At 65.3% G+C, this 114,161-nt stretch carries 98 protein-coding genes (1 of these 98 running past the window's edge); 39 read left to right on the top strand and 59 right to left on the bottom strand.

The features are described 5' to 3' along the window. Positions 1–126: 126 nt before the first annotated feature. From FBZ93_RS20570 to FBZ93_RS20560, 3 genes are all read right to left on the bottom strand, one after another. Positions 127–1,623 carry an SLC13 family permease gene (locus tag FBZ93_RS20570; RefSeq protein ID WP_146987931.1) on the bottom strand — a complete coding sequence of 499 codons (1,497 nt, stop codon included), beginning with the start codon at positions 1,621–1,623 and terminating at the stop codon, positions 127–129. 72 nt (positions 1,624–1,695) lie between these two features. Then, positions 1,696–3,792: an acetate--CoA ligase family protein gene (locus tag FBZ93_RS20565; protein ID WP_146987929.1), complete on the bottom strand. Its 2,097-nt coding sequence runs from the start codon at positions 3,790–3,792 to the stop codon at positions 1,696–1,698. Positions 3,793–3,796: 4 nt separating this feature from the next. Then, the gene (locus FBZ93_RS20560; protein WP_146987927.1) at positions 3,797–4,588 is read right to left on the bottom strand and encodes an enoyl-CoA hydratase/isomerase family protein; all 792 of its coding nucleotides are present in this window, start codon (positions 4,586–4,588) and stop codon (positions 3,797–3,799) included. Here FBZ93_RS20560 and FBZ93_RS20555 point away from each other — a divergent pair. Continuing rightward, positions 4,572–4,763, top strand: a complete 192-nt coding sequence (locus FBZ93_RS20555; RefSeq protein ID WP_146987925.1) for a hypothetical protein — start codon at positions 4,572–4,574, stop codon at positions 4,761–4,763. The genes FBZ93_RS20560 and FBZ93_RS20555 overlap by 17 nt on opposite strands. Before the next feature lie 148 nt (positions 4,764–4,911). Continuing rightward, positions 4,912–5,709: an IclR family transcriptional regulator gene (locus FBZ93_RS20550; RefSeq protein WP_146987923.1), complete on the top strand. Its 798-nt coding sequence runs from the start codon at positions 4,912–4,914 to the stop codon at positions 5,707–5,709. A 163-nt stretch (positions 5,710–5,872) separates the two neighbouring features. Here the strand turns inward: FBZ93_RS20550 and FBZ93_RS20545 are convergent, their stop codons facing one another. Then, on the bottom strand, positions 5,873–6,109 hold the full coding sequence (locus FBZ93_RS20545) for a DUF1127 domain-containing protein (protein ID WP_167529127.1): 237 nt from the start codon (positions 6,107–6,109) through the stop codon (positions 5,873–5,875). Positions 6,110–6,290: 181 nt separating this feature from the next. Between FBZ93_RS20545 and FBZ93_RS20540 the strand changes: the two genes are divergently transcribed. Then, positions 6,291–7,634: a PLP-dependent aminotransferase family protein gene (locus FBZ93_RS20540; RefSeq protein ID WP_146987921.1), complete on the top strand. Its 1,344-nt coding sequence runs from the start codon at positions 6,291–6,293 to the stop codon at positions 7,632–7,634. Between the two features lie 40 nt (positions 7,635–7,674). Here FBZ93_RS20540 and FBZ93_RS20535 read toward each other — a convergent pair whose 3' ends face one another. The 3 genes from FBZ93_RS20535 to FBZ93_RS20525 form a co-directional block, all read right to left on the bottom strand. Then, complete coding sequence (locus tag FBZ93_RS20535; RefSeq protein WP_146987919.1) at positions 7,675–8,031, bottom strand: hypothetical protein; 357 nt, start codon at positions 8,029–8,031, stop codon at positions 7,675–7,677. 98 nt (positions 8,032–8,129) lie between these two features. Further along, on the bottom strand, positions 8,130–8,723 hold the full coding sequence (locus FBZ93_RS20530; RefSeq protein WP_146987917.1) for a YdcF family protein: 594 nt from the start codon (positions 8,721–8,723) through the stop codon (positions 8,130–8,132). Positions 8,724–8,795: 72 nt separating this feature from the next. Continuing rightward, the gene (locus tag FBZ93_RS20525; RefSeq protein WP_146988141.1) at positions 8,796–9,422 is read right to left on the bottom strand and encodes a hypothetical protein; all 627 of its coding nucleotides are present in this window, start codon (positions 9,420–9,422) and stop codon (positions 8,796–8,798) included. An 83-nt stretch (positions 9,423–9,505) separates the two neighbouring features. On the opposite strand from FBZ93_RS20525, the gene FBZ93_RS20520 reads away from it, so the two are divergent. Both FBZ93_RS20520 and FBZ93_RS20515 read left to right on the top strand, forming a co-directional pair. Beyond that, the gene (locus FBZ93_RS20520) at positions 9,506–9,940 is read left to right on the top strand and encodes a hypothetical protein (RefSeq protein ID WP_146987915.1); all 435 of its coding nucleotides are present in this window, start codon (positions 9,506–9,508) and stop codon (positions 9,938–9,940) included. A gap of 151 nt (positions 9,941–10,091) precedes the next feature. Continuing rightward, positions 10,092–11,063 (top strand): MBL fold metallo-hydrolase, encoded by a 972-nt coding sequence (locus FBZ93_RS20515; RefSeq protein ID WP_146987913.1) that lies wholly within the window; start codon positions 10,092–10,094, stop codon positions 11,061–11,063. A 221-nt stretch (positions 11,064–11,284) separates the two neighbouring features. Here the strand turns inward: FBZ93_RS20515 and FBZ93_RS20510 are convergent, their stop codons facing one another. Further along, positions 11,285–13,687 (bottom strand): EAL domain-containing protein, encoded by a 2,403-nt coding sequence (locus FBZ93_RS20510; protein ID WP_146987910.1) that lies wholly within the window; start codon positions 13,685–13,687, stop codon positions 11,285–11,287. Positions 13,688–13,883: 196 nt separating this feature from the next. Beyond that, positions 13,884–15,302 carry an MFS transporter gene (locus FBZ93_RS20505; RefSeq protein ID WP_146987908.1) on the bottom strand — a complete coding sequence of 473 codons (1,419 nt, stop codon included), beginning with the start codon at positions 15,300–15,302 and terminating at the stop codon, positions 13,884–13,886. Positions 15,303–15,906: 604 nt separating this feature from the next. On the opposite strand from FBZ93_RS20505, the gene FBZ93_RS20500 reads away from it, so the two are divergent. Next, positions 15,907–16,983, top strand: a complete 1,077-nt coding sequence (locus FBZ93_RS20500; RefSeq protein ID WP_146987907.1) for a lysylphosphatidylglycerol synthase transmembrane domain-containing protein — start codon at positions 15,907–15,909, stop codon at positions 16,981–16,983. Between the two features lie 100 nt (positions 16,984–17,083). After that, a complete protein-coding gene (locus tag FBZ93_RS20495) occupies positions 17,084–19,042 on the top strand; it encodes a hypothetical protein (protein ID WP_146987905.1) in 1,959 nt (652 codons plus the stop codon). A gap of 62 nt (positions 19,043–19,104) precedes the next feature. Here FBZ93_RS20495 and FBZ93_RS20490 read toward each other — a convergent pair whose 3' ends face one another. Together FBZ93_RS20490 and FBZ93_RS20485 are read right to left on the bottom strand one after the other, a co-directional pair. Then, positions 19,105–19,677, bottom strand: coding sequence for a DUF2147 domain-containing protein (locus FBZ93_RS20490; RefSeq protein ID WP_167529126.1), 573 nt, complete (start codon positions 19,675–19,677; stop codon positions 19,105–19,107). Positions 19,678–19,803: 126 nt separating this feature from the next. Then, positions 19,804–20,832, bottom strand: a complete 1,029-nt coding sequence (locus FBZ93_RS20485) for an NAD(P)/FAD-dependent oxidoreductase (protein WP_146987901.1) — start codon at positions 20,830–20,832, stop codon at positions 19,804–19,806. Positions 20,833–20,995: 163 nt separating this feature from the next. Between FBZ93_RS20485 and FBZ93_RS20480 the strand changes: the two genes are divergently transcribed. After that, positions 20,996–21,457 (top strand): acyl-CoA thioesterase, encoded by a 462-nt coding sequence (locus FBZ93_RS20480; protein WP_146987899.1) that lies wholly within the window; start codon positions 20,996–20,998, stop codon positions 21,455–21,457. Between the two features lie 6 nt (positions 21,458–21,463). Here the strand turns inward: FBZ93_RS20480 and FBZ93_RS20475 are convergent, their stop codons facing one another. Together FBZ93_RS20475 and FBZ93_RS20470 are read right to left on the bottom strand one after the other, a co-directional pair. Continuing rightward, positions 21,464–21,784, bottom strand: coding sequence for a 2Fe-2S iron-sulfur cluster-binding protein (locus FBZ93_RS20475; protein WP_018272592.1), 321 nt, complete (start codon positions 21,782–21,784; stop codon positions 21,464–21,466). A gap of 161 nt (positions 21,785–21,945) precedes the next feature. Further along, complete coding sequence (locus FBZ93_RS20470) at positions 21,946–22,323, bottom strand: Hpt domain-containing protein (protein ID WP_146987897.1); 378 nt, start codon at positions 22,321–22,323, stop codon at positions 21,946–21,948. 380 nt (positions 22,324–22,703) lie between these two features. Here FBZ93_RS20470 and FBZ93_RS20465 point away from each other — a divergent pair, with 380 nt between their 5' ends. Continuing rightward, positions 22,704–28,766 carry a negative regulator of septation ring formation gene (locus FBZ93_RS20465; RefSeq protein WP_146987895.1) on the top strand — a complete coding sequence of 2,021 codons (6,063 nt, stop codon included), beginning with the start codon at positions 22,704–22,706 and terminating at the stop codon, positions 28,764–28,766. Between the two features lie 263 nt (positions 28,767–29,029). Here FBZ93_RS20465 and FBZ93_RS20460 read toward each other — a convergent pair whose 3' ends face one another. The 3 genes from FBZ93_RS20460 to FBZ93_RS20450 form a co-directional block, all read right to left on the bottom strand. Next, positions 29,030–29,902: an MlaD family protein gene (locus FBZ93_RS20460; protein ID WP_146987893.1), complete on the bottom strand. Its 873-nt coding sequence runs from the start codon at positions 29,900–29,902 to the stop codon at positions 29,030–29,032. A gap of 132 nt (positions 29,903–30,034) precedes the next feature. Beyond that, positions 30,035–30,805: an ABC transporter ATP-binding protein gene (locus FBZ93_RS20455; protein ID WP_074131927.1), complete on the bottom strand. Its 771-nt coding sequence runs from the start codon at positions 30,803–30,805 to the stop codon at positions 30,035–30,037. Between the two features lie 2 nt (positions 30,806–30,807). Further along, positions 30,808–31,941 (bottom strand): MlaE family ABC transporter permease, encoded by a 1,134-nt coding sequence (locus FBZ93_RS20450; protein ID WP_167529125.1) that lies wholly within the window; start codon positions 31,939–31,941, stop codon positions 30,808–30,810. A 135-nt stretch (positions 31,942–32,076) separates the two neighbouring features. Between FBZ93_RS20450 and dgcA the strand changes: the two genes are divergently transcribed. Continuing rightward, entirely contained in the window at positions 32,077–33,078 is a 1,002-nt protein-coding gene (gene dgcA / locus FBZ93_RS20445; RefSeq protein ID WP_146987889.1) for an N-acetyl-D-Glu racemase DgcA, read from the top strand. Here the strand turns inward: dgcA and FBZ93_RS20440 are convergent. Next, positions 33,048–34,250 carry an MFS transporter gene (locus FBZ93_RS20440; protein WP_146987887.1) on the bottom strand — a complete coding sequence of 401 codons (1,203 nt, stop codon included), beginning with the start codon at positions 34,248–34,250 and terminating at the stop codon, positions 33,048–33,050. The genes dgcA and FBZ93_RS20440 overlap by 31 nt on opposite strands. A gap of 75 nt (positions 34,251–34,325) precedes the next feature. On the opposite strand from FBZ93_RS20440, the gene FBZ93_RS20435 reads away from it, so the two are divergent. Together FBZ93_RS20435 and FBZ93_RS20430 are read left to right on the top strand one after the other, a co-directional pair. Then, positions 34,326–35,636 carry a hypothetical protein gene (locus tag FBZ93_RS20435; protein ID WP_146987886.1) on the top strand — a complete coding sequence of 437 codons (1,311 nt, stop codon included), beginning with the start codon at positions 34,326–34,328 and terminating at the stop codon, positions 35,634–35,636. 139 nt (positions 35,637–35,775) lie between these two features. Next, entirely contained in the window at positions 35,776–37,359 is a 1,584-nt protein-coding gene (locus FBZ93_RS20430; protein WP_246667565.1) for a caspase family protein, read from the top strand. Between the two features lie 75 nt (positions 37,360–37,434). Here the strand turns inward: FBZ93_RS20430 and FBZ93_RS20425 are convergent, their stop codons facing one another. From FBZ93_RS20425 to thiD, 4 genes are all read right to left on the bottom strand, one after another. Further along, entirely contained in the window at positions 37,435–38,424 is a 990-nt protein-coding gene (locus FBZ93_RS20425; protein WP_146987884.1) for a threonine/serine dehydratase, read from the bottom strand. A 56-nt stretch (positions 38,425–38,480) separates the two neighbouring features. Further along, positions 38,481–39,572, bottom strand: a complete 1,092-nt coding sequence (locus FBZ93_RS20420; RefSeq protein ID WP_146987882.1) for a glycosyltransferase family 4 protein — start codon at positions 39,570–39,572, stop codon at positions 38,481–38,483. Next, positions 39,569–40,381 carry a UDP-2,3-diacylglucosamine diphosphatase gene (locus tag FBZ93_RS20415; protein WP_050423189.1) on the bottom strand — a complete coding sequence of 271 codons (813 nt, stop codon included), beginning with the start codon at positions 40,379–40,381 and terminating at the stop codon, positions 39,569–39,571. Before FBZ93_RS20415 ends, FBZ93_RS20420 begins: the two co-directional genes overlap by 4 nt. A 317-nt stretch (positions 40,382–40,698) precedes the next feature. Then, on the bottom strand, positions 40,699–41,496 hold the full coding sequence (thiD, locus tag FBZ93_RS20410; RefSeq protein WP_146987880.1) for a bifunctional hydroxymethylpyrimidine kinase/phosphomethylpyrimidine kinase: 798 nt from the start codon (positions 41,494–41,496) through the stop codon (positions 40,699–40,701). A 204-nt stretch (positions 41,497–41,700) separates the two neighbouring features. Between thiD and FBZ93_RS20405 the strand changes: the two genes are divergently transcribed. Next, the gene (locus FBZ93_RS20405; RefSeq protein WP_016845986.1) at positions 41,701–41,946 is read left to right on the top strand and encodes an Lrp/AsnC ligand binding domain-containing protein; all 246 of its coding nucleotides are present in this window, start codon (positions 41,701–41,703) and stop codon (positions 41,944–41,946) included. 140 nt (positions 41,947–42,086) lie between these two features. Here the strand turns inward: FBZ93_RS20405 and FBZ93_RS20400 are convergent, their stop codons facing one another. Continuing rightward, positions 42,087–42,692, bottom strand: a complete 606-nt coding sequence (locus FBZ93_RS20400; RefSeq protein ID WP_167529124.1) for a TetR/AcrR family transcriptional regulator — start codon at positions 42,690–42,692, stop codon at positions 42,087–42,089. A gap of 124 nt (positions 42,693–42,816) precedes the next feature. On the opposite strand from FBZ93_RS20400, the gene FBZ93_RS20395 reads away from it, so the two are divergent. Both FBZ93_RS20395 and FBZ93_RS20390 read left to right on the top strand, forming a co-directional pair. Then, positions 42,817–43,491, top strand: coding sequence for a hypothetical protein (locus FBZ93_RS20395; protein ID WP_167529123.1), 675 nt, complete (start codon positions 42,817–42,819; stop codon positions 43,489–43,491). A gap of 20 nt (positions 43,492–43,511) precedes the next feature. Beyond that, complete coding sequence (locus FBZ93_RS20390; RefSeq protein ID WP_146987875.1) at positions 43,512–43,865, top strand: DoxX family membrane protein; 354 nt, start codon at positions 43,512–43,514, stop codon at positions 43,863–43,865. 40 nt (positions 43,866–43,905) lie between these two features. Here FBZ93_RS20390 and FBZ93_RS20385 read toward each other — a convergent pair whose 3' ends face one another. Continuing rightward, positions 43,906–44,844: a c-type cytochrome gene (locus FBZ93_RS20385; RefSeq protein ID WP_146987874.1), complete on the bottom strand. Its 939-nt coding sequence runs from the start codon at positions 44,842–44,844 to the stop codon at positions 43,906–43,908. Positions 44,845–45,009: 165 nt separating this feature from the next. Between FBZ93_RS20385 and FBZ93_RS20380 the strand changes: the two genes are divergently transcribed. Further along, on the top strand, positions 45,010–45,432 hold the full coding sequence (locus tag FBZ93_RS20380; protein ID WP_146987872.1) for a CHRD domain-containing protein: 423 nt from the start codon (positions 45,010–45,012) through the stop codon (positions 45,430–45,432). Positions 45,433–45,523: 91 nt separating this feature from the next. Here the strand turns inward: FBZ93_RS20380 and FBZ93_RS20375 are convergent, their stop codons facing one another. The 7 genes from FBZ93_RS20375 to FBZ93_RS20345 form a co-directional block, all read right to left on the bottom strand. Beyond that, positions 45,524–45,970 carry a c-type cytochrome gene (locus tag FBZ93_RS20375; RefSeq protein WP_146987870.1) on the bottom strand — a complete coding sequence of 149 codons (447 nt, stop codon included), beginning with the start codon at positions 45,968–45,970 and terminating at the stop codon, positions 45,524–45,526. A 102-nt stretch (positions 45,971–46,072) separates the two neighbouring features. Continuing rightward, positions 46,073–48,382 carry a xanthine dehydrogenase family protein molybdopterin-binding subunit gene (locus FBZ93_RS20370; protein ID WP_146987868.1) on the bottom strand — a complete coding sequence of 770 codons (2,310 nt, stop codon included), beginning with the start codon at positions 48,380–48,382 and terminating at the stop codon, positions 46,073–46,075. Positions 48,383–48,490: 108 nt separating this feature from the next. Further along, positions 48,491–49,426 carry a DUF1152 domain-containing protein gene (locus tag FBZ93_RS20365; protein ID WP_167529122.1) on the bottom strand — a complete coding sequence of 312 codons (936 nt, stop codon included), beginning with the start codon at positions 49,424–49,426 and terminating at the stop codon, positions 48,491–48,493. Between the two features lie 84 nt (positions 49,427–49,510). Then, positions 49,511–51,040 (bottom strand): murein biosynthesis integral membrane protein MurJ, encoded by a 1,530-nt coding sequence (gene murJ, locus FBZ93_RS20360; RefSeq protein WP_146987864.1) that lies wholly within the window; start codon positions 51,038–51,040, stop codon positions 49,511–49,513. Positions 51,041–51,142: 102 nt separating this feature from the next. Continuing rightward, positions 51,143–52,294: a DegT/DnrJ/EryC1/StrS family aminotransferase gene (locus FBZ93_RS20355; protein ID WP_074130158.1), complete on the bottom strand. Its 1,152-nt coding sequence runs from the start codon at positions 52,292–52,294 to the stop codon at positions 51,143–51,145. 50 nt (positions 52,295–52,344) lie between these two features. Then, positions 52,345–53,361 carry a Gfo/Idh/MocA family protein gene (locus FBZ93_RS20350; RefSeq protein WP_146987862.1) on the bottom strand — a complete coding sequence of 339 codons (1,017 nt, stop codon included), beginning with the start codon at positions 53,359–53,361 and terminating at the stop codon, positions 52,345–52,347. A 248-nt stretch (positions 53,362–53,609) separates the two neighbouring features. Next, positions 53,610–55,022 (bottom strand): mannose-1-phosphate guanylyltransferase/mannose-6-phosphate isomerase, encoded by a 1,413-nt coding sequence (locus FBZ93_RS20345; RefSeq protein WP_146987860.1) that lies wholly within the window; start codon positions 55,020–55,022, stop codon positions 53,610–53,612. 352 nt (positions 55,023–55,374) lie between these two features. Between FBZ93_RS20345 and FBZ93_RS20340 the strand changes: the two genes are divergently transcribed. Next, positions 55,375–56,343, top strand: coding sequence for a lysylphosphatidylglycerol synthase transmembrane domain-containing protein (locus FBZ93_RS20340; RefSeq protein ID WP_146987858.1), 969 nt, complete (start codon positions 55,375–55,377; stop codon positions 56,341–56,343). Positions 56,344–56,392: 49 nt separating this feature from the next. Then, complete coding sequence (locus tag FBZ93_RS20335; RefSeq protein WP_146987856.1) at positions 56,393–57,403, top strand: glycosyl transferase; 1,011 nt, start codon at positions 56,393–56,395, stop codon at positions 57,401–57,403. Between the two features lie 5 nt (positions 57,404–57,408). Here the strand turns inward: FBZ93_RS20335 and FBZ93_RS20330 are convergent, their stop codons facing one another. The 6 genes from FBZ93_RS20330 to rfaD all read right to left on the bottom strand — a co-directional run bounded on the left by FBZ93_RS20330 (position 57,409) and on the right by rfaD (position 65,367). Beyond that, entirely contained in the window at positions 57,409–58,350 is a 942-nt protein-coding gene (locus tag FBZ93_RS20330) for an NAD-dependent epimerase/dehydratase family protein (protein ID WP_074130163.1), read from the bottom strand. Continuing rightward, positions 58,347–59,561: a glycosyltransferase family 4 protein gene (locus FBZ93_RS20325; RefSeq protein WP_146987855.1), complete on the bottom strand. Its 1,215-nt coding sequence runs from the start codon at positions 59,559–59,561 to the stop codon at positions 58,347–58,349. The genes FBZ93_RS20330 and FBZ93_RS20325 overlap by 4 nt, the downstream gene beginning before the upstream one ends. A 48-nt stretch (positions 59,562–59,609) precedes the next feature. Then, positions 59,610–61,523 carry a nucleoside-diphosphate sugar epimerase/dehydratase gene (locus FBZ93_RS20320; RefSeq protein WP_146987853.1) on the bottom strand — a complete coding sequence of 638 codons (1,914 nt, stop codon included), beginning with the start codon at positions 61,521–61,523 and terminating at the stop codon, positions 59,610–59,612. An 83-nt stretch (positions 61,524–61,606) separates the two neighbouring features. Continuing rightward, positions 61,607–62,887 (bottom strand): O-antigen ligase family protein, encoded by a 1,281-nt coding sequence (locus tag FBZ93_RS20315; protein WP_146987851.1) that lies wholly within the window; start codon positions 62,885–62,887, stop codon positions 61,607–61,609. Between the two features lie 8 nt (positions 62,888–62,895). Next, positions 62,896–64,368 (bottom strand): D-glycero-beta-D-manno-heptose-7-phosphate kinase, encoded by a 1,473-nt coding sequence (gene rfaE1 / locus FBZ93_RS20310; RefSeq protein WP_146987849.1) that lies wholly within the window; start codon positions 64,366–64,368, stop codon positions 62,896–62,898. Positions 64,369–64,386: 18 nt separating this feature from the next. Continuing rightward, positions 64,387–65,367, bottom strand: a complete 981-nt coding sequence (rfaD, locus tag FBZ93_RS20305; RefSeq protein WP_146987847.1) for an ADP-glyceromanno-heptose 6-epimerase — start codon at positions 65,365–65,367, stop codon at positions 64,387–64,389. Positions 65,368–65,504: 137 nt separating this feature from the next. On the opposite strand from rfaD, the gene waaF reads away from it, so the two are divergent. Beyond that, positions 65,505–66,569, top strand: a complete 1,065-nt coding sequence (waaF, locus tag FBZ93_RS20300; protein ID WP_146987846.1) for a lipopolysaccharide heptosyltransferase II — start codon at positions 65,505–65,507, stop codon at positions 66,567–66,569. Here waaF and FBZ93_RS20295 read toward each other — a convergent pair. Next, the gene (locus FBZ93_RS20295) at positions 66,551–67,591 is read right to left on the bottom strand and encodes a glycosyltransferase family 4 protein (protein ID WP_146988138.1); all 1,041 of its coding nucleotides are present in this window, start codon (positions 67,589–67,591) and stop codon (positions 66,551–66,553) included. The two genes, waaF and FBZ93_RS20295, sit on opposite strands and share 19 nt — an antisense overlap. A 137-nt stretch (positions 67,592–67,728) precedes the next feature. Here FBZ93_RS20295 and galE point away from each other — a divergent pair, with 137 nt between their 5' ends. Both galE and FBZ93_RS20285 read left to right on the top strand, forming a co-directional pair. Then, positions 67,729–68,742, top strand: a complete 1,014-nt coding sequence (gene galE / locus FBZ93_RS20290; RefSeq protein ID WP_146987844.1) for a UDP-glucose 4-epimerase GalE — start codon at positions 67,729–67,731, stop codon at positions 68,740–68,742. 108 nt (positions 68,743–68,850) lie between these two features. Beyond that, positions 68,851–70,662 (top strand): ABC transporter ATP-binding protein, encoded by a 1,812-nt coding sequence (locus FBZ93_RS20285; RefSeq protein ID WP_146987842.1) that lies wholly within the window; start codon positions 68,851–68,853, stop codon positions 70,660–70,662. Between the two features lie 75 nt (positions 70,663–70,737). On the opposite strand, the gene FBZ93_RS20280 is transcribed toward FBZ93_RS20285, so the two are convergent. Further along, a complete protein-coding gene (locus FBZ93_RS20280; protein WP_146987841.1) occupies positions 70,738–71,916 on the bottom strand; it encodes a dipeptidase in 1,179 nt (392 codons plus the stop codon). Positions 71,917–72,066: 150 nt separating this feature from the next. On the opposite strand from FBZ93_RS20280, the gene FBZ93_RS20275 reads away from it, so the two are divergent. Then, entirely contained in the window at positions 72,067–72,768 is a 702-nt protein-coding gene (locus tag FBZ93_RS20275) for a fumarylacetoacetate hydrolase family protein (RefSeq protein WP_050423170.1), read from the top strand. 62 nt (positions 72,769–72,830) lie between these two features. On the opposite strand, the gene FBZ93_RS20270 is transcribed toward FBZ93_RS20275, so the two are convergent. After that, on the bottom strand, positions 72,831–73,133 hold the full coding sequence (locus FBZ93_RS20270; RefSeq protein ID WP_146987839.1) for a hypothetical protein: 303 nt from the start codon (positions 73,131–73,133) through the stop codon (positions 72,831–72,833). A gap of 173 nt (positions 73,134–73,306) precedes the next feature. Next, a complete protein-coding gene (locus tag FBZ93_RS20265) occupies positions 73,307–73,537 on the bottom strand; it encodes a hypothetical protein (RefSeq protein WP_146987837.1) in 231 nt (76 codons plus the stop codon). 204 nt (positions 73,538–73,741) lie between these two features. On the opposite strand from FBZ93_RS20265, the gene FBZ93_RS20260 reads away from it, so the two are divergent. Then, positions 73,742–74,014: a hypothetical protein gene (locus FBZ93_RS20260; protein ID WP_246667564.1), complete on the top strand. Its 273-nt coding sequence runs from the start codon at positions 73,742–73,744 to the stop codon at positions 74,012–74,014. A gap of 88 nt (positions 74,015–74,102) precedes the next feature. Here the strand turns inward: FBZ93_RS20260 and FBZ93_RS20255 are convergent, their stop codons facing one another. The 3 genes from FBZ93_RS20255 to FBZ93_RS20245 form a co-directional block, all read right to left on the bottom strand. Beyond that, positions 74,103–74,480 carry an SPW repeat protein gene (locus FBZ93_RS20255; RefSeq protein ID WP_167529121.1) on the bottom strand — a complete coding sequence of 126 codons (378 nt, stop codon included), beginning with the start codon at positions 74,478–74,480 and terminating at the stop codon, positions 74,103–74,105. Between the two features lie 19 nt (positions 74,481–74,499). Then, positions 74,500–75,864 carry an MFS transporter gene (locus tag FBZ93_RS20250; protein ID WP_146987834.1) on the bottom strand — a complete coding sequence of 455 codons (1,365 nt, stop codon included), beginning with the start codon at positions 75,862–75,864 and terminating at the stop codon, positions 74,500–74,502. Between the two features lie 116 nt (positions 75,865–75,980). Next, a complete protein-coding gene (locus FBZ93_RS20245; protein WP_208764035.1) occupies positions 75,981–77,405 on the bottom strand; it encodes a PLP-dependent aminotransferase family protein in 1,425 nt (474 codons plus the stop codon). A gap of 113 nt (positions 77,406–77,518) precedes the next feature. On the opposite strand from FBZ93_RS20245, the gene FBZ93_RS20240 reads away from it, so the two are divergent. Together FBZ93_RS20240 and FBZ93_RS20235 are read left to right on the top strand one after the other, a co-directional pair. Next, on the top strand, positions 77,519–77,977 hold the full coding sequence (locus FBZ93_RS20240; RefSeq protein ID WP_146987830.1) for a cupin domain-containing protein: 459 nt from the start codon (positions 77,519–77,521) through the stop codon (positions 77,975–77,977). Between the two features lie 31 nt (positions 77,978–78,008). Further along, positions 78,009–79,274, top strand: a complete 1,266-nt coding sequence (locus tag FBZ93_RS20235; RefSeq protein WP_146987828.1) for an MFS transporter — start codon at positions 78,009–78,011, stop codon at positions 79,272–79,274. Here FBZ93_RS20235 and FBZ93_RS20230 read toward each other — a convergent pair. After that, the gene (locus FBZ93_RS20230) at positions 79,271–80,968 is read right to left on the bottom strand and encodes an NAD-dependent malic enzyme (RefSeq protein ID WP_146987827.1); all 1,698 of its coding nucleotides are present in this window, start codon (positions 80,966–80,968) and stop codon (positions 79,271–79,273) included. The genes FBZ93_RS20235 and FBZ93_RS20230 overlap by 4 nt on opposite strands. A 436-nt stretch (positions 80,969–81,404) precedes the next feature. Here FBZ93_RS20230 and FBZ93_RS40690 point away from each other — a divergent pair, with 436 nt between their 5' ends. Further along, positions 81,405–81,560, top strand: a complete 156-nt coding sequence (locus FBZ93_RS40690; RefSeq protein WP_167350189.1) for a hypothetical protein — start codon at positions 81,405–81,407, stop codon at positions 81,558–81,560. 168 nt (positions 81,561–81,728) lie between these two features. On the opposite strand, the gene FBZ93_RS20225 is transcribed toward FBZ93_RS40690, so the two are convergent. Beyond that, on the bottom strand, positions 81,729–82,658 hold the full coding sequence (locus tag FBZ93_RS20225) for an aspartyl/asparaginyl beta-hydroxylase domain-containing protein (protein ID WP_050423163.1): 930 nt from the start codon (positions 82,656–82,658) through the stop codon (positions 81,729–81,731). Positions 82,659–83,011: 353 nt separating this feature from the next. Here FBZ93_RS20225 and FBZ93_RS20220 point away from each other — a divergent pair, with 353 nt between their 5' ends. From FBZ93_RS20220 to FBZ93_RS20210, 3 genes are all read left to right on the top strand, one after another. Beyond that, entirely contained in the window at positions 83,012–84,211 is a 1,200-nt protein-coding gene (locus FBZ93_RS20220) for an ABC transporter substrate-binding protein (RefSeq protein ID WP_146987825.1), read from the top strand. Positions 84,212–84,221: 10 nt separating this feature from the next. After that, positions 84,222–85,940, top strand: coding sequence for an FAD-dependent oxidoreductase (locus FBZ93_RS20215; protein ID WP_208764034.1), 1,719 nt, complete (start codon positions 84,222–84,224; stop codon positions 85,938–85,940). A gap of 220 nt (positions 85,941–86,160) precedes the next feature. Further along, on the top strand, positions 86,161–86,955 hold the full coding sequence (locus tag FBZ93_RS20210; RefSeq protein ID WP_146987821.1) for an IclR family transcriptional regulator: 795 nt from the start codon (positions 86,161–86,163) through the stop codon (positions 86,953–86,955). A gap of 356 nt (positions 86,956–87,311) precedes the next feature. Here FBZ93_RS20210 and ahcY read toward each other — a convergent pair whose 3' ends face one another. The 3 genes from ahcY to FBZ93_RS20195 all read right to left on the bottom strand — a co-directional run bounded on the left by ahcY (position 87,312) and on the right by FBZ93_RS20195 (position 91,478). Then, positions 87,312–88,739: an adenosylhomocysteinase gene (gene ahcY / locus FBZ93_RS20205; protein WP_146987819.1), complete on the bottom strand. Its 1,428-nt coding sequence runs from the start codon at positions 88,737–88,739 to the stop codon at positions 87,312–87,314. Between the two features lie 126 nt (positions 88,740–88,865). After that, positions 88,866–90,062, bottom strand: coding sequence for a methionine adenosyltransferase (metK, locus tag FBZ93_RS20200; protein ID WP_146987818.1), 1,197 nt, complete (start codon positions 90,060–90,062; stop codon positions 88,866–88,868). A gap of 60 nt (positions 90,063–90,122) precedes the next feature. Next, entirely contained in the window at positions 90,123–91,478 is a 1,356-nt protein-coding gene (locus FBZ93_RS20195; RefSeq protein WP_146987816.1) for a hypothetical protein, read from the bottom strand. Between the two features lie 186 nt (positions 91,479–91,664). Between FBZ93_RS20195 and FBZ93_RS20190 the strand changes: the two genes are divergently transcribed. Continuing rightward, positions 91,665–93,398 (top strand): caspase family protein, encoded by a 1,734-nt coding sequence (locus FBZ93_RS20190; RefSeq protein ID WP_146987814.1) that lies wholly within the window; start codon positions 91,665–91,667, stop codon positions 93,396–93,398. 118 nt (positions 93,399–93,516) lie between these two features. On the opposite strand, the gene FBZ93_RS20185 is transcribed toward FBZ93_RS20190, so the two are convergent. The 6 genes from FBZ93_RS20185 to FBZ93_RS20160 all read right to left on the bottom strand — a co-directional run bounded on the left by FBZ93_RS20185 (position 93,517) and on the right by FBZ93_RS20160 (position 99,303). Continuing rightward, the gene (locus FBZ93_RS20185; RefSeq protein ID WP_146987812.1) at positions 93,517–94,635 is read right to left on the bottom strand and encodes a cobalamin-independent methionine synthase II family protein; all 1,119 of its coding nucleotides are present in this window, start codon (positions 94,633–94,635) and stop codon (positions 93,517–93,519) included. Between the two features lie 19 nt (positions 94,636–94,654). Continuing rightward, positions 94,655–95,371, bottom strand: coding sequence for an ABC transporter ATP-binding protein (locus tag FBZ93_RS20180; protein WP_146987810.1), 717 nt, complete (start codon positions 95,369–95,371; stop codon positions 94,655–94,657). Beyond that, on the bottom strand, positions 95,364–96,116 hold the full coding sequence (locus tag FBZ93_RS20175) for an ABC transporter ATP-binding protein (protein WP_146987808.1): 753 nt from the start codon (positions 96,114–96,116) through the stop codon (positions 95,364–95,366). The genes FBZ93_RS20180 and FBZ93_RS20175 overlap by 8 nt, the downstream gene beginning before the upstream one ends. Next, positions 96,113–97,144: a branched-chain amino acid ABC transporter permease gene (locus FBZ93_RS20170; protein WP_146987807.1), complete on the bottom strand. Its 1,032-nt coding sequence runs from the start codon at positions 97,142–97,144 to the stop codon at positions 96,113–96,115. Before FBZ93_RS20170 ends, FBZ93_RS20175 begins: the two co-directional genes overlap by 4 nt. Before the next feature lie 7 nt (positions 97,145–97,151). Further along, complete coding sequence (locus FBZ93_RS20165; protein ID WP_146987805.1) at positions 97,152–98,021, bottom strand: branched-chain amino acid ABC transporter permease; 870 nt, start codon at positions 98,019–98,021, stop codon at positions 97,152–97,154. Positions 98,022–98,121: 100 nt separating this feature from the next. After that, the gene (locus tag FBZ93_RS20160; protein WP_146987803.1) at positions 98,122–99,303 is read right to left on the bottom strand and encodes an ABC transporter substrate-binding protein; all 1,182 of its coding nucleotides are present in this window, start codon (positions 99,301–99,303) and stop codon (positions 98,122–98,124) included. Between the two features lie 382 nt (positions 99,304–99,685). Between FBZ93_RS20160 and FBZ93_RS20155 the strand changes: the two genes are divergently transcribed. After that, positions 99,686–99,964: a hypothetical protein gene (locus FBZ93_RS20155; RefSeq protein WP_146987801.1), complete on the top strand. Its 279-nt coding sequence runs from the start codon at positions 99,686–99,688 to the stop codon at positions 99,962–99,964. A 44-nt stretch (positions 99,965–100,008) separates the two neighbouring features. On the opposite strand, the gene purU is transcribed toward FBZ93_RS20155, so the two are convergent. Continuing rightward, positions 100,009–100,872, bottom strand: a complete 864-nt coding sequence (gene purU / locus FBZ93_RS20150; RefSeq protein ID WP_146987799.1) for a formyltetrahydrofolate deformylase — start codon at positions 100,870–100,872, stop codon at positions 100,009–100,011. A 136-nt stretch (positions 100,873–101,008) separates the two neighbouring features. On the opposite strand from purU, the gene FBZ93_RS20145 reads away from it, so the two are divergent. After that, positions 101,009–101,848 (top strand): uroporphyrinogen-III synthase, encoded by an 840-nt coding sequence (locus FBZ93_RS20145; RefSeq protein ID WP_146987798.1) that lies wholly within the window; start codon positions 101,009–101,011, stop codon positions 101,846–101,848. A 112-nt stretch (positions 101,849–101,960) separates the two neighbouring features. Here FBZ93_RS20145 and fcl read toward each other — a convergent pair whose 3' ends face one another. From fcl to FBZ93_RS20125, 3 genes are all read right to left on the bottom strand, one after another. Beyond that, on the bottom strand, positions 101,961–102,917 hold the full coding sequence (gene fcl / locus FBZ93_RS20135) for a GDP-L-fucose synthase (protein WP_283810829.1): 957 nt from the start codon (positions 102,915–102,917) through the stop codon (positions 101,961–101,963). Next, positions 102,898–103,983, bottom strand: coding sequence for a GDP-mannose 4,6-dehydratase (gene gmd / locus FBZ93_RS20130; protein ID WP_146987794.1), 1,086 nt, complete (start codon positions 103,981–103,983; stop codon positions 102,898–102,900). The genes fcl and gmd overlap by 20 nt, the downstream gene beginning before the upstream one ends. A 143-nt stretch (positions 103,984–104,126) precedes the next feature. Continuing rightward, entirely contained in the window at positions 104,127–104,801 is a 675-nt protein-coding gene (locus tag FBZ93_RS20125) for a Crp/Fnr family transcriptional regulator (RefSeq protein ID WP_021080507.1), read from the bottom strand. A gap of 390 nt (positions 104,802–105,191) precedes the next feature. Here FBZ93_RS20125 and FBZ93_RS20120 point away from each other — a divergent pair, with 390 nt between their 5' ends. From FBZ93_RS20120 to FBZ93_RS20095, 6 genes are all read left to right on the top strand, one after another. Then, a complete protein-coding gene (locus tag FBZ93_RS20120) occupies positions 105,192–106,013 on the top strand; it encodes an ABC transporter ATP-binding protein (RefSeq protein ID WP_146987792.1) in 822 nt (273 codons plus the stop codon). Next, the gene (locus tag FBZ93_RS20115) at positions 106,010–107,938 is read left to right on the top strand and encodes a long-chain fatty acid--CoA ligase (protein ID WP_146987790.1); all 1,929 of its coding nucleotides are present in this window, start codon (positions 106,010–106,012) and stop codon (positions 107,936–107,938) included. Before FBZ93_RS20120 ends, FBZ93_RS20115 begins: the two co-directional genes overlap by 4 nt. A gap of 214 nt (positions 107,939–108,152) precedes the next feature. Beyond that, complete coding sequence (locus FBZ93_RS20110) at positions 108,153–109,046, top strand: branched-chain amino acid ABC transporter permease (RefSeq protein ID WP_146987788.1); 894 nt, start codon at positions 108,153–108,155, stop codon at positions 109,044–109,046. Positions 109,047–109,150: 104 nt separating this feature from the next. After that, positions 109,151–110,224, top strand: a complete 1,074-nt coding sequence (locus tag FBZ93_RS20105) for a branched-chain amino acid ABC transporter permease (RefSeq protein WP_146987787.1) — start codon at positions 109,151–109,153, stop codon at positions 110,222–110,224. 51 nt (positions 110,225–110,275) lie between these two features. Next, positions 110,276–111,559 carry an ABC transporter substrate-binding protein gene (locus FBZ93_RS20100; protein ID WP_146987785.1) on the top strand — a complete coding sequence of 428 codons (1,284 nt, stop codon included), beginning with the start codon at positions 110,276–110,278 and terminating at the stop codon, positions 111,557–111,559. A 177-nt stretch (positions 111,560–111,736) separates the two neighbouring features. After that, positions 111,737–112,576, top strand: a complete 840-nt coding sequence (locus tag FBZ93_RS20095; RefSeq protein WP_146987783.1) for an ABC transporter ATP-binding protein — start codon at positions 111,737–111,739, stop codon at positions 112,574–112,576. Positions 112,577–112,640: 64 nt separating this feature from the next. Here the strand turns inward: FBZ93_RS20095 and FBZ93_RS20090 are convergent, their stop codons facing one another. Then, entirely contained in the window at positions 112,641–113,789 is a 1,149-nt protein-coding gene (locus tag FBZ93_RS20090; protein ID WP_146987781.1) for an AGE family epimerase/isomerase, read from the bottom strand. A 107-nt stretch (positions 113,790–113,896) separates the two neighbouring features. Here FBZ93_RS20090 and FBZ93_RS20085 point away from each other — a divergent pair, with 107 nt between their 5' ends. After that, a protein-coding gene (locus tag FBZ93_RS20085) for a phenylacetate--CoA ligase family protein (RefSeq protein ID WP_146987779.1) crosses the window boundary here: on the top strand, positions 113,897–114,161 show its 5' end (the start). The gene runs 959 nt beyond the window's last position; the window shows 265 of its 1,224 coding nt (coding positions 1–265); it begins with the start codon at positions 113,897–113,899; its stop codon lies off the right edge, out of view.

Raw genomic sequence — 114,161 nt, 5'->3', positions numbered from 1 at the left:
AAATATCGAAAACAACCCCATGCAAAGCAACGGGCCGCCGCCGCCGTTCGACCAGGCAACTTGGAACGCCGGGCAAATCAGGGACATTCTTCCAATATTCAGAAATTTCGCCGGTCCGCGCTTCATTCATCTCCACAGACCTACGAGCGGCCAATAGGTGAACATAAACAGCATCATGATACCGTACATGATCGCCGCGAGCGGCAAACCAAGCTTCATCATGTCGCGCGTCGTGAAGCCGCCAGCACCGTAGGCGATCATGGCTGGAGCCGACGTCACCGGGATGATGGAAAGACATTGGGCAATGAGCGCGACACCGAGAACGATTCCGACTATCGGCAAATCCGGATTGTGCAGCGAGACGAGGAAGCTGATGATCGCCGGCGTGATGGCGGTCAGACAAGACGTGATGCTGGTGAAGCAGAAGCGTACGAAGAAAACGACCACGAAGATCGTCAACGCCAGCACCGTGACCGAGAGGCGTCCCATCCCGGATTCGACGAACGCCACCTTGGACAACCATGCCGCACCGCCCGTCCTGGTGAACATGTCCGCCATCGAAATTCCCGCACCGAACAGCAGGATCGAATTCCAGTCGATCCGCTTGTAAAGGTCGTTGCAGGTGGTCACGCCGACACCGGGCAGCACGAGCAAGAGGACGCAAAGCACCGATATGGCGGACGCCTCGACGTGGTGAACCTTGTCTGTAGCCCAAAGCAGGATTGTCAGCGCCATGATGAACGAAGCCCGCTTCTCTGCCGTCGACATCGGTCCCAACTCCGCGATTCGCGCGGTAATGTAGTCCCGGCCTCCGGGCAATTCGGCAAACTCAAACTTGAAGAGCCTGGTCGTCAGAAAGTAGAGACCAACCGAAAAAACGAGCGTGTAAGGAAACAGGTAGATCAGCCAGTCGAGATAACCGACCTGAGGCTGACCAGCCCCGGTCAGGAAATTGACAATCACCGGATTGGGCGCGGCTCCGGTGAGGACGCCCACACCGGTCACCGACGGCAGGATACCTGCCATGAGGAGCATGGCCTTTCCAATCTGACTGTTGCGTGGAACGCCAAACGCCTCGATCAGCCCGATCACGATCGGAACGAGCGTTGCCGCACGTGCGATCACCGAGGGAATGAAGAAGGTGAGCGCAAACGCCGTCAGAATGATGCCCAGCATGATCGCACGGGTGCTTGCGCCCACCAGTTCCAGGATCAGATAGGCGACCCGCTTTTCGAGCCCGGTGCCGGTAATCGCCGCCGCCATGGCGAGACCCGCTGCGACGAATAGCCAGCCGCTGTTCGAGAAGCCGCTGAGCGCGAGCGGAACGGCCTTCGCCGTTCCAAGGATGCTGCCCGCGTCGCCTGCCGCGGGTGAAAAGCCGAGCGCCAGGATCAGCAGGAAGACCAGCGCGACCGCGCTGACCCCGTAGGGGATCGCCTCGGTGATCCACATCAGCACGACGAAGGCCATCACGGCGATGACGCGTTGCCCCGCCAGCGAGAGACCGGCCGGGGACGGCGCCATGATGATCGCCATCATGATCGCGATGCCGATCAGCACGGTCAGGAGCTTCCTTGTGCTCGCCCCTGCAGTTTCGGACGCAGCACGGGCCAGCGTCGACATGCGTATCCTCCATTTTTGATTTTTAGGTCACCGACGCAATTGCCGGTGCTTTTCATCGCGCAGCGGACTTGCTCAGCCGCCAACGGGTCCAAGCACCACGACGCCATCCGCGGCTCGCACGCCTTGGCCCGCCGCCAAGACGAACACGGGGTTGACTTCGGCCTCGATCAGGCGCGCGCCGAGTTGCGCCGCCATCAGCGAAAAAGCCACGATAGTCGATACAAGTGCGTCGATATCCGCCTTTGGACGGCCCCGAAATCCGTCGAGCAGCGGCCAAGTGATGAGGTCATGCACCATCGAGAGCGCCTCGCCCCCGCTCAATCCGCCCTGCGGCGGCAAAAGCCGCATGGTGGTGTCCTTGATGAGTTCTGCCGTGACACCGCCCATGCCGAGCAGAATTGCCGTGCCCAACGCATCACGATGCATACCGAGGATCAGTTCGGCGCCTCCCGCAACCATTTCCTGTACCAGGAAGCGGCGCGGCCGCTGGCCTGTTGCCGCTTTCACGTCGTCTGCCATTGCGTTCAGACGGGAACCGATCGTATCGGGTGTCAGATTGACGGCGACACCACCGACGTCGCTCTTGTGCGTGATTTCGCTGGAGAGAATTTTCAGTACCACCTTTCCACCGAGTTCGCGCGCCGCAGATTGCGCCTCGTTCGATGTCTCGACGATCCGCTCATTTACCGCGGGGATGCCGAAGCGTGCGAACAGCGCCTTGGCCTCGGCCTCGTCGAGTGAGCCCTGGGAAAGATCGCTGATGTGGACCTGGCGTTCGGGCGATGACGCAAGTTCAGCCGGCGCGGACCGGGCCGCCAGCAGCAATCCGGAAAATGCCGAGGCGCAGCTTTCGGCTGACGTATAGGCCGGCACGCCGCGTGCTGTGAGAGCCGCGCCGACATTCGGCGCGTGCGGGCTGACATAGGCAATGACCGGCTTGTCGGACTCCGGCAAGCAGTCGTGGACGGCATCCGCCAGCAGCGCCGGCGATCCCACAGCGGACGACCCTGCGATAACCACGAGGGCATCATATGAAGGACTGGCGAGCAAGGCGCTGATCGCACCCCGCAGGATATCCGGATGCAAGCCGGCCAAGGTCAAATCGACCGGATTGCGGTCGAGATTGGCATGGGATCCTGATTGCAGCGAGGCGAGCCGAGCGGCGGTCGCCGTATCGGGCGCAGGCGTCTCGAAGCCGGCGACACCGAGACTGTCGGAGACGATTGTTCCGGCTCCGCCCGTGGAGGTGAGGATCGCCACGCGCTTTCCGCTGAGCTTCCGCCCCGCGGCTAGAGCGGCCGGAATATCGAGCAACTCCTCGAATGTCTTCGCCCGGATTACGCCGAGTTGCCTGAACAGCGAATCGTACATGCGATCCGAGCCAGCCAGCGCGCCGGTGTGCGACACCGCCGCCTTAGCGCCGGCCTCGGAACGGCCGATCTTGAAAGCCACCACCGGCTTGCCTGCCGCGCGCGCCTTTTGCACAGCCTCGCGGAAATGGGAAGGATGCCGGATCGCCTCGACATACAAGGCGATCACCCTGGTTGCTTCGTCTGCGGCAAGAAACTCTATGAACTCCGAAAGCTCGAGATCCGCTTCATTGCTGGTGGACACCAGCTTCGACAATCCAATTCCGCGCGCAGCCGCGCGAGAAAGCAGCGCGCCAAGGATTCCGCCGCTCTGCGAGACGAGCCCGATCGAGCCCGCAGGGAAATGGTCCATTGCCAGGGCGCCCGAAGCCGACAGCACGATGCTGTCGGTCAGGTTGACGAGTCCGATCGTGTTCGGGCCAAGAACCCGCATCCGGCCGGCGGCTTGCAAGAGCTCTTTCTGACGCAGAGCCCCCTCCTCGCCAGTCTCGGCATAGCCGCTGGCAAGGACGATTGCTGCGGCGGCGCCTCTTTTGGCGAGCTCCCGCACGGCCAGATGCGCGTGCTCGGCGCCCAGGAGGACGATCCCGACGTCGGGCACAGCAGGGAGTGCCTCGACATCGCGATAACAGGTGAGTTCACCGATGCGGTCCACCTTCGGGTTAACAGGGTAGATCTCGCCCGAAAAGCCGTGTTTTTGCAGGAACGACACCGGCCGCCCCGAGGTCTTGCCCGGATCGGCCGAGGCGCCGATAACGGCAATGCTGCGCGGCCTGATGAGGCGTGCGATGGCGTTCATGGCATCACTCCTTCGCGGATGATTTTGCGAGGAAAGCCATCACCGCTTCGCGATGCTCGGCGCTGGTGTAGCAGATGGCCTGCGCCTGGCTGCCGAGATCGAAAATCTCGTGCGCCGAACGCTCGAAAGACTGGTTGAGAATTTTCTTGCTCAGCGCCAGCGCCGTCGGCGATCCCTTCGCGAGTTCGACCGCCCAGGCCTTCGCGGCGCTGAGAAGCTCGCCGGAAGCCACCTTTCGATCGAGAATGCCGAGCGCGAGGGCCTCGTCTGCTTCGACCACCCGCCCGGTGAAAATAAGCTCCTTGGCTCTGGGCAGTCCGACCCGGCGCGGCAGAAAATAGGAGCCGCCGCCGTCGGGGATCAGCCCACGCTTGATGTAGGACCAGGTGAACTTCGAATACTCCGATCCGATCAGGAAGTCGCATGCGAGCGCGGTGTCGGCGCCGAGACCGGCAGCCGCGCCGTTCACAGCGGCGATGGTCGGCTTGGGCAGGTTGAGCAGCATGGACTGGATACGATGGACGCCCTGCTGGCGGCTCCAACCATTGAACGCGACCTCGCCGTGCGGAGCTTCCAGGCGCCGCTTCATGCCGCTGATATCGCCGCCTGCGCAAAATGCGCTGCCACGTCCGGTTAGCACCAGTGCCCGGATCGCGTTGTCGCTCGTGACCGTCTGGAGCGCATCCACGAATTCCGAGCGCATGTCATCGCTCATGGCATTGCGGCGGTCGGGCCTGTTGAAGGCGATGTTGGCGACACCTGCGTCGACTGAGAACTCGATGAGTTTAAAGGTCATGTGCAAGCCTTGGACTGGTTTGGTGCTGCGTGCGGATCTTCATGGCGGAGGAGGCATCACTCCGAAGGCGCCGGCTGATGCCGGCCCGTACATCCCGGCGCTCCTGCGCCGGGAAACCAACGATGTATCGATTTCAAGCCGGCTCTATCCTGTCGACATCGACGAACCGGAGTAGCCGGAAGTTACACGACAGGAATGTCGGACATTGCGTTTCGTACTCCCGAGGTGCTTCGCGCTTGTTTTATTGCTTGCCTGAATACTGAACTGTCATAGAAAGGGCCATCCCTGATTTCCACTAAGTGGAATCAGGCGAGGAGGACAGTATGGCTTCGGCTCGTCAATATGCCGGCGGCGCGAACGGAAACCGATCGCTGGAGCGTGGCATCGAGATTTTGCGGGCGTTCCGACCCGGCGTCGATACGCTCGGCAATGGCGAAATCGCCGAACGAACCCGCCTCCCCCGCTCCACGGTGAGTCGGCTGACCAAGACACTGGTTAAATTCGGCATGCTCGACGAAGTCCCGATCGAGCGAAACTATCGGCTTGCCGCTGCCGTTCTCAGCCTTGGTCATGGTTTCCGCATGGGATCACCCGTGCTCAAGGTGCTCGGTCCGTTGATGCGGGCTGAATCGACGCGACGCAGGCTGAATGTCGGTCTCGCATCCGGCGATCGCACCATGATGGTCTATCTGGAATCCATTCGCTACAATCCGCGACCGACATTGCGCAGCATCGTGGCAGGCCAACAGGTGCCGATGGAACTGACCTCGCTCGGGCGTGCCTATCTGGCGGCGCTTCCGGACGCTGCCCGCGACAGGCTGATAGGGCAATTCAAGCGACGCAACGCCGCCGTTGCGAAGACGCTGAACGCCGACGTCCAGAAGTCGATCCGCGCGGTCAAGCGCTACGGATATTGTGCGGTCTCCTGGCAGCCCGGCGTACTCGCTGTCGCCACACCGATCGTCCTGGACGGCCTGCCGGTCTACGCTCTCAACATGAGCATGCAAGACATCGAGCCGAGCGAAGCATTGAGCGCGGAAATGGGCGAATACCTCATGGCCTTTGCGGACCGATGCAAGCATACGCTCTCTGGCCCAAGGGACGAACTCTTTCAGGCTTGAATCCGCGATGACGATTCAACCAAATCTCATCGCGCTTTAGAGGCGATTACGTCTTGGCTGTGTGCCGGCAACTCGGCGCCCTCGGCCACGACGGTCATGCCAAGCGCGTGCGACGGCGCGATGGTGCCACCGAGCAGCTCGCGCTTCTCCTGCGCCCAGCAGCTTAGCGGATCCGCACCAGCTCCAGGCCGAGATCGCCGGTGACGGCGGTCTCGATGTGGCAGCGCGAGATTCCGATGTCGCGCAGCGTCCGGTCATCGAGCTGGCGCAGCGTCTTGATCGCCTCGCGGCGCACCCAATAGGTCGCGAGTGCATCGCCCCACACGCGGAGCAATCGGAGCAATCCGCCCAACATACTGGACCGCACGGGCGCTGCGGCGGCTGAGGATATCGTCGTCATTGTCATCTCCATCGGTGCCCAAATGGCAAAGCTATGCCGTTGACGCAAATGCTGTTTCAGCACCTGCGCCGTCGTGACCTCGGATTGCTTGCGCGCTCCTCGGTGCAATCATGGGCTTGTTCCCTCTTAAATGATCCGGTACATTCCTCGGAGCAAGTAAAACATTGCTCTCGGTGCAATAATGTCGCGATTTGAGTATCTGAAGCTGGCGGATGCGGTGGCCGCCGAGATCGCCAGCGGCGCGCTGAAGGCCGGCGACCGCCTGCCGCCGCAACGCCATTTCGCCTATGACCGCAACATCGCCGTCTCGACCGCGAGCCGGGTCTACACCGAGCTGTTGCGGCGCGGGCTGGTGGTCGGCGAAGTCGGCCGCGGCACCTTCGTGTCGGGCGAGGCGCGCCGCGGCAACGCTGCCCCGCCGGAGCCGCGCGGCGCCCGCATCGACCTCGAATTCAACTATCCGCTGCTGCCGCACCAGGCGACGATGATCGCCAAGAGCCTCGAAGGGCTGGAGCGGCCCGAGGTGCTCGAGGGTGCGCTGCGGCCGGCGACCAGTTTCGGCACGCGGGCGGCGCGCACGATCTCCTCGGAATTCCTGGCGCGCAAGAACTGGGTGCCGAATCCCGACCAGATCGTGTTCACCGCCAACGGCCGGCAATGCATCGCCGCGGCACTCGCCGCCGTGGTGCCGCCCGGCGGCCGCTGCGGCGTCGAGGCGCTGACCTACCCGTTCGTGAAGGGCATTGCCGCACGGCTCGGCATCACGCTGGTGCCGCTCGCGATGGACGAGCACGGCGTGCGCCCGGACGCGGTGCAGAAGGCGCACCGCGAGGCGCATCTCTCGGCGATCTACGTCCAACCGACGATCCAGAACCCGCTCAGCATCACGATGCCGGCCGAGCGCCGCGCCGAGCTGTTGCGCGTGATCGAGAAGCTCGGCCTCGTCGTCATCGAGGACGGCGTCTACGGATTCCTCGACGACGAGGTGCCGCTGGCCGCGCTCGCGCCCGACAGCTGCATCGTGCTCGACAGCCTGTCGAAGAAGGTCGCGCCCGGGCTCGCGCTCGGCTTCATCGTCTCGCCGCCGCGGCTGCGCGAAAGCATCATGGCCGCGGTGCGCTCGGGCGGCTGGACGGCGTCGGGCTACGCCTTCGCCGCGGGGCAGCGCCTGATGGCCGACGGCACCGCCGCCGAACTGTCACGACTGAAGCGGATCGACGCCAGCCGCCGCCAGCAGATCGCGGCGAAGCATCTGGCCAATTTCGAGATCCAGACCAACCCGAAGTCCTATCATCTCTGGCTGACCCTGCCGCCGCATTGGCGCTCGCAGACCCTGGTTGCGGCCGCGGCGCGCCGCGACATAGCACTGACGCCGTCGACGACCTTCGCCGCCACGCCGGGGCATGCGCCCAATGCGGTGCGGCTTGCGCTTGCCGCGCCGCCGATGGAGCAACTCGACCTCGGCCTGCGAACACTGGCGGGAATGCTGAGCGCGACCGAAGAGGATTTCGACTCGACGGAGTGACGCCGCGTTTTCACTTCGAGTGCCGGCCCACGTGACGGCATCAGAAGCCGCAGGCCGCGTACGTCTTCCGGACGAGACGAAAATGCGCGCCCTCGGCGACGAAGTCCACATCCAGGCACTGGTTGCCTCGGCGATACTCCCCGATCACGCCGCACTGCAGATATTCGAGGTTGATCCGCCAGCGCTTCTCTTGCGGCGAGTAGGTCGCGAAGTCGTGCTGCGCGACCGGCGTGCCCTTGCAGATTCCGGCAACATATTGCCGCACATCGAGGGGCAGGTTGTCGACGTGGTTATGATCCAGCGGATCGTGTTTGTTGCCGACGCTGCCCTTCGAAAGAACCGGAGAGACGCTCACGAGCACGAGGCACAGGGCCAGAAACGGGGTCCGGATTGTCATCTGACACTCCAGCTAAAAGCAAATCAGACGCCAATGTTACAGCGTGTTGCTTACAGCCCGCTTACAGTCCGGCCGGCGAGAGCATACGGACTTGCCGTTCAGGCAACCGGCCACTCCGCGATGAATCCCCTCGCCATGTACGGCTCGATCTTGTCCCACTCGGTCAGGACGCGGCGGCGAAACTCGGGGACGGTGTGCCAAAGCGCACGCGGGACGGCAAAGCTATCCACCGTCACCAGCATCTTCTCGACCTCCGGCCAGTGCCGCTGCAGCGTCATGGGATAACGCCGCGCGGTCCAGCTGTTGCCGAGGCAGATCACGCTGCTGATATTGGCGAGCCCCAACGCCGCGTCGATCACCGGCAGCGAGAAGATCACGTTCTCGCCGGTGTTCTGCGCGCGATGCTCCTCGAGGATCCGCTCCGACGGCACGCCGCCCGCCACCATCGCGGCCTTGATGATCTCGCATTCCGAGCGGCCATCGCCCGGCGTGATGCCGCCGCTCACGATCGACCAGCGCGCAAAGCCGTCGCGCCAGAGCCGGACCGCCATGTCGACGCGCTCGGCGACATCGCCGCGGGTGCCGAACACGAACAGGAGATCGGCGGGCCTCAGCGGCGTCTCGATCAGGTGGCGGGCATTGATCGCGGCGATCTCCTCGCCGGACGGCATCCGCAAACTTCGATCGTCCATGCCCCTGCCCGTTGCGTTCGCGACACCACGCGCCGACGATGCCGCGCGCGAGGGCGCGCACGAAGTCACGTTTCATTGCGCTTGATTGCGATCCGGCTTGGGCATCGGCTTGGGCAACAGCGTATCGGGCAATCGGTCGAAGCTGTAGCGCCGCGGCCGGTTACGGGTGACGAAGCCGCCGACCTGCCAGGTGAACAGCGCGGCGAAGCCAAGCAGGAACAGCGCGCCCATCCAGTTGGATGTCATGAGCGCCATCACCAGCAATCCGAACATGGCAACCGCAAGCCACGCCAGCACTGCCAGCGCCGCGGTATATGTTTTCGGCCCGAGACCTCCGGACAGCCTCGCCGTGCTGCCGGCCGCCTGCATCCGGCGATGCAGCTCGACGACGAAGTCGCGGTAGAGATGCCCCTGCGGCGCGACCAGCGTCGCGGTCTGCCAAGTGGTCGAGAGGATCGCGATCCGCCCGCCCTTGGCATTGTCGATGTCGGCGCGAAACCGCTGCTGCTGCATCGAGACCGGGCGATAGGACAGCTTCACGGCGGAGATGTCGCGATAGTTCCACACACCCGAGCGGCCGGCGATCCGCCACGACAGGCCGTCCTCGGTCAGCTCGAACTGGTGCGCCGAGCCGACCAACGAGGCCTTGTAGGCATAGCGCACGGCTGCGCCCTCGCCTGTCTCCGACCGCTCCTGCAACGTTGTTGGCAATCCGCCGTTCCACCTGTTCGGACACATCCGCGCGCTTGCATCGGATGTCATGCCTATCCTACAAGCGAGCCATGCCCGAGACGACCTATTTTCCGCGTTACCTCATCCTCGGCGGCGCGATGATATCAGGCGTGCTGCTGGCGCTTGCCGTGCATATGCTCGGCGCGCGCTACGGGCTCGATCTCGGCGGCCTGTGGCGCTCCGATAGCCACGAGTTCATGCCGGCCGGTGCGGCGATCGCCTGGTGGCTGATCGCGAGCGTCGGGTTTTCGGGCGGCTACTTCACCGCCAATCTGATGCACAGCGCGGTGGCCGGGCAGATCCCGCAGCGGATGCGGCAGTTCCTGATTGTCGTCGGCGTGCTGATGCTGGCAGGGGCCGGTCAGGCCGCGTCGGCACCGAGCGCGGTGTCGACCATCTCCGCCGTGCTCGCCGGCCTCGCCGCCCTGTGCCTCGGCGCCGCGATGGCGTTTTGCGGCGCCTATTTTGCGCTGAGGAAGAGCTAGAGCGTCTCCTCGTAAACGTCCGGACTCCGAGGTAAAGCGGTGGTCGCTCCGCTTGAGCGCCGCAGACTGCTTATGACCCAAAGCCGACCTTGTGCCGTGCACATCCACATTGATATGCTCGATCCATTCAGTCAGCGGGGAGTGCCGAACGATGTCCGATATCTCGCGTCGGGACGTGACACTTGGCGCAGCAGGTGCTTTTGCCGCGTTTGGACTCGACAAGCCGATCACGTTTGTCGACGCGGCTCACGCTCAACAGTCCGTCACTCAACCTTTCCGCAAATACAAGGTTGGCGACATTGAAATCTTCTCTCTGATCGATGGCATGCGTGACGTTCCGCTGCGGGAGGGCATGGTCAGGAATGTCAGCGTCGAACAGGTCAAGACCGTGTTGCGTGGTGCCGGTTTTCCCGACAATCAGGCGCCCCTGCGGTTTATCGTCATGGCGCTCAAGCTGCGCGATCAAGTGGTCCTGATCGACTCGGGTACGGGCGGTCATCCGATTTATGGTGAGGGGAACGGCCGGTTATTCGAGAGCATGGCGGCGGCGGGCCTTGACCCCAAGGCAGTCAAGACGATCCTCATCTCCCATCTCCACGGCGACCACATTTATGGCCTCATGAACAATGAGAGCGATGCGCAGGTCTTCCCGGATGCCGACATCGTGGTGCCCGCCGCGGAATTGAAATGGTGGACGCGCCCGGGGGTCGAGTCGATCGATCTCGGACCGACGCGCAAAGGCCTCGCCCAGCGAATTCAGGCCACGGTGGCGACTTGGAAAAACGTCAGGACCTTTGAGGGAGAACCAGAACTCCTGCCCGGTGTGCACGCCGTTCAGGCGCTCGGCCATAGCCCGGGAATGGTCGCGCATCTGGTCACCTCCGGCGGCGAACAGTTCCTGATCAGCGCTGACGTGGTCAATCTTGCGCCACACATTTCAACAAATCCCGAGTGGCAACTCGCTATCGACCAGGATCCGCAAATGGCTGTCGAAACGCGAAGGAAGATCTTCGATCGCGCGGTCGCCGACAAGCTCACTATTTCGGGTACTCACTGGTTGATGCCGAACGTCGGCACGCTGGCCAAGGATGGCAGCAGGTACGTATTCGTAGCCAAGGGATAATATTCCCGCGACACTATCTGTTGGCGAATGGAACACGACTGCTGCTCGTAGCGGAGAACCGGTCGACATCTGAGTCAGCTTTTGGCCCATAGCCGACATGCCGCCATCTCGGTTTCAACGTCGCCTTTCAAGTGCAAAGCGGACGCTATCAATATGTGAACAACGCCCGAGCCGAGTCGACGCCGGTTCGCGTCAAGAAACCGCGTCTGACAAGAATCCAATCAGGCGACCGACCGTTCCGGCTCCCGGCGCAACATCTTGGCGACGTCAGCCGCCGGCCGCGGAGGGCTGAACAGATAGCCCTGCGCCTGGGTGCAGCCTTCCTGGCGCAGCAGGTCGAACTGGGTATCGGTCTCGACGCCCTCCGCCGTGGTGACGATGCCGAGGCTCTTGCCGAGACCGGTGACCGCGCGCACGATCGCCATCGAGTCCTCGCGCGTCGCGAGATCCGTCACGAACGAACGGTCGATCTTGATCTTGTCGAACGGGAAGCTGCGCAGATAGCTCAGCGACGAATAGCCGGTGCCGAAATCGTCGAGCGAGATGCGGACGCCGAAACCGCGCAGCTCGTGCAGCACGGTGAGCGTCGCCTCGCTGTTCTGCAGCAGCACCGATTCGGTGATCTCGAGCTCGAGCCGATCCGGCGACAGCCCCGACGCATCCAGCGCCGCCCTCACCGACGACACCAGGTTCGGATTCTTGAACTGCACCGGAGACAGGTTGACGGCAACCGCGATGTCCGCGGGCCACCGTGCGGCCTCGACGCAAGCCTTGCGCAGCACGATCTCGCCGAGCGGGACGATCAGTCCGGTTTCCTCGGCGACGGGGATGAAATTGTTGGGCGCGATCAGCCCGCGCTGCGCGTGATTCCAGCGTGCCAGCGCCTCGAAGGCGACGACCCGATCGCCCTCGACATCGCGGATCGGCTGGTAATAGACCTCGAACTCGTCGCGTTCGAGCGCGAGCCGCAGGTCACGCTCCAGCAGCCGGCGCGCCTGCGCGCGCGCATCCATCCCGGTCTCGAAGAACCGGTAGGTGCCGCGGCCATCGGCCTTGGCGCGGTACAGCGCGAGATCGGCCTTTTGCAGCAGTTCGTCGGGATCCTTGCCGTCCTCGGGCGCGAGCGAGATGCCGATGCTGACGCCGATCACGAGCTGATGGCCTTCGATCTCGTAGGGCGCGGCGATCCGCTCGACCACGCAGCTTGCCAGCGACGACACCACGGACGGCTCGCAATTGCTGCAGAACTGCACGATGGCGAATTCGTCACCGCCGAGCCGCGCCACGGTGTCGTGCTCGGTCACGCATTCGCCGAGCCGGCGCGCGACCTCGCGCAGCAGCGCATCGCCGATCGGATGTCCGAGCGTGTCGTTGATCTCCTTGAAATGATCGAGATCGAGGCACAGCACCGCGAGCTGGTCGGTGCGCTTGGCCAACCGCGAGGCCTTCTCGAGCTGCTCGCGGAACAGCGTGCGGTTCGGCAGGTTGGTCAGCGCGTCATGCCGCGCCATGTGTGAAATCTGTTCCTGGGCCTGCTGCCATTCGGTGATGTCTTCGAAGGTCGCGACCCAGCCGCCGCCCTTCATCGGCTGGTCGACGACACGGATCGCGCGCTCGTTGCGGCTGACGATCCGCGTCGCGCCGTTGCCGGCCTTTGCCTCGGCGACGAGCGCATTGCAGAACTCCTCGGGATCGCCGTCCCACTCGCCGATGGAATGCAGGTCCTGCAGGACGTCGATCAGCAAACGCCCCTGCAACGGCACCCGATTGCGCCCCATCAACTCGCTGTAGCGCTCGTTGAACAGCATGATCCGGCCGTCGACATCGAACATGCAGAGGCCCTGCGACATGTTCTCGAGCGCGGTATCCAGCACCATCTTCTGCTTGTGAAGCTCGGTCTTGGCACGGCGATCGAGGATGGAGGCGATCAGCGACAGCCCGAGGATCGCGAAGGCGGCAACCGCGGTCATGAACGAGAGCACGCGCGGCGAGACCGAAAGTCCGTCGGGAACGATGGTCGGGTCCGGGACCAGCGTCACCGCACCCATCCCGGTGAAATGATGCGAGACGATCGCAACCGTCAGAAGACCGGTCGCAGCCGCAGTGGTGCCAAGGCGTTCGCCGCGCGTGGCAACCACCAGCGCGAGCGCGCCGAACAGACTTCCGAATGCGATCGAGGTAACGACGATGCCGGGCGACCAGACGATGCGCGCGGGCAATTCCAGCCCCAGCATGCCGGTGTAATGCATCGCCGCGACACCGATGCCGACGATGGCGCCACCGGCGGCGACCGTCCACCAGCGCTCATCGAAGGTCGCGACGGCAAGGCCAACGGCAAGGATCGCAACCGCGAGCACCAGCGACAGCAACGTGATCGGAATGTTGTATCCGGCCTCGATGCCGGGATCATATGCCAGCATGGCGACGAAATGGGTGGCCCAGATACCGCAGCCGCCGACCGCCGCATCGAGACCGATCCAGATCTCGCGGGCGCGGCCCTCGGCGGCGCGGGCCCGGTGAAACAGGCTGATCGCGACGGCGCTGGCGAGCAGGCAGATCACCCCACCAAGGACGACCAACCGCCAGTCATGTTCCAAGGTGAGACAGGTGAGTACGCGATACATATAGGCCCCCGTTATGGACCCATAAGAACAAGCGTATTCGTGTACGAACGGTAACGCACCGCAGCAAGGTTCCACGCATGGTGAAGAAGCCTTGAATGCACGGAGTACCGTCGGGGAAAACTGCAGTCCTCACACACAATTCGGTCGGCAGCCTCGACTACCTAGTCGGCGGCCGCCCGTCAGGAGCAAGCTTCCCTCACCGCCGTGTTTGTGATGAGGCGCCGATCCAGATCAGCGCGGCGGCGGCCAGCAAGACGCCGGCGGAGATCACGAGGGCTGCATGCAGGCCGGCCATGAAGGCCGCCGACCGGCCGACCATCGAGCCGAACAGCGCGACACCGAGCACGCTGCCGGTCTGCCGGGTCGCATTCAGCACCCCGGCCGCGATCCCGGCATGCTGCGGCTCGGCACTGCCAAGCAGCGTCGAGGTCAAGGGCGGCACCAGGAGGCCGAGACCGCCGCTGATCGCCAGCAGTTGCAGGCAGATCGCGTGATAGAAGGTGCCGGGACCGATGAACAGCATCGCCAGGCATCCGGCGGCCGAGATCGCAGCACCGAGCGCGATCGCCGCCGGCGCGCCGATCCGCTCTGCGACATGCGGCGCGATCAGGTTGGCGGGCAGCACGGCGCCGAGCATCGGCACGAATGCGAGGCCGGTTGCGAACGCGGACAGTCCGTTGACCTGCTGGAAGTAGAGGCTGAGCACGAAGATCAGCCCGTAGAACGCAACGTTGACCAAGAGGCCGACCATCGAGGTCAGCGCGAACATCCGCTGCCTGAACAGCGAGAGCGGCAGCATCGGCTGCACCGCGCGCGCCTCGCGCCAGACGAACAGCACTGAGAAGACGGCGGCCAGCGCGAAGCCTGCGACCACGAATGGGCTGTCCCAGCCAAGCGCTCCACCTTCGATCAGCGCGCCGGCCAGCGTGCCGAGCGCGGCGATCGCCGTAAGTTGCCCCGGCAGATCGAGCCGGTGCTGCCGATGGCGGCTGGTTTCGCCGGCAAAGCGCCAGGCAAGCCATAGCCCGGCGAGGCCGATCGGCAGATTGACCAGGAAGATCGCGCGCCAGCCGACCAGCATGATCAGCCCGCCGCCGACGAACGGGCCGGCGGTCAATGCAAGGCTGGCGCCGGCAGCCCAGACGCCGACCGCGCGTCCGCGCGCCGTCTCGTCGGCATAGGCGTGGCGGAGCAGCGCCAGCGAGTTCGGCACCAGGATGGCCGCGGCCAGTCCCTGCACGCAGCGTGCGGCGATCAGCGTCACGGCATCAGGCGCGACGGCGCAGGCGACCGATGCCGCGGTGAAGATCGCAAAGCCCGCCATGAAGATGCGCTTGGCGCCGATCCGGTCGCCGAGCGCGCCCGCGGTCAGGATGAAGGCGGCGAAGGCGATGGTGTAGGCGCTGACCACCCATTGCAGCTCGGCCACGCCGCCGCCGAGCGACGCGCCGATCGCGTTGAGCGCCGTGTTGACGATGGTGACGTCGAGCTGCACCACGCCGTAACCGAGACTCATGGCAGCGAGCGTCAACGTCGCCGCAAGCCCGGCCGGCCGCCGATGCGACGGCGCGCGCTGGTCCGGCACGCGACGCGCGTTCAGGGATGTCTGTTGCATGGTCTTGACCTCGCTGTTCGCAACCAATGCGAGAGATAGGTCTTCGTTTCTCAATAATACTTCGTCGTCGATCGAAGTGTGGCATTGCGATGGCGGCCGGCGCCATGTGGCCGCAACCATGTTGCGCGGCGTTTTGCCTCAATAGACCTACGGCCGGCCTCCGGGCGCCTCATTCCGGCCCCAACCGCGGTTCACAGCCCGATCACGCAGATGCGCGCATCGACTTCACACTTTGGTAAACGCCGCAGCCGGCCCCGACGTCCCCATTCCGATGCATATCGTGTATTCGCTTCGCTCCCATGGTCCCGGCAACGGCGGCCAAATCGGCAAAATATCGGCGAAATCGCCGTGAATGGCCGATCGACGGCGGAACACGCAGCGGTCCCGTCGCGGGGCGCGACATGGCCCCGACTCACATTCCGCAGAGCGAGAACATATGTAGCCAGTATGACAACAACGTTGGACAGGAGCCGAAGGTTGGCTTGTCAAGGGCTGCACAACGCATCGGTTTTGCCTTATGGGTCATCGCGTACGGTGCGTTTGCCCGTCACCCGTCGCTGTCCGTGACCGGGTCCCACTGAAATTGTCCCTGCCGGGAGGATGAATGCTTCGACTGCTGACCACGCTCGGGCGTGGCTTCAAGGAAAAGATCGGCTGGAAACGGCTCGGGATCGCTGCGAGCGTGCTCATCATCGTGTTCGCGATCACGACGCTGGTCCACACCCTGAAGGGCGTCGATACCGGCATCATCCTCACTGCGCTGACCGATATCGCGCCGCACCGGATCGCGCTCGCGGCGCTCTGTGTGGTCGGAGCGTTCTGCACGCTGACCTTCTATGACTTCTTCGCGCTGCGCACGATCGGCAAGACGCACGTCCCCTACCGCATTGCAGCGCTATCGAGCTTCACCAGCTACACGATCGGCCACAATATCGGCGCCACCGTCTTTACCGGCGGCGCGATCCGCTTCCGGATCTATTCCGATTACGGCCTCTCCGCGATCGACGTCGCCAAGATCTGCTTTCTCTCGGGTCTGACCTTCTGGCTCGGCAACCTGTTCGTGCTCGGCTTCGGCATGGCCTGGCACCCCGCCGCGGCGTCGGCGATGGACCTGCTGCCGCCGGCGATGAACCGGCTGATCGCGCTCGGCTGCCTTGCCGGCATCGGCGCCTATTTCGTCTGGCTGCTGACCGGCGAGAAGCGCCGCGAGCTCGGCCAGAACGGCTGGAAGGTGGTGCTGCCCTCGGCCAAGCTGACGCTGCTGCAGATCATCATCGGCGTGGTCGATCTCGGTTTCTGCGCGCTCGCGATGTATCTGTTGATGCCGACCGAGCCGCATATCGACTTCGTCTCGCTGGCGGTGGTGTTCATCCTGGCGACCTTGCTCGGCTTTGCGAGCCACGCCCCCGGCTCGATTGGCGTGTTCGACGCCGCGATGCTGGTGGCGCTGCCGGAGTTCAGCAAGGAGCAGTTGCTGGCAACGCTGGTCGTATTCCGGATCCTCTATTTCCTGATCCCGTTCGGAATCTCGATCTCGATCATGGGCATGCGCGAGCTGTGGCTCAACGTGGTGCGGCCATGGCAGGAACGGAAACGATTAAGCCAAGCCTGCACGGCTTCGGCGACCGTGCGGCAACCGATCGAAAGCCGGCAGCAGCAGATCAGGCGGCTGAGACGGTAACAGCGACGTCATCAGCCCCTGGCCCGGGTTCGATCCCGGATTTTTGATCCCTGCAGCCGCTTCTCTTATTTTCGCCGTACCACTCGCGTCAAACCGCGCCATGATTGGCTTTTTGGTTCGATTTTCGTTTCGTGTGACGGTCTGCAGCGTGCTACTCGGCAGCGCGCTCGCGGCGGTATTGGCTTCAGCCGCGGAGGCGCAGGATACCCAGCTCTCGATCTCCTGGGAGGTCCGCAACCGCTTCCGCCTGTTCCGCGAGGAACGCGATTTCCGCCTGCATGTCGAAAGCGGGCTCGGCCGCAGCGTGCTGGCCACGGAACAGGCGCTGGAACTGCAAAGCGACGGCCGCGGCTGGGCGCGCAACACGGTCAACCGGCTCTGCATCGACCTGCAGGGCCGCGTCAGCGAGCCCTGCACCCGCGACAACGTCAAGGAAAGCTATCTGACGCCGATCGATCACCCGATCACCGTGCGGCTCACCGGCCCGGTTCCGGTCGGCGCGACCTGTGCGTGGTCGTTCGACGACGGCGATGGGCCGCAATCCCAAACCTTCGATTGCGCCGAGCCGGTCAATCTGCGCGTCCGCTACGGCCGCACCACGGTCGCAACCGTCGATGTCGCCAGCGGCTCGGAGGCCAACCAGCGCGTGACGACGCAGATCGCGGTGCGCGACCTCTTGATCGCCGGCCTCGGCGACAGCATCGCATCCGGCGAAGGCAATCCCGATCGCGCGATTGCACTCTCCGATGATGGATTCTGTTTCCGCTCCTATCTCGGCGGAGCGCAATATTACCGGCCGAGCCGTGCCGGCTTCAAAGGCGGACGCGCCTGCGAAGCGCCGGACACCCTGGCGAACTGGCAGCGCCACAGCGCGCTATGGCTCAACTCGGCCTGCCATCGCTCGCTGTACAGCTACCAGACCCGCACCGCGCTCGCGCTCGCCGTGCAATATCCGCACATCGCGGTGACCTATCTGCCGCTGGCCTGCACCGGCGCCACCATCGCCGACGGGCTGCTCGGCTCGCAGCAGGCGCGCGAATGTCTGCCGACCAAAACCGCGAGCAGCTGCTCGGGCACCGTCAACGGCCAGATCGCCGAGCTGCGCACGGCCCTCGCAGCCGCCAAGCGCCGGCAGCCGGACCGCGCGCTCGATCTCGTGCTGCTGTCGATCGGCGCCAACGACATCTACTTCTCCGGCCTCGTCGCCAACGTGATCGTCGACACGCCGACCGAACGCACGCTGTTCAGCCAGGGCGGCTCGATGGCCAGCGTCGACGATGCCCGTTCGGCGCTGGCGCGCGACCTGCCGGCCGATTTCGCCAAGCTGCGCGATGCGCTGAAGCCGCTGCTCGGCGGCGACCTGTCGCGCGTGATCTACACGGCCTATGCCAATCCGGCGCTGGCCAATGGCGGCGCGCCCTGCCCCGGCGGCCGCGCCGGCTTCGAGATCCATCCTTCGTTCAACGCCGATCCGAAGCGGCTCGCCTCGGTCTCGAGCTTCGTGCAGAACGAGTTCCTGCCGCAGCTCAAGGCGATCGCGCAGTGCCAGTCCGGCATCATCTGCCGCAATCCGCAGGCCGACCGCATGACCTTCGTCGATGCGCATCAGGACGCGTTTGCAAGCCACGGCTTCTGCGCGCGCGCCTCGACCGATCCGGAGTTCGACCGCGACTGCTTCGCCGCCAACGGCGACAGCTTCGTCTCCGACATCGTCGCCGCGGCGAGCCAGCCGCTGAAATGCGGCCGCAGCGCCGGCGAATACCGCGCCTACCTGCCGCGTGCGCGCTGGATCCGCGACGCCAATGACAGCTATTTCGCGGCGATGACCTACCCGCAGGGCCTGCCGTCCTCGATGCAGCCGACCGACATCCACGACGCGACATGGGGCATCCTGTCGGCGGTGTATGGCGGCGCGGTGCATCCCAGCGCCGAAGGCCATGCGGCGATGGCCGATGCGGCGGTGCCCGCGGCCGCCACCGTGCTGCAATTGAACACCACGGTGCCCGAGGTGCTTTCCGAGCCGGTCGCGCCGTTGCCGACGGCACCGGAGCAACGCTGAACGCTCGCGCTGTGCGAGCGCCAACGCGAGCAAACGTGATCCGGATCGGAGCCTGAAAAGTCCTAGTGCCGCTTCGTCGCGGGCATGGGCGCCGGCGGCAGCGGCTTCGCCGCGGCGGCCTGCGCCGGCAGATATTTGGCGACGATCGCGGGATCGAGCTGCGCCAGCGCGGTGTCGGGCAGCCGGGTCCAGACCTCGTCCTTGCCGAACAGCGAGATGCCGAGATAGCCGCGCATGGTCAGCGTCTGCCCGTCGGCGCTCAGCGTCATCTTGGCCTTGTAGATCTTGCCGTTGCGCGGATCGAGCACGTTGCCGCCTTCATAGGCGAGCCCGTTGCGTTTCATGTCGCGGATCAGCGGAATGCCGAGCCACGGCATGTCCTTGCGATCGTCGGTGCATTTCGAGCAGACCGGATTGGGCGGATCACCGGGCGACGCAAACATCCTTGCGATCATGCCTTCGTACAGGCCGTTGCGCTCGATCACCAGGAACCAGCCCTCGGTCTTGCCGTCCTCGACCTTCTGCCAGAGCCCGGCCGCCGACAGCTCGGCCGCGGACGCCGCAAGCGGAGCAGCTAGCGCAAAGGCCGCGGCGAGCGCCAAGATCAGCCGAAGTCTGGATCGCGTGTTCCGCATCATCATCACCTGATCAATCGACAAACCCGACTACGCGCAGACTACGGCCATTTGACGGAGCGTTCCAGTACCCGCGCCGCGCGGGAATGGCTCATGCCGCTGGCATTGGTCGCCGCTGGAGCGGAATCAGTTCACGCCAAGCTTCTTCTGCAAACTTGATGACGAGGTTGTGTACTGGAACACCAGCCGCTTGTCCGGATACACGTAGCGGTGCGCCTTCTGCGCCATCAGCGCGCCCTCGTGGAAGCCGGAGAGAATGAGCTTGAGCTTGCCCGGATAGGTGTTGATGTCGCCGATCGCGAAGATGCCTGACACGTTGGTTTCGAACGCCGCGGTGTCGACCGGCACCAGATTGTTCTCCAGCGCGACGCCCCAGTTCGCGACCGGACCGAGCTTCATGGTGAGCCCGAAGAACGGCAGCATCGTATCGCAGGCGATCGTCGACATCGCATTGTCGTTGCCCTTCAAGGCGGCGCCCGAGAGTTGACCGCCAGCGCCTTCGAGCCCGGTGACCTGGCCGATCTTGAGATCCATCTTGCCGTCGGCAACCAGCGTGCGCATCTGCTCGACGCTGTGCGGCGCTGCGCGGAAATCGTCGCGCCGGTGCAGCAGCGTGATGCGCTTGGCGATCGGATGCAGATTGAGCGTCCAGTCGAGCGCGGAGTCGCCGCCGCCGACGATCAGAATGTTCTTGTCGCGGAATTGCTCCATCTTGCGCACGGCGTAAAACACCGAAGTGCCTTCATAGGCCTCGATGCCCGGCACCGGCGGACGCTTCGGCTGGAACGAACCGCCGCCCGCGGAGATCACCACCACCTTGGCTTCGAACTCCTTGCCGGCATCGGTCTTCACGCGGAACAAGGGATCGCCGATCTTCTCGATGCTCTCCACCATCTCGTTGAGATGGAAGGTCGGATTGAACGGCTTGATCTGCTCCAGCAGCTGGTCGGTGAGCCCCTGGCCGGTGACGAAGGGAATGCCGGGAATGTCGTAGATCGGCTTCTCGGGATAAAGCTCGGCGCACTGCCCGCCGATCTTGTCGAGGATGTCGACCAGATGCACCTTCATGTCGAGCAGGCCCAGTTCGAACACGGCGAACAGTCCGCAGGGGCCCGCGCCAATAATCAGCACATCGGTCTTGATCGCTTCGCTCATGTCCGCTTCTTTTCAGTTGAGGTCGACTGGACGGCTTTTCGCCTGTCCAGCCAAGTGGGCCGGATCGTGACATGCATAATAGGGACAGCGGCTGGCGCGGCAACCCCTTGCCGAGCCTGCGCAACTCGGCTGTATGGGCAGGAAACCGACGGAGATCCCCCTCGTGAATGCCCCTGTCCGCGCCGACGATGCACTGCGCCTGGAAGACTTTCCCTATCGGCTGTCCGACAATGTGCGCTTTGCCGATCTCGACCCGAACGGGCACGTCAACAACGCCGTCTATGCGAGCTATTTTGAAACCGGCCGCGTCACGCTGGTGAAGGACCGCAGCATGGGGCTGATGCCGGCCGGGCTCGGCTGGATCATGGTGCGCCTCGACATCCATTTCCGCGCCGAGCTGCACTGGCCGGGCCAGATCGAGCTCGGGCTCGGTCTCGTCAAGTTCGGGCGGACATCGACCACCTTCGATCAGGTGGTGTTTTCGCAGGGAAGATGCGTGGCGTCGGCGAAGGCGGTCACCGTGATGATCGATGAGGCCACGCGCAGGCCGACGCCGCTGCCGGCGGAGGTCAAGGAAAACTTCCGCCGCTGGGTCCGTCGCGGAGTGAACCCGGACGGCGAGTAACGAATCTCAGGCCTGCCGTTCCGGCGTCGAGACGACCAATCCATCGAGATCGTCGGTCACCTTGATCTGGCAGGACAGCCGCGAATTCGGACGCACGTCGAAGCCGAAATCCAGCATGTCCTCTTCCATCGGCGACGGCGCGCCGACCTTCTCGCGCCACGCTTCATCGACATAGACATGGCAGGTCGCACAGGCGCAGGCGCCGCCGCATTCGGCTTCAATGCCGGGAATGGCGTTGCGGATCGCGCCTTCCATCACCGTCGCGCCGTTCTCGATCTCAACTGTGCGTTTCTCGCCGCTATGGTCGATAAAGTGGATTTTGGCCATGATTGCTCGTGCTGCCGGAATGCGCCGGACGATGGATGGAAAGGTCCCGGGCAGTCGTATAACGGGTCGGTCCGCACAGCGCCAGCGCGGAGACCGAAAACCTGCCGGCCGGCCCCGGCGGCATCCCGGCCGCTACGGCAGGCCCCGGAGATGGGAGAGGCCTAGGACCGGCCCAGAATCAGCTCAATCGCGCTGCGCGCCTCGCCAATCGCGGCCCCGAGCGCAGCAAGGGGCTGGGCCGGATCGAGACCGCCGGCCAGTGCGGTTTCCAGATTGGCGGCAGCCTCGGCGACGCCGAAGGCGCCGATTGCCCGCGCGGATCCCTTCAGGGTGTGGGCATGGGTCGGTGCGTCGGGCGGCAGGGCAGACAGTTCGCCAAGGATCCGGGCCGACTGGGTCGAGAACATCGCCAGCACTTCCCGCTCCAGGGCAGGATCGCCCAGTGTCATGCGCCGGAGGTGATCGACGTCGATCGGCCCGTCGCCAGGCGCGAGCGGCGGCGATTGGGTCCATTCAACCCGTTCGAGATGAAGTGGCATGGCCTGTCCCTGTCGTTTCCACCCGGCCTTCACCGGCGGACCGTCAGCGAGCCAATCACGAAACTGGTTAACGAATTGTTGTCGGGATGATCGGCAAAACCGCCCGATTCTGGACAATTTCCGGACACAATCGGCTCTCCGGGGCGGGAATTTCGAGTACCCATAAGGCCTTATGGCGCAAAGCTGTTAACGATGATTAAGAAAGTATTAATCGCAAGCATTTCATTCGCATCACTCTCCCCATAGGATGTTTGCGGATGTAGCGGACAAGCCGCCGAGGGGGCGCTTGCGCTCCGCTTGTGGGCACACCGGCTTCGAGCTTGCGTGGGGACGATCGCAGGCTCGCCGACGCGTAAAATAGTGAGAGGGTCAGACTGAACATGGCGAACACTCCCAAGAAGGTCAAAGATCCCACCGAAGTCGCGCTTTCTGCCATCCAGGAAGCCCTCAACATCAGCGAACAGGGCGCCGAGAACCGCAGCGCGCTCAACGAAGGCGCGGCGCCGCCCAGCCTGCCGCCGTCGGCCGCGGATTTTTCCGCCACCTCGTTCGATCAGCGTCCGAATACCGACCGTTCGGCCTTCGAGCCGATCGAAGAACCGCGTGCCCCTCGCCGCGCCGCCAATGATGATCGCGAGACCATCGGCCAGATGCTGCAGACGCTGCAGGGAGGGCGCGCCCGCAACGCCTTCACGCTGTTCTTCGTCTGCTCCGGCGCCTGGCTGCTCGGCGGCGTGATCCTCACCATCGCGTTCTGGCCCGCGCTGCAGGCGTCGATGGCCCAGGGCACCGGCGTGCTGGTGCTCGCCGGCCTCGCCGCGCTGTTCGCCGTTCCGATCCTGCTGTTCTACTATCTCGCCAGCCTCGCCGCGCACGGCCAGCGCATGCAGATGATCGCGCAATCGATGGCGCAGGTCGCGATGCGATTCTCCGAGCCGGAAAACGCCGCCGCCGATTCCATGGTGACGGTCGGCCAGGCGATCCGCCGCGAGGTCGCGGCGATGGGCGATGGCGTCGAACGCGCGATCGCGCGCGCCGGCGAACTCGAGACCCTCGTCGCCAACGAGGTCGCGGCGCTGGAGCGCGCCTATTCCGACAATGAAGTGCGCATCCGCGCGCTGCTGCAGGACATCGCCCACCAGCGCGACAACCTGGTCGGCCAGGCCGAGCAGGTGCGCAGCGCGATCTCCGGCGTGCAGATCGACCTGCGCCACGACATCGCGCTGATTTCGGACGCGATCGCCTCGCGCGTCGACGAGGTCGCCAAGAGCATCACCGGCGCGCTGGAAGAGCGCGGCCAGCACATCACGACCGCGCTGAGCCATGCCGGCGACAACATGATCCTCGCGCTCGGCGAGCGCGGCGGCGACCTGCTCGACCGTCTCGAGGAAGCCAGCGCCGAGACCACGCGCGCGGTGATGGACGCCTCCGAGCGGCTCACCACCAGCCTCAACTTCAAGACCGGCCACGTCCATGACGAGTTCGTCGATCTGGCCGACCGCGTCCACGAGATGCTGAACGAGCGCATCGACCGCATCACCGGCGAGTTCGAGCAGCGTTCGTCCGCCATCGTCGACGGCATCTCCGACCGCACCGAGGAGGTCCACGACTCCCTGAAGAACTCCGCGGACTCGCTGCTGCTCGAGCTCGAGCTGCGCAGCAACGACCTCGTCAGCAAGATCGACGACGCCGGCAACCGCCTCGCCGGCCAGATCATGACGTCCGGCGACCGCGCGAGCGAGGCGCTCGACGTCACCGTCAATTCGCTGGTCGCCAAGGTGGTGGGCCAGACCGAGACGGCGCACGACTCGCTGTCGCTGCAGATGAGCGCGTTCGACGACCTGGTGAAGAACCACGGCAGCGAGCTCGCCGAGAAATTCGCCCGCGACTCCGGCACGCTCGGCGCGCTGATCACTCGCCACATCTCTGAATTCGACCGCACGGTGAAGACCTTCGGCGGCGACATCGTCGAGCGCATGGGCCAGCGCACGCAGGACATCGCCGACAGCCTGAAGACCTATGTCGACACCTTCGACAACCGCGTCACCACCAATAGCGGCGAGATCACCGCCTCGCTCGACCAGCGCCTGCTGCAGTTCGAGACCACCCTCGGCAGCCGCGTCACCAATCTCGACGCCTCGCTGACCGACAAGCTGTCGTCGTTCGACAGTTCGCTCGCCACCAGGATCGGCTCGTTCGACGGCCGCCTGCAGTCGCTGGACGATGCGATCGACGGCCGCATGAAGACGCTCGAGGTCACCTTCGAGAGCCGCGCCAAGTCGGTCACCGATACCATCGACGGCCATCTCGGCACGCTCGCGACGCAGCTGACCGAAGGCGCCACCCAGGCGATCCACTCGATCGACTCGCGCCTCGGCCTGCTCACCACGACCCTGACCGAAGGCACCGTGCAGGCGATCGCCGCGGTCGACCACCGCATCAACGGCGTCGCCGAGACCATCGACGGCCACAGCATCCGCCTGGTCGACACCATCAACGGGCACAGCACCCGCCTCGCCGACACCATCAATGGTCACAACAGCCGCCTCGTCGAGACCATCAGCGGCCACAGCTCGAACCTGACCGACACGATCTCGGCGCGCTTCGCCGACATCCAGCAGGGCATCGAGAGCCGCGTCGGCGTCATCGCCGGTGACATCGACACCCGCGTCGCGCAGTTCGAGGACCTGCTCGGCTCGCGCGTCGAGGCCGTCGCCGGCCGCCTCGAGAGCAGCGGCCGCCAGGCCAGCGAGGACCTGATGTCCCGCGCCGAGCTGCTGTCGTCGAGCATCAAGTCGCATGTCGAGGACGCCGAGCGCTCGCTGACCAATCTCGTGGTCAACACCAGCGAAACCATCCAGACCGGCGCGCGCACCGCGCAGCAGGCGCTGCTCACCGTGTCCGCCGACGTCGGCAACCAGCTCAAGATGAGCTCGGCCGAGGTCGAGAGCGTGCTGACCGCCGTCGGCACCAGCGCCGCCAACTCGATCCTCACCAGTGCCCGCGATGCGCAGGTCTCGCTGGTCTCCGCCTCCGGCGACGTCGCCTCGCAGATCAAGGCGCTGTCCGAGGACGTCGAGCGCACCCTGCAGGCGGCCGGCAGCGCCACCGCAGCCTCCGTGCTGTCCGGCGCCCGCGACGCGCAGACCACGCTGGTCAGCGCCTCGGTCGAGGCCGCAAGCCAGGTCAAGTCGCTGGCCGCCGATGTCGAGGCATCGTTGTCGATGTCCGGCTCCGCTGCCGCCGAAGCGATCATGACCGGTGCGCGCGAGGCCCAGACCACGCTGATCTCGACCTCGACCGACGTCACCGGCCAGGTCAAGTCGCTCGCCAGCGACGTCGAGCGCTCGCTGTCGATGGCCGGCTCCGCCACCGCGGAAGCCGTCGTCGCCTCCGCCCGCGAGGCCCAGAGCACGCTGGCCGGCGCATCCACCGAAGCCGCCAACCTCGTCCGCGCGCTCGCGGCCGACATGCAGCACTCGCTCTCGACCGCCGGCACCGCCACCGCGGAATCCATCGTCGCCTCCGCCCGCGAGGCGCAGAGCACGCTCGCCGGTGCGTCGACCGACGCCACCAACCTGGTCCGCACGCTCGCGGCCGACATGCAGCACTCGCTCTCGACCGCCGGCACCGCCACCGCGGAATCCATTGTCGCCTCCGCCCGCGAGGCCCAGAGCACGCTGGCCGGTGCGTCGACCGACGCCACCAACCTGGTCCGCACGCTGTCGGCCGACATCGAGCGTTCGCTGTCGATGGCCGGCTCCGCCACCGCGGAAGCCGTCGTCGCCTCCGCCCGCGAGGCCCAGAGCACGCTGGCCGGCGCGTCCACCGAGGCCGCCGATCTGGTCCGGACCCTCGCGGCCGACATGGAGCGCTCGCTGTCGATGGCCGGTTCGGCCACCGCGGAATCGATCACGTCGGGTGCGCGTGAAGCGCAGAGCACGCTGGTCAATGCGTCGACCGAGGCTGCCGAGAAGGTGTCGGCGCTCGCCGCCGACATCCAGCGTGCGCTGTCGATGGCCGGTTCCGGCACCGCTGAGGTGCTGACGGCCGGTGCCCGCGAGGCGCAGAACACCCTCGTCTCCGCATCCACGGATGCCGTCAACCACGTCAAGTCGCTGGCTGCCGATGTCGAGCGCACCCTGACGACGGTCGGCACCAATACTGCCCAGTCGATCCTCGGCAGTGCCCGCGATGCCCAGAACTCGTTCGTCGCAACGTCGAGCGAGGCCGCAACCCAGATCCGCGCGATCTCCGTCGAGATCGAGCGCACGCTGACCACGGCCAGCGCGGAGACCGCACAGACCATCCTGGGCAGCGCCCGCGAAGCCCAGAGCTCGTTTGCGGCGACCTCCGCCGATGCCGCCGCGCAGATCCGCACGCTCTCGACCGATATCGAGCGCGCGCTGGGTTCGGTCACGGCCAAGACCACCGACAACATCCAGACCTCTGCGCAGAACGCACAGGCCGCACTGATCACCATGTCCAACGAGGTCTCGACCAAGGTCAAGACGACCTCGGCCGACATCGAGCGTTCGGTGCTGTCCGCAACAAGCGCGTTCGGCTCGGCGATGACCGGCAAGACCGACGAGATCGTCACCTATGTGCAGCAGCAGACCGAGCGTCTGTCGCAGATGGTCGACGGCCGCCGCGGCTCGCTGATCGAGGCGCTGACCGCCAAGACCACGCAGCTTTCGAGCGACATGGACCGCGCCACGGCAGATGCGCTGAAGGCGATCGAAACCCGCGGCCTCGCCTTCTCGCAGTCGATGGCGGCGCATGGCGGCGACGTCGCGCGCAACATCACCTCGGCCGGCGATCAGGCGACCGGCGCGGTGGCGAAGTCGCTCAAGGAGCTCGAGCACGCCTCGCGCGCGGCGATCGACCAGTCGCGCCAGGTCTCGATCTCGGCGGTCACGGAGATGCAGGAGACCAGCAAGATCCTGCGCACCGATACGGTGGCGCTGTTCGAGCGGCTGCGCGAGGGCAACATCCTGCTGCAGGAAGTGTTGACCGGCGCCCACGACAACCTCAACTCGCTGGAGCGCGCGCTGGTGACCCGCGTGGCCGACTTCGTGTCCGCCATGAACGACGTCACCTCGCGCAACGGCGTCGCGACCCAGACGCTGGAAGACCAGCTCACGGTGTTCAACAGCAAGACCGGCAAGGCGCTGGAAGATCTCGGCGCGCTGTCGAGCCAGTTCGAGACCCATGGCAAGGCGCTGATCGATGCGGCTGCCGTGGTCGAGCAGGCCAACCGCTCGACGACGGCGTCCGTCAGCGAGCGCAAGGAGGCGCTGGAAGCGCTGGTCACCACCATCGACCTGCGCACCACCGATCTCGACCAGCGGCTGTCGCGCTTCACCGGGCTGCTCGATGAATCGCTCGGCGCGGCCGAGGAACGCGCCCGCGACATCGCCCGCGTGGTGGCGGAGACCGCAGGTGCCGGTTCGGCTGCGATCAGCAGGCAGTTCGAAGCGGTGCGCCAGGCGGCCGAGAACGAGCGTCAGCAGACCGTCGACGCCATGAACGAGCTCTACCAGCAGAGCAACGCCGAGACCGATGCGATGTTCAAGGAATCGACGGAGAAGTTCTCCGCGATGGTCACGGCGATGAAGCAGATGGCGAGCGAGATGCACAGCGAGCTCGAGGCCACCCGCAACGAGCTGCGCCGCGGCGTGCTCGAAATGCCGCAGGAGGCCGCCGAAAACACCGCGCAGATGCGCAAGGTGATCGTCGACCAGATCGAGGCGCTGGCCGAGCTGAACCGCATCGTCGCCCATCACGGCCGCGGGCTCGACGTGGTCTCGACCAACCGTGCCAGCGTCCGCCACGAGGAACCGGTGATGGCTGCCGCCGCCGGCGGCCGTGCCGACGTGCGGATGCGGGACAGCGTGCGGGACAATGGTAACAGCGCTTCGACGCTGCCGCCGCCCGATCTCGGCATGACGAGCTCGCGCCGCACGGAGGCCCCGTCGGTCAGCCCGGCCGGCTCCAACAACGGTGACGGCTGGCTGTCCGACCTGCTCAACCGCAGCGACGCGCCGCCGCCTGCCCCGCAGGGCCGCGACGCCCAGCAGCGGCCGCGTCCGCAGCAGCCGGCCGCCAATCCGCTGGAGTCGCTGTCGCTCGACATCGGCCGGTTGATGGATCGCACCCTGGCGGCCGAGATGTGGGATCGCTACCAGCGCGGCGAGAACAAGGCGTTCAGCAAGCGCCTCTACACGCCGGCCGGCCAGAAGGCCTTCGACGAGGTGGCCCGCAAGTACCGCGCCGATCGCGGCTTCAAGCAGACCGTCGACCGCTACATCGCGGAGTTCGAGCGCCTGCTCGACGAGGTCGCCCGCGAAGGTCGCGGCCAGCAGGAGCTGGCTGGCCACCTGACCTCGGAGACCGGGCTGGTCTACACCCTGCTCGCGCACGCCGCGGGACGGCTGGGGTAAGCTGATCGGCGAATAGTGAGTAGCGAATAGCGAATGAAGAACGGAGGCCGAAGGGCCTCCGTTTTGTTTTGGCGAGCTGATCAGCAGACCCGGTATCTGCGACGGCGCGATGGCAGGTCAACGACCGTCATTGCGAGCGAAGCGAAGCAATCCATCCCTCGGCGTACGCGGCGCGATGGATTGCTTCGTCGCGTCGCTCCTCGCAATGACGGACGGGGCTGGCAGCGAGCTCGCTATTCGCCACTCACCATTCGCCCGCTACGTCACTGCCGGCGCCGCGGGCCTGCCGGTGCTGCGGCGGGAGCGGGTGCGGGCTCGGGTGCGGCGTTGTTGCTGCCGCCGAAGATCACCCGGCTCGGGTTGCGGTCGAAATTGTTCACGGCGCGGCTGATGTCGGCGAGCGTGCGGCGACCGTCGTTGATCAGGAGATTGGTCCGCTTGTCGACATTGTCGGCGAGCTCGCGGATCGACTTCACCATCAGGTTCAGCTCGCTGCCATTGTTGCCGCCGGCGATTGCATTGAGGCCCAGCATCAGATTGTCGGCTTTGCCCATCACGCCGTCGACCTTGAGCATGACGTTGTCGATCTTCTCGGAATTGCGCGCCAGCGCCTCGGTGAAGACTTCGAGGTTCTTCAGCGAATTCTTCACCGACTGCTGATTGTCGGCGACGATGCGGTTGACGTTTTGCAGGGTGGCGCGGATCGCCTCGGTGACGTCCTGCAATGCGTTGGGGTCGGCGGTCAGAACCGGGATGCCGTCCTCATCCAGCGGCACCGGCGGGGCGGCCTCCTCACCGCCCTTCAGCGAGATCGCGGCGACGCCGGTGAGGCCCTGGAATTCGAGACCGACCAGGGTGTCCTTGCGCAGCGGTGCGTTGTTCTCGATCATCGCCAGCGCCACGACGCGCCGCGGATTGTCGAGCTTCACCGACACCACCTCCCCTATCCGGATACCGTTAAAATTGACATTGCCGCCATTGCGGAGGCCCGACGCCGGCCCCTCGAAGATCACCCGCAAGGGGCTGCGCTGCTTGGTGGTGTGCAGGCTCTGGAACCACAGCACGAAGCCGAACGCGGCGGCGATCACCGCCAGCGTGAAAGCCCCGATCAAGACGTAGTTCGCCCGCGTTTCCATCAATTGCTCGCGTTCATCACTCTTGAATTACTCTTGGGCTCCGGCGCAGGCAGCCTGCGTTCGAGCCGGTCGAATTCCCTGTTGGCGCATGATCTCGTCCGAAAACCGGCCTTCTCGTTTCGGGATCATGGGCTAGGCCACAACGGCTCGGGCGCGCTTGCCGTTGAAATATTGCTGCAGCCATGGATGCTGCGATGCCTTCATGTCGGCGATCGATCCTGCAGCAATGATCTTACCGTTCCCTAAAACGGCGATACGGTCGCACGCGGTGTAAAGACTGTCGAGATCGTGGGTTACCATGAAAACGGTCAGCCCCAAAGTGCGCTGCAAGGTCCGCACCAGCTCGTCGAAATCGCCGGCGCCGATCGGATCGAGGCCCGAGGTCGGCTCGTCGAGAAACACCAGCTCCGGATCGAGCGCGAGTGCGCGCGCCAGCGCGACGCGCTTGATCATGCCGCCGGACAGTTCCGACGGATAGCGATCGGCGACCTCGGGCTTGAGGCCGACCATCACCAGCTTCGCCACCATGATCTCGTCGAGCAGCCGCTGCGAGACGCGCAGATATTCGCGCGCCGGAAACTGGATGTTCTGGCGCACCGTGAGCGAAGAGAACAGCGCGCCCTGCTGGAACAGGATGCCCCAGCGCCGCTCGACGGCGCGGCGCTGCGACGAGCTTGCGGCATCGAGATCGACGCCGAACACTTCGATGCGGCCGGAGACCTTCGGCACGAGGCCGATGATGGTGCGCGTCAGCACCGACTTGCCGGCGCCCGACGGGCCGACAAAGCCGAGGATCTCACCGCGCTTGACGTCGAGGTCGAGGCCGTCGAGCACGCGCGTGGTGCCGAATTGCACGGTGACGTCGCGAACCCGGATGATGGCGTCGATGTCCTGCTCCGCCATGATCACATCCCGATCGAGGCGAAGAAGATCGCGAACACGCCGTCCATCACGATCACGAAGAAGATCCCTTTCACCACCGACGCGGTGGTGTGCTGACCGAGCGATTCCGCCGATCCCTGCACCGCCAGCCCCTCGACGCAGGCGACGATGCCGATCACCGCCGCCATGACCGGCGCCTTGACCATGCCGACGATGAAATGGTCGATCGATATGGCATCACGAAGGCGGAGCAGGAAGGCCTCCGGATCGACGCCGCCATAGAGCCACGCCACCAGGCCGCCGCCATAGAGCGCGGCCATGGCGCCGAGGAAGGCCAGGATCGGCAGCGCCAGCACCAGCGCCAGCATGCGCGGCAGGATCAGGACCTCGATCGGATCGAAGCCCATGGTGCGCAGCGCGTCGATCTCCTCGCGCATCTTCATCGAGCCGAGCTCGGCGGTATAGGCCGAGCCGGAGCGGCCCGCGACCATGATCGCGACCAGCAGCACGCCGATCTCGCGCAACACCAGCACGCCCAGCATGTCGACCACGAAGATGTCGGCGCCGAACCTGCGGAAATGGAAGATGCCCTGCTGCGAGATGATGCAGCCGATCAGGAAGGTGATCAGCACCACGATCGGCACCGCGCGCCAGCACACCTGCTCGAGATGATGCACCGTCGAGGTCAGGCGGAAGCTGCGCGGATGGATCAGCACCTTGCCGGCCGCGGCCAGCACCGCGCCGAGCATGTCGACCAGGCCGATGATGGTGCCGCTGACCCCCGCCACGGTGCGGCCGATCTGCTCGAGCATGCCCGTGATCGACAGCCGGTCGTTCACGACCCTGGGCGCTGGGCCGACGCGGCGGACCTCGTCGACCAGGCTGGAGTAATTGGCCGAGAGGCCCGCGATCTCGGCTTCCGCGCTGGCGTCGCTCAGACTGCGGCGCAGCCGCTCGATCAGCCAGGCGCCGAAGGTGTCGAGGCTTGCGACCTGCGACACGTCGATGAAGATGTGGGGACGGCTGCCGCGCAGCTTCTCGGCGTCGGAGACGATCCGCTCGAGCGCAGGGGCAAAGCGGGCGGTCCAGTTGCCCGCCGCGCACAACGCCAGTCCTTCGCCTTGGGCTATCCGCTCCAGTGTCGGGTCGCCGCTCACCTTTTGCCTACCCCTCAAGCCGGCTGGCCGTAGCATCTCCGGTGGCTTGCCGGATCGGCTTGTCGAATCTGTCACTAACCAGCCATAGTTGGTTGCGCGTCGCAAGCCACGGTTCAGGAAATAGTAGACTTTAAAATGACTTCCAGCCCATCCCGGACCATTTCCTTGAATGCTCGGATCGAGCGCTGGCCGATCGCCGGGACCTTCACGATCAGCCGCGGCGCCAAGACCGAGGCGGTCGTGGTGGTGGCCGAGGTCAGCCAGGGAGATCTGGTGGGCCGCGGCGAATGCGTGCCCTACCCCCGCTATGGCGAAACGCCCGAGGCGACGCTCAAGGCGATCCAGGCGATGCAACAGCCCCTTGCCGAGGGCATGGACCGCACGGCCTTGCAGGCCAAGATGCCCGCTGGCGCCGCCCGCAACGCGCTGGATTGCGCGCTGGCGGACCTCGAGGCCAAACGCGCCGGGCAGCGGATCTGGAACCTGCTCGGCCGGCCTGCGCCCGAACCGCGCACAACCGCCTACACGATCTCGCTCGGAACATCAGAGGCGATGGCGGAGGCCACCGCGAAGGCCGCGCATCGTGCGCTGCTCAAGATCAAGCTCGGCGGCGATGGCGATGGCGCGCGGATCGCGGCCGTGCGCAAGGCGGCACCGCGCTCCGAACTGATCGTCGATGCCAACGAAGCCTGGACCGAGCACAACCTCGCCGCCAACCTCAAAGCCTGCGCCGATGCCGGCGTCACGCTGATCGAGCAGCCGCTGCCGGCCGGCAAGGACGAAGCGCTGGCGCGGATCAAGCGCCCGGTTGCGGTCTGCGCCGACGAGAGCGTGCATGACCGCGCTTCGCTCGCGGGCCTGCGCGGGCGCTATGACGCCGTCAACATCAAGCTCGACAAGACCGGCGGGCTGACTGAAGCGCTCGCGATGGCGGACGCCGCCCGCGCCCACGGCTTCGAGATCATGATCGGCTGCATGGTCGCGACCTCGCTGGCGATGGCGCCGGCGATGCTGATCGCGCAAGCCGCGCGCTTCGTCGATCTCGACGGCCCGCTGCTGCTGGCGCGCGACCGCGACGACGGCCTGCGCTACGAGGGCAGCCTGGTCTATCCGCCGGAGGCCGCGCTGTGGGGATGATGGTGGGTTAGGCGTCGACGCGCCAGCCACATCACGAGCCCGCCGGTGGCCGCCATCGCGGCCATCATGTCGTAGACGCCGAGGCCGAAGCGCGCATAGACCAAGCCGCTGACGATCGCCGTGGTGCTCGCGACGATGCCGCCGCAGGCGGTGAGATAGCCCTGTGCGCGCGCCATCACATGCACCGGCACGTGATGCACCATCAGCCCCATGATGCCGACCTGGGTCAGCCCGAAGCTTAGCCCGTGTCCGAGCTGGACCACGGCCAGCACCGCAAGCGGCGGATCCTGCGCGGTGATCGCCCAGCGCGCCACGGCGCTGGCCGCCGCGATCATCACCAGCACCGCCGACGGCAGCGTGAAGCGCGGCGAGGCCGCAAACAGCACGATCTCGGCGATCACGCCGAGCACCCAGAGCACCGCGATGGTCAGGCCGCTGAAACCGGCCTGCTGCCAGGCAATCGATGCGAAGATGTAATAGGCGCCGTGGCTGCCCTGGATCAGCGCCGAGGACACGATGATGGCGAGGAAGGTGGGATTGCGCAGCAGCCGCGGCGAGCCGGCCGCGTGCGCGACGGCGGCCACCGGGCGGCCCAGCGGCCGCAACGTCAGCCCGACCAGCGCACCGAGCACCGTCACGGCGGTGATGATCCAGATCAGATCGACCTCTGCGACATAGCGCAGCAGGAACCCGCTGATCAGCGCGCAGACCGCGAACGCGGCCGAGCCCCACAGCCGCAGTGGTCCGTAGCTGAGGCCGAACTGCCTGACGCCGCGCAGCGCATAGGCGTCGGTGAGCGGCACCATCGGCGTCCACACGCAGCAGGTCAGCGCATAGACCGCGAGCAGCACGAACGGCTGGTGCTGGGTGCCGATCACGGCAAAGCCGAGCGCGGTCGCAAAGCCAGTGGCGATGATCGCGCCGCGCAGCATCTGGCGCCGTTCCGCGGCCGCGGTGACCAGCGGCAGCACGGTGAAGCGCGTTACCGGCGGCACCGCGGTGATGATGCCGATCCAGGTGGCATCGATGCCGATCGCTTTCATCCACACCGTGAAAAACGGCAGGTGAACCCCGGTCATGCCGAACAGCGTGGCATAGAATGCCGCAAGGCTGCGCGCGAATCGCCGCGATGCAACTTTTGCTGCAATGGGGATTTGTGATTCGGAAGACATCAATTCAATTGCGATTCGCGCGATATCGTGGTGATCGTTAGCGTAACGCGCTGTGATTTGCGCGAAGAGATTGTGATGGCCGAAGAAGCATTCGCCCTGTCGCCGATATCCGCCCGCGCGGCCCTGCCGAGCGAGGAGGACTATGCTGCGATCAGCGCGGCCTTCATGGAGACCTCGCGGGGCCGCTGGTTCCTCGGCGAATACGCCAAGCGCAACCGCAACGCCGACACCCGCATGGTGCTCGATGCGGTGGCGCGGATCGAGGACAGCCTCAGCGCGCAGCGGCAGGCCGCCGCAGCGGCGATCAGGGACGAGCAGCTGGCGCAGGCGCTGGGCGCGCTGCGCGGCGCGATCGAGGCCGCCCAGGCCTCCGCCATGTCAGCACTCGACGGCATCAGCTTCGAGCAGAATCTCGCGCCGGTGCGCAAGGGCGTGCGGGTGATCCGGGAGATCTCCTGGCGGCTGCGCGAGATCGGCAATGACGGCCGGATCTGCGACATCATCGATTCGCAGGCCAGCGCGATCGAGGCCGGTGCGTCCCAGGTTTCGATGGACGACGCCAAGGCCGTGCTGGACGCTGCCTTCGCGGCGCTGGCCCGCCGGCTCGGCGAGTTCGACCCGGACAAGGCGGCGACGCCTGCGGCCGAGCCGGCCGCGCCCGGAGCACCGGTTGCAGGACCGGCCACGGCAGCGCCGTCATCGCCGCCGGCAGCCGAAAGCGCTGCCGCCGAGAGCGCGGCCCCCGATGCGACGATAGCCGCCACGCCGCCAGCGCCGCCTCAGGAAGCCGTTGCGACGCCGAACGCCGAAGCCGCGATGCCCGCCGCAACGCCGCCCGCCGAGGCTGCCGCAGTGGCAATCCCGCAACCGAGCGAAGCCTGGCTCAAGGCCGAAGCCGCTCTGGCCGAAGCCGAGGCTGCCGAACTCGCCCGCGTCTCCGACGAGGCCGCCGCCGACGCCCATGACGAAGCGGTGCTCGACCTGATCGCGATGGAAATGGGCGCACCCGATCCGATCGACGAAGAGGCGATCGCCGAGGAAATGCGCGCCGCCGAGGAACTGCGTGTCGCCGAGGCGATGGCCGCCGAGCCCGAAATGGATGCACCGGCCATTCAGCCCGAGCCCGCACCGGTGCCCGAGCCGAAGGCCGAGCTCAAGGTTGAACCCGCACTGGTCGCTGCAACGGTGGTTGCCGAAACACCTGCGGCCGTGCCGCCGCCTCTCCCGTCCACCGTCGAGGCTGCGCCCGCTCCTGCGGCAGAAGTCTCGCTCGGCTCGACCATCATCGCCAGCGGCCTCCTGAAAAAGCCGAACGTCGCCGCCAACGATCCGCTCGCGCCGATCCGCCGCATGAGCCAGGCCGAGAAGATGGCGTTCTTCTCGTAGGCGCGGACGTGTTCACGCGACGCGTTCACCTCCGATTGACCACCCACGCTCCGTGACCCAGCTCACGTACCGCAGCCGCGTCTGCGTCTAGCGTCCCCGCGACCGGTCTCGCACCGGGATCAGCATTTGGGAGCGCGCGATGGTCCGCCTGACATCGATCATGATATCGGCCGCATTGCTCGGCCTGTTCAGCCTCTGTGCGCCCGGCGCGGCGCTTGCCGAGACCGGCGCCGTCACCGTCGGCACTGCAGCGCAGACGACTGTGCAATCCCTCGATCAGGCCGCTTCGCCGGCGACATCAGCCGCAGCGACACCGGCTGCACTACGCGGTCCCGAGCAGCGCGTGGCGCTGGTGATCGGCAATGCGAACTACGAGAATGCGCCAAAACTCGCCAATCCCGGCAACGATGCGCAGTCGATGGCCGAGCTGTTGAACGCGGCCGGCTTCGAGGTGATCTCTGCGACCGACCTCAGGCAGGGCGACATGGTGAAGGTGTTGCGGGATTTCTCCGACAAGGTCGCGGCGCGGGGCCCGAGCACGGTCGCCATGATCTACTATGCCGGGCATGGCGTGCAGCTCGCCGGCGAGAACTATCTGATTCCGGTCGATGCGAAGATCGCAACGCCGTCCGACCTCGACGGCCATGCGGTGCGCCTCGTCGACGTGATGGGCACGCTCGAGAACATCCCGAGCCGGACGCGGATCGTGGTGCTCGATGCCTGCCGCAACAACCCGTTTCCCAACGTCAACGATGCCGGCCGCGGCCTTGCCGTCGTCGATGCGCCGAACGGCTCGATCGTCGGCTATTCGACCGCGCCCGGCATGGAGGCGCAGGACGGCAACTACGGCCACAGCCCCTACACCAACGCCTTCCTGCGGCTGGCGCGCGAGCCCAATCTGCCGATCGAGCAGTTGTTCAAGCGCGTTCGCCTCGAGGTGAACTCGACGACCGACGGCCGGCAGACGCCGTGGGAGAGCTCGTCGCTGACCTCCGATTTCTATTTCTTCGGCGACACCGCTGTCGCGTCGTCCCGCGCGCCGGCGAATGGCCCTGTCGTGCAGATGGCGTCGAACCTGCCGAACCGCTCGGTGCGCCAGGCCTATGATTTCGTGCTGTCGGAGGGCCGGCCGGAATACTACGAGGAATTCATCCGGCTCTATCCGCGCGATCCGCTGTGCGACCGCATTCGCTCCCTGCTGACCAACTGGCTGCAGGTCGCGGCCTGGCACAAGGCGGTGCTCGCCAACACGCCGTTCGCCTACAAGACCTTCCACGACAATTTCGCCGGCGGCCCCTACGCGCAGCAGGCCCTGAAGCTGCAGGCCCAGCCGAAGGCGGTGCCGCTGATGCAATTCACGCGGCTGTCAAATCGTCAGGCCTTGCAGCCGATCCATGCGGGCCTGCAGGGCGCCGGCGGCAATGGCCAGATCGGCGGCGGCAGGATCGTCAACATGCCCGCGCCCGGAGCGAAGCCGGCCGGGATGCCGAACACGATTGGCAAAGGCAACATCGCGAGCCTTCCTGCTGCAAATGCCGGCAAGACCACATCAAGCCCGATCATGAGAGACAGCGACCGGCACCGCTTCCGCACCGGACGGCAGAGCATGCAAGTCGACCGGACGCGATCAGGCGGCGGTGACCGTGCAGCGGTCCACTCAACTCCGTCCGGCTCGCATGTCGGCGGCATCGGCGGCGGCCATCATGGCGGCTTCAGGCACTGATCGGCCACACCGCACAACGAAACGGGGGCAGAGCGACCATCGCCCTGCCCCCCGCTGCTTTTCAAAATGCCGATCTCAGGCGACGAGCTTCGCGAACAGGTCGGCGTCGACATTGCCGCCCGAGAGCACGATGACGACGTTCTTGTCCCTGGCGTCGATCCGCCCCGCAAGCAGTGCGGCGAGCCCGATCGCGCCACCGGGTTCGACCACGAGCTTCAGCTCGCGATAGGCAAAAGCTACAGCCGCACCAACCTCTTCGTCGGAAGCGTTGACACCGTTTGCGAGCAACTTGCTGTTGATCGCAAAGGTGAGCTCGCCCGGCATCATCGCCATCAGCGCATCGCAGATTGTGCGCGGCGCAACCGCATGCGCCTCGCGATGCCCGACCTTGAGCGATAGCGCGTGATCGTCATAGCCGGCGGGCTCGGCGACGACCACCTGGGCCTGCGGATATTTCGCCTTCACCGCGGTCGCAACGCCGGCGATCAGTCCGCCGCCCGAAGCCGGCGCCACGACGATATCAGGCGTCAGCCCGAGCGCCGCCATGTCCTCGGCGATCTCGCGGCCGGCGGTGCCCTGGCCCGCGATCACGAGCGGATCGTCATAGGGAGGCACCAGGGTCGCGCCACGCTTGCTGGCGATGCCACTCGCGATCGCCGCGCGGTCGTCGCGATCGCGATCGTAGAGCACGACTTCGGCGCCATACGACTTGGTCCGCTCACGCTTGGTGAGCGGGGAGTCCGCAGGCATCACGATGGTCGCCTGCATGTTGAGAATCTTGGCCGCCGCGGCGACGCCTTGGGCATGGTTGCCCGAGGAGAACGCGACGACGCCGCCGCTCCGCTTGTCCTGCGGGATCGAGGCGAGCTTGTTGAAGGCGCCGCGGAACTTGAACGATCCGGTCCGCTGCAGCATTTCGGGTTTGAGGAAGACCCGGCTGCCGACGCGTTCGTTGAGAACAGGGAAGGTCAGGAGCGGCGTGCGCACCGCGAACGGCGCGACCACCCTTGCGGCGGCATCGATGTCCGCGGCAGCGACGGGTGGATTTAAAACGGTGTCCGTCATCCGCAATTTGTATCGCGGCGGGCCACGGCCCGGCAAGACGCTTTAGCGTGACTCGTCTAGCGTGAGGTGGGGTGTGTGGCCGGCAGGGCTGCAAAATGGTGCTCTTCGGCACCGAATTCGAACACTTCCCCCTCGCCGTCGGGCGCGGCGGGGCGAACGTTCATGCAGCGCTCGATGAACACCCGGGCCGACGCCTGCCAGGTGTGGAGCGCGGCAAAATCGACGCAGGCCTGCCGCGGGATGCTGAGCGCCTCCAGGCAGGCATGCCGCAAATCGTCGTCGAGCACGCCGACCGGCGCCGCGCCGATCACGTCACGGGGACCGGTGACCGGAAAAGCGGCAACCGGCAGGCCGCTCGCCAATGCCTCGAGCAGCACCAAACCGAACGTATCGGTGCGGCTGGGGAAAGCGAACACGTCGGCGGCGGCATAGATCTCAGCCAATTCTTCCCCATGGCGTGCGCCGAGGAAGACGGCTTGCGGATATTTCCGCTCCAGCGCCGCCCGCGCCGGGCCGTCGCCGACCACGACCTTGGTGCCGGGCAAATCGAGATCGAGGAAGGCCTCGAGATTCTTCTCCACCGCCACCCGGCCGACGCTGAGATAGACCGGCTGCGGCAGGCAGAGGTCGACGTCGCGCGGATGGAACAGCGCGGTATCGACGCCGCGCGACCACAGCACCACGTTGCGGAAACCGCGCTGACGCAGCTCGGCGGCCAGCGCCGGGGTTGCCGCCATCACCGCCCGGCTCGGCTTGTGGAACCAGCGCAGCGCCCGCCACACCCAGGCTTCCGGAACCGGCGTCCGGGCCGAAACATATTCGGGGAAGCGGGTGTGGAAGCTCGTCGTGAACGGCAGGCCGCGCTTACGGCAATAGCGGCGGACCGAAAGCCCGATCGGGCCTTCGGTCGCGATGTGGATGCTGTCGGGTTTGGCCGCTTCGATCAGGCTGGCGACCTTGGCCCGGTACGGCAGCGCCAGCCGGAGATCGCGATAGCTCGGCATCGCGAAGGTGCGGAACTCGTCCGGCGTCAGGAAGCTGACCTCGACGCCGAGCGTGTTCGCCGCCTGTGCCATCATGGTCAGCGTGCGGACAACCCCGTTGACCTGGGGATGCCACGCATCGGTCGCGACCAGGATATGCGTCATGCAGCGCGTGCCGTCACTCGCGGAACTGGCGCGATCCGGCGCACCGGGTCGGTCCAGGTGATGATTTCGAAATGGCCGTCCTCGTGCTCGGCGAGCGCGGTGCAGCTCTCCACCCAGTCGCCGCAATTCATGTAGCGGATGCCGTGCTCGTCATGAATCGTCGCGTAGTGGATGTGACCGCAGATCACGCCGTCGCAGCCGTGACGCCGCGCCTCGCCGGCAAGCGTCGCCTCGAACGCGCCGATATAGTTCACCGCCTTCTTGACCTTCAGCTTGGCCCATTGCGACAGCGACCAGTAGGGCACGCCGAACATCTTGCGGAAGAAGTTGACGAAGCGATTCATCTGGATCGCAAAGTCGTAGGCCTTGTCGCCGAGATGGGCGAGCCAGCGCGCGTTCTGCACCACGAGATCGAAGATGTCGCCGTGGATGATGAGGTAGCGCTTGCCGTCGGCGCCGGTGTGGACGGTGTTCTCCACCACATCGATGCCGCCGAAATGCGTGCCGTAATATTTGCGCAGGAACTCGTCGTGGTTGCCCGGAACGTAGATCACCTTGGCGCCTTTGCGCGCCTTGCGCAGCATCTTCTGCACGAAATCGTTGTGGGTCTGCGGCCAGTACCAGTTCGACTTCAGCGCCCAGCCGTCGACGATATCACCAACGAGGTAGATCGTGTCGGCATCGTGAGAGCGGAGGAAGTCCAGCAGGCGGTCGGCTTGCGAACCGCGGGCTCCGAGATGGACATCGGAGATAAACAAAGTGCGAAAGCGCCGCTCGGGGCTTTCTTCACTCAAGGAGTCACTTCCCATGCCTGTGCACCTAACAGATTCCTGTGACAAGGCGATGACGATCCCCGCGACCTGAGGCTCCACAGAGAGTTAACGAGAATCAGCAGCGCGCCCCTGCCCTGCGGATAACAGCCGCATGCGACAATCTGGCGACATCGGCAGCCGCGGCTGTGAGGAACAGGCGTGGTGTTGCTGCATATCGCAGTGGAACAACGTGGGCGTGACGAATGCGTAGCCCGGATGAAGCGAAGCGTAATCCGGGTCCTTCGTGCGCGGACAAAGTGCTCCCGGATTTCGCTTCGCTGCATCCGGGCTACGAAGCTACGAGCCACACCGCTTCAATAATATTTGTGGAAGTGATGCACCGGTCCGTGGCCGCGACCGACGGCGAAGCGATCGGCGGCGGCGATCGCATCAGAGATCCAGGCCTTGGCGTTGCGCACGGCGGTCTCCATCGCTTCGCCCTTCGCGAGCCCTGCCGCGATCGCCGACGAGAGCGAGCAGCCTGTGCCGTGGGTGTTTGATGTCGCGATGCGCGGCGCCGCGAGCGCGATGCTGCGCGCGCCTTCGATCAGATAGTCGATGCTCTCGGCGCCGTGGCCGTGACCGCCCTTTACCAGCACCGCGCGACAGCCCATCGCCAGCAATCGCTTGCCCTGTTGCTCGACATCGGCCTCGCTTGAGGCAACCGGCTCGTTCAACAGCGCCGCCGCTTCCGGCAGGTTCGGCGTGATCAGCGAGGCCAGCGGAAACAGCTTGGTCTTCAGCGCATCGACCGCCTCGGCGGCAAGCAGGCGGTCGCCCGAGGTTGCGACCATCACCGGGTCGAGCACGATATGGCGCGGCGCCCAGCGCTTCAGCCCATCGGCGATCGCCGCGATGGTCTCGGCCTGCGCCACCATGCCGATTTTCACCGCGCCGACGTCGAGATCGGAGAACACGGCATCGATCTGGGCCGTGACGAAAGACGCCGGCACCGGATGGATGCCGCTGACCCCCGTGGTGTTCTGCGCGGTCAGCGCCGTGATCGCCGAGGCGCCATAGACCCCGAGCGCGGCAAAGCTCTTGAGGTCGGCCTGGATGCCCGCCCCGCCCGAGGAATCCGAGCCGGCAATGGTGAGCGCGACCGGCGTCATCTTGCGGCACCGGTGGTTGATTGGAATGAGACCATCACGAATGAGACCATCGTCTGTCCTTGCGCCTGTCCTAGCCCGGCCGCCGATTGCCAGCAAGTTCGCCTGACTTTACCGCGCGTTGGCCCTGCCTTGCCCCCTTCTGTCCCCTTGCCTTGGCCGCCGGTTTTTGGCCTATAGTCGGCCAAATCCCCGGAGACGACTTTGATGGTTCCTTTCTTCGTCCAGATCAAATGCAAGCTCGGCCAGTCCTACACCGTCGCCAATGCGCTGGCGGAAGCCGAGATTGCGTCCGAGATCTATTCCACCGCGGGCAATTACGATCTCCTGGTCAAGTTCTACGTCGACCACGACACCGACATTGGCCATTTCATCAACGAGAAGGTTCAGGTGATCCCGGGCATCCAGGACACCCTCACCATCATCACCTTCAAGGCGTTCGGCGCGAAGTAGCGATCGATCTTCACACGTGCCGGCTTGGCGAGGCGCGCCGCTAAAGCGCGATGAGATCAGTTGAATCATCATCGCGCTTTAGATTCCTGTCTAAGCATGATCTTTTCGGAAAACCGCTTCGCACTTTTCCGGATCATGCTCTAGGCTGATGGCGCCGCGTCGATCAGCGCCTTCAGGAACGTGACGACGATCCGGCCGCTGCGGCTCACTTCGCCGGCCCTCGACAAGAGCGCCATGCCGCGGCCCAATGCGATGAAGCCGGTGGCGATCTCCACGGGATCGGCCGGCGGCTGCTTGCCAAGCAACTCGAACAGGCGCGTCACCAGCACGCCCAGCGCCCGGCGGTGCTTGCGGTTGAGCTCGTTATAGCCTTGCGCGAAAGTCGGGCTGCGCAGCGCCTGCAATTGCAGCTCGATCGCCAGCACGGCGAACCCCGGATCCGAATTGGCGGTGGCGGCCCATTTTTCGAGGCCGGCCATCAGCTTCGCCGGCTCGCCCGCTGCCTGCCCCAATACGCCTTCGATTTTTGCACGCTCCTCGGATTGATGCTGTTGCACCAGTTCCAGGAGGATCGCCTCCTTGTCGGGAAAATTCGAATAGAACGCGCCCTGCGAAAATCCGGCGGCGTCGGCGATGTCGCGCACGGAGGCCTGCGCAAACCCCTTCTTGATGATCTCCTCGCGCGCCGCCTCGATCAGGAGACTCTTCGTACGGGCCTGACTTTCCTCGCGATTTAGCCTGGGCAACGGATCGGGCTCCTGAACGTGCAAATACCAATTGATTTTCAGATATCATCTGGTATCTATTTCAGATAGCAGTTGATATTTGTAACTCGACGAGTCGGCTGGACACGCACGGAGTAGCTATATCATGCAGAGCAGTCCAATGGACCGTACGCTCGCTATTCTGGCGACGCTCGCGGCGGCGACCGTCGGCGCCATGGTGATCGGTATCCTCACCACCAAGGGTTCGCAGGACTTCTTCCAGACCGCTCGCTCCGTCGAAGCCTATGGCGCGCATCTGGCGACCCCTCTGGTGCCGTTCGGTCTGCGGCTCAATCTCGGGCTCGATAATCTCTTCATGATCTTCTACGGCGCATTTTTCACCGTGCTGGCCGCCCGGCTGCGCACGATGATGGACCCGTATCTGCTGGGCATTGCGCTCGCCGCCATGATGCTCACGGTTTTGCTCGATTGCGTCGAGAACCACCACATCATGACGATGGTGCATGCGATCCAGAACGGATTGCCGCTGTCGCCGGCCGACGGGGAGCTGCAGATGATCGCCTCCCAGGTCAAGTTTCACGCCAGCTATCTCGCAGCCTTGCTGTTCTCGTTCGGCTTCCTGCAGTTCGGCAGGCTCGGCAGAACCATCGCGGTGGTGCTGTGGTGCTACGTCCCGTTCGGGGTCCTGATTTCGGTGACGCCGGTGGAGCAGGCGAAGGCGCTGGTGCTGGGACGGACGATCTTCTTCGTCTTTGCCTTCATCCTGTCCGCCGTCCTGTTCGCTTCACAGGCGAGATACCACGCTCGCAACAGCCAATAACAAGCCCGGAGGGTCCTCTCATGCCGATCTCGATGGTCACGATTGCCGGACGAAGCCTGCTCGCATTGCTGTTCATCCTTGCCGGCGTAGCCAAAATCGCTGGCCCGAAGCCGTTCCTCGACCACATGGCGGCACACCATATTCCCGGCGTGCTGTTGCCACTGGTCATCGCGCTCGAGCTTGGTGCGGGCCTGGCATTGCTGATCGGCTGGCAGTTGTCGTTTGCCGCCGGCGCGCTGGCGCTGTTTTGCCTTGCGACCGCATTCGGCTTTCACCTCGACCTCGCCGACAAAGCGGAACGAACGCTATTCTTCAAGGACCTCGCGCTTGCCGGTGGCTTGATGGTCATTGCCGCCACTGCGTGGCGCGGATAGCAGGCCAAGCAGCGCGGACAGCAAGCATCACCCGGCGCAATCAGGAAGGATCCGTCTTTTCCGCCTTGCGCGTCGGCTTTGGCGGCCCGTCGACCGGCGGCAGCGACTTGACGTAGTCGGCGATCGCGTCGCGATCGGAAGGCGAAAGCTGCGAGGTGTTGCGGATCACGCGCACCATCGAGCCGCCGGCGCTATCGCCATCCGGCGTCTGTCCGCTTTCGAGGAAATAGGCGATATCCTTCGCGCTCCAGTCCGCGATCCCCCGCGGCGTGATGTTGGGCACCCAACCTTCGCCCTCCGGATTCGGCCCACCGGCGAAACGCTGCGAGCTGACGATGCCGCCGAGGAAATTCCGCGGGCTGTGACACTCGGCGCAATGGCCGAAGCTGTTGACGAGATAGGCGCCGCGATACCAATGCGCCGAGCGGCTCGCATCCGCGATGAACGGCTTGCCGTCCATGAACAGAAATTTCCAGACCCCGACATCGCGCCTGATGTTGAAAGGAAACGGCACATCGTGATCGCGCACCTTGCCGGCGACCGGCGGCAAGGTCTTCAGATAGGCGAACAGGTCGCGCACGTCATTGACCCTGGCGTGCTGATAGGACGTGTACGGAAACGCCGGGAAGTAATGCGTCCCCGACGGCGAGGTGCCCTTCATGACAGCGGTGACGAAATCGGCCTCGCTCCACCGCCCGATGCCGTCGTTCTGGTCGGGCGAGATGTTCGGCGCGTAGAAGGTGCCGAACGGCGACGGTATCGCGAGCCCGCCGCCGAGCTTCGTGCGGTCGTCCTGCTTCGGCACGGCATGGCAGGAGGAACATCCCCCCGCATTGAACGTTGTGAGCCCGTTGGCGAGGTTAGGCTGGTAGGCTGGCAGCGCGCTCGCGGCAACGGTCGCGGGGATCGTCAGCCACCAGAACACGCCGAAGCCGATGAGGCCGGCCAGGCCGGCCAGAAGGAGAATTCGTCGCAACATTCACCGATCCGTCATTGGTCGCGTCAGTTCATCAACCAGTATGATGGCAACCGTTCGCACAAGCTCGCATCAAATTTGCCGCACTCACGATCATTTTGGGAATAAATCCGGTGAGCCGCGGTTTGAAGATTGCAACCATCGTGTGACGTCAAAGGGGAGAGAACCATGTCGAACAAGACCTTGCTTGCCACGCTGACGCTCGGCGCCGCGATTGCATTCGCGGGCCCGGCCCTTGCCGAGAAGCTGCACGCCAAGCTGGACGCCAAGTCCGAAGTGCCTGCGAATACCAGCGCCGGCACCGGCACTGCCGACATCGACTACGATGCCGCCACCAAGAAGCTGAGCTGGAAACTGACCTATTCCGGCCTCACCGGCCCGGCCACCGCAGCGCATTTCCACGGCCCCGCCGAAGCCGGCAAGAATTCCGGCGTCGCGGTCGCGATCCCGAACGCGACATCGAGCCCGGTCGAAGGCAGCGCGACGTTGACCGACGCGCAGGCCGCCGATCTGCTCGCCGGCAAGTACTATGTCAACGTCCACACCGCGGCGAACCCGGGCGGTGAGATCCGCGGCCAGGTGACGAAGTAAGACCTCAACAAGAAACGGCCGACACAACAAAGGGCGGACGCTTCACGGCGTCCGCCCTTTTCATTGATCGAACGACGATGACGGACGGCGATCAGCCCTTCTTGAGCCGATAGGTCTCGTGGCAGCCGCCGCATTGCTTGAACAGCGGCGGCATTTCCGCCTTCAGCGTATCGATATCCTTGACCCTGCCCTTGGTGTCGGCGACGGCCTTGGCGTAGCTCGCGATGTGCTGCTCGAAGCCGGCCTTGTCTTCCCAGATCTTCGGCGAGGTGGAGTAGTCGCCCTCCAGCTTGATACCCTTGCTGCTCTCCGGGAACAGCGTCGGAAGCTTCTTGGCGGTGTCTTCGAACCTTGCCAGCGCGGCATCGACGGTTGCCTGGTCGTAGGGCTTCTCGCCCTTGAGCATGGCGGCGATGGCGCCGGCGTTCTTGCCGGTTTCCTTCATCTGGGCCTGGGTCTGCTTGACCTGGTTCTGGTCGGCCACGACAGCACCGGCACTCAAGGCAAGCATCGCAGCAACGACGATAATCCGCTTCATCGGCAAAACCCCTCAATTCGTTCTGTCCCGGTCCGCAGGTACGCGGCCGGTCTGGTTTGCAAACACCGCAGGCGGAATCTTCATTCCGCCTGCGACAATTTATCAGAGAGTATGGCGGCGCTGCGCCTCGCGGATCGCGACCCAGACCCGCTCCGGCGTCGCCGGCATGTCGATGTGGTCGATCCCGAACTCGCGATGCAGCCCCTCGACGATCGCGTTGACGACCGCCGGGCATGAGCCGATCGCGCCGGCCTCGCCCGCGCCCTTCACGCCCATTGGATTGGTCGTGCAGGGAACGTTGTGGGTCTCGAACACGAAGGACGGTCCGTCCGAAGCACGCGGCATCGCATAATCCATGAAGGTGCCGGTGACGAGTTGGCCGTCGGTCTGGCTGTAGACCGCCTGCTCCATCAGCGCCTGCCCGATGCCCTGCATCGCGCCGCCGTGAACCTGGCCCGCGAGCATCAGCGGATTGAGCGTGACGCCGAAATCGTCGACGATGACGTAGCTGACGATCTTGATGATGCCGGTTGAGGGATCGATCTCGACCTCGGCGAGATGCGTGCCGTTCGGATAGGTGCCGTCGGCACTGGCGAAGGTCGCGCTCGCATTCATCTTCGATGTGTCGCCGCCGGGACGCTTGGCGAGATCGGCAAAGCTGATCGAGCGGTCGGTGCCGGCGATGCGGATGCGGCCGTCTGCGATCTCGAGGTCGCCGGTGCCGGCTTCCAGCGCCTGCGCCGCCAGCTCCTTCAGCTTGTTGCCGAGCTCATGCGTCGCCCGCTGCACGCTGACGCCGCCGGACGGAATCGATGCCGAGCCGCCGGTGCCGAGGCCGGTCGCGATCTTGTCGGTGTCGCCCTGCAGCACATGGACGCGCTCGGGCGGCACGCCGAACTGCTCGGCGACGATCTGCGCGTAAGCGGTCTGGTGGCCCTGCCCGCTCGACTGCGTGCCGATCAGGATCGAGATGTCGCCATTGGGATCGAGCGCCACATTGGCGGTCTCCTCGCCCATGGTGCCGCAGACCTCGACATAGCTCGCCATGCCGATGCCCCGCACCAGGCCGTCCTTCTTGGCCGCCTTGGCGCGCTTGCCAAACTCCTTCCAGTTGGCGATCTCCATCGCGCGCTTCATATGCGCGACGAAGTCACCGGAATCGTAGACCTTGCCGGTCGCGGTCGTGTACGGCAGCGACTTCGGTGGAATGAAGTTCTTCCGCCTGATGGCGTCAGGCGTCATGCCGAGCTTTCGCGCCGCCGCGTCGACCAGCCGCTCGATCACATAGGCCGCCTCCGGGCGGCCGGCGCCGCGATAGGCATCGACCGGCACCGTGTTGGTGAACACGGTGCGGACGCGGCAATGGAAAGCCTGGATATCATAGAGGCCTGGCAGCATGCCGGCGCCGCCATGCGGGATATAGGGCGCGAAGGTCGAGAGATAGGCGCCCATGTCGCCCATCAGATCGACATCCATGCCGAGGAATTTGCCGTCCTCGGCGAGCGCCATCTTCGCGGTGGTGAGATTGTCGCGGCCCTGCGCGTCGCCCATGAAATGGTCGGAGCGCTCGGCAGTCCATTTGACCGACTTCTTGAGCTTGCGCGCCGCGACCGAGATCAGCGCATATTCGCGATAGGGAAACAGTTTGGTGCCGAAGCCGCCGCCGACATCAGGGCAGATCACCCGCATGTTCTCCTTCGGCATCTTCAGGATCATGTCGCAGAGGATCTCACGCAGGCGGTGGCTGCCCTGGCTGCCGATCGTCAGCGTCAGGTGATCCCTCTTGGCATCGTATTCGGCGACGGCTGCGCGCGTCTCCATGAAATTGGTGATGACGCGCGGATTGACGATGGTGATCTCGGCCACCGCATGCGCCTTGGCGAACGCGGCCTCGGCGGCGCCCTTGTCGCCGATCGAGACGTCGAACAGCACATTGCCGGGCTTGTCCGGCCAGACCTGCGGCGCGTCCTTCTTCACCGCATTGACGAGACCGGCCACCGCCGGCAGCGGCGTCCACTTGACGTCGATCGCCTCGATCGCATCACGGGCATGATCGACGGTATCGGCGAACACGAAGGCGATGGCGTCGCCGACATGGCGCACCTCGTCCTTGGCCAGGATCGGATAAGGCGGCGCGATGAACGGATCGGTCTCGAGGTTGAACAGGCACGGCAGGCCGCCGAGCTCGGCGACATCGGCCGCGGTCAGAATCAGCGCCACGCCGGGCATGCCGCGGGCCTTGCCGGCATCGATCGTGTAGGTGGCATGCGCATGCGGCGAGCGCAGCATCAGCGCGTGCAATGCGGGAGACGGTGCGACGTCGTCGGTGTAGCGGCCCTTGCCGCGAATCAGAGCGTCATCCTCCTTGCGCCGCACACTCTGTCCGACGCCGAATTTGATGGGAGCTGCCATCGTCTCTCCAATTGCCTTGGTGTGTTTTGCGCATATTGGCGTGGTTGTCCGCGAAGCGCAAACGGCTTTCTGGGGGCGTTTTGCCCCTTGCGGAGCGGGTCTCGATCACTATAGCGGGATCGGGCGGAGCGGCCTCGGCTCGATGGTCTGCCGGTACTGCTCGACCGCCCGCCTGGCCTCCTCCATCCGATCCGTCTGCATGAGACCGTCTGCGTAGGCCATTCGTCGGACGAGGTGCGACGTCGCGAAGGTCCAGTACTGAGACATCAGCGGGTTGATGAACAGATCGCTGCCGCTGGTGCGGTTGGTGGCATGATAGTTTCCGAACTCACCACGCACGGCGCTTGCGATCGAATTGCAGACGATGCTCGGATGCGCGGGCTGGCGTTGGTTGGCATAGTCGACCAGATCGAGAAACGCCGCCCCTTCCGCCGTTCCCGACGACAGGGAAAAGGCACCGAGAAATCCCCCATCAGCTGTCAGTTGCGCGACGTTCTCAAGGAAGGCGTGGTGTGAGACGCCATGGAAATGATCAATCCCGAAACCGATCGCGGCGAGAAGCGCCCGCCCCGCGGTGGCATCATGCGCAGCGACGATCGATGCCGCATCCTCGATGATGGTGCCGAGTCCCGGCTCGTCGCCGAAAATAATACTGTCGGTCCCGCCGTCGATCAGCACAACCAGGTCGATCCGGTGTTGCTCGATAATCGAGCGGTAGCTGGCAGCCAGTGGCCGCACGCCACTCTTGGCAAAGGCATAGATCGGGACCGCTCGACCGCGCGTCGCAAGCCATTCCGCCAGCCACTTCTCCGGAAAATATGGAATCTCGGCAGAGCTGCGATCGACGCGCCACGTGGTCGGATTGATGCGCTCGCCGCCGCAAAGCCAGAGATTGGTGAACGAAAAATTCCCGAACACCACCTGCTTGCCGCGCGACCAAAGGCGCTCCGCCAGGGGCACACCAGCGAACACGTCGAAGCCCCCGCCACAGCCTGCGATGAGGACGTTGCTGGCCTGCTCCATGCGCTCAAGAAACGGAATCATGTGTGATGCAGCCAAAAGCGTTCGGGCGCGCCTGCCCCAACGCATTCGGGCATTATTCCAAGCAATTGACAAGATTAAAGAAATCTATACGCGCCGGAGTGCGAACAGCCAGCCGCGGCCGAACAGTGTGAGGATCAGCAGGGCGTAGACGAAGACGCCGACCGCGATCAGCAGCAGCAGGATCATCTCGTCGCGGAAGATCTGCATCGGCGCGAACCACACATAGGCGAAATGCGAGGTCAGCCACAGCGCGAGCGCGAGCAGCACGCCGCACAGCGCAAAGGTGCCGAACGAGCGGATCAGCGCGCGATCGAGCGCGAGATAGCCGCGGCGCACGGCGAACATCAGCACCAGCAGCAGGTTGACCCAAGCGCCGATCGCGGTCGCCAGCGCCAGCCCGACCTGCGCAAGCGTGCCGACCAGCGCGATCTTCAGCGCGACGTTGACCGCGACCCCGGTCAGCGCCGCCTTCACCGGGGTTGCGGTGTCCTTGCGGGCGTAGAAGGTCGCAACCGCGCTGCGGATCATCACGAACGGGATCAGCCCGACCGCATAGGCCGCGAGCGTCGCGCCCGCGCTTGCGGCATCGGCCTTCGAGAACGCGCCGCGGGCGAACATCGCGCGCATGATCGGATCGGCAACCGTCAGGAACGCCGCCACGAACGGCACCGAGAACAGCAGCGTGAAATCGAAGGCGCGGCGCTGCGCGGCCATGGCGCCGGCGTGATCGTCGGCGGTCAGGCGCCGCGACATCTCCGGCAGCAGCACGGTGCCGATCGCAATCCCGATCACGCCGATCGGCAATTGGTTGAGGCGGTCGGCATAATACAGCGCCGACAGCGCGCCCGCGGGCAGGAAGGTCGCGATGATGGTGTCGGCGAACAGGGCGACCTGGGTTCCCATCGAGCCCAGCGTTGCCGGCCCCAACGCGCGGAAGAAGGCGCGAACGTCCTCGTCGAGCTTCAAGGGCGCGAACCGCGGCAGGCCGCCGTGACGCGCGAGGTCGCCGGCGAGCAGGGCAAATTGCAGGAAGCCCGAGATCAGGACGCCCCAGGCCGCGGCATGACCGGCGCTGGGGAAGAACGCCGCAAGCGCCAGCGTCATCATCATCGCAAGGTTGAGGAAGATCGGCGCCGCGGCGGCGCTGGCGAACCGATGCATCACATTGAGCATGCCGCCATAGAGCGTCACCAGCGTGATCAGCAGCAGATAGGGGAATGTGATCCGCGTCAGCTCGATCGCGAGCTTGCGCTGGGCGGCATCCTCGGTGAAGCCCGGCGCGAGAATGCTCATCGCCTGCGGCATGAACGCCATCGCCACAACCAGCAGGATCACCTGCGAGGCGAACAGCAGCGTGAAGATGCGGTCGGCGAACAGCCGCGCCGAGGCCTCGCCCCGTTCGCCATGGACATGGGCATAGGCCGGCACGAAGGCGGCGTTGAAGGCGCCTTCGGCGAAGATCGCACGGAAATGATTGGGCAGCCGCAGGGCCACGAAGAAGGCGTCGGCGACCGGCCCGGCACCGAGGATCGCCGCGAGCATGATGTCGCGCGCGAACCCGGTGACCCGCGATAGCAGGGTGTAGCCGCCGACGGTGAAGATGCGCCCAAGCATGCGCTGCTTCTAGCGCATGATTGCGTTACGAAAAAGTTTCGTATCAGGCCGTTAACGATTTAGGCATGATCGAGCCCGAAAACCGGAAACCACTTTTCGGGATCATGCCTGTAGCGCGCTGCGCACAGCCGCGATGACGCGGTCCTGCGCTGCCTCGTCGAGATAGGGGTGCATCGGCAGGGCGATGACGTCCTTCGACAGCCGCTCGCTGACCGGCAGGCCGCCGTCGGCAACCGGATAGTGGCTGTAGGCCGTCTGCTGATGGACCGACTTCGGATAGTAGATCATGGTCGGGACGCCCTGCGCCTTCAGCGCGGCCGCGAAGGCGTCGCGATCGATGCCCTCGGACAGGCGGATGGTGTACTGCGCCCACACCGAGGTGCAGCCGGGAGCCACGCGCGGCACCGCGACGAGGTTGCCGAGCGCGCGCGAATAGCGTTCCGCGACCTTGTTGCGCGCCGCAATCTCGTCGTCGAAGATCTTCAGCTTCTCGAGCAGGATCGCCGCCTGCATGGTGTCGAGCCGCGCCGTGAGGCCGAGCCGGACGTTGTCGTACTTGTCCGAGCCCTGGCCGTGAACGCGGATGCTGCGCAGCGTGCGCGCGAGTTCCTCGTCGTCGGTGAAGATCGCGCCGCCGTCGCCGAAGCAGCCGAGCGGCTTGGCCGGGAAGAAGCTGGTCCCGGTCGCGAGACCGAAGGTGCCGAGCCTGCGGTTCTTGTAGGTCGCGCCAAAGCCCTGCGCGGCGTCATCCAGCACAAAAAGGCCCTCGGCCTCGGCGACCGCGCTGATCGCATCGTGATCGGCGCTCTGGCCGAACAGATCGACCGGGATCACGGCCACCGGCTTCAGCCCGCGCGCCCGCGCCGTCGCAATGCCGCGCTTCAGCGAGTTGATGTCGATGTTGAAGGTCTCCTCGTCGACATCGACGAACACCGGCGTCGCGCCGGTCAGCGTCACGACTTCGCCGGTCGCGCAGAAAGTGAAGGTCGGGCACAGCACCGCATCGCCCGGACCGACATTCTTCGCCATCAGGACCATCAGCAGCGCGTCGGTGCCGCTGGCGCAGCTCACCACATGCTTGGCGCCGGTATAGTCGGCCAGCGCCTTCTCCAGCGCGGTGACCTCGGGCCCGTTGATGAACTGGCAATGGTCGAGCACGCGCGCGACCGCGTCATCGATCGACTTGCCGAGCCGCCGGCGCTGCGCGGAAATATCGATGAAGGGAATGGGCTCAAGCTGCATATGCTGGTTCATGGAAGCTCTTTGCACGTGTTGAATGGATGACAATCAGCCGGTGAAGACAATCAGCCGGCGATGCGGCGCGGTCCCTTGCGCATCGTCGTGGCGGCCGGCCGCGCGGGCGATTCCAGGCAGCGGATCGCGATCTCGAGGCTGGCGACGCCTTCGTCGCCGGACACCGCCGGCAGCTTGCCGCTGCGCACGGCATCGAGGAAAGCGATCAGTTCGGCGCGGAGCGGCTCGTCGTGTCCGACCGGCAGGTGCCGCATCGAATAGCTGCCGTCCGGCTTGAAGCCGAAACATTCGGTGACCTGGCGCGTCAGCAGGTCGCCCATCACATACTTGCCGCGGGTTGCGACGGTGACGTTGCGCGCCTTGAACGGCGTCAGCCAGTTAGTGTTGATGTGGGCGAGCACGCCGGACGCGGTGCGGAATTGCAGCAGCGCGATGTCCTCGCGCTCGGCGACCGCGCTCGAGAGCTGCGGCTGCACCTCGACGATGTCGGACTCGGTGAACCAGCGGATCAGGTCGATGTCATGCACGGCGAGATCGATCACGACGCCGACATTGGACATCCGCGGCGGGAACGGGCCGACCCGGGTGATGCCGATCGACAGGATGTCCTCACCCGAGATCGCCTGCTTGATCGCGGCGACCGCCGGATTGAAGCGCTCGACATGGCCGACCATCAGCGTGACGCCGGCCCGCTCGGCGGCGGCGACGATCTCGCGGCCCTCTTCGACCGTGGATGCGACCGGCTTCTCGACCAGGATGTGGATGTTGCGCGCGATACAGGCGAGCGCGATCTCGTGATGCAGATGGGTGGGAGCTGCGATCGTCACCGCATCGATGCCCTCGGCGAGCAGCTGATCGAGGGTCTCGAAGGCGCGGCAGCCGACCAGGTCGATGGCGCGCGTGCGATGTTCGGGCAGCGGATCGACGATGCCGATCAGCAGGACGCCGGGCAGTCCGGCCAGCACGCGGGCATGGTTGCTGCCCATCACCCCGGCGCCGATCACGCCGACGCGCAAGGCGCGGCCGATATCGGCCTTCGCGCCGGCTGCGGACACTTTTGCATTCATATCGTAGACCCCAAGTAACGTTCTGGCGGTTGTCCCGGCTCCTCAGGGAGCCACACCGGCTCCGAGGGAATCAGCACCTAGGCCCTCTTCCCGATCTGCGCCTTCGGCGCAAATCACCCCGCTTCGTTGGCAGCCGCTATAGCACGGCGTCACAAATGTGGCGATTACCAAGGGCGAAATCCGGACACGTTTTGATTCAAAGAGTTACATCGCCCCGCGCCCGAAGATTCGCGCGGGAACCGGCTCCCTCAGCTGCGCTGGTAGTCATCCTCGATGCGGATGATGTCGTCCTCGCCGAGATAGCTGCCGGTCTGCACCTCGATCAGCTCGAGCTGGATCTTGCCGGGATTCTCCAGCCGGTGCACCGCGCCGATCGGGATGTAGATCGACTCGTTCTCGTGCACCGTCTTGATCAGCTCGTTGACGGTGACCTGCGCGGTGCCGCGCACCACGATCCAGTGCTCGGAGCGGTGATGGTGCTTCTGCAGGGACAGCCGCCCGCCCGGCTTGACGATGATGCGCTTGACCTGGTGGCGGTCGCCATTGTCGACCGACTGATAGGAGCCCCAGGGGCGATGCACCTTGATGTGATTCTCGGTCACCTCGGGCGCGGCGACCTTCAATTTCGCGACCAGCCGCTTCAGCCCGTTGGCGTCCTTCTGGCGCGACACCAGCACGGCGTCCTGTGTCGCGACCACGACGAGATCGTCGACGCCTTCGAGCGCGACCAGCGCCCGATCGGTCGCGACGTTGCAATTGCGGCTGTCCTCGAACACCGCCGCACCGCGCGCCGCATTGCCGAGGGTGTCCTTGTCGGACAGCTCCCAGACCTGACGCCACGAGCCGATGTCGGACCAGCCGCACGCCACCGGCACCACCGCGGCATGAGCGGTCTTCTCCATCACTGCGTAGTCGATCGAAGTCGCCTTTGCCGCGGCGAATGCCGATGCATCGAGCTTGACGAAGCCGAGATCGCGCGCAGCTGACGCGACCGACTGCTCCACCGAGGCAATGCTGTCCGCATCGACATTGCGATACTCGTCAAGCAGCACGCTGGCGCGGAACATGAAGTTGCCGCTATTCCAGAGATAACCCGCATCGATATAGCCTGCCGCTGTCGCGGCATCCGGCTTCTCAACGAATTTTGCCACCGCGCGCACCTCGCCGGCGACCACCTCACCCGGGCTGATGTAGCCGTATTCGGTGGCGGGCCGTTCCGGCTTGACGCCGAAGGTCACGATGCGGCCGGCTTCGGCAGCCACCAATCCGCCGCGGCACGCGGCAACGAAGGCCGGCGTGTCGCGCACCAGATGGTCGGCGGCGAGCGCCAGCACAATCGCTTCGCCGTCACGGCTCTGCGCGAATGCTGCACCGGCCGCAATGGCGGGCCCGGAGTCGCGGCGCATCGGCTCGAGCAGCACGTCGGCCTCGCGGCCAACCTCGGCCAGCTGCTCCAGCACCATGAAGCGATAGGCCTCGTTGGTGATCACGATCGGCCGTTCGAACAGGCCGGCATCGGAGACCCGCAGCAGCGTCTCCTGGAAGGTCGAGCGCGCCCCGAACAGCGACAGGAACTGCTTCGGATGCACCTCGCGTGACGCCGGCCAGAGCCGCGTGCCCGCGCCGCCACACATGATCAGGGGAATAATTCGTCGGTCCATCGATGCCTCAAGTCCTGTCGTGCAGGTCCAATGGTACCCGTCCGCGGACGGCATACCAAACTGGCCCGGGCCGCCGCGGCCGGCAGCCCCTTTTTACCTTGGGAAGCACTGCCCGAGCAGTCACGCGCCCCCACGCGTCTGGTCGGATTTTACCGGTATCGTAAACCCCCGGTGAGCGGCGGGGCGTCCCCGCTCCGGCCTCTTTAGCCGCCCCTTCGCACCTGCCGCAATAGGGACCAGTACGGGTATTGCCAGATCGGTGCGGAAACCATACCAAGGCGGCGAATTTGGGCGCGCGAAAGCGTTTTGCGCTGTTTTTGACACATCCTGAAACCTGGCAGCGCGAACGGAAATGCGCCGAATCCTGCTCTCGACCGTCAAGATCCTGATCTCGGCCGCGCTGCTCTATTTCTCGTTGCGCAAGGTCAATCTGTACGATCTGGCCTCCCGCATCCAGGTTGAGAGCCTGGGCTGGCTCGGCCTCGCAATTGCGGTCACCTTCCTGCAGATCTTCCTCGGGGTGCTGCGCTGGCGCGAGATCAGCGTCGAGTGCGGCGCGCCGCTGGAGACCGCGCAGGCGATGCGCTTCAACGTGATCGGCACCTTCTTCAACCAGACCCTGCCGTCCTCGATCGGCGGCGACGCCGTGCGGCTCTGGCTCGTCGCGCGCGCCGGTGCCGGCTGGCGCGCGGCCACCTATTCGATCTTCGTCGACCGCGCGGTCGGACTGATCGCGCTCGCCGTCGTGATCGCGGCCACCCTGCCCTGGAGCTACCGGCTGATCTCCGATTCCAACGGCTGGACCGCATTGCTGCTGCTCGACCTCGCGGCGCTTGCGGCCGGATTCGGCTTCCTGGTGATCGGCCTGTTGCCGTGGGCCTGGCTGAAGCAGTGGTGGGCGACCCACCACATCCACGCCTGCGCGGTCATCGCGAACCGGGTGCTGTTCAGCCGCAAGCACGGATTGCGGGTGGCAACCCTCTCGATCGCCATTCACGTTGTGACCGTCGTGATCGCCTGGTGCGTGGTGAAGTCGATCACCGCCCCGGTCACCTTCGGCCAGATCTTCCAGCTGCTGCCACCGGTGATGCTGATCACGATGATGCCGATCTCGATCGCCGGCTGGGGCGTGCGCGAGGCCACCATGGCGCTGGCCTTCGGCTATGCCGGATTGATCGCTAATGAGGGCGTCAACATCTCGCTGCTGTTCGGCGCGGTGTCGTTCGTGGTCGGCGTATTCGGCGGCCTGGTGTGGATCCTGAGCCCGGAAAAGGCCGCCAAGGGCGCAGAGCCGATCGAAGTCCCGGGATCACAATCGTGAGTCCCGGGATCACAAGCGTGAGTCCCGGGATCGCAATGACCGGACCAGAATGAGCGTTTTCGAAACCCTCCTGTTGTTGATCGCCGCGGTTCTTGCCGCAGCGATCTCGGCCGTCCTGATCCAGCTGACGCGGCCGCTATTGCTGCGCGTGGCGCTGGCGAAGCCGAATGCGCGCTCGTCGCACCGCATTCCAACTCCGCAGGGCGCCGGCATCGCGGTCACCGCAGCCACGCTGCTCGCGGGCGGGATCGTCATCGCGCTGGTCGGATCGCCCTTCCTGACGATTCCATTCACCGTCTTCTCGGCCTGCCTGTTCATCGCGGTGGTGGGCTTTGCCGACGACATCCGCTCCCTGCCCGTGGTCCCGCGGCTGCTGCTGCAGGCTGCCGCGGTTGCGGCCGTGCTGTTCTCGGTGCCGGGCGAGCTGAGGCTGGTCCCGGCCTGCCCGCTCTGGCTCGAACGCGGCCTGCTGCTGATCGCCGGCCTCTGGTTCGTGAACCTCGTCAACTTCATGGACGGGCTCGATTTGATGACCGCGGCCGAGGCCGTGCCGATCACCGTGGCGGTCGCCCTGCTCGGCAGCTTCGGCCATGTCCCGGTCGCTCCGGCGCTGGTCGCGGCGGCGCTCTGCGGCGCGCTGCTCGGCTTCGCGCCGTTCAACCGGCCGGTGGCAAAGATATTCCTCGGCGATGTCGGCAGCCTGCCGATCGGCCTGCTGCTCGGCTGGTGCCTGCTTGAGCTCGCCCTGCGCCAGCAATTCGCCGCCGCGCTGCTGCTGCCGCTGTACTATTTGACGGATGCGACGGTCACGCTGTTTCGCCGCATGATCCGGCGCGAGCCGTTCTGGGCCGCGCACCGCTCGCACTTCTATCAGCGCGCGACCGACAACGGATTCACGGTGTGGCGCGTGGTCGGCGAGGTCTTTGCGCTCAATTTGGTGCTGGCGCTGCTCGCATTCGCCTCGGTCGCCCTCAACTCGCTGGCTGCTGACCTCGCCCTGCTGCTGGCCGGCGCGATCGCCGTCGCCTGGCAGCTGCGCCGGTTCTCGCGCACGTTCTGATCACCTCAGATATCGGTTCGGCTCAGCGCGCGCCTCAGCCCCTCATCGAGGCTGATCGGCTGTTGCCATCCGGTGCTCGCGATCTTGGACAGATCGAGCTCAAGCGAGGCAAACAGGCTGTCATAGGCTTCCTTGCGGCCGCCCATCGTCAGCGACACCTTCAAGAGCGGCGGCGGCAGCCAGAACAGGCGCGGCGAGGTTTCTGCCGCGCGGGCCAGCCGCTCGACGAACTCCCGCGTCGAGACCTGCTCGCGGTCGGCCACCAGGAACACGTCGAAATCGTTTCCCGGTTGCGACAAGCGATACAGGATGAACGACGCCAGGTTTTCCGCCGACAGGAACGCGCGGCGATTCTTCACATAAGCGAGCGGAAGCGGCATGCGATTGAGCACCGCGCGCTTGAGCAAGGCGAAATTTCCCTTCGCACCGGCGCCGTAGATCAGCGGCGGCCTGATCACGGTCACCCTCATGCCGCTGCCCGGCGCGATCTCCTTGAGGCCGACTTCGGCAGCCGCCTTCGAGTTTCCGTAGAGCCCGCGGGGCGTCAGGACATCGTCCTCGCGAAATGGAGGGCGCCCGTAATTGCTGCGCCCGTGCACCAGGATCGTGCTGACAAAGACGAAATCCCGGACGCCCGCCGCAACCGCCGAACGCGCCAGATGCAGCGTGCCTTCGATATTGACGTTGCGGTAGAGCTCGATCGCCTGTTCGTCGGACTGCTGGTGAACGCGAGCCGCAAGATGAACGACGGCGTCCACGCCCTCGAGCGCGGCGCGCCAATCGGTGGCGGGGCTGAGCGAGCCGATCGCCACGTCATTTGCATCCTGCGGCGCGGTTCGCACCGCGCGCCGCACCAGCCAGCCGTTCTGCGCCAGCTCGGGCACCACATGGCGACCGACAAAGCCGCTCGCACCTGTCACCAGAACCGTCGGGCGGCGATCAGTCATGCTGTCCGCTCCATATCGTGATTGGATAGCAGCTCCGCGACCAGCGCAGCATAGCTCGACAGGGCCCGCTCGGCACTGAAGGTCCGTGCGGTCGCGACTGCGCGCTCGGCCATCCCCGCGTCCTGCGATCGCGACGCCAGCCTGACGGCATCGGCGAGTTGATCGGGCCGCCCCGGTGTGACGACCCAGCCCAGCCCGTTCTCGCTGACGGTCAGGGCTGCCTCGGCCTCGGGCTCGGAGACCAGGATGACCGGCCGGCCGGCCGCGAGCAGATTATAGAACCGGCTTGGGACCGATACACCGGCAACGTCCTTGCGATAGGGGATGAGCCAGACGTCTGCACTGGAGAGCAGCGCATCCAGCTCGCCGTCCGCGACGCGGTCGACCAGCGTGACGTTGGCGAGTTGCGCCGTGGCCTGCATCTCCTTCAGCCGCGCGAAGCCCATGCCCCACCCCGAGAGCAGGAAATGGATATCGCGCTCTTCGCGCAACAGCCGCGCGGCCTGGAAGACGATGTCCGGATCGTGGGTGAAGCCCAGATTGCCGGACAGACCGACGACGAAGCGGGCGGCAATGGCGTTGCGAAACGGATTATCGGGGCTGACGGGACGATTGCCGGGGACGAGCGTGGCCCAGTTCGGGATGAACCTGATCTTGTCCGGCGTCATTCCGCCATAGCGCAGCAGCAGCTTCTCGGCGTCGCGGCCGATCACGATGACGGCGTTCAGGGCACGGAACATCAGCGTGTTGATGCCGCGCATCGCCCGCGCGACCAGCGAGGACGGCCGCAGCAGCCCGGCCATCACGAGAACATCCGGAAACAGGTCGTGCATGATCAACGCCGACTTGGCGCCCTTCAACCGCGCCGCGGCGGCAACCGCATAGGGAAGCGCGAAGGGTGCGGTCACCGTCAGTGCCACGTCACCCCGCTTCAGCCGCGACAACAATGCAAAGAACATCCGGCCCGTGAACAGCGCCTCGGCCAGCGCGCGCTTGATCAGCGCCGCCTTTCCCGGCAGCCAGTTCCTGACCTCGACGACGGCGGGCCGCCCCGGCGCCGGCGCCCTCGCCGAGCCCGGCATCCCCGAGACCACCACCACCTCCGCCTCCTGCGCAATCCGTTCGGCGATCGCGGACATGATCGCGGCGGTCGTGCTGTGGTCCGGCGGATAGTGCTGGCTGGCGACCACGACTTTTCGAGAACTGGGCATCAATGGCTTTCGAAATGGTCCTGCCTCGTCGTCCGCAGGACGGCGCGGTCAGGCGGCATTCGATCCGAACTCGGGCACCGCGTCCTGAAGGACGGCGCGGATGGTCACGCGGTCATCGCGCTCGATCGCATCCTCCAGCGCCGCGAGCCACTTGCGCAGCGTCGACATCGGCGGCTGGTTCGGCTTGGCGGCCATGACGCCGGCGACGCCGATTTCGAGCGTCGGCTCCTGGCTCGCGAACAGGATCTCGTTCAGCCGCTCGCCGGCACGGATGCCGCTGAACACGATCTCGATGTCGACGCCGGGCTGCAGGCCCGACAGACGGATCATCCGCTCGGCGAGATCGACGATCTTCACCGGTTGCCCCATGTTCAGCACATAGACCGAGACGTCGGGCCGCGCCGGGGTCACTGCGTGCGTGGCCGCCGTGATCACGAGATCGCAGGCTTCGCGGATCGTCATGAAATAGCGAACCATGTCCGGATGGGTCACCGTGATCGGCCCGCCGGCCTCGATCTGCGCCTTGAACTTCGGCACCACGGATCCGTTGGACGCCAGCACGTTGCCGAACCGCACCGAGATCAGCCGCATGTGCGACCTGCCCTTGGCTTCGGTCATCAGGTCATGGTCCAGCGCCTGACAGTACATTTCGGCGAACCGCTTGGTCAGGCCCAGCATCGACACCGGCTCGATCGCCTTGTCGGTCGAGATCATCACCATGGCGCTCGCGCCGGCGGCACGCGCGGCATCGGCGACGTTCACCGACCCGAAGATGTTGGTCTTGACCCCTTCGCTCCAGTCGCGCTCGAGGATCGGCACATGCTTGAGCGCCGCGGCATGGAACACGATGTCGGGCTTGAACTCGCTCATCAGGCGCGTGATGCGCTCGCGATCCCTGATGTCCGCGATCCGGCCCTCGATCTCGGGACCGCTGTCGCGCGCGGACAACGCCTCGGTGACCGCATAGAGCGCCGGCTCCGAATTCTCCACGACCAAGAGGCGCGCGGCGCCGAAGGTCGCCACCCGGTCGCAGATCTCCGCGCCGATCGAGCCGCCGCCGCCGGTTACGATGACGGACTTGCCCTTCACCAGCGTCTCGAGCCGGGCATAGTCGATCTTCTGGCTCGGGCGCAGCAGCAGGTCCTCGACCGCGACATTGGTGAGCCGCGGCGCATCGCCGCCCTCCAGCGACGGCAGGCGGCTGACCATCAGGCCGAGCCGCTTGGCGCGCATCAGCAGGCTCTCCGGATGCGCGTCCGGCTCGAAGGCCGAGGGCGTCATGACCACGCGCTTGATCGGCCGCTGGCGGCTCTCGAAATCCCGAATCACGGCCTCGATGTCATCGACGCCGCCGACCACGGGAATGTTGCGGATCATCTGGCCGCGGTCCGCGACCGACGGCGACAGCACGCCGACCGGCCAGAGCCGCTTGATGGCGCCGTTCTCGATGCCGCGCAGCACGACTTCGGCGTCGGCCGTGCGTCCGACCAGCAGCGCCGGCGCGGCATTGTCGGACCGGGCATGCAGGCGCGTGCGCGAATAGCGGAAGTAGCGATAGCCCAGCCGCAACGCGCTCAGCGCGAACACTTCAAGGAAGAAGAACAGGATGATGGTGACCCGGCCGAGGAACACCGGACTGAGCGAAGCCGCTCCCGTGAAAAAGTAGACGTAGTCCAGCACGACCAGCGCCAGCGTCAGCACCGCTGCCACCCGCAGGATGTTCACCGCGTCCGGCAGCGAGGTGAAGCGCCATTTCGCCGTGGTCAGATTGGAGAAATAGCTGACCACGATGCTGAACAGCACGAACCAGGGCAGGATGCGCAGCAGATGCGGCAATCGATCGGTAAGGAGGTTGCCCTCGAAACGCAGATAGAAGCTCGCCAGCAACGCAAACGTCGTCGCGAGCGCGTCATGTGCCAGAATCAGGAAGTTGCGCAGGGTGAATTGTGAAAGGCGCGTCATTTAGCAGACGGGTTGCTGGCAACTGGGAGTTGGCGACAAGACATTGGCAGGCTGTAGCGTATCTGCGGAGCCCTTGCCAGCGATCATGGGCGGATCGGAGGCTCGGGTTCCAAATCGGTCCCCAATCGCCCCTTCAACGCCATGCCGCCCGCAACCCCGACGCCCAGCACATACATCCAGCCTTCGTGAAAGTCGAAGATGTGTGAATTAAACAACGAACTTGAAATATTCTGTACCACGACGAGAAGCCCGATCCAGTTGACGAGACCGTCGCCGCGGAACAGCAACAGGTGCAGCAGCCACATCGCGTACAGTATCGCTACACCCACAATGCCCCACTGCACGGCGACGTTCAACGTTTGATTGTGGGGGTTTCCGATCACCTCCCCGGATGCCTGGTTCATGCCGCCGGTCGCGACGCGCTCGAACAGACCCCGCGTCGCACCGGTGCCGTGGCCGATGACCGGGGCCTCGGCGAAGAAGCCGAGCGACTTGCGCCAGAATTCGAGCCGCAAGCCGAGCGACGTCGGCTCGTTACGCTCCACGTAGAGCTTGTAGTCACGCCCGAATGACTCGGCCGTCCGTCGCAGTGGCGACGATCCATACCACGCCACCACGGACAACGCGGCGGCCGCGCAAAGGATCAGGACGATGCTGCGCCAGCGCAGATGCAGCAGCGCAAACACCGCGAACATAATCGGAACCGTCACGATCGCCGTCCGCGACACCACCACGAGCGCCATGTTGGCGAACAGGCTGAGCGCGATCGCGGTCAAAAGGACGGCCGGCAAGATGCGTTTGTCCCGCACCAGCATCACGATCGGATAGGCCAGCCCAACCGCGCACAGCGTGAATTCCTGGCTCTGGTCGATGTAGTTCTTGACGAACACGCCCTGCTCGCCGGGGCCGGGCGCCCTCAACGCGAGGTGGGGATAGGCCAGCACCAGCCACGACATCAGCATCAACAGCGTGCAGGAGACGAGGAAGGCAACGAACACCCACGTTCCGCGGGTCGAGCGCTGGAAATGATAGAGCAGCACCGGAAGCACCAAGAGCTTCGCCGTCGGCCCGACCGCGTACAACCGCGCGCCCCAGGCGGCGTCCGACCAGAGCGTGCCGAGGAGCGCGAGGCAGAACAGCGCGATCGGCGCCACGCAGATCGGCCGCTTCAGCAGCGTCCAGAACGCCCGGAGCTCGACGGTCGGCGCAATCGCGATCAGCAGCACCACGCCGAAGATGCCGACCAGCGAGGTCGACCACGGCAGCGACAGCGCGATCAGGACCGCGACAACGTCGGTCGTGGTCTGCCAGCGCGCGGGGTCGCGCCAGGCCGGGCACGCCGCGGCGCGTGCCGGGGATGCCATGCTCGCGCTCACGCCTTGCCCTCGCGGGCCCGGGCAACCAGCGACGTGGTGCTGTGGCCCTGCAGGATCTCGACCAGCACCACCTCGCCGCCGGCGGCCTCGACGATCTCGTGGCCGACCACCTGCTCGCGGGTGTAGTCGCCGCCCTTGACCAGCACGCTCGGCCGCACCTTCGTGATCAGGTTGATCGGCGTGTCCTCCGCGAAGATCGCGACGAGGTCGACGGCTTCCAGCGCCGCGAGCACCTCGGCGCGGGCACGCTCGTTCTGCACCGGACGCCCCTCGCCCTTCAGCCGCTTCACCGAGGCGTCGCTGTTCAACCCGACGATCAGGCGGTCACAGGCGCTGCGCGCGGCGGTCAGCACCTTGACGTGACCGGGATGCAGGATGTCGAAGCAGCCATTGGTGAAGCCGATCCGCAGATCCTGCCGGCGCCATTCCTCGAGATACGCATCGACATCGCCGCCGGCCGGAACGATCTTCTCCTCGGCCGCGAGCAAAGCGTGCGGCAGGATCCTTCGCCGCAATTCGGCGGACCTGACGATCGCGGTACCGGTCTTGCCGACCGCAACCGCCGCGGCCGCGCTCGCGATCCGCAGCGCGCCTTCCCAGTCGGCACCGCCGGCGAGCGCGAGCGCCAGCGCCGCAGCAACGGTATCGCCGGCTCCGGAGACGTCGCGCACCTTGACCGGCAGCGCCGGCACATGGATCGATCCGCCCTCTCGCGTCACCAGCGTCATGCCGCGCTCGCCCTGCGTCACCAGCATCGCCTCGCAATCGGCGAGATACATCGCATCGGGCGCGGCCTGCGCGATGCTGTCCTGGCTGTCGGCGCGGCTGCGGGTCGCCTCGGCGAATTCCTTGCGGTTCGGCGTCAAGACGGTCGCGCCGCGATAGATCGCGAGGTTGGCGCTCTTGGGATCGACGATCACGCGCTTTTTGGCCTGGCGCGCGGCGTCGATCACGTTGCGGATCACCCGCGCGGTCAGCACGCCCTTGGCGTAGTCGGACAGCAGCACGATGTCGGCCTGCGCAAGGCGCGGCAGGATCGCGTCGATCAGCTGCTGCTCGACGGCCGGCGCAGCCGGCGCGGCGAGCTCCCAGTCGGAGCGCAGCATGTGGGTCGAGAACTGCTCGGAGACGAAGCGCACCTTGCGCGTGGTCGGCCGCGCGGCGTCGCGCACCAGCACAGTCTCGATGCCCGCCTCCTTTGCCAGCGCCTCCGATAGCACCGTGCCGGCGGCATCCTCGCCGATCAGGCCGACGAAGATGCAGCGCCCGCCGAGCGAGGCGATATTGCGCGCGACATTGCCGGCGCCGCCGATATTGATCTCGCTGCGCCTGACCGCGATCACCGGCGCCGGCGCCTCGGGCGAGATCCGCGACACCTCGCCATACACGAACTCGTCGAGCATGAGGTCGCCGACGCAGAGCACGGTCTGGCCGGACATTGCACGGGAGATCGCTTCAAAATCAAACATCAGTCACCGTCATCCGCTCTAGCGATAGCGATCCGCGCGATCGAGGAAGCCATTCACATAGGCCCCGACCGCGTCTTCCAGGCGGGTGAATCCGCCATTGTATCCGGCGTGCGCGAGACGATCGACGACGCTCTCGGTGAAGTATTGGTAGCTGCCGCGAATCTGCTCGGGCATGTCGACATATTGGATGTTCGGCGGAAGCCCGAGCGCGCCATAGGCCGAGACGATCAGGTCCTTGAAGCTGCGCGCCTTGCCGGTGCCGACATTGAACAGCCCGGAGACGCGCTGCGTCGCGATCAGCCACATCATCACCCGCACGACGTCGTCGACATAGATGAAGTCGCGGCGCTGGTCGCCGTCGGCGATCCCCTCGCGATGCGACTTGAACAGCTGCACGACGCGGCCCGCTCTGATGTCGTCGAAACGGCGCGCCAAGACGCTCATCATCGAGCCCTTGTGATATTCATTCGGGCCGAACACGTTGAAGAATTTCAGCCCGGCCCATTGCGGCGGCAGAGGCTCGCCCTTCGCGACGCGCCCGGCGACCGCAAGGTCGAACAGCTGCTTGCTCCAGCCGTACAGGTTCATCGGCCGCAGCCGCTTCAGCGCCTCGACCGACGCGTCGTCGTCAAAGCCCTGATCGCCGTCGCCATAGGTGGCCGCCGACGAGGCATAGATGAACGGGGTTGCATTCGCGGTGCACCAGTCGAGCAGCCGCATCGAGAGGCGAAAATTGGTCTCGATCACCAGATCGCCGTCGGTCGCGGTGGTCTCGGAGATGGCGCCGAGATGGATGACGGCGGAAAGCCGCCGCCCCTTCAGCCAGTCGCCGAGCTCGGCCGGGGGGACAACGTCGGCCAGCTGCCGTTTGGCCAGGTTCCGCCACTTGCCGTCGCTCCCAAGAATGTCACAGACCGCGACGTCGCTGTGCCCGGCGTCATTCAACGCGGCCACGACGTTCGAGCCGATAAAACCGGCGCCCCCGGTTACCAGAAACATGATGAAATCCCGCCAGATTCCCTTTGTCAGCCGCCAGCTTTGCCCCACTCCCGCGCCACAGGCAACGACGGCTTTACCTCTTATCGCGAACCGGTTACCGACTTGGCTGCGCCGGTTCGGCCTTGGCCCATTTAGAAATGAATATCGATTCAATATCTGATGTCGAAACCCAGGATGCCGAGGATACCAGACCCATCCTCGTCGTGCCCTATTTATGGATCGGCGACTTCGTGCGCGGCCACACCGTGGTCAGGGTGCTCCGCAAGCGCTGGCCCAACCGGCCGGTCGACCTTCTGACATCAAGGCTTTGCGCCCCTCTGGTCGACTATATGCCCGGGGTTCGCGCCGGAATCGCCTTCGACCTGCCGCGCAGCCGGCTGGCGCTGGCCCGGCAGCGGGCCCTGGCTGCCGAGTTTCGGGAGCGGAACTATGCCACCGCGCTGGTGCTGCCGCGCACCTGGAAGGCGGCCATCGCGCCGGCCCTGGCGGGCATCCCGGAGCGGGTCGGCTTCTTCGGCGAGGCGCGGTTCGGCCTGATCAACGCGATGCGATGGGGCGAGAAGCAACAGCCGCGTTTCATCGACAAGAACGCCATCCTGGCGCTTCCCGATGGCGCCGCCCGCCCGCCGGAATGGCCAGTGCCGCAGCTCCGGGTTCCCGCCGACGACGTCAGCCGATGGCGGCAGGCCAACGGCCTCGGCAGCGGTCCGGCCATCGCGCTCGGACCCGGCTCGGTCGGGGTCTCGAAGCGCTGGACCTATTATCCGGAAGCTGCGCGGCTGTTCGCCGAACGCGGCTTCGACGTCTGGGTGGTCGGCGGGCCCGGCGAGAAGGCGCTGGCGCAGGAGATCGTGGCTGCCGGTGGCGCCCGGGTCCGCGATCTCACCGGCACCGATCTGCGCAACGGCGTGCTGGCGATGGCCGCGGCCAGTGTCGCCATCTCCAACGACTCCGGCCTGATGCACATCGCGGCCGCGATCGGCACCCCGACCATGGGCATTTTCGGCCCGACCGATCCCTATCTCTGGGCCCCCCTCAATGGCCTCGCCGCGACCGTGCGGCAGACCAAGAGCAAGCTGCCGTGCCAGCCGTGCCAGCGCACGGTCTGCACCATGAACGACCATCGCTGCATGCGCGACATCGCGGCCGAGGAGGTCGTCGACATCGCCGAGCGCGTGCTGGCTCAGATCAACGCGCGATAGACCTTGGCGATGGCATTGGCCTCGGCATCGAGGCTGAACTTATCCACAACTCGTTGCCGCGCCCGCGCCCCCATTGCCGCGGCCGATGCCGGATCACGCATCAACGGCTCGAGCGCGGCCGCCAGCGCGTCGGCATCGCCCGGCGGCGTCAGCACGCCGGTGACGCCGTCTTCGACGACGAACTCGGCTGCGCCCGCCCGCGCGGCGACCAGCGCCGCGCCTGCCGACATCGCCTCGATCAGGGTCAGGCCAAAGCCCTCATTGCGCGAGGTGAAGGCGTAGATCGTCAGCCGCTGGTACCAGCGCACGACATCCTCGATCGGCAATTCACCCGTGATGATGACGCGCGATTGCAGACCGGCGGCCTCGATCTTGCGCTTCAGCTCATTGGCAAAAGCCAGTTGCTCCGGCACCACGGCGCCGACAATGACGGCGGTGAAATCGGGATAGCGCGGCAGCAGCCTGCACATCGCCTCGACGAACACGTCGCTGCCCTTCTGCGCGCGCACCCGCCCGAAGCAGCCGATCGCATAGCGCCCCGGCAATTCGCTCTCGACGAAGGCGCTCGCGCGATCGGGCGGCGGCGCATAACGGTCGGTGTCGACGCCATGCATCACCACGGTGGCTTCGCGCTTGAGATACGAGGCCGACAGCGGGCTGGTCGCGATGATCGCGTCCATGTTGCGGATCAGCCAGCGCGTCAGCCAGGTGTGATGACGCTGCGCGGCCGAAGTGAACAGCAGCTTCAGCGGCCAGCCGAGCGCGCGCAGCACGAGCCCTGCAATCATCTCGTCATTGCGCCGCGCGTGCCAGATCAGCGGCTGCGCGCGCCGCCACAGCCGCATCAGATCGGCAAATCCCATCGCGTCGATGCCGTCAGGCCGATGCGAGCCGAGCCAGCCCGCGCGAAACATCTTTGCAAGCTTCGGCGCGACCATGCGGTTGGTCGCGGTGACACCCGAATAGCGTCGGTGCAGGTTCGGCACGATGAGCTGCAGCTCGCCGGCAGGTGTGTTCTCGATCGGCACGCAAGTCTCCGTTTCGCGCCAGTTCCTATACGCAACATTAAGCATAGTGGCCAGTTCGGCCGCGGCGAAACCCCCTCTTCACCGCACTGCCGCTAGCATCGCCGGTTAAAGATATCGGGAGAGCTCTATCCATGACCGTGCTCGTGACCGGCGGTGCCGGCTATATCGGAAGTCACATGGTTCATGCGCTGGTCGATGCCGGCGAGAGCGTCGTCGTCGTCGACAATCTCTCCACCGGCTTCTCCGCGTTCCTGCCCGAAGGCGTGCCGCTGTTCATCGGCGACGCCGGCGACGAGAACCTCGTCGAGGGCGTGATCGCACAGCATGGCATCGACAGCATCATCCATTTCGCCGGCTCGGTCGTGGTGCCGGATTCGATGCGCGATCCGCTCGGCTATTACCGCAACAACACCATGACGACGCGCAGCCTGCTCAACGCCGCCGTGAAGGGCGGCGTCAGCCGCTTCATCTTCTCCTCGACCGCAGCAGTCTACGGCAATCCGGACCAGGCACCGGTGCCGGAGATCGCGCCGACCCGTCCGCTGTCGCCCTACGGCTCGTCGAAGCTGATGACCGAGATCATGCTGCACGATGTCGCCTCCGCCCATGGCATGAACTATGTCGTGCTGCGCTACTTCAACGTCGCCGGCGCCGACCCGAAGGGCCGGGTCGGCCTTGCCACCATCGGCGCCACCCATCTGCTCAAGATCGCGGTCGAGGCCGCGACCGGCCAGCGCGCCAAGATCGACGTGTTCGGCACCGACTATCCGACCCAGGACGGCAGCTGCGTGCGCGACTTCATCCATGTTAGCGACCTCGTCGAGGCGCACCGCTCGGCGCTGGCCTATCTGCGCGCCGGCGGTCAATCGGTGACGATGAACTGCGGCTATGGCCGCGGCTATTCGGTGCTCGAGACCATCGAGGCGGTGCGCCGGGTCTCGATGCGAAATTTTGCCGTCGCCTATGCCGCGCGCCGGCCCGGCGACATCATGACCATGGTGGCGGATACGAGAAGGATCCGCTCGCTGCTCGACTGGACTCCGCGCTACGACGATCTCGAGACCATCGCGAGCCACGCGCTGGCCTGGGAGGAGAAGCTGTTCCGGGAGCGCGGTGGCGCCGCGCGACAGGCAGAATCGGCCTAAAAATCAAGCCGTTATCAAGCCGTTATTGTGCTTGAAAAAGCCCCGCCAAGCGGGCAAGGAGGTCCGCAACCCTGACGGCCGGCGCTGCCCGCCGTCAATGGAACGCGGATGGCTCAGTTTCCAAAGAAAATTACCGACGATCCCTACGGCGCGGCGATCCTGATCCGCCGCCTGGTCACGGAACAGGGGATCACCTACTGGCGGCGCTATCTGACGGCGTTCGCCCTGATGGCGGTTGCGGCCGGCTCGACCGCCGCCGCCACCTATGTGCTCGGCCAGGTCATCAATCAGGCCTATGTCGACAAGAACATCCCCGGCATCGCCATGTTCGCCGGGGTCACGGTGGTGCTGCTGTTCGTCAAAGGCGTGGCGACCTACGGCCACATGGTGATCCTGTCGAAGATCAGCAACGCGATCCTGGCGCGGAACCAGCGCCAATTGTTCGCCAAGCTGATGAGCGAAAGCATCGGCTTCTTCTCGCAGCGGCACTCGTCGGAATTCCTGGCGCGGCTCACCGCCGGCGCCAAGTCGATCACCGACGTGCTCAACATGCTGGTCAATGCGATCGGCCGCGACTTCCTGATGCTGATCAGCATGCTCGCCGTGATGGTCTGGCAGGACCCGCTGATGTCGTTCATCGGGCTGGTGGCGGTGCCGCCGGCGATGCTGATGCTGCGCAGGCTGGTGAAGCGGATCAAGGGCCTTGCCCACAACCAGTTCACCGGCACCGCCGACATCATGGAGACGATGCAGGAATCGCTGCAGGGCATCCGCACCGTGAAGGCGTTCACGCTGGAAGGCACCATGCAGCAGCGGATCGACGAGAACATTGCGATCGTCGAGCGCAACGCCAACAAGATGGCGCGCGTCGCCAACCGCTCCAATCCGCTGATGGAGATGCTCGGCGGCTTCGCGGTCGCCGGCTGCCTGATGTATGGCGGCTACAGCGTGGTTGCGCTCGGTTCCACGCCGGGCCAGTTCTTCACCTTCCTGACCGCCTTCCTGATGGCGACCGAGCCGGCCAAGCGGCTGGCGCGGCTCAACATCGACCTCAACAGCCAGCTGGTCGGTGCGCGGATGCTGCTCGAGGTCGTCGACAGCCCGGCGAGCGAACAGGCCGACGACGACAAGCCGGCGCTGAAGCTCTCCGACGCGCGGATCGAACTGCGCGACGTCAGCTTCGCCTATCGGCCCGGCGAGCCGGTGCTGAACCGCATGAGCTTCGTGGCCGAGCCCGGCAAGGTGACCGCGCTGGTCGGTCCCTCCGGCGGCGGCAAATCGACGGTGCTTGCCCTGCTGCTGCGCTTCTACGAGACGAGCGATGGCGAGATCCTGATCGACGGACAGTCGATCTCCCAGGTCTCCCGCAAGTCGCTGCGCCAGCAGACCGCCTATGTCGGCCAGGACGTCTATCTGTTCCGCGACACCATCCGCGCCAACATCGCGTTCGGCAAGCAAGGCGCCAGCGAGGCCGAGATCATCGACGCCGCCAAGGCCGCCTGCGCGCACGACTTCATCATGAGCTTCCCGCTCGGCTACGATACGCCGGTCGGCGAGCACGGCACGCAACTGTCCGGCGGACAGCGTCAGCGCATCGCGGTCGCCCGCGCGCTGATCAAGAACGCGCCGATCATCCTGCTCGACGAGGCCACCGCCGCGCTCGACTCGGAATCGGAGAAGCAGGTGCAGGAGGCGATCGAGCATCTCTGCCAAGGTCGCACCACGATCGTGATCGCGCACCGCCTGCACACCATCATGCATGCCGATGCGATCCTGGTGGTCGAGGGCGGCGAGATCGTCGAGCGCGGGCGTCACGAGGAGCTGCTGCGCCGCGGCGGCCGCTACGCCTCGTTCTTCCGCCTGCAGCACCATCACGACCCGTCGCCGCTGGCGCTGGCGCCGATCAGCGCCACGGGTTAGAGCGTTTTCCAGCGAAGTGGATTCCGGTTCGCGTGAAGAAAACGCGTCAGAACGAGAATCTACAGCTCGTCGCCTTCATCCCTTCGGGGCAATGCCTGCGCGCAATACGCGCAGGACGTTGCCGCCCATGACCTTGCGGATGTCGTCCTCGGAGAACCCGCTCGACATCAGGGCCTGGGTTACGACGGCAACCCCGCTCGCGTCGAAGCCCGTGGTGGTCGAGCCGTCGAAATCCGAGCCGAGGCCGACATGGTCGATCCCGACGAGGTCGCGGACATGGGCGATTGCGCGTGCGACGTTGTTCGGATCGAGCGAGCAGACCGCGCCTTGCCAGAAGCCGATGCCGACCACGCCGCCGGTGCGCGCGACACCTCTCACCTCATCGTCGGTGAGATTGCGGTTGACCTTGCAGGTCGCCTGAACGCCGCCATGGCTCGACACCACCGGGCGGCTCGCCATCGCCAGCACGTCGGCGACCGCCGCGTGGCTTGCGTGGGCGAGGTCGACGATCATCCCCATCGCTTCCATCCGCTGCACCACCTGCCGGCCGAGCGGCGTCAGCCCGCCCTTGGCCACGCCGTGCATCGAGCCTGCGATATCATTATCAAAGAAATGCGCGAGACCGGCCATTCGGAATCCGGCGGCGTAGAGCACGTCGAGATTGTCGATGTTGCCCTCGAGATCGTGCAGGCCCTCGATCGAGAGCATTCCGCCGACCACCGTCATGCCGTTCTTGCGGTCCGCGAGCAGGCGATCGATGTCGGCCGCGGTCGTGATCACGCGCAGCCGTCCGGCGGACTTGTCGGCGAAGCTGTGCAATTTCTCGGCATGCCATAGCGAGCGCTGTAGCAACGAGAACCAGGTCCGCGGTGGCTGCAGATCGATGATGGCGAGGTTCGTGATCGTGTCGGTGTCGCCGGCGTTGGCATCATAATTCTGGCCCTTGGGCGACTTGGTGACCGACGAGAACACCTGCAGCGCGTAGCGGCCTTCGATCAGGCGCGGTAGGTCGATATGGCCGCGATCCGATCGCGCGATCAGGTTACGCTTCCACAGCAGGCTGTCTGCATGCATGTCCGCGAGGTCGAGCGTCGCCTGCAAGGCTTGCGCGGCCGGCGTGATGTCCACGGCCACGCGCTGGACCTTGTTCTGGCCCCGGTCGATCCGTTCCGGGGTCACCACAAAGAACCGGACGGCGGAGGCGAACAGGACCGCGGCGATCAGGGCAAGGCCGATCGAAAGCCACCTCCGCATCGGCATCACCCTCGCCGGCCGCAGCCGGCCGCGCTCGGCGGAAAGCTGGCCTCACCTCTGCGCCTGACGCAATCGCAGCCCCTAGCCCTGAGCGGCTTAAGCGCGTAAAAACCGCCCGCGCTCCCTCCTTCAACCCTCCGGGACCCGTTCATGAACGCCGCCTCCACCGTCATTCCGCTTCCTCCGCAGCCCTCGCTTCCCGTCGTCGGCGAATCCGGCACCTATCCGGTCCGTCGCATCTGGTGCGTCGGCCGCAACTATCTCGAGCATATCAGGGAGATGGGCAATGACGAGCGTGCGCCGCCGTTCTTCTTCGGCAAGCATGCCGACATGCTGGTGCCTGATGGCGCGACGATCCCCTACCCGCCGCTGACCAAGGACCTGCATCACGAGGTCGAGCTGGTGGTGGCGATGAAGAGCGGCGGACTCAACATTCCCGCCGACAAGGCGCTCGAGCATGTCTACGGCTATGCCGTCGGCATCGACCTGACCCGCCGCGACCTGCAGATCGCCTCGCGCAAGAAGGAGCGGCCCTGGGAGATCGGCAAGTCGTTCGACTATTCCGCGCCCTGCTCCGCGATCCAGCCGGCCTCGAAGATCGGCCACCCATCGAGCGGCAAGATCTGGCTCACCGTCAACGGCAAGGAAGCGCAGAAGGGCGACCTCAACGAATTGATCTGGAACGTGCCTGAGATCATCTGGCAGCTCTCGCAGCAAGTGAAGCTCGCCGCCGGCGACATCATCATGACCGGCACGCCCGCCGGCGTCTCGCAGTTGCAGGTCGGCGACAAGCTCGAATGCGGCGTCGACGGCGTCGGCAAGCTCGCCGTGACGATCGGCAAGCCCGAGTAGACTTCGGATCCAATCTGCCCGCAGACCGCGGCCCCGAACCTGGTTCGGGGCCGTTTGCGTCTTCAGAACTGCTCGTGGCCGGGATGATTGGGGTCGCCGAAATATCCGCCGCCTCCGCTGCCACCGGCACTGTCACCGCTGTAACCCGTTCCGAGGTAAGGCGGCGGATCGACCGGCTGGCGATGCGGGCCACCCGAACCGCCCGAGCCGCTCGAGCCGCTCGAGCCGCCTGAGCCGCCAGGGGGCAGTTTCGCGCCGACATTCTTCGGCGGCACCATGTGAAGTCCACCCGCCTGTGCGGAGCCCAGCGCGGTAACGCCGAACGCGACAACGGCGGCGAAAGCAATCAGCGAATTGCGTGTCATGCGACGTCTCCTTGAACTCGGGCCGGGGCACCATGCGCCAGCTCCGACGCCGCACTGTTCGCATGATCGCAGCAGCCGGCCTGTGACGTGGGTCACGCTCAATCCCGGTCGCATCCCGACGACCGCGCATGGCCGGGAAACCCCGGAGGTCCGGGGCTTTCCGCTGCGTGTGGTCAGCGCATCGTGCCGGGCATGCAGGGCGGTTCGGTGAAGGGCGCGGTCGCGAACGATCCGACGTTCGGCGCGCGCACGCAGTCGGTCGTCTTGCTGCTGACCGGTGTCGTCGTCGTCACCGAAGCATGGGCGCGCCGCGCCGCAGCATTGTTGTTGGCGGCGGCCGACGCCTGAGCCGAATACGCAGCTGCCGCAACCAGCGCAAGCGCAGCGAAGGTCAATTTGGTCATAGGATTTCTCCGCGTGATGAAGCCGACCAAGCTCGGCTCCTGTGACCCAAGACCGTCAACGTTCGAAAATATTTCCTCACGCGCGATCACCGAACCGCGATCGTCGCATCACATCAGATGGAGCGGGGGAATACCGGAACGACAGAGGCACTCCATTCACCAGGGCCGCGCACAAACGCGGCGATGACGACATGGAGATTTCTCATGAGCGATCTTCGGCGACTTGGCAAACAGATTGGCCTCGCTGCAATCCTGTCCGCGGCAATGGCGACCTCCTCCTTCGCACAATCGGCGGTGCAGGAGCCCAACGCCAACGCTTCAAACGAAACCGCGACGCGACCGTGGTCGGCGCCGGTTGGCCATCGCCAGCCACGCGCCGCCGACATTCCGGCGGCGGCATCGGCGTCGCAGCAGATCATCGATCAGGAGGATGCGATCGTCGACCGCAAGATCAGGGGCATTTGCCGCGGCTGCTAGAGCATGATCCGGAAAAGTGCGAAGCGGTTTTCCGGAGAGATCATGCTCAAAAGAAAGGGTCAATCCGCGATCGCGCCCGCGGCGGCTCCTAATGTCTTTCGGCGGCCTGGGGCGCGGCCGGACCGAGATGCGTCTTCTCGTATTCGAGCCACAGTTCGAGCAGCGCCATGAACGCGACCACCGCACCCGCGGCGATGGCAAAATGCATCGCGCGGGTGTGGGTGAAGCCGAGCAGCCAGGGCGAGACGATCAGCCAGCATCCGACGAACAGATTGATCCACTCCTCCCAGATCGCGAACGCTGCGATCGCGGCCAGCGACATAATCGCGATCGCGGCACCACTGATCCTGAGATCGATCGCTGCCGTCGGATTGGCATGCACGAACAGCCATGGCGCCGCGAGCAGGAAGATCGCTGCGGCCAGATTGTAGAGATCAAGTGCGGATTCTTTTCGCCAGTTCTTCATCGATTGCTCCCTTGCTGCCTCAAATTCGCTGCGGATGCGCATCCGGCGCATTGATGTCCTTGCCGGTGAAGTCGGTCATCAGCGCGGTCGCGATCAGGGTGATGACGGCGCAGACCGCGATATAGATCGCGATCGCCGTTGCCGAATGGAATCGGCCGAACAGCCAGGTCGCAATCAACGGCGCCGGGCCACCCGCGATTACGGATGCAAGCTGGTAACCGAGCGAGGCGCCGCTGTATCGCAGCCGTCCGGTAAAGCTCTCGGCGATCAGCGCGGCCTGCGGGCCGTACTGCATGTCGTGCGGAATCAGCGACAGCACGATCGCGAGAAAGACGATCGCCGCCGATCCGGTGTTGAGCATCGCGAAGTAGATGAAGCCGAAGATGCCGGTCACCAACGCGCCGATCATGTACATGTTCTTGCGGCCGATCTGGTCGGAAACGTGCCCGAATACCGGGATGGAGACGAACGACAGCACCGAGGCCGAAAGCACCGCGGTCAGCAGGAAATCGCGCGAGAAATGCAGCGTGCCGATGCCGTAGGAGAACACGAAGGCGGTAAAGATGTAGAACGGCGCCTGCTCAGACATCCGCGCGAAGGCGGACAGCAGGATCTCCCTCGGATGGTCCCTGATGACCGTCAGCATCGGCGTGCGATCGACCTGACGCTTGGCCAGCAGCTTGGTGAACACAGGCGTTTCCAGGATGCCGAGCCGGATGTAGAGGCCGACGCCGACCAGGATGATGCTGAGCGCGAACGGAATGCGCCAGCCCCACGCCAGGAAATGTTCGCCCGACATCTGGCTGAACGCCAGCACGGCGAGATTGGCAAGGAACAGCCCGCAGGGCACGCCGAATTGCGGCCAGGAGGCGATCAGTCCGCGCGAGCGATCGTTGCGCGCCCATTCCATCGACATCAGCACCGAGCCGCCCCATTCACCGCCGACACCGACGCCCTGGATGAAGCGCAGCACGGTGAGGATCACCGCGCCCCAGATGCCGATGCTGGAATAGGTCGGCACCAACGCCACCGCCGCGGTGGCCAGTCCCATCAACAGCAGCGTTGCGATCAGCGTCGACTTGCGGCCGATGCGGTCGCCATAGTGGCCGAAGATCGCAGCGCCGATCGGCCGCGCGATGAAGCCGACCGCATAGATCGCGAAGGCTTCCAGCGTGCCGACCCAAGGATCGGAATGCGGAAAGAACAGCTTTGCGAAAACGAGGCCGGTGACGGTGCTGTAGAGGAAGAAGTCGTACCATTCGATCGCGGTCCCGACCGTGGAGGCGATCACCGCACGGCGCAGCTGGAGCTGATGCTCCGCTGACGTGAGTTGGTTGGCGTCGAGGCCGAGTGTCGAGCCAGTTGTCGGGCTGAGTGTTACCATGGGAGCGTCTCCCTCGGACAAGCCCCCGGGTGGATGTCGAGTATTCGGGTCGTTTGAGTACAAACGACACGGCCGCACCGAAGGTTCCAACGGGATGGAACGCAGCGCCTAGAACTTTAGTCGGTCCGCGCTCGCCGCTCGGCCACGGGCTCGATTGCGCGCCTGAGCCGCCGCGCGATCGCAGGCGCATCGGCCTCGGCCGCATTGGTAAAGCCGACCAGCAGGCCCTGCCCGCAGTCGTGCCGAATGCTGCGGCTCGACAGCGGCTCGGCACCAAATCCATCGCCCCTGGTAAGCTGCGCTAGCCGTGCATCCTGCGTGCGGCCGATGAACCGAAGCAGCAGGTGCATGCCGCCCGGCTGCAACTCGATCCTGATGCGCTCGCCGAATTCGGCGGTCAGCGCGGCAGCCAGGGCGGCGCGGCGCGCCGCGTACAGCTTCCGCATCCGCTTCAGATGGCGCGCGAAGTGCCCTTCCGCCATGAAGCCCGCGACGACCCGCTGCGCGAAGGGATTGAAGCCGCCGCTATAGCTGGCGCTGACCTCGATGAAGCTGTCGAGCAGACGATCCGGCAGAACCAGATAGCCGAGCCGCAAGCCGGGAAAGAGCGTCTTGCTGAACGTCCCCGAATAGATCACGCGCTGGCCGCGATCGAGGCTCTTCAATGCCGGCAGCGGCCGGCCGACAAACCGGAACTCGCTGTCATAGTCGTCCTCGATGACATAGGCATCTGCCTGGTTCGCCCACCGAAGCAGCTCCATGCGGCGCGGCAGCGAAAGCGATACGCCGAGCGGGCTCTGATGCGAGGGCGTGACGACCGCGAGCCTTGCCCGCCGCGCCTGCCTGATGCCGTCGCCGACCCGCATCCCATCGGAATCGACGGGTACGGCGACCAGTCCGGCGCGGGCCAGTTCAAGTGCGCTTCGCACGGGCGGAAAGCAGGGGTCTTCGATCCAGGCGCGGTCGCCACGCCGCAGCAGGATGCGGAGCGCCAGATCGAGGCCGCCCTGAAACCCGTTGGTCACCAGCACCTGGCGCCAGTCGCACGCGATCCCGCGGGAGGACACCAGATAAGCCGCGATCACCTGCCTTAACGGTTCGAAGCCGGCCGGATCCGGATACATCATGTCTGAAGCGGAGCTCCGCCGCGCCTCTCGCGCGATCACATGGGTCCAGAGCTTGCGCGGAAAGAGATCGATCGCAGGCAGCCCCATCTGCAGCAGCAGAGGATCGGCGCGGCCACGCGGCTGGCTGCTGGACCGGGCCGGAAACGTCGCGACGTCATCGAGCGCCGCGGCGTCGCGCAGCTCCGGCGACACGATCGTTCCCGCCTGACCGCGCGTGACGACATAGCCCTCCCCGGCCAGCATGGCATAGGCGGCATCCACCGTGCCGCGCGCCATGGCGAGCTCGGCGGCAAGACCGCGGATCGAAGGCAGCCGGTCGCCCGGCCGTAGCTGCCCGGATGCGATCGCGTGCCGGAAACGCTCATAGAGCTGGCGCGAAAGCGGCATGCCGCCGCTGCGAACCAACCCGGTCACCCGTCTCTTGCTGCGTTTCATCATGGCCTAGTCAATATGGCGCCTCTTGGCTCTTCTGAATAGACCATCCGCTCGCTAGATGGTGGCCATGGACCAACGCAGGAGCCCACGACATGACATCCACCATCCTTCGACGCGACTTCAATCGCGCCTCGATCGCCGCGCTGCTCGCGGCCCTCGCGGCTGCCCGAGGATCGGACGCCAATGCGCAGCCGCAACACTCTGCAGCGGGAACGAAACAGTCCTCCCGGCGCGACGTGATCAAGCAGGCGCTGCCCGGCGATCCGGCGCGCGACATCACGCTCGTGGAGGTGACGTATCCTCCGGGAACGGGATCGCCCGTGCATGCCCATGCCAACGGCGTGATGGCCTATGTCGTGTCGGGCATGGTGGCATCGCAGGTCGGCGACGGCCCGGAACGGACCTACAGCGCCGGCGAAGCCTGGTGGGAGCCGGCCGGCGCCATTCATCGCGTTTCGCACAACCCGAGTTCGACCGAGCCCGCGACCCTGCTCGCGATCTACATCGCTCCGCGCGACGCAACCGCCGCGGATCTGATGAAGCCGCTGTAATGGTCATGCAACGCCCCGGGATCTCTTGACGATGCAGAGTGCTCTCACAGCCGCACTGAGCGCGGCGATCGCAGTGATCGTGCTGCCGCTGTTCGCCGCGCAGTCTCTCTCGGTCCCGATCGCCGCGTCGTTCGGGTTGACGGAAAGCGCCGCCGGCCTGATCGCCATGATGCCGATGCTTGGCTACACCGCCGGGCTCGTGCTGCTCGTCCCGTTGATCGATATCTTCCGGATGCGCTCCGTCATGTTGACGACGCTCCTGACCGGGACCCTTGCGCTGGCGGCCGCGGCCTACTCGCCCTCGGCGACGCTCTTCCTGCTCAGCGCGTTCATCGTGGGGCTGACGACCAGCGCCACGCAAATGGTCGTGCCGCTTGCAGCCGGTCTTGCGGAGCCAGCGGCGCGCGGCCGCGTGATCGGCAAGGTGATGAGCGGGCTGATGATCGGCGTGCTGCTGTCGCGACCGAGCGCCAACCTGTCGGCCAGCCTTTTCGGCTGGCGCGGAGCCTACCTCGCCGACGCCGCGGCGCTCGCGGTGGTCTGCCTTGCCTGTGCATTGATCGTGCCTGCGCGTTCGCAATCCAGCCGCTTGAGCTTTCTCGAACTGGTCTCGTCGCTCTGGATCGTGCTGCGCAGCGAGCCGGTGCTGCAGCGGCGCGCGGCTTGCCAGGCGTTGTGCATGGGGGCCTTCGGCGCGTTCTGGACCGGCGTGCCGCTGCTGCTCGCGGCGCCTCCGTTCGGGCTGGGACAGATCGGGATCGGCGCGTTTGCCCTTGCCGGTATCGGCGGGGCGATCGTGGCGCCGGTCGCCGGGTGGGCCGCCGATCGGCGTCTCGACGAGACCGCGACGCGCCTTGCCCATCTCTGCGTGATCGCCGGGTCCGGCCTCGCCCTCATCTTCGGTGCGGATCGGCTTGGCTTCGATCCGGCGATGCACCGCGGCACCGCGTTGCTGCTGCTGGTTCTGGCCGCGGTCATCGTCGATCTCGGCGTGATCGGCGATCAGACGCTCGGACGGCACGCGGTCAACAGCTTGCGTCCGGAGATCCGCGGCCGCCTCAACGGGCTCTATACCGGGTTGTTCTTCCTCGGCGGAGCCGCTGGCTCCGCGCTGGCCGGCGTCGCCTGGACGCACGACGGATGGGCGGCGGTCTGTGCGCTCTGTGTTGGCTTCGGCCTTGCCGCGCTCGCTCTTGGCTGGATCACATCGCGACAACGCATCCGGCGGGACGCGGGCGTGCCTGCCGAGGCGACGCCCGCACGCCCTGACGTGCGCCGAATCGAAAGCCGGTTCTAGGACCGATCGCTGCGCCGATAGGGAACGTAGCGCGGCGTCCAGACCTTGGCATGGATGCGCGCCTCGACCTGGTCGATCGGAACATCCTTGGCGAGCCCTTCCTTGTGCGCCTGCAGCGCCACCGCCAGCGCAACTGTCAGTGCCACTTCGCGCAGCGCGCTGACCGGTGGCAGCAGATTGTGCTTCGGGTTGTTGCGGGCGGGCGAGACGCTGGCGAGCGCCTTGGCGGCGGCCATGAACATACCGTCGCTGACCCGGCTGGCGCCGACTGCGAGCGCGCCGACGCCGACACCCGGGAAGATGTAGGAGTTGTTGGTCTGGTCGACCTTGAAGCGCGCGCCGTCGCGGATGATCGGCGGGAACGGGCTGCCGACGCCGATCAGCGCCCGCCCCTCGGTCCAGGCCTCGATGTCGACCGGCGTCGCTTCCTCGCGCGAGGTCGGGTTGGACAGCGGGAAGATCACCGGCCGCTTGTTGCACTCGGCCATCGCGCGGACGATCGGCTCGGAGAACGCGCCGGCCTGGCCGGAGACGCCGATCAGCACGGTCGGCCGTGCGTTGCGCACGACGTCGAGCAGCGCGATCTTGTCGGGATGGCTGAGCTGCCAGCCGGCGATCGCCTGCTTGCTCTGCACGAACGGCAGCTGGAACGGTGCGAGCCCGCTCATGCCCTCGAGCAGCAGCCCGTCGCGGTCGACCATGTAGAAGCGTTTTGCCGCCTCGCCCTCAGGCAGGCCGGCATCGACCATCGCGGCGCGGATCAGGCTGGCGATGCCGCAGCCGGCGGAGCCGGCGCCAAGCACGGCGACGCGCTGCTCGGTGAGCGGCACGCCGGTGACGTTGATGGCGGAGAGCAAGGCGCCGGTCGCCACCGCCGCAGTGCCCTGGATATCGTCGTTGAAGGTCAGGAGCCGGTCGCGGTAGCGCTCGAGCATCCGCGTCGCATTGTTCTTGGCGAAGTCCTCCCATTGCAGCAGGACGCGGGGCCAGCGCTTCACCACCGCCGAGACGAACGCCTCGATGAAGTCGTCATATTGCTGGCCGCGAACGCGCTCATTGCGCCAGCCGACATAGAGCGGATCAGCCAGGCAATCGGGATTGTCCGTGCCGACGTCGAGCATGATCGGCAGCGTGGTCGCCGGATGCAGGCCGCCGCAGCCGGTGTAGAGCGCGAGCTTGCCGATCGGGATGCCCATGCCGCCGGCGCCCTGGTCGCCGAGGCCGAGGATGCGCTCGCCGTCGGTGACCACGATCGCCTCGACGTGATCGAAGCGCGGATGGGCGAAGATGCGATCGATCCGGTGCTGGTGCGGGATGCTGAGGAACAGACCGCGCGGCTTGCGAAACAGCCGGCTGAATTTCTGGCAGCCCTCGCCGACGGTCGGCGTGTAGACGATCGGCAGCAGCTCTTCCAGATTGCTGACCAGGAGCGCGTAGAACAGCGTCTCGTTGGTGTCCTGCAATTCGCGCAGGAAGGCATAGCGCTCGATGTCGGTCTCGTAACCGCGCAGCGCCTCGAGGCGGCGCGAGACCTGCTCGTCCAGCGTCAAAATGTTGGGCGGCAGCAGGCCGTGCAGGTCGAACGCCTCGCGCTCCGCCTCGGAGAACGCCGTGCCCTTGTTCAGCTGCGGATCGGCCAACAGCTCGTAGCCGCTGAGCGCGGTGGTGGCGAAAACTCCTGCAGTCCCCGACATGACAAGGTCCCTCAATACGAAATGCCTGATGGAACTGTATCACCCTCATGTAACGGATCGGAGCACGAAAGCTGCCGGGCCGCGCAAAGTTGAACGGTAGCTGGCATCGCGGCTGGGTCGATGGACGTCGTGGAAAAGTCACTCAGGCAATGCACCGCTGCAACACCGCCGGACAAACATCAGCATACCTTGGTATAGCCTCGCTGAATCTTTGTGGTGCCCTGCGCTTACGCTCGTACAGTAGAGCGATGGCGCGTGATTCTTATACTCGCGGCTACTTCATCGGATGCACAGTTCCCGGTGTCTCTCTGCCGACACGATAGCAAGCCTCGCCCGGCGCGAGCTGTGTTGCGAAATCTGTGATCGGGATCACGGCTCCGGGGAGCGAAGCGCACGACTATTGCGGGAAGAACGCGGGTTCTCGAGGAACACTCAGATGATCGTCAACATTCAGAAGCTGGATGGCCTGTGGCACCTCATCGTCGGGTCGTGCAAGATCCGAACGCCGTTCCTGGAAACCCAGGACCGGGAGTGGGTCGTCGCCTACGCGAGACGGGTCTACCCCGGCGCCAAGGTCTTCGAACGCGACTGACGCTGCTACGCCGCGCAGCTTATCCCCAGACAAAAAAGCCTCGGAGCATGCTCCGAGGCTTTTGCTTGTCCATGAATCGTAGGCGGATTAGCCGAAAGGCGTAATCTGCCATCTCGTCCGCGGCGCGACGGCGGATTACGCTTCGCTAATCCGCCCTACGCATCCCCATCACCGCAGCGCCGACACCACGATCAGACCGAGGATCAGCGCGGTCACGGAATATTTGAGCGTGTAGTACACGTTCCGATTCCATTCCTTGACCTTGCGGCTGCCGAGGTGGAGCTCATAGAGCTTGCCGAACACCTTGTTCAGCGCGCCGACATGCTCGCCGTCGACATTCTGGGTCGCCGACGCCTTGACGATGTTGTGGCTGACCCAGCGGTTCATCCTGGTCATGAAGCCGTACTTCATCGGCCGTTCGACGTCGCAGAACAGGATGATGCGGTTGACGTCGGTCTTGTTCTCGGCGCTGTGGATGAAGGTCTCGTCGAACATGAAGGCCTCGCCGTCGCGCCAGACGCATTCGACGCCGTCGACGAGGATGCGGCACTGGTCCGAATTAGGCGTCACCAGGCCGAGGTGATAGCGCAAGGAGCCCGCGAAAGGATCGCGATGCGCCCCTAGCTTGCCGCCGGGCGGCAGCATCGCGAACATCGCGCCGTGCACGTTCGGGATCGAGTTGAGCAGCTCCACCGTCTGCGGGCACAGCGTGCGGGCCGACGGCAGGAAGTCGTCGTACCATTTCAGATAGAAGCGCTTCCAGCCGCTCTTGAAGAACGAATAGAAGCCCCAGTCGTTGTTCTTGGCGGCGGCGCGGATGAAGCCCTCGTCGAACAGCCGCGTCGCCTCGTCGCGGATCGTCTCCCAATTGTCGGAGAGCTTCTTCAGCTCGGGAAACTGCTCGACCGGAATCACCGGCGTGTTGGGCACCGCGGAGCCCGCATACATCAGCACATTGTAGGGTGCGAGATAGGTCGAGTGATCGCCGAGCTGGCGGGCGAAGCGCAGCCGCTGCCTGCCGCGGAAGTGGACGTAGAGTGTAGAGGCCGCCAGCACGTAGAGAATAACGAGCTGCGGCGCGAAGAGCTGTCTCAACATGTTCCGTCTATGATCGCAGCCCGCCGACGCTCTTCGTGCACCGCCCCCGCAAGAGCCGATCCCGATGAAGGCTGGCTCCGCGCGGGCGGCGAAGCGCGCCGCCGTCCGCGAAAATTCCCCTGTTCATAGTGACTTGGTACTGCCGCAAGCTCTGGCGTGAGCTGGAAGCCCCGCAGTGCCATCCCGGATCAGCCATGTAAGCGTATGCTCACCAAATGTGAAGCGCCGCCTCATTCGAGGAGGCCACTGTGTGACAACATTCACACATCTAAATTCGCCATTGACAAATAGATTTGATAATTCCTAATTCCGGGTCGAACCGCCAGAGAATGCGGACATCCAGAGGAGGAACGATGAGACAAATTTTGGCGGCAGCCATTCTCGCTGTCATGACGACGGCCGCGCATGCCCAGGTTTCCGACGACGTCGTGCGCATCGGGGTGCTGACCGACCTGTCGAGCTGGGGCCGCGACAATTCCGGCCCGGGCTCGGTCGAAGCAGCCAAGATGGCGGTCGAGGAATTCGGCCCCACGGTGCTCGGCAAGCCGATCGAGATCGTCTCCGCCGACCACCAGATGAAGACCGATGTCGGCGTGCAGATCGTGCGTGGCTGGTTCGACAACGGCAAGGTCGACGCCGTCGTCGACATTCCCAACTCCGGCATTGCGATCGCCGTGCACAACATGGTGCGCGAGCGCAACAAGATCGCGCTGCTGTCCGGTCCCGGCGCGAGCTCGCTGACCGATGAGCTGTGCAGCCCCAACACCGTGCACTTCACCTACGACACCTACGCGCTGTCGAAAGTGACGGCCTCGGCGGTGATCGCGGAAGGCGGCAAGTCCTGGTACTTCATCACCGCGGACTATGCCTTCGGCCAACAGCTCGAGAAGGACGCCACCCGCTTCATCAACGAGATGGGCGGCAAGGTGCTCGGCGGCGTCCGGCACCCGACCAACACCGCCGACTTCTCCTCGTTTGCGTTGCAGGCGCAGAGCTCGAAGGCGGATGTGGTGGCGTTCGCCAATGCCGGCCAGGACACCGACAATTCGATCAAGCAGTCCGGCGAGTTCGGCCTCGTGCAGGGCGGCCAGAAGCTGGTCGGCCTCCTGATGTTCGACACCGACGTGCATGCGATCGGGCTGAACGCCGCGCAGGGCACCTACATGACGACGGCGTCGTACTGGAACATGGACGAGAAAACCCGCGCCTGGTCGAAGAAGTTCTTCGCCCGCACCAATGTAATGCCGACCATGATCCAGACCGGCGTCTACGGCTCGGTGCTGCATTATCTGAAGGCGATCAAGGCCGCCGGCACCGACGACCCGCAGAAGGTGATGGCCAAGATGCGCGAGCTGCCGATCGAGGACACCTTCGTGCATGGTGGCAAATTGCGCGAGGATGGCCGCGTCATCCGCGACATGTATCTGGCGAAAGTGAAGAAGCCCTCGGAATCCAAGGAGCCGTGGGATTATCTCGACATCATCAAGACGGTGAAGGGCGAGGACGCGTTTCGTCCGGTCTCCGAATCCAAGTGCCCGCTGCTCAAGAAATAGGATCGATCGCGTGGCCAACGAAGAAACTTATGACTGCGATGCGCTCGTCGTCGGCTCCGGCTGCGGCGGGCTGTCGGCCGCCGTCACCGCGGGCCATCATGGCCTGAAGGTCCTCGTCGTCGAGAAGGAGCCGCGGTTCGGCGGCACCACGGCGCGCTCCGGCGGCTGGCTGTGGATTCCCGGCACCTCGCTGGCCAGGGCCTGGGGCATCGAGGAGAGCCCCGACCAGGCAAAAACCTATCTGCGTCACGAGGCCGGCAACAGCTTCGATGCCGCACGCGTCGATGCCTTCCTGACCGAGGGGCCGAAGGCGGTCGACTTCTTCACGACGAAGACCGCGGTTCGTTTCGACATGCCGCTGACCTTCCCGGACTATCATGCCGAGGCGCCCGGCGGCGCGCAGGGCGGCCGCTCGATGGTGACGCGGCCGTTCGACGCGCACGAGCTCGGCGACGCCCTGAAGAATCTCGGCAGCCCCCTGCCCGAGCTCACCGTGTTCGGCATGATGCTCGGCTCCGGCAAGGAGATCGTGCACTTCATGCGCGCGACGCGGTCGCTGACCTCGGCGGCCTATGTCGCCAAGCGGCTGTCGAAGCACGCGATTGACGTGATGCGCAACGGCCGCGGCATGACGCTGACCAACGGCAACGCGCTCGCCGGCCGGCTGGCGAAATCCGCGTTCGACCTCAAGATCCCGCTCTGGCTCAATTCGCCGGTGCGCGAGTTGATCGTCGAGAACGGCGTGGTGCGCGGCGCAATCGTCGTGCGCGAGGGCCGCGCCGTCCGCGTCAACGCCAAACGCGGCGTGGTGCTCGCCTGCGGCGGTTTCCCGCATGACGTCGCGCGGCGGCAGAAGATGTTTCCGCATGCACCGACCGGCAAGGAACATTATTCGCCGGGTCCTGTCGGCAACACCGGCGACGGGCTGCGGCTTGCGGAATCCGCCGGCGGCCGCGTCGAGGACTCGCTGCCGAATGCCGCGGCCTGGGTGCCGGTCTCGGTCACCACGCGCAAGGACGGCTCGAAGGGCGTGATGCCGCACTTCATCGATCGCGCCAAGCCGGGCGTGATCGCTGTCATGGCTGACGGCAAGCGCTTTGCCAATGAGGGCAATTCCTATCACGACTTCGTGCAGGCGATGATCAGGGCGGCGACGCCCGGCGAGGAGATCGCGGCGTATCTCGTCTGCGATCACGAGACGTTGCGCAAATACGGTCTCGGCTGTGTGCCGCCGCGCCCGATGCCGCTCGGCCATCATCTGAAGACCGGCTATCTCAAGCGCGGCGCGACGCTCGCAGAGCTCGCCGCGCAGGCCGGCATCGACGCCGGGGCGTTCGAGGTGACCGTCGCCGAGTTCAACACGACCGCGGCCGAGGGGCGCGATCCCGCCTTCGGCAAGGGCTCGCGCGCCTATAACCGCTATCAGGGCGACGCGCTGCACGGACCCAATCCGTGCATCGCGCCGATCCAGCACGGGCCGTTCTACGCCATCAAGATGGTGATCGGCGATCTCGGCACCTATGCCGGCATCCGCACCGACGCCAATGCTCGCGCGCTCGACGCCGACGGTCAGCCGATCGCCGGCCTCTATGCCGCCGGCAACGACATGGCGAGCATCATGGGCGGCAATTATCCCGGCGCCGGCATCACGCTCGGCCCCGCGCTGACCTTCGGCTACATCGCGGGCAAGCACATCGCCGGCTCGGCGCAGGAAGTCCCGTCATCCTGAGGAGCCGCGGAGCGGCGTCTCGAAGGATCGACGGCCACCAGCCGGGCCGTGCATCCTTCGAGGCTCGCAAGAGCTCGCACCTCCAGCGACAAAGGCTTCGCCTTTGTGCGGGGATGACGGAGTGGGGACGAATGTGGTTGCGAGAACGTCCCGCGCCCCGTGTCTCGCAGTCCGCATGGTTTCCTGCTAATTGCCAAAGCGCGAACACGAACAGGGCCACATGACGAGAGAAAGCCGCGGCATACAATCGATCGAGGTCGGCGGAGAGCTGCTTCGCGCGCTCGCCCGCAGCGGCGAGCCGATGATGCTGCGCGATCTCGCGCGCGAGGCCGGCATGCCGCCGGCCAAGGCGCATCCCTATCTCGTCAGCTTTTCGCGCATCGGCCTGATCGAGCAGGACGAGACCACCGGCCGCTACGAGATCGGGGCGCTGGCGCTCGAGCTCGGCCTGATCAGCCTGCGCCGGCAGTCCGCGGTGCGGATCGCGACGCCCAAGATCGCCGCGCTCGCCGACAGTATCAATCATGCGGTGTCGCTGTCGGTGTGGGGCACCCACGGCGCGACCGTGGTGCGGCTCGAGGAGCCGAGCCACCCCGTGCATATCGCGATGCGCGTCGGATCGGTGGTGGCGCTGCTCGAGACCGCGACCGGCCGCGCCTTCGCCGCCTTCATGCCGCCGAACGCCGTCAAGACCGCGCTCGAGAGCGGCCTCGATCGGCTCGGCGTCGGCTACAATCCGAAGCGCGAGACCATCAGCGCGAAGAACACGGAGATGCTTGCCGAGGTCCAGAGTCGCGGTCTCGCGCGCGCGATCGGCGATCCCTTGCCAGGCGTCAACGCCTTCGCCGCCCCGGTGTTCGATCACGCCGGCCACGTCGCTTTGGTCATAACAGCGATGGGCCCGGAAGGCACCTTCGACGCCGGCTGGGACAGCGCGATCGCAGCCGCGCTGCGCGATTGCGCCGGCGAGATCTCGCGGCAGCTCGGACACGGCACGGCGCGTAAGGCGGAGTGACGGGGACTACGGCGCCCTCTGTTCATCAGAGGGCGGAACGACAAGCACAGCTCGGGCAGACCATGTCGCACGAATGCGGACGGTATGACTCGCAGACCGGGCAACAAACTCACTGTCGTCCCTGCGAAAGCAGGGACCCATAACCACAATCGCTCATTGTTGGCGGTGTTGGAACGACGAGTCCCTGCAACAATATCCGCCGCGGCGTATGGGTCCCTGCTTTCGCAGGGACGACGGAGGTGGATTTGGTGACGTAAGAGCGTCGACCACAACCGATCTGTTGCGGGCGCGTCGCCCAGCAAAAAGCCCCGGACGATGCCGGGGCTCTTCATTTCATCGATCGCAGTCAGCGCAGCTCAGTAGCGGTAGTGATCCGACTTGTACGGACCTTCCTGCTTGACGCCGATATAGTCGGCCTGGTCCTTGCGCAGCTCGGTCAGCTTGACGCCGATCTTGGCGAGATGCAGGCGGGCGACCTTCTCGTCGAGCGTCTTCGGCAGCACGTAGACCTTCTTGGCGTACTTGCCGTCCTTGTTGTTGGCCCAGAGTTCGATCTGCGCCAGCGTCTGGTTGGTGAACGAGGCCGACATCACGAAGGACGGGTGGCCCATCGCATTGCCGAGGTTCACGAGGCGGCCCTCCGACAGCATGATGATGCGGTGCTTGTCGGGGAATTCGATCTCGTCGACCTGCGGCTTGATGTTGGTCCACTTCAGATTGCGAAGGCTCGCGATCTGAATCTCGTTGTCGAAGTGACCGATGTTGCAGACGATGGCGCGATCCTTCATCGCGCGCATGTGGTCGATGGTGATGATGTCCTTGTTGCCGGTGGCGGTGACGAAGATGTCGGCGCGGGGAGCCGCGTCTTCCATCGTCACGACCTCATAGCCTTCCATCGCCGCCTGCAGCGCGCAGATCGGATCGACTTCGGAGACCATGACGCGGCAGCCGGCCTGGCGCAGCGAGGCAGCCGAGCCCTTGCCGACGTCGCCGAAGCCCGCGACCATCGCGACCTTGCCCGACAGCATCACGTCGGTGCCGCGGCGGATGCCGTCGACCAGCGACTCGCGGCAGCCATAGAGGTTGTCGAACTTCGACTTGGTGACGCTGTCGTTGACGTTGATCGCCGGGAACAGCAGCGTGCCCTTGTTGGCCATCTCGTAGAGACGATGCACGCCCGTGGTGGTCTCCTCCGAGACGCCCTTGATGTTCTTGGCGATCTCGGCGAAGTAGCCCTTCGGCTTCTCCTTCAGGAGGCGCTTGACCAGCGCGTAGAAGATCTCCTCTTCCTCGGAGGTCGGCTTGTCGAGGAAGGCAGTGTCGCCCTGCTCGGCGCGGTAGCCGGCATGTACCAGCATGGTGGCGTCGCCGCCGTCATCGAGGATCATGTTCGGGGTGCCGCCGCCATGCCAGTCGAACAGCTTGGCGGTGTAGTCCCAGTACTCGGTCAGCGTCTCGCCCTTCACGGCGAACACCGGAATGCCGGCGGCGGCGATTGCCGCAGCGGCGTGATCCTGGGTCGAATAGATGTTGCAGGAGACCCAGCGGATGTCGGCGCCGAGCGCGGCCAGCGTCTCGATCAGCACGGCGGTCTGGATCGTCATGTGCAGCGAGCCCGCGATGCGCGCGCCCTTCAGCGGCTGCTTGGGGCCGAACTCCTCGCGGGTGGCCATCAGGCCGGGCATTTCGGTCTCGGCCAGCGAGATTTCCTTGCGGCCGAAATCGGCGAGCGCAATGTCCTTGACGATGTAGTCGGTGAAGCCGGGCTTCGTGGGGGCGTTCATTTGAGCGTCCTGTTGTTGAACTGGTCATTCCGGGGCGCCGCGCAGCGGCGAACCCGGAATCTGGAAGTGAGGATTAAGGATTCCGGGTTCGCTCGCTCCCGCGAGCGCCCCGGAATGGCACGAGTGTCAGAGCGCGCGCTTCAGCGGCTCGACGAGATCGGTCTTCTCCCAGGAGAAGCCGCCCTCATTGTCCGGCGTGCGGCCGAAATGGCCGTAGGCCGAGGTGCGCGCGTAGATCGGGCGGTTGAGGTCGAGATGGCTGCGGATGCCGCGCGGGGTCAGATCCATCGCCTTGGCCGCCGCCTTCTCGAGCTCGTCCTCCGACACCTTACCGGTGCCGTGGGTGTCGATGTAGATCGACAGCGGACGCGCCACGCCGATCGCGTAGGCGAGCTGCAGCGTGCAGCGGTCGGCAAGACCGGCCGCGACGATGTTCTTGGCGACGTAGCGCGCAGCGTAAGCAGCCGAGCGGTCGACCTTGGTCGGATCCTTGCCGGAGAACGCGCCGCCGCCATGCGGAGCCGCGCCGCCATAGGTGTCGACGATGATCTTGCGGCCGGTCAGGCCGGAGTCGCCGTCCGGACCGCCGATGAAGAACTTGCCGGTCGGATTGATGTGCCAGATCGTCTTGCCGTTGATCCACTCCTTCGGCAGCGCCTCGCGCACATACGGCTCGACGATGTCGCGGATCTGGTTGGAGGTGAGGTCCTCGACCAGATGCTGGTGCGAGACCACGATCTCGCGGACGCCAACCGGCTTGCCGTTCTCGTACTGCACGGTGACCTGGCTCTTGGAGTCCGGACCCAGCACCTTCTCCTTGCCGGAGTGGCGCGCTTCGGAGATCAGCCGCAGGATCTTGTGGGCGTAGAAGATCGGCGCCGGCATCAGGTCCGGCGTCTCATTGGTGGCGTAACCGAACATGATGCCCTGGTCGCCGGCCCCCTCTTCCTTGACCTCGCCCGGCTGCAGCGCGTCGACGCCCTGCGCGATGTCGGCCGACTGCGGATGCAGCAGGATCTCGATGTCGCAGGTGTTCCAGTGGAAGCCGTCCTGCTCGTATCCGATGTCCTTGATCGCGCCGCGCACGACGCCCTCGATCTGCTCGTTGGTAACCGAACTCGGGCCGCGCGTTTCGCCGGCGATCACCACCTTGTTAGTGGTCGCGAGCGTCTCGCAGGCCGCGCGGATCTGCCACGGGTCGATGCCCGCTTTCGGTCCCTCGCGGTAGAACAGATCGACGATCTCATCCGAGATACGATCGCAGACCTTGTCCGGATGGCCTTCCGAGACCGACTCGCTGGTGAAGAGATAAGACGCGCGCATCAAGCAAACCCCTTGTTTCGTCGAAGTCCGACGTTGGTTGGTGAATATGTCCCCGGCATGTCAGTCTCGTCGCCGTGAGATGACGTAGGATTCGTCGTAGAACCACAGCCCGTTGTGTTTGCGGAGAACTTCGCGTGTGGCCTCGAGAGCTCGTCCGTTTTCGGTCGTTTCGACCAACCGCTCATCTTCGATCTGCGCGACATACACCGCGGCATTCCACGCTGCAAAGGCCGTCGAGGTTCCGATCGAGCCGGTCACCTCATTAGGCAGCGCTTCCATATCATATCGGAAGATCGAGCGATTATCGGCGTAGGCATTGAAGTTCAGCTCGCGACCCGCCGAGCCCAACTCGTATTTCACCGCGCGCAGTATCTCATGACGGCTGACGGCGAAAGGATTTTCTCCGGGCCACACGGCTTGAATCATTTCAAGCCCGGGATCGCTTCCGTGGGAGTGGATTCCTATCAGCCGCCCGCCGCCGCGCAGTGCGCGGGCCAGCGGCGCGATGATCCGCTTGGCGCGGAAGTTCACCGAGGACTTCGCGCGGTAGGGTTGCGAGGCGATCACGAGGTCGAAATTGGCCTCGGTGCGGCCGGCCCGCGGAATGATGGAATCGAGCAGGAAGCGGTGATCGTCCCGGTACAGCACGAGCGCCACCGGCCGCTCGTAAATCGGCATCGCATTGCCGGGGCTCAGGTTCGCTCGCCAATTCTGCTCCAGGAACGGACCGAGTTCCGCGATCTGGGCCTCGAATTCACCCGAGGAGGCACCCCGCAGGGCCACCTCGTGCCAGATCATGCTGGCGGCCGCGGTGGAGTTCTTGGGCGTCAGCCAGGGCGCCTCGGCGTAATACATGTTGGTGAACACGAAGACGCTGGCCGGGTGCTCGAACAGACGGTCCGGGACCTTGTCCAGGGTGAGGCGAACGTCCTCCAGGCTCAGTTCCTTGCCGGCGACATAGAACGGCATATGTGGGAAGCGGCCATGCATCGCGCGCAGGACCCGTGCCAGCACGGTGCCGTCGCCCATTCCGGCGTCGAACACCCGCAGCGCCGGCGGCCGGGGGTGGATCGCGGCCAGTTCCAGCGCGACCCGGTCGGCGATCACCCGCTTCTCGCTGCAGGTGTGCACGAACAGCAGATAGCGCTGGCGGTTCTCGAAGAAGCGGAAATTGCCCCTGGGATCGCGCTTTTCCGGCGGAACCACCAGGCCGCGGGGCGGCGCCACGCCGCCCGGCGTCGAGGTCGCGATGAAGCCATTGATACGGTCGAGCGTATCGATGGTGATGCGCTTGCCCTCGCGCAGCCGGTGTACCAGCTTGCCGTCATTGACGGCACGGCGGCCGAACGTCGTCTCCGCCATATCGGAACGGCGGCAGAAATCCGTGATCTGGCTGAGGATTTCGTCGTTCTTCATGACGCCCGGTGGGCAGCTGCAGCAAGTGGGACAAAAGTGGGCAGAGATAGTGTGCGGCGGGGTCTTACCATCATTATCCCACCAGTTGAACCCCCTCTACCGCCCGATCACCAAACATTCATGATCGCCTCCAGAACCACCCCGCCGTCGCCGTCGACCATGACGGCCACCATGCCCGGATGACCGATGCGCCGCCTGCTCCTGATCCCCTGCCTGCTTGTTGCCGTTTTGTGGTCGGCGCCCGGTTTCGCCCAGACGCGCGCCCAGCTCGGCCCGCTCTGCACGACCGACACGACGCCCGCCGACCAGATGATCGACGCCTGCACCAAGATCATCGCGCTGAAGGTGTTTTCCGGCGAGAAGCTCGCGACCATCTACTTCTGGCGCGCGGTCGGCTGGAACAAGAAGGGCAACTACCCGCAGGTGATTGCGGACGCAACCGAGGCGCTGCGCCTCAAGCCCAGCACCGCCGTCTACAATCTGCGCGGCTCGGCCTATTACGACAAGGGCGAGTACGACATCGCGATCGCCGACTTCAACGACGCGCTGCGGATGGGGCCGCCGAGCGGCATCATCTATCACAACCGCGGCAACGCCTATCGCGGCAAGGGTGACTACGCCAAGGCGATTGCCGACTATGACGCGGCGATCAAGGCCGATCCGAGGTCGGCGTTCTCCTATCAGAACCGCGGCGCGTCGAAGCAGGCGCTCGGCGATCTCGATGGCGCACTCGCCGACATCAACGAGGCCGTCAGGATTGATCCGTCGCTGCCGCAGCCCTTGATCCGCCGCGCCGTGATCTGGCGCGCCAAGGGCGACATCGCGCGCGCGATCGCGGACACGACGGAAGCGATCCGGCTCGCGAAGGCGAAGGCGCCCGTCAACATCATGACGCCGCCCGGCAGCGTGCTGATCTCGGCCTACACCCAGCGCGGTCTCTCCTATGAAGCGAAGGGCGACGCGGCGCACGCCAAGGAAGACTACGCTGTGGTGATCGAGGGCGTCGCCTCCGACGCCGGTAGCAAAGCCAACCAGGCCACCGCGAAAGTGCGGCTCGCACTGCTGAAGGAGGCCGACGCAGCCCCGCGCAAGACTGCAGCAGCGCCTGCCGCCGAGAGCAGCCCGGCTCCCGCACCACCGCCGGCGCCCGCCGCAGCTAATCCGGCCGCACCGGCGGCACGCGTGCAGGCCGCAGCGACCGGCCGGCGCGTCGCGCTCGTGATCGGCAACGGCGCCTATGCGCATGTGAAGGCGCTGCCCAATCCGCCCAACGACGCGCGCGCCATTGCCAGGAGCCTGCGCGACATCGGCTTCACCGTCTCGGAAGGTCTCGATCTCGACCGCAATGCCATGCAGACGACGATCCACGACTTCCTGCGCGAGGCGACGCGGTCGCAGATCGCCGTGGTCTACTATGCCGGCCATGGCGTGCAGGTCGACGGCCGCAATTACCTCGTGCCTGTCGATATCGAGTTCAAGGCAGGCGGGCGCATGACCGACGCGATGGTCGATATGGATACGATCATGGCCGGCCTCGACGATCAGATCCGCACCAACATCCTGATCCTCGATGCCTGCCGCAACAATCCGATGGCGCCGCAGGTGGCATCCGCCGGCCCGAGCCGCGGCATCGAGGCCGGCTCCGGCCTTGCCGCCCCCGCTACGCTCGGGTCAGGCTCGACGCTCGGCGCCGGCACGCTGATCGCGTTCGCGACCGCGCCGGGCCAGGTCGCGCTCGACGGTGAAGGCGCCAACAGCCCGTTTTCGGCCGCGTTGTCGCGCCATGTCGGCACGCCCGGCCTCGAGGTGCAGCAGATGCTGACGCGGGTCCGCGCCGAGGTTGTCGCCGCAACCAAGGGCAAGCAGGTGCCGTGGTCGAATTCCTCGCTGCTCGGCGAGGTCTATCTGGCGGAGCAATGAAGCGGCCCCCTCACCCGTCATTGCGAGCGCAGCGAAGCAATCCACGTCTCCACAAAGGGAAAGATGGATTGCTTCGTCGCTATCGCTCCTCGCAATGACGATTGGGATATGGCCGGGCCTACTTCCCCCACACCTCGTTCGCGACCTCGACCGCAAGCCGCAGCTTGGCCCACTGCTCTTCCTCGGAGAGGATGTTGCCCTCCTCGGTCGAGGCGAAGCCGCATTGCGGGGACACCGCGAGCTGCTCGATCGGGGCGAACTTCGCCGCCTCTTCGAGCCGCCGCTTGATGTCGTCCTTCTTCTCGAGCTCGCCGAACTTCGAGGTGATGACGCCGACCACCACGACCTTGTTGCCCTTCGGCAGGAAGCGCAGCGGCTCGAAGCCGCCGGCGCGGTCGGAATCATATTCAAGGAAGTAGCCGTCGTAATTGGTGCCGGCCAGCATGGTCTCGGCAACCGGCTCGTAGCCGCCGGAGGAAATCCACGTCGAGCGGAAATTGCCGCGGCAGACATGGGTCGTGATCACCATGTCGGAAGGACGATCGGCGATCGCGTAATTGATGACGCGCGCGTAGATCTCCTGCAGGCCATCGGGATTGTCGCCACGGTCGCGCGACTTCTGCAACTCCTCTGGCGAGCACAGATAGGCCCACACCGTGTCGTCGAACTGCAGGTAGCGGCACCCGGCGTCGTAGAATGCCTTCACCGCCTTGCGATAGGTCTTGCCGAGATCCTGATAGAACTCCTCGAGGTCCGGATAGACATCCTTGGAGATCAGCTTGCGGCCGCCGCGGAAGTGCAGCACCGCCGGCGAGGGGATCGTCATCTTCGGCGTGACATGCGCCTGGTCGGCATACTTCTTCAGGAACCTGAAGTGATCGAGCATCGGATGCTGATCGGAGAAGTCGAGCTTGCCGATCACCCTGATGGCGTCGTGCCGGGTCTGCACGCCGGCGAACTGGATGCCCATGTCGGGGTGGAACAGCTCGCAGCCGGTCAGATGGCTGAGGAAATCGAAATGCCACCAGGAGCGGCGGAACTCGCCGTCGGTCGCAAGCTTCAGGCCGACCGAAGCCTGCTTGTGCACGACCTTCTCGATCTCCATGTCCTCGACCTTGCGCAGCTCGTCGGCCGAGATCTCGCCCTTCTCCAGCCTGGCACGGGCCTCCTTGATCCTCGGCGGCCGCAACAGGCTGCCGACCTCGTCGGCGCGGAACGGAGGCTTGGTTCGCTGCATGATGAACTCCCTGAGGTCGTCAGTGTTTTTTGGTCCCGGCGACGCCGAGATGGCGCTCGAGGACGGAGAGATCGGCCTTCAGCGCGCTGCTTGCCGCATCATGCACGATCGTGCCGCGTTCCAATATCACAACGCGGTCGGCCAGCCCCAGAATCTTTTGCGCGTTCTGCTCGACGATGATCGAGCAGATGCCGCCCGAACGGGTGATGGTTCCGATCGCCTTTAACAATTCCTCAACGATGATCGGCGCGAGGCCTTCGGTCGGCTCATCGAGCAGCAGCACCTTGGGATTCAAGGTCAGCGCCCGGCCGATCGCCAGCATCTGCTGCTCGCCACCCGACAGCTGGTTGCCGAAATTGCTGCGCCGCTCCTTCAGCCGCGGAAACATCTCGTACACCCGCTCGACCGTCCACGGCCCGGGCTGCGCCACCGCGGTCATGTTCTCTTCCACCGTCAGCGAGCGGAAGATGTTGCGCTCCTGCGGCACCCAGCCGATCCCGGCGCGGGCGCGCTGGTCGGGGCGCAGCGCCGTGATGTCGCGGCCTGCGAGCGCCACGCTGCCGCCGAAGCGGCTGGTGATACCGACGATCGAATTGATCAGCGTGGTCTTGCCAGTGCCGTTGCGGCCGAGCAGCGCGAGCACCTGGCCGTCGGCGAGCGCCAGCGACATGTCGGGCAGCACCACGGCCTCGCCGTATCCGGCGCGCAGGCCCTGGATGGAGAGCAGATCAGGCATCGGCCGCCTCGCCGAGATAGACCGCCCTTACCTGCGGATCGCGCGCGACCTCGTCGGGCGCGCCCTCGGTGAGCAGGCCGCCATTGACCAGCACCGAGATGCGGTCGGCGAAGGAGAACACGAGGTCCATGTCGTGCTCGATCAGCAGCACGGTGACGTCGCGCGGCAGCGCCGCGACCGCCGCCAGGATATCGTGGCGCTCGCTTTCGGGGACGCCGGCCGCGGGCTCGTCGAGCAGCAGCACCCGCGGTTTCGCCGCAATCGCGACCGCTATCTCGAGCAGGCGCTGCTTGCCGTAAGGCAATGTCGCGGTGAGCTCCGTCATCACGTCGAGCAGATGGAAGTGCGACAGGATCTCGGCAATCTCGGCATTGACGTCGTCGCGCGTCCCCATCCGCCGCCACCAGTCGCCGCCGCGGCCCATCCGTTCGGAGACGGCAAGGCCGATGGTTTCGAGCGGGGTCAAATCGGGATAGAGCTGGTTGATCTGGAAGGTGCGCGACAGCCCGCGCAGCACCCGCTTGTGCACGGAGAGGCCGGTGATGTCGGCACCTTCGAGCAGGATACGACCGCTGTTCGGGGTCAGCACGCCGGTGAGCTGGTTGATGACGGTGGTCTTGCCAGCGCCGTTCGGCCCGATCAGCGCGTGGCGAGCGCCTTGCATCACCTTCAGCGAGAGGTCGCGGGTGACGCGAAGGCCGCCGAAAGATTTTTCAAGGCCACGGGTTTCGAGCGCGATCGTCATGACACGTCGCTCTCCGGCACGGCGACGGCGGCCTTGCGGCCGGCGAACTGGCGGATGATCAGGTTCGGCACGAACAGCACCCAGCGATGGATGCGCGCGCGGCCGACCATCACGATCACCACCAGCACGAGGCCGATCCAGAACAGCCAGTATTGCGGGGTGATGCTCTGAAAAAGCTCCTGCAGCATCTTGAACACGACGGCGCCGATCAGGCCGCCATAGAGATAGCCGGTACCGCCGATCACGAGCACCAGCATCAGGTCGGCAGAGCGCTCGAAGGCGAATACGTCAAGCGAGGCGAGCGCCGTGGTCTGAGTGAACAGCGCGCCGGCGATCCCGGCGTAGAAGGCGGCCAGCGTGTAGATCGCGATCAGGCGGCGATTGACGGGCACGCCAATCGCGGCCGCGCGCAGCGGATTGTTCTTGATCGCGCGCAGCGACAAGCCGAACGGCGAATGCACCACGCGTCGCGCCAGCAGGAACAGGGTGAACAGCACGATCAGCGAGTAGAAGAACCCGGTCTTGCCGAACATATCGAAGGTGAACAGCCCGAGGATCGGCTGCATCTCGATGCCCTGCAGGCCGTCGGTGCCGCCGGTGATATCGGAGAAGCGCTCGGCGAGCGCTTCCAAGAGCAGCGCGATGCCGAGCGTCACCATCAGACGGGTCAGGTCGACGCCGCGGATGACAAGGAAGCTGGTCAGAAAGCCGAGCACCGCCGCGACGAGACCGGCGGCGACCAGCGCGATGACCGGCTCGTTGATGATGCCGTGCAGCGCCAGCAAGCCGGCCGAATAGGCGCCGACGCCGAAGAACGCAGCATGGCCGAGCGAGACGATGCCGGCGTAGCCGAGGATCAGGTCGAGCGACAGCGCGAACAGGCCGAGCCGCACGATATCGGTCATGATCAGATAGCGCGACGGGAACAGGAACGCACAGGCGAGCGCCAGCACCCAGAATGCGACCTCGCTGATCCGCCAGCGCGCGCTGGCCATCGCATGAGTGGAGACGTCGGACAGCGCGCTCACGACCGTCTCACCGCGCCGCGGTGCGGCCGAACAGGCCGTTCGGACGCCAGAGCAGGATCACGATCATCACCGTGTAGATCACGAAGGGGCCGAGCTTGGGCACGTAATATTTGCCGGCGACGTCGGCGATGCCGAGCAGCAGCGAGGCGAAGAATGGCCCGGTGATCGAGGACGAGCCGCCGACCGTCACCACGATCAGGAAGTAGATCATGAATTTGAGCGGGAAGTACGGATCGAGCCCCAGGATCTCCGCGCTCAGCGCACCGCCGAGGCCGGCGAGGCCGCAGCCGAAAGCGAATGTGAACGCGAACACCTGCGGTACGTTGATGCCGAGTCCGATCGCGGCACGCGGATCGTCGACCGCAGCGCGCAGCCGGCTGCCGAACCGCGTCTTGGCGAGGATCAGCTGTAGCGCCAGCGTGAGCAGGCCGCAGATCACGACGATCATCAGCCGGTAGCGGCCGATGCCGACGCCGAACAGGTCGATCTGGCCTTCCAACGCCGCCGGCAATTTGATGAAGACCCGCGACGATCCCATGATGTAGTCGACCGCCGCGACCGACATGAACACCAGACCGATCGAGAACAGCACCTGATCGAGATGGCTGCGGCTGTAGAGATGGCGGTACAGCGTGCGCTCCAACGCGATGCCGATGACGGCGCTGCCGACAAAGGCGAGCGGCAGCGCCGCGAAGAACGGCCAGCCGGACTGATTGACCAGCACGGCGCAGATATAGCCGCCGGCCATCGCGAAGGCGCCGTGCGCGAGATTGACGAAGTTCATCAGCCCGAGTGTCACCGCCAGCCCGCAGGCGAGCACGAACAGCAGCATGCCGTAGGCGACGCCGTCGAACAGGTTGGTGAGGATAGAGGCCATCAAGTCAGCTCAGCCGAGAGGACGCAAAGGACACACGTCAAGTGGAACGTCATGGCCGGCTTGTCCGGCCATGACGTGGAGGGAGGCGGAGCTTCGCGCGTCACTTCTTGGTCTTGCCGGAGTCCTTGACGGCCTCGAAGGTCGCGAACTCGACGTTGTAGAGCTCGCCGTCGACCTTCTCGACCTTGCGGATGTAGATGTTCTGCACGATGTCGCGGGTTTCCGGATCGATCGAGATCGGACCGCGCGGGCTCTCCCACTTCATACCCTTCATCGCCTCGATCAGCTTGTCGCCGTTGGTATCGCCGCCCGTCTTCTTCAGCGCCTCGTAGATCAGATGGATGCCGTCATAGCCGCTGACCGCCATGAAGCCCGGACGGTTGCCGAACGCCTTCTTGTAGGCGGCGACGAAATCCTTGTTCATCTGGGAGGGATGCGCCGCCGAATAGAGATGCGCGGTCACCGCACCGAGCGCGGCATCGCCCATGTTGTTGAGCAGATCGTCGTCCATCACGTCGCCGGGACCGATGACCTTCATGCCGATCTTGTCGAGTCCGCGTTCGGCAAATTGCTTCATGAAGTTGCCGCCCTGCCCCGCCGGCACGAACACGAACATCGCGTCGGGCTTGGCATCCTTCATGCGTTGCAGGAACGGCGCGAAGTCGGGATTGGCGAGCGGGACCTTGACCTCCTCGACGATCTCGCCGCCGCCGGCGGTGAAATGCTGCTTGAAGAAGGTCAGCGCGTCGTTGCCCGGCGCATAGTCGGAGGTCAGCGTCGCGACCTTCTTGATGCCGTTCTTGACCGCCCAGTCGCCGATGATGGTGGAGGATTGCGCCAGCGTGAAGCTGGTGCGCACGATATAGGGCGAGCGCTCGGTGATGATCGAGGTGCCGGCCGCCATCACGACTTCCGGGATCTTCGCCTCCGTGGCAAGCTTTGCGGCCGCAAGCGCGGCCGGCGTCACGCCGAAGCCGGCGATGAAATTGACCTTGTCGTTGACGATCAGCTCCTGGGCGAGACGCTTGGTGTTGTCGGGCACCGCGGCGTCGTCCTTGAGGATGACCTCGATCTTCTTGCCGGCGACGGTGTCGCCGTTCTGCTGCATGTAGAGCTTGATCGCATTGTCGATCTGCTTGCCGGTCGAGGCCTGGCCGCCGGTCATCGGCAGGATCAGGCCAATCTTGACGACGTCGTCCGCCCGCGCCGGCACGTTGGCGCAAAACCCGCAAAGCGCGGCCGAAGCGGCGCCCCACAGCAACACCTTGCGACGATTGAACATCGACATCCCTCCCCCTTCCATTCTTCTGCCTTGAGCCGAGTGCCCGGCCCTTGCCTCAACCTTAACCCAAGCATGTTGCGGCCAAGCCGCAACGCGACAAGGCGTCTCGAAGCGCCCTATTGTCAATCGGACGATGGACGTGTGTCGCGCGTGGCGTGATCGGGCCCAGCCGTAGCTACAAGTATCAGGATACCAGAAGCCCTCCCCGAAACTCAACGCCCCCAAAGAGAACCGGTCTCATAGACTTAGGCCGGCCGCGACCTCGATTCATTTGTACGATCGTACAAATCAATCGCGGATGTCAACAAACAAGCACAATTGCAGCCGAACGGTCGCACCCAACATCATCATCCATAAAGACCAGGGCTGTATGCTGCCGCCAATGCCAACTTTCACACGCCACATCCCTGTCCTGACTGCCCTCGCGCTCGCGGCCTGCGCGCTCGGGGGATGCGGCACCGTGAACCAAAAGGTCTCGGCCGGCATGGCCGACTACATTCCGGCCTGGGCCGGCGGTCTGCCTGCGGACGCACCGCCGCGGGCGGGCACACCCGAGTATGACAAGTTCATGCAGGAACGGGAGCGCAAGCGCCTGATGCCGGCGGCCGACCGCGGCGACGACGCCAAGCCGGCGGCGACCACGCAGGGCGCAGCCCACTGAGCGCGGCCTAGTCGAGCGCATCCTCGCTGATGATTTCGCCGCGATCAGTCCACGAACACCACGGTCTTGCGCCCGTTGAGGATGACGCGGTCGGCGAGATGGTAGCGGATCGCCCGCGCCAGCACGCGGCGCTCGATGTCGCGGCCCTTGCGCACGAGATCCTCGGGCGTGTCGCGATGGCTGATGCGCTCGACGTCCTGATCGATGATCGGCCCTTCGTCGAGATCGCTGGTGACATAATGCGCGGTGGCGCCGATCAGCTTGACGCCGCGCTCATGCGCCTGGTGGTAGGGCTTGGCGCCCTTGAAGCCCGGCAGGAAGGAATGATGGATGTTGATGCAGCGGCCCGACAGCCGCGCCGACATCTCGTCCGACAGGATCTGCATGTAGCGGGCCAGCACCACGAGGTCGGTGTTCGTGTCCTGGGCGAGCTTCCACACCGCGTCTTCCTGCTGCCGCTTGGTGTCCCTGGTCACCGGCAGGTGATGGAACGGGATATCGCCGAAATCGAGCGAGCCATAGGTCTCGCGCGGATGGTTGGAGACAATAGCGGTCGGGATCATCTCGAGCTCGCCGGTGCGCCAGCGATAGAGGATGTCGACCAGGCAGTGATCGGACTTGGAGACCAGCAGCATCACCCGCCGGCGGCTGGCGCGGTCGCGCATCTGCCAATCCATGCCGAAACGTTCGGCGATCGCGGCAAAGCCGGTCTGCAGCGCCGGCAGCCCGACCGCGAGGTCGGCCGCGGTGAACACCACGCGCATGAAGAACTTGCCGGTCTCGACATCGTTGAATTGCTGGGCGTCGAGGATGTTCTGGCCGTTATGCGCCAGGAAGGTCGAGACCGCGGAGACGATCCCCGGTCGATCCGGACAGGACAGGGTCAGAACGAATTGATGGTCGGGCATGCCAATTGACCAAAGCTTGAGCAGTTGCGTGGAACGGTCATTTTCGGCCCCCGTCTATCACCGCTGGCGGCCTTGCGCCAATCCCGGCGCAGGGGTCAAATCGAACAAATGACGACAATGTTTGTTAGGGACAATCATGGCTGACCGGCTGAACGGCTACCGCATCCTGATCCTCGAGACGCGTGAGGAGGCGCAATTTTCCCGCCTGCTCGCCGAGCAGGGCGCCGACGTCCTGCAATGCCCGATGTTCACCATCCACGATGCGCCGGATCCGGCACCGATCGAGGCCTGGATTCGCCGCGCCATCGAGCGGCCGCTCGACGACCTCGTGCTGATGACCGGCGAAGGCCTGCGCCGGTTGATGAAGGTCGTGCGCCGGATCGGGGTCGAGGCGGAGTTCGTCGGCGGCCTCGGCAAGGCGCGCAAATTCGCCCGCGGTCCCAAGCCCGGCCGGGCGCTGCGCGAGATCGGCCTGGAGCCGCAGATGACCACCGAGAAGCCGACCTCGGAAGGCGTTGCCGAGATGCTGTCGAAGCTCGACCTGAAGGGACATCGGCTCGGGCTGCAGCTCTACCCCGACAAGGATCACGCCACGCTGATCGGTGCGGTCAAGGCGCAAGGTGCCGAGGTCGATACCGTGCTGCCCTATGTCTATGACGCACAGGCTGCCGACGCCAACATCGTCACCGCGATCGAGGAGATGGCGCGGGGCCGAATTGACGCGATCGCACTGACGAGCTCCGGACAGGTTCGCCGCCTGCTCGAGGTGGCACAGGCGCACAAGTGCGAGGCGCAATTGCGCGAGGGCCTGGAGCAGACGCCGATCGCCTCCGTCGGGCCCGTGGTGTCGGATGAACTGAAGACCTACGGCCTGCGCACCGATATCTATCCGGCGAACGATGCGTTCTTCATGAAGCCGCTGATCTCGGCGATGGCGACATCGCTGGCGAAGGCACCGCCGCGGATGGCAAAGTAACCGCAACAACTGTCATTGCGAGCGAAGCGAAGCAATCCATTTCGCCACTTGCGGACAGATGGATTGCTTCGTCGCTTGCGCTCCTCGCAATGACGATGGAGAGAGCTACGACCTACTCCGCAGCCTGTTTGGTCTCGTTCAGATAGGCCTGGTACGCGAGCTTGATGCCATCCTCGAGCGAGGTGGTGGCGCGCCAGCCGAGCTTGGCGAGCCGGCCGACATCGAGCAGCTTGCGCGGCGTGCCGTCGGGGCGCGAGGTGTCGAAACTGATCTCACCACGATAGCCGACGGTGGCTGCAACGACGCGGGCGAATTCCGCGATGGTGATATCTTCCCCGGTGCCGATATTGACCAGCTCCGGCGAGGAATAGGTCTTCATCAAATGGATGCAGGCGTCGGCGAGATCGTCGACATAGAGGAATTCCCGGCGCGGCTTGCCGGTGCCCCACACCACGACGTCGGCAGCGCCGGAAACCTTGGCCTCGTGAAAGCGGCGGATCAGCGCGGCGACGACGTGGCTGTACTCCGGATGATAATTGTCGCCGGGACCGTAGAGGTTGGTCGGCATCACGCTGATGAAATCGGCGCCGTACTGACTGCGATAGGCCTCGGCCATCTTGATGCCGGCGATCTTGGCGATGGCATAGGGCTCGTTGGTCGGCTCCAGTGGCCCGGTCAGCATCGAGTCCTCGCGCAGCGGCTGCGGCGCCAGGCGCGGATAGATGCAGGACGAGCCGAAGAACATCAGCTTCTCGCAGCCATTGGCGTGGGCTGCCTGGATCACGTTGGCCGAGATCGCCAGATTGTCGTAAAGGAATTCGGCGCGCAGCGTGTTGTTGGCGACGATGCCGCCGACCTTGGCGGCGGCGAGGAACACCGCCTGCGGCCGCTTCGCGGCAAACCAGGCGTTCACCGCGGCCTGGTCGCGCAAATCGACCTCGCTGCGCGACACCGTCAGCAGATCGGCCTGCTCGCGCGCCAGCCGGCGCATCAGCGCCGAGCCGACCATGCCGCGATGGCCGGCGACGAAAACCGCCTTGCCCTTCAGTTCAAACGCCGTGCTTGCCATTGGCCGCATCCTGCCTGGCCTCGACGAGATCGCTGGCGACCATTTCCTTCACCAGTTGCGCGAACGGCGTCTTGGGCGCCCAGCCGAGCTTGGCGCGCGCCTTGCTGGCGTCGCCAATGAGTAGATCGACCTCGGTCGGGCGGAAATAGGCCGGGTCGATCTGCACCAGCGTATTGCCGGACGCCTTGTCGACACCGATCTCCTCGACGCCCTTGCCGCGCCATTCGATGCTGCGGCCGACCTCGGCAAACGCCAACTCGACGAATTCGCGCACCGAGCGCGTCTCGCCGGTCGCGAGCACGAAGTCGCCGGGCTCGTCCGCCAGCAGGATCTTGTGCATGCCCTCGACATAGTCGCGGGCGTGGCCCCAGTCGCGCTTGGCATCGAGATTGCCGAGGTAGAGCTTGTTCTCGAGGCCGACCTCGATGCGGGCGACGGCGCGGGTGATCTTCCTCGTCACGAAGGTCTCGCCGCGGATCGGGCTCTCATGATTGAACAGGATGCCGTTGCTGGCGAACATGCCATAGGCCTCCCGGTAGTTCACCGTGATCCAGTAGCCATAGAGCTTGGCGACGCCATAGGGCGAGCGCGGATAGAACGGCGTGGTCTCCTTCTGCGGCACCTCCTGCACCAGCCCGTACAGCTCTGAGGTCGAGGCCTGGTAGAACCGGGTCTCCTTTTCCATGCCGAGGATGCGGATCGCCTCCAGCAGGCGCAACACGCCGATAGCGTCGGCGTTGGCGGTGTATTCGGGGCTCTCGAAGCTGACCTGAACGTGGCTCTGGGCGGCCAGGTTGTAGATCTCGGTCGGCCGGATCTGCTGCATCAGCCGGATCAGATTGGTCGAATCGGTCATATCGCCGTAGTGCATCAGGAACGGCACGTTGCCGGCATGCGGATCCTGGTAGAGATGGTCGACGCGCGCGGTGTTGAACGAGGACGAGCGGCGCTTGATCCCATGCACGGTATAGCCGAGGCCGAGCAGATATTCGGCGAGATAGGCGCCGTCCTGCCCGGTGACGCCGGTGATCAGCGCAACGCGCCGCTTTGAGTCCTGAGCCGTCATATCATCTCCAGAGAGCGCGAGACCGCGCGATCCCGACGAGGCCGGTCTGTAGCACCCGGCCACCTCCAAGTCTAATGGCATAATCGTTTGGAATCAGGGCCTTAAAGCCCTGAAAACCCGGTTGAATGCGGTCGGCCGCCTGCTCACTCGCCGTAGTGGCGCAGCCGGTCGAGCTCGATGATCGTGACCCCGCCATATTCAAGCCGCAGCAGCCCCTCGCGCTCGAGCCGCTTCAGGCACTGGTTGGCGTTCTGCCGGGAGATTCCGGACAGTGCCCCGATCTCCTCCTGGGTGATTTCAAGATGCAGGGTGAGCTCGGGATAAAGAATCGGATTGAACAGCGAGGCGATCGAGCGCGCCAGCCGTGCGGTTGCGTCCAGCGTGCGGCCATATTCGAGCAGCGCGATGAACTGGCCGAGCCGCTCGTTGAGCTGTCCCACCAGGAAGCGGTTGAAGCCGACGCTGTTCTCGAACAGCCAGACGAAGGTCCGGCGATCCATCATCGCGAGGCGCGTATCGCGCAGCGCGACCACGTCGTAGCGCCGCAGCTCGTTCTTGAGCACGGTGCCCTCGCCGAACCACGCGCCCGCCGTGAGGCCCGCGAAGCTCGCGGCCTTGCCGCCGCGCGAGACGATGCCCATGCGGGCCAGCCCGGTGACGATGCCGGTCCAGTACTGGAAATTGTCGCCGCGCATGAAGATGAATTCGTTGGCGCGGTAGGACTTCTCGGAAATGCCGGCGCGCGCGATCTCGATCTCTTGCTCGGTCAGCTCGCGCGACCAGGCGGCGATGCGCTTCAGGTAATCAGCAGCAATCATTCTAGCGACGGCATCCCACCCAAGATATTGCACCGCAGCAACGCCGTGCGCGAAGCCAGGTGACCCGGGGCCTGGAATGCCAGCGAAAATTCCTGACCAAATGTCGGGCACATGACAATTCAACCTATCGCTTTCTCGTATTCAGAGCCACCTCGCGTAACGCCGCGCGCAGCGCTTCGATGGATCGCTGAAGGCGGACGACGCGGGACACGGGCTTGCAGGCGGGTGCGGCGTTACCGCGCATGACGCAGGCGATCGGGGCGAGCGATGGCTCCCGGACGCCGGCATCATTAGTCGGATGGTTTCCTTCGGCGCCCCATGTAAGATCGAATCGAGATCGAAGCGAAAGATAAAGAGCGCGCCAAAGCGCCCGTATCTGGAGGGAACAGGGTGGCTAACAGTCTCGAGGTGCGCGGAGTCTCATTGCGCTTTGGCGGCGTCCGCGCGCTGACCGAAGTCAGCTTCGGCGTCAACGAGGGCGAGCTGTTCTCGATCATCGGCCCGAACGGTGCCGGCAAGACCTCGATCGTCAACTGCATCTCCGGCCGCTACCGGCCGACCGAAGGCCAACTGTTCTACCGCGGCCAGGACATTACCGGCCTCACCCCGAACGCGCGGCCCCGCCTCGGCATCGGCCGGACTTTCCAGAATCTGGCGCTGTTCCACCACATGAGCGTGCTCGACAACATCATGGTCGGCCGCCATCACCTCCTGAGGAACAACTTCATCACGGGCTCGCTGTACTGGCTGACCGGCGCGCGCCGCGAGGAGCTGGAGCACCGCCGCAAGGTCGAGGAGATCATCGACTTCCTCGATCTGCAATCGGTGCGCAAGGCGACCGCCGGCACCCTGCCCTACGGCCTGCGTAAGCGCGTCGAACTCGCCCGCGCGATGGCGCTCGAGCCGCAACTGATCCTGCTCGACGAGCCGATGGCCGGCATGAACTTCGAAGAGAAGGAAGACATGGCGCGCTACATCGTTGACCTCAACGAAGAGTTCGGCATGACGGTGATGATGATCGAGCACGACATGGGCGTCGTGATGGACATCTCCCACCGCGTCATGGTGCTCGATTTCGGCCGCAAGATCGCCGAGGGCGATCCGGCAACCGTGCTCGCCGATCCACACGTCAAGCGCGCCTATCTCGGCGAAGAGGACGAGGTGCTGGTCGATCCCGACGACAAGCCGGCAGTGCGGGAGAGCGCGGCATGATGGACTATGCCGGTCGCGTCGCGCAGGCCGACACCTTCCCCAAGATGCTGCGCCTCAACGCCAGGGAGCACGGCAAGGAGATCGCGCTGCGCGAGAAGGATTTCGGGCTGTGGCACGAGTTCACCTGGAACGACTATCAGACCCGCACCCATGATTTCGCGCTCGGCATGGTCGAGCTCGGCCTCGGTCGCGGCGACGTGATCGGCATCATCGGCGACAATCGGCCGGACTGGGTCGCGGCCGAGATCGCTAGCCACGCGATCGGCGCGATGAGCCTCGGCCTCTATCGCGACGTGCTGGACGAGGAAGCTGCTTATCTCCTGACCTATGGCGAGGCCAAGCTCGTGTTCGCCGAGGACGAGGAACAGGTCGACAAGCTGCTCGGCCTTGCCGACCGGGTGCCCAACCTCAAGCACATCGTCTATTCCGATCCGCGCGGCATGCGCAAATATGACGATCCGCGGTTGATGGAGGCGAGCAAGCTCGTTGCTTTGGGTCGCGATCGCGCCGCGCGCGAGCCCACCCTGTACGACCGGCTGGTCGACCAAACCAGGGGCGACGACGTCGCGATCCTCTGCACGACCTCGGGTACGACAGCCAACCCGAAGCTCGCGATGCTCTCGGCCGGGCGCGTGCTGCGGCACTGCGCGACCTATCTTTCCTTCGACCCGAAGGGGCCGGACGACGAATATGTCTCGGTGCTGCCGCTGCCCTGGATCATGGAACAGATTTATGCGCTCGGCAAAGCGCTGCTCTCCCGGATGAAGGTCAACTTCGTCGAAGAGCCCGATACCATGATGCACGATTTCCGCGAGATCGCGCCGACCTTCGTGCTGTTCGCGCCGCGGGTCTGGGAATCGATCGCAGCCGACGTCCGCGCCGGCGTGATGGACGCCTCGCCGTTCAAGCAGCGGCTCTACGATCTCGGCATGAAGACCGGGCTTGCGGCGCTCGCCGAGGGCAAGCGCTCTGTCTTAGCCGACCAGCTCCTGTTCCGTGCACTGCGCGACCGGCTCGGCTTCACCCGGCTGCGCTCGGCGGCGACCGGCGGCGCGGCGCTCGGGCCGGATACGTTCAAGTTCTTCCAGGCGATGGGCGTGCCGCTGCGCACGCTGTACGGCCAGACCGAGCTGCTCGGCGCCTACACACTGCATCCCGAAGGCAAGGTCGATCCCGACACCACCGGCGTTCCGATGGCCGACAACATCGAGATCCGCATCGACAATGCCGACGTCAACGGCGTCGGCGAGATCGTGGTGCGGCATCCGAACATGTTCCACGGCTACTACAAGAACCCCGAGGCATCGGTCGCCGACATCAAGGACGGCTGGATGCATTCGGGCGACGCCGGCTATTACAACGACAACCGGCAGCTCGTGGTGATCGACCGCATTAAGGACCTCGCCGAGACCTCACGCGGCGAACGCTTCTCGCCGCAATATATCGAGAACAAGCTGAAGTTCTCGCCCTATGTCGCGGAAGCCGTCGTGCTCGGTGCCGGCCGTGACGCGCTCGCTGCGATGATCTGCATCCGCTACTCGATCATCTCGAAATGGGCGGAGAAGAACCGGATCTCGTTCACGACCTACACCGACCTGTCCTCGCGGCCCGAGGTCTATGCGCTGTTGAAGAAAGAGGTCGAGACGGTCAATGCCACCCTGCCGCCCGCGCAGCGCATCTCGCGCTTCCTGCTGCTGTACAAGGAGCTCGATGCCGACGACGGCGAGCTGACGCGCACCCGAAAGGTCCGCCGCGGCGTGATCAACGAGAAATACGCAGATATCATCGAGGCGATCTACCGCGGCAAGGCCAGCATCCCCGTCGACACCGTGATCCGCTTCCAGGACGGCACCACGCAGCGCGTCCGCACCACGCTCGAGGTCGTCGATCTCGGCCGCGCGGCGATCGCGGAGGCTGCGGAATGACCGGGCTGCGAGAACGGAGCGCGCTGCCAGTGAATGCGCCCTCTCCCCTTGTGGGAGAGGGCAACACCGCCGGTCGACAAAAACTCGCTTCGGTGAGGGGTCCTCTCTCCACGATCCCGATGCGGAGACAACCCCTCACCCGGCTTCGCGTTGCGAAGCCACCCTCTCCCACAGGGGGAGAGGGTGCTGGCGCCGTCCGGAGCTACGCCCTCCCATGAACACCCAGTTCCTGATCCAGCTGATCGTCAACGGCCTCGTGGTCGGCACGCTCTATGGCGTGGTCGCGATGTCGTTCGTGCTGATCTACAAGGCAACGCAAGTCGTGAACTTCGCGCAGGGCGAATTACTCCTGGTCGGCGCCTGGGTGTGCTGGGCGCTGCTGACGAAGTATCAGGTGCCGTTCTGGATCGGCATGCCGATCACACTGGTGTTCATGTTCATCTTCGGCATCGCGATCCAGGTCGTGATCCTGCGGCCGATGATCGGCGAGCCGATCATCTCCGTGATCATGGTGACGATCGGCCTGTCGACCGTATTCCAGGCTGCGCTGAAGTGGATCTTCGGCGTCAACCCGCAGCCGTTCCCGCGCGTATTCCAGAGCCAGGCGGTCAGCCTGTTCGGGCTGCAGATCCAAACCGTCTATGTCATGAGCCTCGTGGTCTCGCTTGCCATGATGGTCGGCATGGCCTGGTTCTTCCGCGCCTCCAAATATGGCCTGGCGATGCGGGCCACCGCCTTCAACCAGCAGGTCGCGCAATCCCTCGGCATCTCAGTCAAGAGCGTGTTTGCGATGGCCTGGGCGATCTCGGCCACGGTCTCGGCGGTTGCAGGTGTCGTGGTTGCGGTCGTCAACGGCGTGTCGTCCGGCCTCTCCGCCTACGGCATCAAGGTGTTTCCGGCTGCGATCCTCGGCGGCCTCGACTCGGTCGGCGGCGCCGTACTCGGCGGCATCATCATCGGGCTGCTCGAGAACGTCGCCCAGTATGTCGACAGCGAATATCTGCACTGGGGCAATCTGTACGAAATCGCGCCGTTCTACGTCCTGATCATCATCCTGATGATCAAGCCGTACGGCCTGTTCGGCACCAAGGACATTGAGCGGGTCTAGGCATGATCGCCGAAAAGTGGAAGCCGGTTTCCGGAAACGATCATGCCCAGACAAAAAGGGGCGTGACGATGACTTTACCCCGGCAGGGAGCACAATAGAGCCCCATGGCAACGAGCACCCTTATCCCGTCGGGCGATTTCCGCACCAGCTACGCGGCCGACACCACGATCTTCCCGACCGCAACCAGTCGCAACTTCGCGATAGCGGGCATCGCGCTCGCCTGCTTTGCGCCGATGGTGCTGTCCAACTATCTGCTCTCGATCGCGATCCAGATCGGGATCTTCGCGATCGCAGCCCTCGGCCTCAACGTCCTGGTCGGCTTCACCGGCCAGATCTCGATCGGCCACGCGGCGTTCTTCCTGTTCGGCGCCTTCACCTCGGCCTACATCTCCAACAACGCGCCGGTCCCGGTGTTCTTCGCAATTCCCCTCGCCGGCGTGATCACGGCGCTGGTCGGCCTGATCTTCGGCGTGCCGGCGGCGCGGCTGAAGGGGCTCTACCTCGTCATCGCGACGCTCGCCGCGCAGTACATCCTGCTCGACTTCTTCTCGCGCGCCGAATGGTTCTCGGGCGGATCGGTGCCGGCCAGCGCCAATCCGTTCTCGATCTTCGGCTACACTCTGCGCGGCGACCGGCAGTATTTCTACGTCGTGCTCGCCTACATGGTGGTCAGCTATCTGCTCGTCACCAACCTGATGCGCACCCGCGACGGCCGCGCGCTGGTCGCGATCCGCGACCACTATCTCTCTGCCGAGATCATGGGCATCAACCTCACCAAGTACCGGACGCTGTCGTTCGGGCTGGCCGCCTTCTTTGCCGGCATCGCCGGCGCGCTCTACGCGCATTATCAGCTCGTGGTCTCCCAGGAAGGTTTTGGCATCGAGCGCTCGGTGCTGTTCCTCGCGATGGTCATCATCGGCGGCACCGGCTCGGTGATGGGCACGCTGATGGGCACCGCCTTCGTGGTGCTGCTGCCGGAATCGATGGAATGGCTGAGCGCGTGGCTGAAGGGCGGCGCCATCGACAAGGCGCTGCAGCTCAACAACAACATCACCTTCCTGCGCGAGATCGCGATCGGCCTGATCATCATCGGCTTTCTGATGTTCGAGCCGGACGGGCTCGCGCACCGCTGGCGGCAGATCAAGGCCTACTGGAAGCTTTATCCGTTCTCGCACTGACGCATCGAGCAACACAAATTCGGTTCAACGAATAAGCAGGAGGAAACAACAATGACGATTAGATCCCTTTTGAGCTCGGTCTCCCTGGCGCTGCTGGTCAGCAGCGCCGCCGCCACCGCGCAGGCCCAGATCGCCATCGGCCATCTGCAGGACCTCTCGGGCGGCACCTCCGACGTCGGCACGCCGTATGGCCAGGGCGTCGCCGATACCTTCGCCTGGATCAACAAGAACGGCGGCGTCGGCGGCAAGCAGCTCAACGTCGACAGCAACGACTACGGCTACCAGGTGCCGCGCGCGATCGCGCTGTACAAGAAGTGGTCGGCGCCCGACGGCAAGGTCGCGGCGATCATGGGCTGGGGCACGGCGGACACCGAGGCGCTGACCGTCTTCCTCGCGCAGGACAAGATCCCCGACATGTCGGGCTCCTATGCCGCCGCGCTGACCGATCCCGAAGGCACCAGCGGCAAGGCCAAGCCCGCGCCGTACAATTTCTTCTACGGCCCGAGCTACTCGGACGCGCTGCGCGCCGAGCTGACCTGGGCAGCCGAGGACTGGAAGGCCAAGGGCAAGCCCGGCAAGCCCAAATTCGTCCACATGGGCGCCAACCATCCCTATCCGAACGCGCCGAAGGCTGCCGGCGAGGCGCTCGCGACCGAGCTCGGCTTCGAGGTGCTGCCGCCGCTGGTGTTCGCGCTGTCGCCCGGCGATTACTCGGCGCAGTGCCTGAGCCTGAAGAGCTCCGGCGCCAACTACGCCTATCTCGGCAACACCGCGGCCTCCAACATCTCGGTCATGAAAGCCTGCAAGACCGCCGGCGTCGACGTCCAGTTCCTCAGCAACGTCTGGGGCATGGATGAGAACGCCGCCAAGACCGCGGGCGATGCCGCCGACGGCGTGATCTTCCCGCTGCGCACGGCGGTCGGCTGGGGCGGCAATGCACCCGGCATGAAGACGGTGATGGAGATCTCGAAGATGTCCGATCCGTCGGGCAAGGTCTATCGCCCGGTGCACTACATCGCCGCGGTCTGCAGCGCGCTCTACATGAAGGAAGCGCTGGATTGGGCCGCCAAGAACGGCGGCGCCACCGGCGAGAATGTCGCCAAGGGCTTCTACCAGAAGAAGGACTGGGTGCCGGCCGGCATGGACGGCGTCTGCAATCCCTCGAGCTGGACCGAGAAGGATCATCGCCCGACGACAAAGGTCGATCTCTATCGCGCCAAGGTATCCGGTGCGACCGATGGCGACATCAACGACCTGATGGGCAAGGGCACCATCAAGCTCGAGAAGGTGAAGACCGTCGAACTGCCGCGCAAGCCGGAATGGTTCGGCTGGTGAGGTCGTGAGGCGGCCTCCTGCGCCGCCTCAACAACAATCGTCACCCCCCCGAAAGCGGGGGATCCAGTACGCCGCGCTCTCACGATTTTATCGCTGGCGTCTCTGGAATACTGGGTCACCCGCTCGAGTGCGCAGTCGCGCACGAAACGCGGGTGACGACAGTGGAGAATAGTCGAGATGAACGAAACCCTCGAAGCCGCCCGCCCGGTGCCGACGGCCGTCCCGCCGCCGCCGTTGCTCAGCGTCAACAACATCGAGGTCGTCTATGACGATGTCATCCTGGTGCTGCGCGGCCTCAGCCTCGAAGTGCCGAAGGGCGCGATCGTGGCGCTGCTCGGCGCCAACGGCGCCGGCAAGTCGACCACGCTGAAGGCGATCTCCGGCCTGCTCAAGACCGAAGACGGCGAAGTCACCCGCGGCGAGATCCTGTTCGAGGGCCAGCGTATCAACGGCATCGATCCGGACAAGATCGTTCGCCGCGGCATCTTCCAGGTGATGGAGGGCCGGCGCATCGTCGCCGACATGACCTCGCTGGAGAATTTGCGGCTCGGCGCCTTCACCCGGCGCGACGGCGAGGTCTCTGACGACATCGACATGGTGTACAAGTACTTCCCGCGCCTGAAGGAGCGCACCGGCCTTGCCGGCTATCTCTCCGGCGGCGAGCAGCAGATGCTCGCGATCGGCCGCGCGCTGATGGCGCGCCCGAAGATGATCCTGATGGACGAACCGTCGATGGGATTATCGCCCCTGCTCGTCAAGGAAGTGTTCGCGATCATCAAGGAGATCAACCGCGATCTCGGCGTCACGATCCTGCTGGTCGAGCAGAATGCCCGCGCCGCGCTCTCGGTCGCGAGCCATGGCTACATCATGGAACAGGGCAAGGTGGTGCTCGACGGCTCCGCCGACGAGCTGCGCGACAACGAGGACGTCAAGGAATTCTACCTCGGCGGCGCCGGCGACCAGCGCAAGAGCTTCAAGAACTTGAAGAGCTTCAAGCGGCGCAAGCGCTGGCTCTGAGGATATCGGGCGTTTTCGAGCGGAGCCACGTGTGCAGAAAGCGCGTCAGACCAGGAAGGCGGTCCTAGCTGAGCACCTGCTCCGCTTCGGTGACCGCGCAGAGCACATGGTAGAACGACGACGCCGGGATCGTGGCGATCAGCGAATTGCCGTCGCCGTCGAACTGGTCGTACCAGCCGCCGGCCACGGGATGGCTGAGATAGTGCCGCTCCAGCAGCACCAGCGCCGCACGCGCCTCGTCCGCAGCTCCGGATTCGCCCGACTCGGCCTGCGCGATCCAGGCCTTCGCCAGTTCGCTCTGCGGCCACAGCCGCCTTGTGTGCCGGCGGATATTGCCCTCAGCATCGCCCTCGTCGATCAGACAGCCGGTGACGTCGCGATAGCGCAGCGCCGAGGCCAAGAGCTCGCCGCGCGGACGCCCCGTTGGGCAGCCGGTGATCCGCTCAAAACCCTTCAACAGCCAGACCCATTCCGCGAGGTGTCCCGGCTCGACGCTGACCGGCGGGATCCGCGACCAGTCCTCCTCGAAATATTCGCTGAGGGTACGCGTCTGCTTGTCATAGAGGTTGGCGAGGAACAGCGCGAAGAAGTCGCCGGCGCGGTTCTGGAACGACAAATCGTGCGTCGCGTCGAAGCACGCGATCATCGCCTCGAACAGATGCATCTGCGGGTTCTGCCGGCGCGGCATCGACGGCGGCAGGCCCTCCTGGAAGCCGCCATGCGGCGAGCGCAGCTGGGTGTCGAGGAACGACAGCAGCGCGTCGATCTCGGCGCGAATCTGGGCGTCCTGGTCGAGGCCGTAGGCGGTTGCCAGTGCGAGCAGCACGAAGGCATGGCCATAGGTGTCGCGCAGCGGGTCGTGCACACCGCCCTCCGGCGTCAGGCTGAAGACGAAGCCCGGCCGGCCATCCGGCGCCTTCGCCTTGGCCAGCATGTAATCCAGCCCCTTCAGCGCGATCGCGCGGCCTTCGGGATACCAGCCCATCTGGGCCGCCTTGGCGTAGCAATAAATCTGGCGCGCCTGCACCAGGAGGCGGCGCGGGGCGGCACGATCGGGACTGCCGTCCGCATGCAGCCGGTCGACGAAGCCGCCAGCCGTGCCGTCCCACCCCACAGTCGACCACAGCGGCAAGGCGTGGTCGGTGATGCGGCGTTTCAACCTCGCGACGACGTCGGCCGCCCCGCCCGCCGCCACGCTCTCTGCCTCAGCCATCGTGCTTCCTGGAACCGTCCCAATGTCAGCGCTCACCGTCTGATAGCACGGGCAGACCGGCACGCCACCTGCGCAAATCCTCTCAAGGACCTGCCAAAGGACCTGACATGACCGACAATTACGACGCCCTTGAAACGCGCGATCCGGCCGCCCGCGAGGCCGCCCTGTTCGCCCGGCTGCCGGAGGTGCTGCGCAAGGCGATGGCGGCGCCCGCCTATGCCAATTTGCTGAGGGGCACCGATCCCGCATCCATCACCAGCCGGGAGGCCTTGGCGGGGCTGCCGGTGCTGCGCAAGTCGGAACTGCCGGCCCTGCACAAGGCCGCCCCGCCGTTCGGCGGCTTTGTGGCTGGTGCGCCCGGCTCGTTCGCCC

This window comes from Bradyrhizobium macuxiense, assembly GCF_007993935.1.
Classification (GTDB): Bacteria; Pseudomonadota; Alphaproteobacteria; order Rhizobiales; family Xanthobacteraceae; genus Bradyrhizobium; species Bradyrhizobium macuxiense_A.
This window is presented reverse-complemented; position numbering and strand designations above follow the sequence as displayed.

What these genes read in the sequence shown, in the direction of transcription:
- FBZ93_RS20570 (WP_146987931.1), bottom strand. Translation starts at nt 1,623, where the DNA reads ATGTCGACGCTGGCCCGTGCTGCGTCCGAAACTGCAGGGGCGAGCACA.
- FBZ93_RS20565 (WP_146987929.1), bottom strand. Translation starts at nt 3,792, where the DNA reads ATGAACGCCATCGCACGCCTCATCAGGCCGCGCAGCATTGCCGTTATC.
- FBZ93_RS20555 (WP_146987925.1), top strand. Translation starts at nt 4,572, where the DNA reads ATGAGTTTAAAGGTCATGTGCAAGCCTTGGACTGGTTTGGTGCTGCGT.
- FBZ93_RS20560 (WP_146987927.1), bottom strand. Translation starts at nt 4,588, where the DNA reads ATGACCTTTAAACTCATCGAGTTCTCAGTCGACGCAGGTGTCGCCAAC.
- FBZ93_RS20550 (WP_146987923.1), top strand. Translation starts at nt 4,912, where the DNA reads ATGGCTTCGGCTCGTCAATATGCCGGCGGCGCGAACGGAAACCGATCG.
- FBZ93_RS20545 (WP_167529127.1), bottom strand. Translation starts at nt 6,109, where the DNA reads ATGACGACGATATCCTCAGCCGCCGCAGCGCCCGTGCGGTCCAGTATG.
- FBZ93_RS20540 (WP_146987921.1), top strand. Translation starts at nt 6,291, where the DNA reads ATGTCGCGATTTGAGTATCTGAAGCTGGCGGATGCGGTGGCCGCCGAG.
- FBZ93_RS20535 (WP_146987919.1), bottom strand. Translation starts at nt 8,031, where the DNA reads ATGACAATCCGGACCCCGTTTCTGGCCCTGTGCCTCGTGCTCGTGAGC.
- FBZ93_RS20530 (WP_146987917.1), bottom strand. Translation starts at nt 8,723, where the DNA reads ATGGACGATCGAAGTTTGCGGATGCCGTCCGGCGAGGAGATCGCCGCG.
- FBZ93_RS20520 (WP_146987915.1), top strand. Translation starts at nt 9,506, where the DNA reads ATGCCCGAGACGACCTATTTTCCGCGTTACCTCATCCTCGGCGGCGCG.
- FBZ93_RS20515 (WP_146987913.1), top strand. Translation starts at nt 10,092, where the DNA reads ATGTCCGATATCTCGCGTCGGGACGTGACACTTGGCGCAGCAGGTGCT.
- FBZ93_RS20510 (WP_146987910.1), bottom strand. Translation starts at nt 13,687, where the DNA reads ATGTATCGCGTACTCACCTGTCTCACCTTGGAACATGACTGGCGGTTG.
- FBZ93_RS20505 (WP_146987908.1), bottom strand. Translation starts at nt 15,302, where the DNA reads ATGCAACAGACATCCCTGAACGCGCGTCGCGTGCCGGACCAGCGCGCG.
- FBZ93_RS20500 (WP_146987907.1), top strand. Translation starts at nt 15,907, where the DNA reads ATGCTTCGACTGCTGACCACGCTCGGGCGTGGCTTCAAGGAAAAGATC.
- FBZ93_RS20495 (WP_146987905.1), top strand. Translation starts at nt 17,084, where the DNA reads ATGATTGGCTTTTTGGTTCGATTTTCGTTTCGTGTGACGGTCTGCAGC.
- FBZ93_RS20490 (WP_167529126.1), bottom strand. Translation starts at nt 19,677, where the DNA reads ATGCGGAACACGCGATCCAGACTTCGGCTGATCTTGGCGCTCGCCGCG.
- FBZ93_RS20485 (WP_146987901.1), bottom strand. Translation starts at nt 20,832, where the DNA reads ATGAGCGAAGCGATCAAGACCGATGTGCTGATTATTGGCGCGGGCCCC.
- FBZ93_RS20475 (WP_018272592.1), bottom strand. Translation starts at nt 21,784, where the DNA reads ATGGCCAAAATCCACTTTATCGACCATAGCGGCGAGAAACGCACAGTT.
- FBZ93_RS20470 (WP_146987897.1), bottom strand. Translation starts at nt 22,323, where the DNA reads ATGCCACTTCATCTCGAACGGGTTGAATGGACCCAATCGCCGCCGCTC.
- FBZ93_RS20465 (WP_146987895.1), top strand. Translation starts at nt 22,704, where the DNA reads ATGGCGAACACTCCCAAGAAGGTCAAAGATCCCACCGAAGTCGCGCTT.
- FBZ93_RS20460 (WP_146987893.1), bottom strand. Translation starts at nt 29,902, where the DNA reads ATGGAAACGCGGGCGAACTACGTCTTGATCGGGGCTTTCACGCTGGCG.
- FBZ93_RS20455 (WP_074131927.1), bottom strand. Translation starts at nt 30,805, where the DNA reads ATGGCGGAGCAGGACATCGACGCCATCATCCGGGTTCGCGACGTCACC.
- dgcA (WP_146987889.1), top strand. Translation starts at nt 32,077, where the DNA reads ATGACTTCCAGCCCATCCCGGACCATTTCCTTGAATGCTCGGATCGAG.
- FBZ93_RS20440 (WP_146987887.1), bottom strand. Translation starts at nt 34,250, where the DNA reads ATGTCTTCCGAATCACAAATCCCCATTGCAGCAAAAGTTGCATCGCGG.
- FBZ93_RS20435 (WP_146987886.1), top strand. Translation starts at nt 34,326, where the DNA reads ATGGCCGAAGAAGCATTCGCCCTGTCGCCGATATCCGCCCGCGCGGCC.
- FBZ93_RS20430 (WP_246667565.1), top strand. Translation starts at nt 35,776, where the DNA reads ATGGTCCGCCTGACATCGATCATGATATCGGCCGCATTGCTCGGCCTG.
- FBZ93_RS20425 (WP_146987884.1), bottom strand. Translation starts at nt 38,424, where the DNA reads ATGACGGACACCGTTTTAAATCCACCCGTCGCTGCCGCGGACATCGAT.
- FBZ93_RS20420 (WP_146987882.1), bottom strand. Translation starts at nt 39,572, where the DNA reads ATGACGCATATCCTGGTCGCGACCGATGCGTGGCATCCCCAGGTCAAC.
- FBZ93_RS20415 (WP_050423189.1), bottom strand. Translation starts at nt 40,381, where the DNA reads ATGGGAAGTGACTCCTTGAGTGAAGAAAGCCCCGAGCGGCGCTTTCGC.
- thiD (WP_146987880.1), bottom strand. Translation starts at nt 41,496, where the DNA reads ATGACGCCGGTCGCGCTCACCATTGCCGGCTCGGATTCCTCGGGCGGG.
- FBZ93_RS20405 (WP_016845986.1), top strand. Translation starts at nt 41,701, where the DNA reads ATGGTTCCTTTCTTCGTCCAGATCAAATGCAAGCTCGGCCAGTCCTAC.
- FBZ93_RS20395 (WP_167529123.1), top strand. Translation starts at nt 42,817, where the DNA reads ATGCAGAGCAGTCCAATGGACCGTACGCTCGCTATTCTGGCGACGCTC.
- FBZ93_RS20390 (WP_146987875.1), top strand. Translation starts at nt 43,512, where the DNA reads ATGCCGATCTCGATGGTCACGATTGCCGGACGAAGCCTGCTCGCATTG.
- FBZ93_RS20385 (WP_146987874.1), bottom strand. Translation starts at nt 44,844, where the DNA reads ATGTTGCGACGAATTCTCCTTCTGGCCGGCCTGGCCGGCCTCATCGGC.
- FBZ93_RS20380 (WP_146987872.1), top strand. Translation starts at nt 45,010, where the DNA reads ATGTCGAACAAGACCTTGCTTGCCACGCTGACGCTCGGCGCCGCGATT.
- FBZ93_RS20375 (WP_146987870.1), bottom strand. Translation starts at nt 45,970, where the DNA reads ATGAAGCGGATTATCGTCGTTGCTGCGATGCTTGCCTTGAGTGCCGGT.
- FBZ93_RS20370 (WP_146987868.1), bottom strand. Translation starts at nt 48,382, where the DNA reads ATGGCAGCTCCCATCAAATTCGGCGTCGGACAGAGTGTGCGGCGCAAG.
- FBZ93_RS20365 (WP_167529122.1), bottom strand. Translation starts at nt 49,426, where the DNA reads ATGATTCCGTTTCTTGAGCGCATGGAGCAGGCCAGCAACGTCCTCATC.
- murJ (WP_146987864.1), bottom strand. Translation starts at nt 51,040, where the DNA reads ATGCTTGGGCGCATCTTCACCGTCGGCGGCTACACCCTGCTATCGCGG.
- FBZ93_RS20355 (WP_074130158.1), bottom strand. Translation starts at nt 52,294, where the DNA reads ATGAACCAGCATATGCAGCTTGAGCCCATTCCCTTCATCGATATTTCC.
- FBZ93_RS20350 (WP_146987862.1), bottom strand. Translation starts at nt 53,361, where the DNA reads ATGAATGCAAAAGTGTCCGCAGCCGGCGCGAAGGCCGATATCGGCCGC.
- FBZ93_RS20345 (WP_146987860.1), bottom strand. Translation starts at nt 55,022, where the DNA reads ATGGACCGACGAATTATTCCCCTGATCATGTGTGGCGGCGCGGGCACG.
- FBZ93_RS20340 (WP_146987858.1), top strand. Translation starts at nt 55,375, where the DNA reads ATGCGCCGAATCCTGCTCTCGACCGTCAAGATCCTGATCTCGGCCGCG.
- FBZ93_RS20335 (WP_146987856.1), top strand. Translation starts at nt 56,393, where the DNA reads ATGAGCGTTTTCGAAACCCTCCTGTTGTTGATCGCCGCGGTTCTTGCC.
- FBZ93_RS20330 (WP_074130163.1), bottom strand. Translation starts at nt 58,350, where the DNA reads ATGACTGATCGCCGCCCGACGGTTCTGGTGACAGGTGCGAGCGGCTTT.
- FBZ93_RS20325 (WP_146987855.1), bottom strand. Translation starts at nt 59,561, where the DNA reads ATGCCCAGTTCTCGAAAAGTCGTGGTCGCCAGCCAGCACTATCCGCCG.
- FBZ93_RS20320 (WP_146987853.1), bottom strand. Translation starts at nt 61,523, where the DNA reads ATGACGCGCCTTTCACAATTCACCCTGCGCAACTTCCTGATTCTGGCA.
- FBZ93_RS20315 (WP_146987851.1), bottom strand. Translation starts at nt 62,887, where the DNA reads ATGGCATCCCCGGCACGCGCCGCGGCGTGCCCGGCCTGGCGCGACCCC.
- rfaE1 (WP_146987849.1), bottom strand. Translation starts at nt 64,368, where the DNA reads ATGTTTGATTTTGAAGCGATCTCCCGTGCAATGTCCGGCCAGACCGTG.
- rfaD (WP_146987847.1), bottom strand. Translation starts at nt 65,367, where the DNA reads ATGTTTCTGGTAACCGGGGGCGCCGGTTTTATCGGCTCGAACGTCGTG.
- waaF (WP_146987846.1), top strand. Translation starts at nt 65,505, where the DNA reads ATGAATATCGATTCAATATCTGATGTCGAAACCCAGGATGCCGAGGAT.
- galE (WP_146987844.1), top strand. Translation starts at nt 67,729, where the DNA reads ATGACCGTGCTCGTGACCGGCGGTGCCGGCTATATCGGAAGTCACATG.
- FBZ93_RS20285 (WP_146987842.1), top strand. Translation starts at nt 68,851, where the DNA reads ATGGCTCAGTTTCCAAAGAAAATTACCGACGATCCCTACGGCGCGGCG.
- FBZ93_RS20280 (WP_146987841.1), bottom strand. Translation starts at nt 71,916, where the DNA reads ATGCGGAGGTGGCTTTCGATCGGCCTTGCCCTGATCGCCGCGGTCCTG.
- FBZ93_RS20275 (WP_050423170.1), top strand. Translation starts at nt 72,067, where the DNA reads ATGAACGCCGCCTCCACCGTCATTCCGCTTCCTCCGCAGCCCTCGCTT.
- FBZ93_RS20270 (WP_146987839.1), bottom strand. Translation starts at nt 73,133, where the DNA reads ATGACACGCAATTCGCTGATTGCTTTCGCCGCCGTTGTCGCGTTCGGC.
- FBZ93_RS20265 (WP_146987837.1), bottom strand. Translation starts at nt 73,537, where the DNA reads ATGACCAAATTGACCTTCGCTGCGCTTGCGCTGGTTGCGGCAGCTGCG.
- FBZ93_RS20260 (WP_246667564.1), top strand. Translation starts at nt 73,742, where the DNA reads ATGAGCGATCTTCGGCGACTTGGCAAACAGATTGGCCTCGCTGCAATC.
- FBZ93_RS20255 (WP_167529121.1), bottom strand. Translation starts at nt 74,480, where the DNA reads ATGAAGAACTGGCGAAAAGAATCCGCACTTGATCTCTACAATCTGGCC.
- FBZ93_RS20250 (WP_146987834.1), bottom strand. Translation starts at nt 75,864, where the DNA reads ATGGTAACACTCAGCCCGACAACTGGCTCGACACTCGGCCTCGACGCC.
- FBZ93_RS20240 (WP_146987830.1), top strand. Translation starts at nt 77,519, where the DNA reads ATGACATCCACCATCCTTCGACGCGACTTCAATCGCGCCTCGATCGCC.
- FBZ93_RS20235 (WP_146987828.1), top strand. Translation starts at nt 78,009, where the DNA reads ATGCAGAGTGCTCTCACAGCCGCACTGAGCGCGGCGATCGCAGTGATC.
- FBZ93_RS20230 (WP_146987827.1), bottom strand. Translation starts at nt 80,968, where the DNA reads ATGTCGGGGACTGCAGGAGTTTTCGCCACCACCGCGCTCAGCGGCTAC.
- FBZ93_RS40690 (WP_167350189.1), top strand. Translation starts at nt 81,405, where the DNA reads ATGATCGTCAACATTCAGAAGCTGGATGGCCTGTGGCACCTCATCGTC.
- FBZ93_RS20225 (WP_050423163.1), bottom strand. Translation starts at nt 82,658, where the DNA reads ATGTTGAGACAGCTCTTCGCGCCGCAGCTCGTTATTCTCTACGTGCTG.
- FBZ93_RS20220 (WP_146987825.1), top strand. Translation starts at nt 83,012, where the DNA reads ATGAGACAAATTTTGGCGGCAGCCATTCTCGCTGTCATGACGACGGCC.
- FBZ93_RS20210 (WP_146987821.1), top strand. Translation starts at nt 86,161, where the DNA reads ATGACGAGAGAAAGCCGCGGCATACAATCGATCGAGGTCGGCGGAGAG.
- ahcY (WP_146987819.1), bottom strand. Translation starts at nt 88,739, where the DNA reads ATGAACGCCCCCACGAAGCCCGGCTTCACCGACTACATCGTCAAGGAC.
- metK (WP_146987818.1), bottom strand. Translation starts at nt 90,062, where the DNA reads ATGCGCGCGTCTTATCTCTTCACCAGCGAGTCGGTCTCGGAAGGCCAT.
- FBZ93_RS20195 (WP_146987816.1), bottom strand. Translation starts at nt 91,478, where the DNA reads ATGAAGAACGACGAAATCCTCAGCCAGATCACGGATTTCTGCCGCCGT.
- FBZ93_RS20190 (WP_146987814.1), top strand. Translation starts at nt 91,665, where the DNA reads ATGCGCCGCCTGCTCCTGATCCCCTGCCTGCTTGTTGCCGTTTTGTGG.
- FBZ93_RS20185 (WP_146987812.1), bottom strand. Translation starts at nt 94,635, where the DNA reads ATGCAGCGAACCAAGCCTCCGTTCCGCGCCGACGAGGTCGGCAGCCTG.
- FBZ93_RS20180 (WP_146987810.1), bottom strand. Translation starts at nt 95,371, where the DNA reads ATGCCTGATCTGCTCTCCATCCAGGGCCTGCGCGCCGGATACGGCGAG.
- FBZ93_RS20175 (WP_146987808.1), bottom strand. Translation starts at nt 96,116, where the DNA reads ATGACGATCGCGCTCGAAACCCGTGGCCTTGAAAAATCTTTCGGCGGC.
- FBZ93_RS20165 (WP_146987805.1), bottom strand. Translation starts at nt 98,021, where the DNA reads ATGGCCTCTATCCTCACCAACCTGTTCGACGGCGTCGCCTACGGCATG.
- FBZ93_RS20160 (WP_146987803.1), bottom strand. Translation starts at nt 99,303, where the DNA reads ATGTTCAATCGTCGCAAGGTGTTGCTGTGGGGCGCCGCTTCGGCCGCG.
- FBZ93_RS20155 (WP_146987801.1), top strand. Translation starts at nt 99,686, where the DNA reads ATGCCAACTTTCACACGCCACATCCCTGTCCTGACTGCCCTCGCGCTC.
- purU (WP_146987799.1), bottom strand. Translation starts at nt 100,872, where the DNA reads ATGCCCGACCATCAATTCGTTCTGACCCTGTCCTGTCCGGATCGACCG.
- FBZ93_RS20145 (WP_146987798.1), top strand. Translation starts at nt 101,009, where the DNA reads ATGGCTGACCGGCTGAACGGCTACCGCATCCTGATCCTCGAGACGCGT.
- fcl (WP_283810829.1), bottom strand. Translation starts at nt 102,917, where the DNA reads ATGGCAAGCACGGCGTTTGAACTGAAGGGCAAGGCGGTTTTCGTCGCC.
- gmd (WP_146987794.1), bottom strand. Translation starts at nt 103,983, where the DNA reads ATGACGGCTCAGGACTCAAAGCGGCGCGTTGCGCTGATCACCGGCGTC.
- FBZ93_RS20125 (WP_021080507.1), bottom strand. Translation starts at nt 104,801, where the DNA reads ATGATTGCTGCTGATTACCTGAAGCGCATCGCCGCCTGGTCGCGCGAG.
- FBZ93_RS20115 (WP_146987790.1), top strand. Translation starts at nt 106,010, where the DNA reads ATGATGGACTATGCCGGTCGCGTCGCGCAGGCCGACACCTTCCCCAAG.
- FBZ93_RS20110 (WP_146987788.1), top strand. Translation starts at nt 108,153, where the DNA reads ATGAACACCCAGTTCCTGATCCAGCTGATCGTCAACGGCCTCGTGGTC.
- FBZ93_RS20105 (WP_146987787.1), top strand. Translation starts at nt 109,151, where the DNA reads ATGGCAACGAGCACCCTTATCCCGTCGGGCGATTTCCGCACCAGCTAC.
- FBZ93_RS20100 (WP_146987785.1), top strand. Translation starts at nt 110,276, where the DNA reads ATGACGATTAGATCCCTTTTGAGCTCGGTCTCCCTGGCGCTGCTGGTC.
- FBZ93_RS20095 (WP_146987783.1), top strand. Translation starts at nt 111,737, where the DNA reads ATGAACGAAACCCTCGAAGCCGCCCGCCCGGTGCCGACGGCCGTCCCG.
- FBZ93_RS20090 (WP_146987781.1), bottom strand. Translation starts at nt 113,789, where the DNA reads ATGGCTGAGGCAGAGAGCGTGGCGGCGGGCGGGGCGGCCGACGTCGTC.